This is a genomic window from Arthrobacter sp. SLBN-122 (genome assembly GCF_006715165.1).
In the GTDB taxonomy this organism is placed as follows: domain Bacteria; phylum Actinomycetota; class Actinomycetes; order Actinomycetales; family Micrococcaceae; genus Arthrobacter.
On sequence record NZ_VFMS01000001.1, the window covers coordinates 3,820,456 to 3,935,798 of the forward strand.

98 protein-coding genes, 2 tRNA genes and 1 pseudogene (1 of these 101 running past the window's edge) are annotated in these 115,343 nt (G+C 64.6%); 49 read left to right on the forward strand and 52 right to left on the reverse strand.

From position 1 onward, the window contains the following. The 9 genes from FBY36_RS17560 to pyk form a co-directional block, all read left to right on the forward strand. On the forward strand, positions 1 to 559 hold the 3' portion of the coding sequence (locus FBY36_RS17560) for a Trp biosynthesis-associated membrane protein (protein WP_142121476.1). It extends 146 nt beyond the left edge of the window; only the last 559 of its 705 coding nucleotides appear in the window; its start codon lies beyond the left edge, outside the window; it ends in the stop codon at positions 557 to 559. A gap of 104 nt (positions 560 to 663) precedes the next feature. Next, on the forward strand, positions 664 to 951 hold the full coding sequence (locus FBY36_RS17565) for an HGxxPAAW family protein (RefSeq protein ID WP_142031035.1): 288 nt from the start codon (positions 664 to 666) through the stop codon (positions 949 to 951). Beyond that, the gene (gene trpC / locus FBY36_RS17570; RefSeq protein WP_142121478.1) at positions 951 to 1,772 is read left to right on the forward strand and encodes an indole-3-glycerol phosphate synthase TrpC; all 822 of its coding nucleotides are present in this window, start codon (positions 951 to 953) and stop codon (positions 1,770 to 1,772) included. The genes FBY36_RS17565 and trpC overlap by 1 nt, the downstream gene beginning before the upstream one ends. A 120-nt stretch (positions 1,773 to 1,892) precedes the next feature. Beyond that, complete coding sequence (gene trpB / locus FBY36_RS17575; protein ID WP_142121480.1) at positions 1,893 to 3,224, forward strand: tryptophan synthase subunit beta; 1,332 nt, start codon at positions 1,893 to 1,895, stop codon at positions 3,222 to 3,224. 11 nt (positions 3,225 to 3,235) lie between these two features. Further along, positions 3,236 to 4,069: a tryptophan synthase subunit alpha gene (gene trpA / locus FBY36_RS17580; RefSeq protein WP_142122698.1), complete on the forward strand. Its 834-nt coding sequence runs from the start codon at positions 3,236 to 3,238 to the stop codon at positions 4,067 to 4,069. Positions 4,070 to 4,072: 3 nt separating this feature from the next. Next, positions 4,073 to 5,239 (forward strand): prolipoprotein diacylglyceryl transferase, encoded by a 1,167-nt coding sequence (gene lgt, locus FBY36_RS17585; RefSeq protein ID WP_142121482.1) that lies wholly within the window; start codon positions 4,073 to 4,075, stop codon positions 5,237 to 5,239. A 263-nt stretch (positions 5,240 to 5,502) separates the two neighbouring features. Continuing rightward, entirely contained in the window at positions 5,503 to 10,116 is a 4,614-nt protein-coding gene (gltB, locus tag FBY36_RS17590; RefSeq protein ID WP_142121484.1) for a glutamate synthase large subunit, read from the forward strand. After that, a complete protein-coding gene (locus FBY36_RS17595; protein WP_142121486.1) occupies positions 10,109 to 11,566 on the forward strand; it encodes a glutamate synthase subunit beta in 1,458 nt (485 codons plus the stop codon). Before gltB ends, FBY36_RS17595 begins: the two co-directional genes overlap by 8 nt. 77 nt (positions 11,567 to 11,643) lie before the next feature. Next, entirely contained in the window at positions 11,644 to 13,140 is a 1,497-nt protein-coding gene (pyk, locus tag FBY36_RS17600; protein ID WP_142121488.1) for a pyruvate kinase, read from the forward strand. 70 nt (positions 13,141 to 13,210) lie between these two features. On the opposite strand, the gene FBY36_RS17605 is transcribed toward pyk, so the two are convergent. Then, a complete protein-coding gene (locus FBY36_RS17605) occupies positions 13,211 to 13,816 on the reverse strand; it encodes an ANTAR domain-containing response regulator (protein ID WP_009358190.1) in 606 nt (201 codons plus the stop codon). Between the two features lie 199 nt (positions 13,817 to 14,015). Between FBY36_RS17605 and FBY36_RS17610 the strand changes: the two genes are divergently transcribed. Continuing rightward, positions 14,016 to 14,097, forward strand: a tRNA-Leu gene (locus FBY36_RS17610). A gap of 525 nt (positions 14,098 to 14,622) precedes the next feature. On the opposite strand, the gene FBY36_RS17615 is transcribed toward FBY36_RS17610, so the two are convergent. Then, positions 14,623 to 15,489, reverse strand: a complete 867-nt coding sequence (locus FBY36_RS17615) for a GntR family transcriptional regulator (protein WP_235008884.1) — start codon at positions 15,487 to 15,489, stop codon at positions 14,623 to 14,625. A 267-nt stretch (positions 15,490 to 15,756) separates the two neighbouring features. Here FBY36_RS17615 and FBY36_RS17620 point away from each other — a divergent pair, with 267 nt between their 5' ends. The 4 genes from FBY36_RS17620 (at position 15,757) to FBY36_RS17635 (ending at position 20,530) form a co-directional block, all read left to right on the forward strand. Next, complete coding sequence (locus FBY36_RS17620; RefSeq protein ID WP_142121490.1) at positions 15,757 to 17,022, forward strand: RuBisCO large subunit C-terminal-like domain-containing protein; 1,266 nt, start codon at positions 15,757 to 15,759, stop codon at positions 17,020 to 17,022. A 1-nt stretch (position 17,023) separates the two neighbouring features. Beyond that, positions 17,024 to 18,322: a four-carbon acid sugar kinase family protein gene (locus tag FBY36_RS17625; protein ID WP_142121492.1), complete on the forward strand. Its 1,299-nt coding sequence runs from the start codon at positions 17,024 to 17,026 to the stop codon at positions 18,320 to 18,322. A 52-nt stretch (positions 18,323 to 18,374) separates the two neighbouring features. Beyond that, positions 18,375 to 19,418, forward strand: a complete 1,044-nt coding sequence (locus tag FBY36_RS17630) for a zinc-dependent alcohol dehydrogenase (RefSeq protein WP_142121494.1) — start codon at positions 18,375 to 18,377, stop codon at positions 19,416 to 19,418. A gap of 74 nt (positions 19,419 to 19,492) precedes the next feature. Further along, a complete protein-coding gene (locus FBY36_RS17635) occupies positions 19,493 to 20,530 on the forward strand; it encodes a 2-keto-3-deoxygluconate permease (RefSeq protein WP_142121496.1) in 1,038 nt (345 codons plus the stop codon). A 553-nt stretch (positions 20,531 to 21,083) separates the two neighbouring features. Here FBY36_RS17635 and FBY36_RS17645 read toward each other — a convergent pair. The 4 genes from FBY36_RS17645 to FBY36_RS20925 all read right to left on the reverse strand — a co-directional run bounded on the left by FBY36_RS17645 (position 21,084) and on the right by FBY36_RS20925 (position 27,914). Continuing rightward, complete coding sequence (locus tag FBY36_RS17645; protein WP_142121500.1) at positions 21,084 to 21,797, reverse strand: hypothetical protein; 714 nt, start codon at positions 21,795 to 21,797, stop codon at positions 21,084 to 21,086. 447 nt (positions 21,798 to 22,244) lie between these two features. After that, a complete protein-coding gene (locus FBY36_RS17650) occupies positions 22,245 to 23,168 on the reverse strand; it encodes a phosphotransferase family protein (protein ID WP_142121502.1) in 924 nt (307 codons plus the stop codon). Positions 23,169 to 23,398: 230 nt separating this feature from the next. Then, positions 23,399 to 23,536 carry an Lrp/AsnC ligand binding domain-containing protein gene (locus tag FBY36_RS21035; protein WP_142122700.1) on the reverse strand — a complete coding sequence of 46 codons (138 nt, stop codon included), beginning with the start codon at positions 23,534 to 23,536 and terminating at the stop codon, positions 23,399 to 23,401. Between the two features lie 1,969 nt (positions 23,537 to 25,505). Beyond that, positions 25,506 to 27,914, reverse strand: coding sequence for an alpha/beta fold hydrolase (locus FBY36_RS20925; RefSeq protein WP_142121504.1), 2,409 nt, complete (start codon positions 27,912 to 27,914; stop codon positions 25,506 to 25,508). 69 nt (positions 27,915 to 27,983) lie between these two features. Here FBY36_RS20925 and FBY36_RS17675 point away from each other — a divergent pair, with 69 nt between their 5' ends. Continuing rightward, positions 27,984 to 28,616 carry a TetR/AcrR family transcriptional regulator gene (locus FBY36_RS17675; RefSeq protein WP_142121506.1) on the forward strand — a complete coding sequence of 211 codons (633 nt, stop codon included), beginning with the start codon at positions 27,984 to 27,986 and terminating at the stop codon, positions 28,614 to 28,616. 24 nt (positions 28,617 to 28,640) lie between these two features. After that, positions 28,641 to 29,495, forward strand: a complete 855-nt coding sequence (locus tag FBY36_RS17680; protein ID WP_142121508.1) for a 3-hydroxyacyl-CoA dehydrogenase — start codon at positions 28,641 to 28,643, stop codon at positions 29,493 to 29,495. 11 nt (positions 29,496 to 29,506) lie between these two features. Here the strand turns inward: FBY36_RS17680 and FBY36_RS17685 are convergent, their stop codons facing one another. Both FBY36_RS17685 and FBY36_RS17690 read right to left on the reverse strand, forming a co-directional pair. Next, complete coding sequence (locus tag FBY36_RS17685; RefSeq protein WP_160141904.1) at positions 29,507 to 29,734, reverse strand: VOC family protein; 228 nt, start codon at positions 29,732 to 29,734, stop codon at positions 29,507 to 29,509. 1,091 nt (positions 29,735 to 30,825) lie between these two features. Further along, entirely contained in the window at positions 30,826 to 31,650 is an 825-nt protein-coding gene (locus FBY36_RS17690; protein WP_142121509.1) for an alpha/beta fold hydrolase, read from the reverse strand. A 761-nt stretch (positions 31,651 to 32,411) separates the two neighbouring features. Between FBY36_RS17690 and FBY36_RS21165 the strand changes: the two genes are divergently transcribed. Beyond that, complete coding sequence (locus FBY36_RS21165; RefSeq protein ID WP_442858264.1) at positions 32,412 to 32,537, forward strand: IS3 family transposase; 126 nt, start codon at positions 32,412 to 32,414, stop codon at positions 32,535 to 32,537. 70 nt (positions 32,538 to 32,607) lie between these two features. Here FBY36_RS21165 and FBY36_RS17700 read toward each other — a convergent pair whose 3' ends face one another. From FBY36_RS17700 to FBY36_RS17710, 4 genes and pseudogenes are all read right to left on the reverse strand, one after another. Next, on the reverse strand, positions 32,608 to 34,005 hold the full coding sequence (locus FBY36_RS17700; protein WP_142121513.1) for an MFS transporter: 1,398 nt from the start codon (positions 34,003 to 34,005) through the stop codon (positions 32,608 to 32,610). A gap of 323 nt (positions 34,006 to 34,328) precedes the next feature. After that, positions 34,329 to 34,571 carry a hypothetical protein gene (locus tag FBY36_RS21090; RefSeq protein WP_327436706.1) on the reverse strand — a complete coding sequence of 81 codons (243 nt, stop codon included), beginning with the start codon at positions 34,569 to 34,571 and terminating at the stop codon, positions 34,329 to 34,331. A 122-nt stretch (positions 34,572 to 34,693) separates the two neighbouring features. Further along, positions 34,694 to 35,251, reverse strand: a pseudogene (locus tag FBY36_RS21095) (glycogen debranching N-terminal domain-containing protein); the annotation flags it as partial. A 203-nt stretch (positions 35,252 to 35,454) separates the two neighbouring features. Further along, positions 35,455 to 35,991, reverse strand: a complete 537-nt coding sequence (locus tag FBY36_RS17710) for a hypothetical protein (RefSeq protein WP_235008885.1) — start codon at positions 35,989 to 35,991, stop codon at positions 35,455 to 35,457. A gap of 360 nt (positions 35,992 to 36,351) precedes the next feature. Here FBY36_RS17710 and FBY36_RS17715 point away from each other — a divergent pair, with 360 nt between their 5' ends. Together FBY36_RS17715 and FBY36_RS17720 are read left to right on the forward strand one after the other, a co-directional pair. After that, positions 36,352 to 37,560 (forward strand): aspartate transaminase, encoded by a 1,209-nt coding sequence (locus tag FBY36_RS17715; protein ID WP_142121515.1) that lies wholly within the window; start codon positions 36,352 to 36,354, stop codon positions 37,558 to 37,560. Between the two features lie 45 nt (positions 37,561 to 37,605). After that, a complete protein-coding gene (locus tag FBY36_RS17720; RefSeq protein ID WP_142121517.1) occupies positions 37,606 to 38,301 on the forward strand; it encodes a 4-carboxy-4-hydroxy-2-oxoadipate aldolase/oxaloacetate decarboxylase in 696 nt (231 codons plus the stop codon). A 148-nt stretch (positions 38,302 to 38,449) separates the two neighbouring features. Here the strand turns inward: FBY36_RS17720 and FBY36_RS17725 are convergent, their stop codons facing one another. Together FBY36_RS17725 and nac are read right to left on the reverse strand one after the other, a co-directional pair. Then, positions 38,450 to 38,692, reverse strand: a complete 243-nt coding sequence (locus FBY36_RS17725; RefSeq protein ID WP_142121519.1) for a hypothetical protein — start codon at positions 38,690 to 38,692, stop codon at positions 38,450 to 38,452. Between the two features lie 122 nt (positions 38,693 to 38,814). Further along, positions 38,815 to 39,765, reverse strand: a complete 951-nt coding sequence (gene nac / locus FBY36_RS17730; RefSeq protein WP_142121521.1) for a nitrogen assimilation transcriptional regulator NAC — start codon at positions 39,763 to 39,765, stop codon at positions 38,815 to 38,817. A gap of 396 nt (positions 39,766 to 40,161) precedes the next feature. Between nac and FBY36_RS17735 the strand changes: the two genes are divergently transcribed. From FBY36_RS17735 to FBY36_RS17780, 10 genes are all read left to right on the forward strand, one after another. Continuing rightward, positions 40,162 to 40,947 (forward strand): LamB/YcsF family protein, encoded by a 786-nt coding sequence (locus FBY36_RS17735; RefSeq protein WP_142121523.1) that lies wholly within the window; start codon positions 40,162 to 40,164, stop codon positions 40,945 to 40,947. Between the two features lie 2 nt (positions 40,948 to 40,949). Further along, positions 40,950 to 41,681 carry a 5-oxoprolinase subunit B family protein gene (locus FBY36_RS17740; RefSeq protein WP_142121525.1) on the forward strand — a complete coding sequence of 244 codons (732 nt, stop codon included), beginning with the start codon at positions 40,950 to 40,952 and terminating at the stop codon, positions 41,679 to 41,681. Continuing rightward, on the forward strand, positions 41,678 to 42,691 hold the full coding sequence (locus FBY36_RS17745) for a biotin-dependent carboxyltransferase family protein (protein ID WP_142121527.1): 1,014 nt from the start codon (positions 41,678 to 41,680) through the stop codon (positions 42,689 to 42,691). The genes FBY36_RS17740 and FBY36_RS17745 overlap by 4 nt, the downstream gene beginning before the upstream one ends. A gap of 41 nt (positions 42,692 to 42,732) precedes the next feature. Further along, positions 42,733 to 44,073: an MFS transporter gene (locus tag FBY36_RS17750; protein WP_142121529.1), complete on the forward strand. Its 1,341-nt coding sequence runs from the start codon at positions 42,733 to 42,735 to the stop codon at positions 44,071 to 44,073. A gap of 80 nt (positions 44,074 to 44,153) precedes the next feature. Further along, positions 44,154 to 44,915: an SDR family oxidoreductase gene (locus FBY36_RS17755; RefSeq protein ID WP_142121531.1), complete on the forward strand. Its 762-nt coding sequence runs from the start codon at positions 44,154 to 44,156 to the stop codon at positions 44,913 to 44,915. 66 nt (positions 44,916 to 44,981) lie between these two features. Beyond that, positions 44,982 to 45,923, forward strand: a complete 942-nt coding sequence (locus FBY36_RS17760) for a 2-hydroxyacid dehydrogenase (RefSeq protein WP_142121533.1) — start codon at positions 44,982 to 44,984, stop codon at positions 45,921 to 45,923. Beyond that, positions 45,920 to 46,690: an SDR family oxidoreductase gene (locus FBY36_RS17765; RefSeq protein WP_142121535.1), complete on the forward strand. Its 771-nt coding sequence runs from the start codon at positions 45,920 to 45,922 to the stop codon at positions 46,688 to 46,690. Before FBY36_RS17760 ends, FBY36_RS17765 begins: the two co-directional genes overlap by 4 nt. Continuing rightward, on the forward strand, positions 46,690 to 47,781 hold the full coding sequence (locus FBY36_RS17770; RefSeq protein WP_142122703.1) for an L-idonate 5-dehydrogenase: 1,092 nt from the start codon (positions 46,690 to 46,692) through the stop codon (positions 47,779 to 47,781). Before FBY36_RS17765 ends, FBY36_RS17770 begins: the two co-directional genes overlap by 1 nt. A 26-nt stretch (positions 47,782 to 47,807) precedes the next feature. Further along, positions 47,808 to 48,323 carry a gluconokinase gene (locus tag FBY36_RS17775; protein WP_268815577.1) on the forward strand — a complete coding sequence of 172 codons (516 nt, stop codon included), beginning with the start codon at positions 47,808 to 47,810 and terminating at the stop codon, positions 48,321 to 48,323. Positions 48,324 to 48,627: 304 nt separating this feature from the next. After that, complete coding sequence (locus tag FBY36_RS17780; protein WP_142121540.1) at positions 48,628 to 48,831, forward strand: hypothetical protein; 204 nt, start codon at positions 48,628 to 48,630, stop codon at positions 48,829 to 48,831. 266 nt (positions 48,832 to 49,097) lie between these two features. On the opposite strand, the gene FBY36_RS20590 is transcribed toward FBY36_RS17780, so the two are convergent. Continuing rightward, a complete protein-coding gene (locus FBY36_RS20590) occupies positions 49,098 to 49,298 on the reverse strand; it encodes a hypothetical protein (protein WP_160141906.1) in 201 nt (66 codons plus the stop codon). Positions 49,299 to 49,571: 273 nt separating this feature from the next. After that, positions 49,572 to 51,626, reverse strand: coding sequence for a chromosome segregation ATPase (locus FBY36_RS17790; protein ID WP_235008887.1), 2,055 nt, complete (start codon positions 51,624 to 51,626; stop codon positions 49,572 to 49,574). Positions 51,627 to 52,327: 701 nt separating this feature from the next. On the opposite strand from FBY36_RS17790, the gene FBY36_RS17795 reads away from it, so the two are divergent. Together FBY36_RS17795 and FBY36_RS17800 are read left to right on the forward strand one after the other, a co-directional pair. Next, positions 52,328 to 53,746, forward strand: coding sequence for a sensor histidine kinase (locus tag FBY36_RS17795; RefSeq protein WP_142121541.1), 1,419 nt, complete (start codon positions 52,328 to 52,330; stop codon positions 53,744 to 53,746). Positions 53,747 to 53,769: 23 nt separating this feature from the next. Beyond that, the gene (locus FBY36_RS17800; protein WP_235008888.1) at positions 53,770 to 54,384 is read left to right on the forward strand and encodes a response regulator; all 615 of its coding nucleotides are present in this window, start codon (positions 53,770 to 53,772) and stop codon (positions 54,382 to 54,384) included. A 534-nt stretch (positions 54,385 to 54,918) separates the two neighbouring features. On the opposite strand, the gene FBY36_RS17805 is transcribed toward FBY36_RS17800, so the two are convergent. The 17 genes from FBY36_RS17805 to FBY36_RS17885 all read right to left on the reverse strand — a co-directional run bounded on the left by FBY36_RS17805 (position 54,919) and on the right by FBY36_RS17885 (position 74,817). Continuing rightward, complete coding sequence (locus tag FBY36_RS17805; RefSeq protein ID WP_142121545.1) at positions 54,919 to 55,845, reverse strand: alpha/beta fold hydrolase; 927 nt, start codon at positions 55,843 to 55,845, stop codon at positions 54,919 to 54,921. 257 nt (positions 55,846 to 56,102) lie between these two features. Next, entirely contained in the window at positions 56,103 to 57,527 is a 1,425-nt protein-coding gene (locus FBY36_RS17810) for a glycoside hydrolase family 32 protein (protein ID WP_142121547.1), read from the reverse strand. Positions 57,528 to 57,769: 242 nt separating this feature from the next. Next, on the reverse strand, positions 57,770 to 59,326 hold the full coding sequence (locus tag FBY36_RS17815) for a glycoside hydrolase family 32 protein (protein ID WP_142121548.1): 1,557 nt from the start codon (positions 59,324 to 59,326) through the stop codon (positions 57,770 to 57,772). Continuing rightward, on the reverse strand, positions 59,323 to 60,432 hold the full coding sequence (locus FBY36_RS17820) for an ATP-binding cassette domain-containing protein (RefSeq protein WP_142121549.1): 1,110 nt from the start codon (positions 60,430 to 60,432) through the stop codon (positions 59,323 to 59,325). Before FBY36_RS17820 ends, FBY36_RS17815 begins: the two co-directional genes overlap by 4 nt. Further along, positions 60,429 to 61,391 carry an ABC transporter ATP-binding protein gene (locus FBY36_RS17825; RefSeq protein ID WP_142121550.1) on the reverse strand — a complete coding sequence of 321 codons (963 nt, stop codon included), beginning with the start codon at positions 61,389 to 61,391 and terminating at the stop codon, positions 60,429 to 60,431. The genes FBY36_RS17820 and FBY36_RS17825 overlap by 4 nt, the downstream gene beginning before the upstream one ends. Beyond that, entirely contained in the window at positions 61,388 to 62,326 is a 939-nt protein-coding gene (locus FBY36_RS17830; protein ID WP_142121552.1) for an ABC transporter permease, read from the reverse strand. The genes FBY36_RS17825 and FBY36_RS17830 overlap by 4 nt, the downstream gene beginning before the upstream one ends. 11 nt (positions 62,327 to 62,337) lie before the next feature. Beyond that, positions 62,338 to 63,315, reverse strand: coding sequence for an ABC transporter permease (locus tag FBY36_RS17835; RefSeq protein ID WP_079595953.1), 978 nt, complete (start codon positions 63,313 to 63,315; stop codon positions 62,338 to 62,340). A gap of 136 nt (positions 63,316 to 63,451) precedes the next feature. Beyond that, positions 63,452 to 65,119, reverse strand: coding sequence for an ABC transporter substrate-binding protein (locus FBY36_RS17840; protein WP_142121554.1), 1,668 nt, complete (start codon positions 65,117 to 65,119; stop codon positions 63,452 to 63,454). 78 nt (positions 65,120 to 65,197) lie between these two features. Continuing rightward, positions 65,198 to 66,268, reverse strand: coding sequence for a LacI family DNA-binding transcriptional regulator (locus FBY36_RS17845; protein ID WP_142121556.1), 1,071 nt, complete (start codon positions 66,266 to 66,268; stop codon positions 65,198 to 65,200). A gap of 161 nt (positions 66,269 to 66,429) precedes the next feature. Then, the gene (locus FBY36_RS17850) at positions 66,430 to 67,386 is read right to left on the reverse strand and encodes a carbohydrate kinase family protein (protein WP_142121558.1); all 957 of its coding nucleotides are present in this window, start codon (positions 67,384 to 67,386) and stop codon (positions 66,430 to 66,432) included. A 28-nt stretch (positions 67,387 to 67,414) separates the two neighbouring features. Further along, a complete protein-coding gene (locus FBY36_RS17855) occupies positions 67,415 to 68,932 on the reverse strand; it encodes a glycoside hydrolase family 32 protein (protein ID WP_142121560.1) in 1,518 nt (505 codons plus the stop codon). A 23-nt stretch (positions 68,933 to 68,955) separates the two neighbouring features. Then, the gene (locus FBY36_RS17860; protein WP_142121562.1) at positions 68,956 to 69,867 is read right to left on the reverse strand and encodes a carbohydrate ABC transporter permease; all 912 of its coding nucleotides are present in this window, start codon (positions 69,865 to 69,867) and stop codon (positions 68,956 to 68,958) included. An 8-nt stretch (positions 69,868 to 69,875) separates the two neighbouring features. Beyond that, on the reverse strand, positions 69,876 to 70,805 hold the full coding sequence (locus FBY36_RS17865) for a carbohydrate ABC transporter permease (protein WP_142121564.1): 930 nt from the start codon (positions 70,803 to 70,805) through the stop codon (positions 69,876 to 69,878). Next, on the reverse strand, positions 70,802 to 72,262 hold the full coding sequence (locus FBY36_RS17870) for an extracellular solute-binding protein (protein ID WP_142121566.1): 1,461 nt from the start codon (positions 72,260 to 72,262) through the stop codon (positions 70,802 to 70,804). The genes FBY36_RS17865 and FBY36_RS17870 overlap by 4 nt, the downstream gene beginning before the upstream one ends. A gap of 206 nt (positions 72,263 to 72,468) precedes the next feature. After that, a complete protein-coding gene (locus FBY36_RS17875; RefSeq protein WP_142121568.1) occupies positions 72,469 to 73,512 on the reverse strand; it encodes a LacI family DNA-binding transcriptional regulator in 1,044 nt (347 codons plus the stop codon). 167 nt (positions 73,513 to 73,679) lie between these two features. Continuing rightward, positions 73,680 to 74,156 (reverse strand): hypothetical protein, encoded by a 477-nt coding sequence (locus FBY36_RS17880; protein WP_142121570.1) that lies wholly within the window; start codon positions 74,154 to 74,156, stop codon positions 73,680 to 73,682. A 211-nt stretch (positions 74,157 to 74,367) separates the two neighbouring features. Further along, the gene (locus FBY36_RS17885) at positions 74,368 to 74,817 is read right to left on the reverse strand and encodes a rhodanese-like domain-containing protein (RefSeq protein ID WP_142121572.1); all 450 of its coding nucleotides are present in this window, start codon (positions 74,815 to 74,817) and stop codon (positions 74,368 to 74,370) included. A gap of 465 nt (positions 74,818 to 75,282) precedes the next feature. On the opposite strand from FBY36_RS17885, the gene FBY36_RS17890 reads away from it, so the two are divergent. Beyond that, positions 75,283 to 76,569: a hypothetical protein gene (locus FBY36_RS17890; protein WP_142121574.1), complete on the forward strand. Its 1,287-nt coding sequence runs from the start codon at positions 75,283 to 75,285 to the stop codon at positions 76,567 to 76,569. A gap of 30 nt (positions 76,570 to 76,599) precedes the next feature. Here the strand turns inward: FBY36_RS17890 and FBY36_RS17895 are convergent, their stop codons facing one another. The 8 genes from FBY36_RS17895 to FBY36_RS17930 form a co-directional block, all read right to left on the reverse strand. Continuing rightward, the gene (locus FBY36_RS17895; protein WP_142121581.1) at positions 76,600 to 77,202 is read right to left on the reverse strand and encodes a TMEM175 family protein; all 603 of its coding nucleotides are present in this window, start codon (positions 77,200 to 77,202) and stop codon (positions 76,600 to 76,602) included. Between the two features lie 114 nt (positions 77,203 to 77,316). Beyond that, positions 77,317 to 77,577: a biotin synthase auxiliary protein BsaP gene (gene bsaP, locus FBY36_RS21170; protein ID WP_142121583.1), complete on the reverse strand. Its 261-nt coding sequence runs from the start codon at positions 77,575 to 77,577 to the stop codon at positions 77,317 to 77,319. Further along, the gene (gene bioB, locus FBY36_RS17905) at positions 77,574 to 78,587 is read right to left on the reverse strand and encodes a biotin synthase BioB (protein WP_142121585.1); all 1,014 of its coding nucleotides are present in this window, start codon (positions 78,585 to 78,587) and stop codon (positions 77,574 to 77,576) included. The genes bsaP and bioB overlap by 4 nt, the downstream gene beginning before the upstream one ends. Before the next feature lie 158 nt (positions 78,588 to 78,745). Beyond that, entirely contained in the window at positions 78,746 to 79,351 is a 606-nt protein-coding gene (locus FBY36_RS17910) for a TetR/AcrR family transcriptional regulator (RefSeq protein WP_142121587.1), read from the reverse strand. Positions 79,352 to 79,415: 64 nt separating this feature from the next. Then, the gene (locus FBY36_RS17915; protein ID WP_142121589.1) at positions 79,416 to 80,282 is read right to left on the reverse strand and encodes an alpha/beta fold hydrolase; all 867 of its coding nucleotides are present in this window, start codon (positions 80,280 to 80,282) and stop codon (positions 79,416 to 79,418) included. Between the two features lie 44 nt (positions 80,283 to 80,326). After that, positions 80,327 to 81,325 (reverse strand): NADP-dependent oxidoreductase, encoded by a 999-nt coding sequence (locus FBY36_RS17920; RefSeq protein WP_142121591.1) that lies wholly within the window; start codon positions 81,323 to 81,325, stop codon positions 80,327 to 80,329. 72 nt (positions 81,326 to 81,397) lie between these two features. Next, positions 81,398 to 82,111, reverse strand: a complete 714-nt coding sequence (locus tag FBY36_RS17925) for an SDR family oxidoreductase (protein ID WP_142121593.1) — start codon at positions 82,109 to 82,111, stop codon at positions 81,398 to 81,400. 113 nt (positions 82,112 to 82,224) lie between these two features. Further along, positions 82,225 to 82,764 (reverse strand): hypothetical protein, encoded by a 540-nt coding sequence (locus FBY36_RS17930; protein WP_142121595.1) that lies wholly within the window; start codon positions 82,762 to 82,764, stop codon positions 82,225 to 82,227. A 204-nt stretch (positions 82,765 to 82,968) separates the two neighbouring features. Here FBY36_RS17930 and FBY36_RS17935 point away from each other — a divergent pair, with 204 nt between their 5' ends. The 5 genes from FBY36_RS17935 to nrfD all read left to right on the forward strand — a co-directional run bounded on the left by FBY36_RS17935 (position 82,969) and on the right by nrfD (position 89,158). Next, the gene (locus FBY36_RS17935; RefSeq protein WP_142121597.1) at positions 82,969 to 83,232 is read left to right on the forward strand and encodes a cyclase; all 264 of its coding nucleotides are present in this window, start codon (positions 82,969 to 82,971) and stop codon (positions 83,230 to 83,232) included. A 215-nt stretch (positions 83,233 to 83,447) separates the two neighbouring features. After that, positions 83,448 to 83,660: a hypothetical protein gene (locus tag FBY36_RS17940; RefSeq protein WP_142121599.1), complete on the forward strand. Its 213-nt coding sequence runs from the start codon at positions 83,448 to 83,450 to the stop codon at positions 83,658 to 83,660. 87 nt (positions 83,661 to 83,747) lie between these two features. Then, entirely contained in the window at positions 83,748 to 87,062 is a 3,315-nt protein-coding gene (fdh, locus tag FBY36_RS17950) for a formate dehydrogenase (RefSeq protein WP_235008889.1), read from the forward strand. Further along, positions 87,063 to 88,070, forward strand: coding sequence for a 4Fe-4S dicluster domain-containing protein (locus FBY36_RS17955; RefSeq protein ID WP_142121604.1), 1,008 nt, complete (start codon positions 87,063 to 87,065; stop codon positions 88,068 to 88,070). Continuing rightward, positions 88,067 to 89,158, forward strand: a complete 1,092-nt coding sequence (gene nrfD, locus FBY36_RS17960) for an NrfD/PsrC family molybdoenzyme membrane anchor subunit (protein WP_142121606.1) — start codon at positions 88,067 to 88,069, stop codon at positions 89,156 to 89,158. Before FBY36_RS17955 ends, nrfD begins: the two co-directional genes overlap by 4 nt. Positions 89,159 to 89,171: 13 nt before the next feature. Here nrfD and selD read toward each other — a convergent pair whose 3' ends face one another. Then, positions 89,172 to 90,197 (reverse strand): selenide, water dikinase SelD, encoded by a 1,026-nt coding sequence (gene selD / locus FBY36_RS17965; RefSeq protein ID WP_142121608.1) that lies wholly within the window; start codon positions 90,195 to 90,197, stop codon positions 89,172 to 89,174. A 45-nt stretch (positions 90,198 to 90,242) separates the two neighbouring features. On the opposite strand from selD, the gene FBY36_RS17970 reads away from it, so the two are divergent. From FBY36_RS17970 to FBY36_RS17985, 4 genes are all read left to right on the forward strand, one after another. Next, positions 90,243 to 90,337, forward strand: a tRNA-Sec gene (locus tag FBY36_RS17970). 36 nt (positions 90,338 to 90,373) lie between these two features. After that, the gene (selA, locus tag FBY36_RS17975; protein WP_142121610.1) at positions 90,374 to 91,705 is read left to right on the forward strand and encodes an L-seryl-tRNA(Sec) selenium transferase; all 1,332 of its coding nucleotides are present in this window, start codon (positions 90,374 to 90,376) and stop codon (positions 91,703 to 91,705) included. A gap of 3 nt (positions 91,706 to 91,708) precedes the next feature. Then, positions 91,709 to 93,505, forward strand: coding sequence for a selenocysteine-specific translation elongation factor (gene selB, locus FBY36_RS17980; RefSeq protein WP_142121612.1), 1,797 nt, complete (start codon positions 91,709 to 91,711; stop codon positions 93,503 to 93,505). A 139-nt stretch (positions 93,506 to 93,644) separates the two neighbouring features. Next, entirely contained in the window at positions 93,645 to 94,397 is a 753-nt protein-coding gene (locus tag FBY36_RS17985; RefSeq protein ID WP_142121614.1) for a lytic transglycosylase domain-containing protein, read from the forward strand. A gap of 22 nt (positions 94,398 to 94,419) precedes the next feature. On the opposite strand, the gene FBY36_RS17990 is transcribed toward FBY36_RS17985, so the two are convergent. Continuing rightward, positions 94,420 to 95,586 carry a cytochrome P450 gene (locus tag FBY36_RS17990; protein WP_142121616.1) on the reverse strand — a complete coding sequence of 389 codons (1,167 nt, stop codon included), beginning with the start codon at positions 95,584 to 95,586 and terminating at the stop codon, positions 94,420 to 94,422. Positions 95,587 to 95,780: 194 nt separating this feature from the next. After that, positions 95,781 to 97,001, reverse strand: a complete 1,221-nt coding sequence (locus tag FBY36_RS17995; protein WP_142121618.1) for an MFS transporter — start codon at positions 96,999 to 97,001, stop codon at positions 95,781 to 95,783. 284 nt (positions 97,002 to 97,285) lie between these two features. On the opposite strand from FBY36_RS17995, the gene FBY36_RS18000 reads away from it, so the two are divergent. Then, the gene (locus FBY36_RS18000) at positions 97,286 to 98,167 is read left to right on the forward strand and encodes an SMP-30/gluconolactonase/LRE family protein (protein ID WP_442858251.1); all 882 of its coding nucleotides are present in this window, start codon (positions 97,286 to 97,288) and stop codon (positions 98,165 to 98,167) included. A gap of 14 nt (positions 98,168 to 98,181) precedes the next feature. Beyond that, complete coding sequence (locus FBY36_RS18005) at positions 98,182 to 99,213, forward strand: aldo/keto reductase (RefSeq protein ID WP_142121622.1); 1,032 nt, start codon at positions 98,182 to 98,184, stop codon at positions 99,211 to 99,213. 25 nt (positions 99,214 to 99,238) lie between these two features. Here the strand turns inward: FBY36_RS18005 and FBY36_RS18010 are convergent, their stop codons facing one another. From FBY36_RS18010 to FBY36_RS18030, 5 genes are all read right to left on the reverse strand, one after another. Continuing rightward, on the reverse strand, positions 99,239 to 99,481 hold the full coding sequence (locus FBY36_RS18010; RefSeq protein ID WP_142121624.1) for a hypothetical protein: 243 nt from the start codon (positions 99,479 to 99,481) through the stop codon (positions 99,239 to 99,241). Between the two features lie 8 nt (positions 99,482 to 99,489). Further along, positions 99,490 to 100,923 carry a flotillin family protein gene (locus FBY36_RS18015; protein WP_142121626.1) on the reverse strand — a complete coding sequence of 478 codons (1,434 nt, stop codon included), beginning with the start codon at positions 100,921 to 100,923 and terminating at the stop codon, positions 99,490 to 99,492. 193 nt (positions 100,924 to 101,116) lie between these two features. Beyond that, a complete protein-coding gene (locus FBY36_RS18020) occupies positions 101,117 to 101,416 on the reverse strand; it encodes a hypothetical protein (RefSeq protein ID WP_235008890.1) in 300 nt (99 codons plus the stop codon). Between the two features lie 113 nt (positions 101,417 to 101,529). Beyond that, the gene (locus tag FBY36_RS18025; protein ID WP_142121630.1) at positions 101,530 to 102,393 is read right to left on the reverse strand and encodes an SDR family NAD(P)-dependent oxidoreductase; all 864 of its coding nucleotides are present in this window, start codon (positions 102,391 to 102,393) and stop codon (positions 101,530 to 101,532) included. A 48-nt stretch (positions 102,394 to 102,441) separates the two neighbouring features. Continuing rightward, positions 102,442 to 105,000, reverse strand: coding sequence for an excinuclease ABC subunit UvrA (locus tag FBY36_RS18030; RefSeq protein WP_142122705.1), 2,559 nt, complete (start codon positions 104,998 to 105,000; stop codon positions 102,442 to 102,444). A 207-nt stretch (positions 105,001 to 105,207) separates the two neighbouring features. Between FBY36_RS18030 and FBY36_RS18035 the strand changes: the two genes are divergently transcribed. After that, positions 105,208 to 106,032: a DUF1206 domain-containing protein gene (locus FBY36_RS18035; protein ID WP_142121632.1), complete on the forward strand. Its 825-nt coding sequence runs from the start codon at positions 105,208 to 105,210 to the stop codon at positions 106,030 to 106,032. Here FBY36_RS18035 and FBY36_RS18040 read toward each other — a convergent pair. Further along, positions 105,980 to 106,855, reverse strand: coding sequence for an MBL fold metallo-hydrolase (locus tag FBY36_RS18040; RefSeq protein ID WP_142121634.1), 876 nt, complete (start codon positions 106,853 to 106,855; stop codon positions 105,980 to 105,982). The genes FBY36_RS18035 and FBY36_RS18040 overlap by 53 nt on opposite strands. A gap of 228 nt (positions 106,856 to 107,083) precedes the next feature. Here FBY36_RS18040 and FBY36_RS18045 point away from each other — a divergent pair, with 228 nt between their 5' ends. Then, complete coding sequence (locus tag FBY36_RS18045) at positions 107,084 to 107,827, forward strand: SGNH/GDSL hydrolase family protein (RefSeq protein ID WP_142121636.1); 744 nt, start codon at positions 107,084 to 107,086, stop codon at positions 107,825 to 107,827. A 51-nt stretch (positions 107,828 to 107,878) separates the two neighbouring features. Here the strand turns inward: FBY36_RS18045 and FBY36_RS18050 are convergent, their stop codons facing one another. Further along, positions 107,879 to 108,580 (reverse strand): SCO1664 family protein, encoded by a 702-nt coding sequence (locus tag FBY36_RS18050; RefSeq protein ID WP_142122706.1) that lies wholly within the window; start codon positions 108,578 to 108,580, stop codon positions 107,879 to 107,881. 133 nt (positions 108,581 to 108,713) lie between these two features. Here FBY36_RS18050 and FBY36_RS18055 point away from each other — a divergent pair, with 133 nt between their 5' ends. Genes FBY36_RS18055 through FBY36_RS18065 form a run of 3 tightly spaced genes read left to right on the forward strand, consistent with a single transcriptional unit; the run spans position 108,714 to position 112,770 of the window. Next, entirely contained in the window at positions 108,714 to 110,102 is a 1,389-nt protein-coding gene (locus tag FBY36_RS18055) for a sigma 54-interacting transcriptional regulator (RefSeq protein WP_142121638.1), read from the forward strand. A gap of 14 nt (positions 110,103 to 110,116) precedes the next feature. Further along, complete coding sequence (locus FBY36_RS18060; RefSeq protein ID WP_142121640.1) at positions 110,117 to 112,117, forward strand: vWA domain-containing protein; 2,001 nt, start codon at positions 110,117 to 110,119, stop codon at positions 112,115 to 112,117. 35 nt (positions 112,118 to 112,152) lie between these two features. Further along, complete coding sequence (locus FBY36_RS18065) at positions 112,153 to 112,770, forward strand: dihydrofolate reductase family protein (protein WP_442858252.1); 618 nt, start codon at positions 112,153 to 112,155, stop codon at positions 112,768 to 112,770. A 17-nt stretch (positions 112,771 to 112,787) separates the two neighbouring features. On the opposite strand, the gene FBY36_RS18070 is transcribed toward FBY36_RS18065, so the two are convergent. Beyond that, complete coding sequence (locus tag FBY36_RS18070; protein WP_142121644.1) at positions 112,788 to 114,110, reverse strand: BNR-4 repeat-containing protein; 1,323 nt, start codon at positions 114,108 to 114,110, stop codon at positions 112,788 to 112,790. Positions 114,111 to 114,367: 257 nt separating this feature from the next. On the opposite strand from FBY36_RS18070, the gene FBY36_RS18075 reads away from it, so the two are divergent. Beyond that, entirely contained in the window at positions 114,368 to 115,321 is a 954-nt protein-coding gene (locus tag FBY36_RS18075) for a 5'-3' exonuclease (RefSeq protein ID WP_142121645.1), read from the forward strand. The last annotated feature ends 22 nt before the right edge of the window (positions 115,322 to 115,343 follow it).

Below are 115,343 nucleotides of genomic sequence, written 5' to 3' on the forward strand. Positions count from 1 at the left end.
CCTCCTGGCGCTGGCCGCATTCGGCACCACCACCCAGACCTGGATGACTGCCACGCTGGACCCCAACCAGGTGGGACAGTCCGGACCTGCCCAAAGTGTCATCCAGGTACAGGGCAGCAAGGCCGCCACCACCGTGACGGCCCTGGCACTGGTGGCCCTGGCCGGCGGGCTCGCAGCGGCCATTGCCGGCAGGATCGCCCGGTGGGTCATCACCGCCATTATTGTCCTTGCCGCGGCCGGCGTGGTGACCGCCGCGGCCACCGTCCTGGCCGACCCGCTCACGGCGGCGCAGGGATCCATTGCGGCGGCCACCGGAATCTCCGGCAGCCAGGCGCACGTGGAGCTGACCCCGTTCCCGGTCCTCGCCGTCGTCGCCGGCTGCCTTCTTGCCCTGGCAGCCCTGCTGATCCTGCCCGCCTCCCGGTACTGGAAGGCGCGCACCAAATATGACGCGGCGGGCGCCGCGGGGACCGCAGCTGCCGGCGGGACGCCACCGGCCGGGCCCGTCGACGAAATCGACAGCTGGGACCGGCTTTCCCGCGGTGAGGACCCCACCTAACCCCGGCAGGCGTCCGGACCGGCATGGGCGGCAAGCCCGGCGGTACGCGGGCGGCAGCCAAAAAATGGCAGAATGTAAGCAGTATCCATCCTGAGGAGATTTCCATGAGCAAAGCACCTGCGTCCGTTTCCAAGTCAGGCACCCGCACGGTGGCCCCCGGCGCCATTGACCACAGCCAGGAACTGGGCCACGGCAACAGCCCGGCCGCCTGGACCTGCGTCATCGTGATGCTCGTTGGCGCGCTCATCGCAGCCATCGCCTTCGTCATCGCCAGCACGCCCATCTTCATCGGCGGCATCGCCGTCATGGTCGTCGGCCTGATCCTCGGTTTCATCATGCGCAAGGCAGGCTACGGCGTCGATGGCAGCAAGCTGAAGAACTCCGGCCACTGATGGCGACTGTTCTCGATGACATCAACGCCGGTGTCAGGGAGGATATGGCGGCCAGGAAGCAGCTCGTTTCCCTGGCCGAGCTGAAGGACCGGGCCCAGGCCGCGGCACCTGCCCGTGACGCCTGGGCAGCCCTCGGCGGAACCTCCCCAACCCGGGAACAGCTGAAAGTCATTGCCGAAATCAAACGCCGCAGCCCCTCCAAGGGCGATCTCGCCAGCATCGGGGATCCGGCGTCGCTGGCCAGGCAGTACGCCGACGGCGGTGCCTCCGTCATCAGCGTCCTCACTGAACAGCGACGCTTCAACGGCTCCCTTGCCGACCTCGACGCCGTGCGCGCCGCCGTCGACATTCCGCTGCTGCGGAAGGACTTCACGCTCGACGAGTACCAGATCTGGGAGGCCCGTGCCCACGGCGCCGACCTCATCCTGCTGATCGTGGCCGCCCTTTCGGACGCCCAGCTCGCCGAATTCAGCGCCCTCAGTCGGGACCTCGGCATGAACGTGCTTGTCGAGACGCACACGGAAAAGGAAATCGAGCGTGCCGTCGCGGCCAACGCGCGCATCATCGGCGTCAACGTGCGCAACCTTAAGACGCTCGACGTCGACCGTTCCGTCTTTGCCTCACTGGCAGGACTGATTCCGGCCGAGGCCGTGGTGGTTGCCGAATCCGGCGTCCGCGACGCCGGCGACGTAACGCACTACGCCGCCAGCGGTGCCAACGCCATACTCGTGGGCGAGGCACTGGTAAGCCACGCCACGCCCCGGGAACGCATCGCCGAGTTCACCGCCGCCGGCGCCGCCGCCATCGCCGCCCGCGGCTGAGGCACGCACCACCGGTTTTCTGCGGGGCCTGCAGCATGCCGGCCCCGCACCAAGGCATCCCGTTCCGGCCACGCCGGAACAGCAAACTTTGACCAACTACCACCGAACAGGACAGGACTGATGGCTGACGCACCCTCAGGAAACGCTGACAACAACACCGCGGAAGCATTCCTGCAGGGCGGATCCCTCCGCCACGCCCCGGGGCCGTACTTCGGCAACTACGGCGGGCGATGGATGCCCGAGTCCCTCATCGCCGCCCTGGACGAACTTGAAGAGACCTTCAACAAGGCCAAGGACGATCCCGAGTTCCGCGCGCAGATCGCGGACCTGAACAAGAACTACTCCGGCCGGCCCTCGCTGCTGACCGAGGCCAAGCGGTTCTCCCAGCACGCCGGCGGAGTTCGCATCTTCCTCAAGCGCGAAGACCTCAACCACACGGGCTCGCACAAGATCAACAACGTCCTGGGCCAGGCGCTGCTCGCCAAGCGGATGGGCAAGACCCGCGTCATCGCCGAGACCGGCGCCGGCCAGCATGGCGTGGCCAGCGCCACCGCCGCTGCCCTCATGGGGCTCGAATGCGTCGTCTACATGGGCGCCGAGGACTGCCGCCGCCAGGCGCTGAACGTCGCCCGCATGGAACTCCTGGGCGCCAAGGTCATTCCCGTCACCAGCGGATCCCAGACCCTCAAGGACGCCATCAACGACGCCCTACGGGACTGGGTGGCCAACGTTGACAACACCCACTACCTCCTGGGTACCGCTGCCGGCGCCCACCCGTTCCCCGCCATGGTCCGCTACTTCCACGAGGTCATCGGGGAGGAAGCCCGCGCCCAGATCCTGGAGCAGGAGGGCCGGCTCCCCGACGTCGTCTGCGCCTGCATCGGCGGCGGCTCCAACGCCATCGGCATCTTCCACGGGTTCCTGGACGACCCCTCCGTCAAGATTTACGGCTTCGAGGCCGGCGGCGACGGCGTGGAGACCGGCCGGCACGCTGCCACCATCACGCTTGGCAAGCCGGGCGTCCTTCACGGCGCACGTTCCTACCTGATGCAGGACGATGACGGGCAGACCATCGAGTCCCACTCCATTTCCGCCGGCCTGGACTACCCGGGTGTCGGCCCGGAGCACTCCTACCTGTCCGACATCGGACGGGTCAGCTACGAGCCCATCACGGACAGCGAAGCCATGGAAGCCTTCCGCCTCCTCTGCCGCACCGAAGGCATCATTCCCGCCATCGAGTCCTCGCACGCGCTGGCCGGAGCCATGAAGGTGGGCCAGCGGCTTGCCGCCGAAGTTGCGTCCGCAGGAACAGGAACTGCGGCTGAAAAGATCGTCATCGTCAACCTGTCCGGACGCGGTGACAAGGACGTGGCCACCGCAGCCGAATGGTTTGACCTGTTGGACAAGAATTCCGCCGAATCCGAAATCGGCAAAGAGGGGGAGCAGCTGTGACCAGCGCAGACATGGCCAACCAGGCAGAGACCACCAGCAAGTCGGCAGCAGCCATTGACAGGGCACGGTCCCAGGGGCGCTCCGCCCTTATCGGCTACCTCCCCGCCGGCTACCCCAGCGTGGAGGACACCATCGCCGCAGGCATTGCCCTGGCGGAGAACGGTGCGGACCTGATCGAGATCGGCATTCCCTACTCGGACCCCGTAATGGATGGCCAGGTCATCCAGGCCGCCACCACCGAGGCACTGGCAAAGGGCTTCCACGTCAGCCAGGTGTTCGACGTCGTCGCCGGCATCACCAGCAGGACCGACGCCGCTGTCCTGGTCATGACCTACTGGAACCCCGTGGTCCGGATGGGCGTGGATGAGTTTTCGCGCCGGCTCGCCGAAGCCGGGGGAGCCGGGCTCATCACTCCGGACCTGATCCCGGACGAGGCGGCCGAATGGATGGCAGCCTCGGACAAGTACGGCCTGGACCGGGTGTTCCTCGTGGCGCCGTCCTCCACTGCCGAACGCATGCAGCGGACCGTGGATGCAAGCCGCGGCTTCGTGTACGCCGTTTCCATCATGGGCGTCACCGGAGCCCGGACATCCGTCAGCACCGCAGCCAAGGATGTTGTTGCCGCCGCTCACGGCGCCGGCGCCGAACGCGTCTGCGTCGGACTGGGCGTCTCCACGGCCGACCAGGTGCGGGAAATCGCTGCCTACGCCGAAGGCGTCATCGTGGGCACCGCCCTGGTGGCTGCCCTCCGCGACGGGGGAGTGGACGCCGTCGGCGCCCTCACCAAAGACCTGAGCACGGGCCTGACGCGGGAACCGGGCCTGACGCAGGAAACCGGGGCCTAAAGCATGCAGCCACTCCTTCAGGCAGCCGCGCTGGTGCCCGCCATGGCGCCCGCCAGCATCCCCAGCCCGGACTGGTCCGGCTTTGACATTCCCCTGCCCTGGGGCAGCCTGCGGATCCACGCCTACGCGCTGTGCATCCTTGCGGGAATCGTCGTGGGCCTGTGGCTGACGTCCGTCCGCTGGGCCAAGCGCGGTGCCCCTGAAGGCAGCGTCTGGGACATTGTCATCTGGGCCATTCCCTTCGGCATCATCGGGGGCCGGCTCTACCACGTGGTGTCGTCACCGGACGCCTACTTCGGCCCGGGCTTTGATGGCACCGGGGACCTCTCGCTGATCCCGCAGATCCAGCGTGGCGGGCTGGGCATCTGGGGCGCCGTCGTCCTCGGTGCGGTCGGCGCCTGGATCGGTTGCCGCCGCAGTGGCGTGAAGCTGAGTGCATTCGTCGACGCCGCGGCGCCGGGCCTGCTCCTGGCCCAGGCCGTTGGCCGGTGGGGCAACTACTTCAACCAGGAACTCTTCGGCGGTCCCACCACCCTGCCGTGGGGCCTTCAGGTCGACGCGGACAACCCCAACTTTCCTGCGGGCATGCCCGCGGACACCCTCTTCCACCCCACGTTCCTCTACGAATCGCTGTGGAACCTGGCCGGCGTCGTGATCCTGCTTGCCCTGGACCGGCGCTTCAACTTCCGCCGGAGCCGGCTCTTCTGGCTGTACGCGATGTACTACACCCTGGGCCGGGTCTGGATTGAGGCCATGCGCATCGACGACGCCGAACAGATCAGCATCCTTGGCATCACCACCAGGCTCAACGTGTGGACCAGCATCTTCGTGTTCCTCGCGGCCCTCACGGCCTTCATCCTCCTGGGACGCAAGGGCCGGCCGGATCCGGACACCGTATACCTTCCGGGCCGTGAACCGGAGAAGGCTGCGGAGCCGGGGGTCGATGCGGGGCCTGGTCATGAAGTCCGTGATCCGGACAATGTTGTCTCAGATAGTGATTCGCGTGGTAATCTCCCTGATAGCCACAGCGGTTCCAGGCATGCTTCCGACCCCACGGAAGAAGCCGCGGCGGCACCGGCCGGCTCAAAGCCCGGAACGGATGCAACGGCTGCCGGACATTCCGGCAGCACAGCCACAGGATCCGCACCGGAAGCCGGCACCAGTAAGTAGGGCGCCGGCCAGGCAGGGCAGCAGAGCCACCGCTCGATGCGCCCGAAAACCACAATGTCGTGGCATGGGGCACCGTCCGGCCGGCATGTATTTGCCTCCTGATGATGTCCCGGGCAGGGGCCTGCGTAACCGTTAGTTCAGCAGGCTGCGCTGACCTACAATTTCCAGTAATCAACACTTTGTTGTGCCCACCGCAGCGGCGCCGACGAGTGGGGCCAACGGTGTCCCTTCCATACGCACGATCAGGAGGAAGGACGTCTCCCATGACCCAAACTCTTCACACTCCCAGCTGGTCTGAACCGGACCAGCCTGAGACTGCAATGTCGCCGTTCAAGCGCTTCGCAGCCATGCCGGAGGCCGCCGGGCTCTACAACCCGGAACAGGAGAAGGACGCCTGCGGACTGGCGATTATCGCCACCCTGCGCGGCGAACCCGGGTACGACATCGTCGACGCCGCCCTGACCGCCCTGCGCAACCTGGAGCACCGCGGTGCCGTGGGTGCCGATGAGGGTACGGGCGACGGCGCGGGCCTGCTCATGCAGATCCCGGACGAGTTCTTCCGCGCTGTCACCGAGTTCGAACTGCCCGCACCCGGCCAGTACGTTGCCGGTACCGCTTTCCTGCCTGCGGAGCACCGTGAGGCCGACGCCGCCAAAGCAGGCATCGAGGGCCTGGCCGCCGATGAGGGCCTGAAGGTCCTCGGCTGGCGCGAAGTGCCGGTGGTCGCCGACCTCGTCGGTGCCATGGCCCGCGCCTGCATGCCCTACTTCTCCCAGCCCTTCCTGGCATCGGCCACCGGCGAGGAACTGGACCGCAACGAGCTCGACTCCCGTGCCTGGCGTATCCGCAAGCGTGCGCAGAATAAGTTCGGCGTGTACTTCCCGTCGCTGTCCTCGCGCACCATTGTCTACAAGGGCATGCTCACCACGGCGCAGCTGGAGCCGTTCTACCCGGACCTCTCCGACAAGCGGTTCAAGACCAAGCTCGCCATCGTCCACTCGCGCTTCTCCACCAACACCTTCCCGTCCTGGCCGCTCGCGCAGCCGTTCCGGACCATCGCGCACAACGGTGAAATCAACACCGTCAAGGGCAACCGGAACTGGATGCGGGCCCGCCAGTCCCAGCTGGCCAACCCGCTGCTGGGCGACTCCCCGGAGGAGCTGTACCCCATCTGCACCCCGGGTGCCTCGGACTCCGCGTCCTTCGATGAGGTAGCCGAGCTGCTGTGGCTCTCCGGCCGGCCCATCACGCACTCGATCATGATGATGATCCCGGAGGCCTGGGAAAACCACGCCACCATGGATCCGGCCCGCCGCGCCTTCTACGAGTACCACTCGCTGCTGATGGAACCGTGGGACGGCCCCGCCGCCGTCTCCTTCACCGACGGCAACCTTGTGGGCGCCACCCTGGACCGCAACGGCCTGCGCCCCGGCCGCTTCTGGATCACAGAGGACGGCCTGATCGTCTTCGCCTCCGAGGTGGGCGTGATCGACGTCGAACCCTCCAAGGTGGTAAAGAAGGGCCGTGTGTCTCCGGGCAAGATGTTCCTGGTGGACACCGAAGCCGGCCGCATCATCGACGACGAAGAGGTGAAGGCCGAAGTCGCCGCCGCCAACCCGTGGGCGGAGTGGGTCAAGGACAACCTGATCGACCTCAATGAGCTGCCTGAGCGCGAGCACGTGGTGCACACCGCCGCGTCCGTGAACATCCGCCAGCGCACCTTCGGCTACACCACCGAGGAACTGAAGATCCTGCTCGGCCCCATGGCCCGCACCGGCGCCGAGCCGCTGGGCGCCATGGGCTCGGACACCCCGGTGGCAGTGCTGTCCAAGCGCCCCCGGCTGCTCTTCGACTACTTCGTGCAGTCCTTCGCACAGGTCACCAACCCGCCGCTGGACGCCATCCGAGAAGAGCTCGTCACATCGCTGACCTGTGCCATCGGACCCAATGGCAACCTGCTGGACACCAAGCAGGTCCGCCAGCCCCAGGTGCAGCTGCCCTTCCCGGTGATCAACAACGACCAGCTCGCCAAGATCGCCAACATCGAGGACGCCGACGGCAACCGCGTGGCCATGAAGGTCCGTGGCCTCTACCGCCCCGAAGGCGGCGAAAACGCGCTCCGTGCCCGGCTCACCGAAATCTGCGAGCAGGTCTCCGGCGCCATCAACCGCGGCGTGCAGTACATCGTGCTGTCCGACCGCGACTCCAACGCCCAGTGGGCGCCCATCCCGTCGCTGCTGCTGGTCAGCGCCGTGCACCACCACCTGCTGCGCAGCGCAAACCGCACCAAGACCGCCCTGGTGGTCGAGGCCGGCGACGTCCGCGAGACCCACCACGTGGCCGTCCTCATCGGCTACGGCGCTTCCGCGGTCAACCCGTACCTGGCCATGGAATCGGTGGAGCAGCTCATCGCTGCCGGCGACGTCACCGGCGTCACCCCTCAGGACGGCGTCTACAACCTGATCAAGGGCCTGGGCAAGGGCGTCCTGAAGATCATGTCCAAGATGGGCATCTCCACCGTGGCGTCCTACACCGGCGCGCAGACCTTCGAGGCACTTGGCCTGGGCCAGGACCTGGTGGACGAATTCTTCGCCGGCACCCACTCCCAGCTGGGCGGCGTGGGCCTGGACGTGATCGCGGCCGAGGTTTCGGCCCGGCACCAGATGGCCTACCCCGAGGGCGGCATCGAGCAGCCGCACCGCCCCCTGCTGGGCGGCGGCGAGTACCAATGGCGCCGCGACGGCGAACCCCACCTGTTCAACCCGGAGACCGTCTTCCGGCTGCAGCACGCCACGCGTGAACGCCGCTACGACATCTTCAAGGCTTACACCAGGGGAGTGGACGACCAGTCCACCAACCTGATGACCCTCCGCGGCCTGCTCAAGTTCAAGAACGACCGTCCGTCTGTTCCCCTTGAGGAAGTGGAGCCTGTCTCCAGCATCGTCAAGCGGTTCTCCACCGGCGCGATGAGCTACGGCTCCATCTCACAGGAGGCCCACGAGACGTTGGCCATCGCCATGAACCAGTTGGGCGGCAAGTCCAACACCGGTGAAGGCGGCGAGGACGTCGACCGCCTCCTCGACCCCAAGCGCCGCTCGGCCGTCAAGCAGATCGCATCCGGCCGTTTCGGCGTCACCAGCCTCTACCTCACCAACGCGGACGACATCCAGATCAAGATGGCCCAGGGCGCCAAGCCCGGCGAAGGCGGCCAGCTGATGGCGCAGAAGGTCTACCCGTGGGTGGCCCGGACGCGGCACTCGACCCCCGGCGTCGGACTCATCTCTCCGCCCCCGCACCACGACATCTACTCGATCGAGGACCTGGCGCAGCTTATTTACGATGCCAAGCGCGCCAACCCCTCGGCGAGGGTGCACGTGAAGCTTGTCTCGGAAGTCGGGATCGGCACCGTGGCGTCCGGCGTGACCAAGGCCAAGGCCGACGTCGTACTGGTCTCCGGGCATGACGGCGGCACCGGCGCCTCGCCGCTGAACTCGCTCAAGCACGCCGGTGTCCCCTGGGAGCTCGGCCTGGCCGAGACGCAGCAGACGCTGATGCTCAACGGCCTGCGCGACCGCGTGGTGGTGCAGGTGGACGGCCAGCTCAAGACCGGCCGCGACGTGGTGATCGCCGCGCTGCTGGGCGGTGAAGAGTTCGGCTTCGCCACCGCTCCGCTGGTGGTGGAAGGCTGCATCATGATGCGCGTCTGCCACCTGGACACCTGCCCGGTGGGCGTGGCCACGCAGAACCCTGAACTGCGGGCACGCTTCAGCGGCAAGCCGGAGTTCGTGGTCAACTTCTTCGAGTTCCTCGCCGAGGAAGTCCGGGAGATCCTGGCCGAGCTTGGCTTCCGCAGCCTGGAGGAGGCCATCGGGCACGCCGAGGTCCTTGACACCCGCGAAGCGATCAACCACTGGAAGGCCGACGGCCTGGACCTGGACCCGATCCTGCACGGCCTGGAGTTCGACGACGACGCGCCGCTGCGCAACATGACCGGCCAGAACCACGAGCTGGACAAGCACTTCGACCAGCGCCTGATCACCATGGCCACTGAGGCGCTGACCGACCGCAGCCCCGTGAAGATCGCGGTGGACGTCATCAACACGGACCGTTCCGTGGGCACCATGCTGGGCCACGTGGTCACCAAGACGTTCGGCACGGACGTCCTGGCCACCGACACGATCGATGTCACCCTGAGCGGCACCGCCGGGCAGTCCCTGGGCGCCTTCCTGCCGGCAGGCATCACCCTGCGACTGTACGGCGACTCGAACGACTACGTTGGCAAGGGCCTTTCCGGCGGCCGGATCATCGTCCGCCCGGACCGCACCAACGTGTTCAAGGCCGAGACGAACGTCATCGCCGGCAATGTCATCGGCTACGGCGCCACCAGCGGTGAGCTGTTCCTGCGCGGCCAGGTGGGCGAACGCTTCCTGGTCCGCAACTCCGGTGCCACCGCCGTCGTCGAAGGCATTGGCGACCATGGCTGCGAGTACATGACCGGCGGCCAGACGCTGATCATCGGCCGCACCGGCCGTAACTTCGGCGCCGGCATGTCGGGCGGCACCGCCTACGTCCTGGACCTGGATACTGCCAAGGTCAACAAGGACGCCCTGCAGTCCGGCGAACTCCAGCTCCGGGAGCTGGATGCAGAGGACCGCGACATCGTGCACGGCCTGCTGGTCAAGCACGTTGAAGAAACTGACTCCCAGCTGGCGGCGCGCCTCCTCGAGAACTTCGATGACACCGCCGCCCGCATTACCAAGGTGCTGCCGCGCGACTATGCGGCTGTGCTGCAAACCCGTCTCGACGCCATCGAAGAGGGCCTTGACCCCGACGGCGAAGAAGTATGGTCTCGAATCCTGGAGGTGACCGGTGGCTGATCCACGCGGATTTCTGAAAGTACGCCAGCGTGAAACCCAGCCACGCCGTCCCGTTCCCGTCCGCATCATGGACTGGAAAGAGGTTTATGAGGCGCAGGAAAAGGGCACGCTGAAGGCGCAGGCCGGACGCTGCATGGACTGCGGCATTCCCTTCTGCCACCAGGGCTGCCCGCTGGGCAACCTCATTCCCGAGTGGAATGACCTCATGTGGCGGGACAAGGGCGAGGAAGCGATCGAGCGCCTGCACGCCACGAACAACTTCCCCGAGTTCACCGGCCGGCTCTGCCCGGCACCCTGCGAGGCGTCCTGCGTGCTGGGCATCAACCAGCCCGCGGTCACCATCAAGCAGGTGGAAGTCTCGATCATTGACGAGGCGTGGGACAACGGCTGGGTCAGCCCGCTGCCGCCCGCCCGGCTGACCGGCAAAACGGTTGCGGTCGTCGGCTCCGGCCCTGCCGGCCTGGCCGTCGCCCAGCAGCTCACCCGCGTGGGCCACACCGTTGCCGTCTACGAGCGGGACGACAAGATCGGCGGTCTGCTGCGCTACGGCATCCCCGACTTCAAGATGGAAAAGGAGCAGGTGGACCGCCGCGTTGAGCAGATGAAGGCCGAGGGCACCCGCTTCCGGACCGGCGTCTCCGTGGGCACCGACGTCACCTGGGAGCAGTTGCGCAGGCGCTACGACGCCGTCGTGGTCTGCACGGGTGCCACCGTTCCGCGGGACCTGCCCATCCCGGGCCGCGACCTGGAAGGCGTCCACTTCGCCATGGACTACCTGGTGCCGGCCAACCGCGCGGTTGCGGGGGAGACCATCGAGAACCAGATCAATGCACACGGCAAGCACGTGGTGATCCTGGGCGGTGGCGATACCGGTGCCGACTGCTTGGGCACCGCCCACCGGCACGGCGCCGCCTCGGTCACAACCCTGGCGATCGGCAAGCAGCCGCCGTCGGAGCGCGCCGGCCACCAGCCGTGGCCCACGTTCCCCACCCTGTTCGAGATGGCCAGCGCCCATGAGGAAGGCGGCGAACGCACCTACCTCGCCTCCACGGTCGAGTTCGTTGGCGAGAATGGCAAGCTGACCGGCGTCAAGGTCGCCGAGACCGAATTCGTTGATGGCAAGCGCCTCCCGAAGGCCGGCACCGAGCGGATCATCCCGGCTGACCTGGTGTTCCTGTCCCTCGGCTTTACCGGCGCTGAACCTGCGGGCATCACCGAGCAGGTAAACGCGGAGTTCGACGGCCGCGGAAACGTGGCCCGCGACGGCTACTACATGACCAACACCGAAGGTGTCTTCGTGGCCGGTGACGCCGGCCGCGGGCAGTCCCTGATCGTGTGGGCCATCGCCGAAGGCCGCGCCGCTGCTGCCGCCGTGGACAAGTACCTGATGGGAAGCACCATCCTTCCCGCTCCCGTAGCGCCGACGGACCGGGCCATCGCCGTCCTCTAACCGCAGGCCCGCAGGGTGCATCGAGGGTTCACCTCGCCGACAACTTAACCAATGCAAGAGACCAATAGGGTAGGTATATGAGACGCGCAAAAATTGTGGCTACGTTTGGCCCGGCAATTGCCAGCTACGAAAACACCCTCGCGGTGCTGGAAGCCGGCGTTGACGTGGCCCGCATGAACATGAGCCACGGCGACTACACCGTGCATGACAACACCTATGAGAACGTCCGCAAGGCAGCAGCGGACCTTGGCAAGGCCGTCGCCATCATGGCCGACCTGCAGGGCCCCAAGATCCGCCTGGGCCGCTTCGTGGATGGCCCGCACGCGCTGGCCGTCGGTGACATCTTCACCATCACCACGGAGGACGTTCCCGGTACCCAGGAAATCTGCTCCACCACCCTGAAGAGCCTCACCGAGGACGTCAAGGTGGGCGACGCCCTGCTGATCGACGACGGCAAGGTGGCACTGCGCGCCATCGAGGTCGACGACGTCAAGGTTGTCACTACGGTGACAGTGGGCGGCATGGTGTCCAACAACAAGGGCATCAACCTTCCCGGCGTGGCCGTGAACGTCCCCGCCCTGAGCGAAAAGGATGAGGACGACCTCCGCTGGGCCATGCGCCGCGGTGTTGACCTGGTGGCCCTGTCCTTCGTGCGTGACGCCTCCGACATCACGCGCGTGCACGAGATCATGGACGAGGAAGGCCGCCGCGTGCCGGTCATCGCCAAGATCGAAAAGCCGCAGGCCGTTGAGCAGCTGCCCGAAATCATTGACGCGTTCGACGCCATCATGGTGGCCCGTGGCGACCTTGGCGTAGAGCTTCCGCTGGAGGAAGTGCCGATCGTCCAGAAGCGTGCCATCGAGCTGGCCCGCCGCTGGGCCAAGCCTGTCATCGTGGCAACCCAGGTCCTGGAATCCATGATCGACAACCCGCGCCCCACCCGCGCCGAGGCCTCCGACTGCGCCAACGCCGTGCTCGACGGTGCGGACGCCGTCATGCTGTCCGGTGAGACCAGCGTGGGCAAGTACCCGATCGAAACCGTCAAGACCATGGCCCGGATCATCGAATCCACCGAGGTCCACGGCCTCGAGCGCGTCCCCCCGCTGGGCACCAAGCCCAGGACCCGCGGCGGCGCCATCACCCGTGCCGCCGTCGAAATTGCCGACCAGCTGGACGCCAAGTACATCTGTGCGTTCACCCAGTCCGGCGACTCGGCCCGCCGCCTTTCCCGCCTGCGTCCCATCAAGCCGGTCTTCGCCTTCACCCCCGTGGAGCAGGTCTGGAACCAGCTGGCGTTGACCTGGGGCATCCAGCCGGTACTGGTCCAGATGGTGGACCACACCGATGCGATGACCGCGCAGGTGGACCGCAGCCTGGAGGAAATGGGCCTGGTGCAGGACGGTGACCTGGTGGTTATCGCCGCCGGTTCGCCTCCCGGAAAGGCCGGCTCCACGAACTCTCTTAAGGTGCACAAGGTGGGCGACCTCGCGGACTCCACTTATGCAGGTGAAGTCACCAGCAACAAGGAAAAGCTCGGGCCCTGGCCGGAAAAGAAAAAGAAGGTTCAGGACTAGCCTTCAGAACAAGAAAGGGAGGACCCCCACCGGTTGGTGGGGATCCTCCCTTTCTTTGTTGCACTGTGGCTTAGTTGACCTGGTTGATGATGGTTTCGGCGACCTCGCGCATGCTGAGGCGGCGGTCCATGGAGGTCTTCTGGATCCAGCGGAAGGCCTCGGGTTCGGTCAGGCCCATCTTGGTGGTCAGCAGGCTCTTGGCGCGTTCGACGAGCTTGCGGGTGGCGAACTGTTCCTGAAGGTCGGACACCTCGCTCTCGAGGGCCTTGATTTCCTCGTGGCGGGAGAGTGCGATCTCCAGCGCCGGGATGAGGTCTGCGGGGGTGAACGGCTTCACCACGTATGCCATTGCACCGGCGTCGCGGGCGCGCTCCACCAGTTCCTTCTGGCTGAAGGCGGTCAGCAGCACCACAGGAGCGATGCGGGCCTTGACGATCTTCTCGGCCGCGGAGATGCCGTCCATGACGGGCATCTTGACGTCCATGAGGACCAGGTCCGGCTTGAGTTCCTCGGCGAGCTGGACGGCCTTCTCGCCGTTGTCCGCCTCACCCACAACGTCATAGCCTTCGCCGCGCAGGATCTCGATGATGTCGAGGCGGATGAGGGTTTCATCCTCTGCCACAATGACGCGGCGCGCCGGCTGGGACGTGGGCTTGGACTCCGTCTGTTCAGTCACGGGATCTCCTTGAAAAGGTACGGCGGGACATCACTATCTTAGGTGCCACCGCGGCTGTACTTGGCTTGCAGGGTTTGTTTGCGGCGACGGCGGCGCGATTCTGGAATTCAGCCTATCTGCATGTAGAGTAATTCCGCGTACGTGAAGCGATCGCGTTGCTCACAGTCAGCTGTGGGCGTAGTTCCTTCCCGTATTCCGCGCCCGAGTGGCGGAATTGGCAGACGCGCCGCACTCAAAATGCGGTATCGAAAGGTGTGTGGGTTCGAGTCCCACCTCGGGCACAGTGTTTCCGCAGGTCAAGGGCCTGTTGGTCCCGGTAGTGTTGACAAAGCTTGACATTTTCCCGCTTCGGGTGTCAGCCCGACATTGTTAAGTAGCATCCGGCCGCCCCGTGTAGGGCTGCATGCTGCCGCCGACTCTGCAACGTGCCGTAGCTTTCTGGCTGCCGGTCCGATGTGTGGTGCATGACTAGGCTTTCTGGAGGCGATAGAGGTCGCTGGCACAAGGGCCGTGTTGCGACACGCTTGCAGGCACCTCAAGCGCAGACCGTCGTTGCGTCTGAGCTGCATTCGGTCCCGGGTGCACTGGACCTTCGCGTCGACGACGCGCAGAAGACTGGCACCGAGAACGAAGCGCGCGTTTAAGCCGGCGCCCCAAGAGTCTCGAAACCGCGCTAATTAGTACACTCGGGCGCGAGGCGCGGCAAGTCTCCCACAACTTTGTTTGTTCGCCAGCTGCGCTCCCGCGGGGTGTTGGGTTTCAACGTTTCCGCAAAGAGGTGTCTCTCTGCCACGGCATCGTAGCCTTTAGTGTGCCCCTCGCTCAAGATCCGCTAGTTCAGATTCAAGTTGCTGGGTCAGGGTCCGAAGACGACGGATGTGCTGTTGGGAGACACCTCCGGGCTGGGTTGTGACTTGTGCGTCGACATCGAAAACGGTGTTAGGGCTGTGCCAGACGTTGAACCACTCGAGGCCATGGCCGAGAGCGTCGCGGGTAACGCCCTGGAGCAGCAGGAGTGGTTCGCGCGTCTTGATGTTGAGCTTCCCGGCCAGGTCGGCATCCGATGAGACTGCCTGTACTTGGCGGGGTCCGCCGGCGGGGTGGTAGCCGTGGTCGCGCATCAGGTTTAGGAGTGATGCGTTTTCGAGCAGTTCTGCGGTGAAGTGCGGGAAGAAGTCTCGCGGTACCCAGGTTCGCATGAAGGCCACGGGAAGGTCATCGAGGTATCTTACCCGCTCGATCTTCCAGGTGTTCGGGGTGTAGAGGGCCTCCATACCGGCCCGGGGTGGCTCGGATGGTTCTACGCTGAGGACGTGGGTGCGCAGGCGCTGGCCGTGTGCTGCCGCTTGTTCGTCCAGACCGCCCGCGCGCTGAACGTGCCGGCGGAGGACTGGTGTTGCGGCCACGACGCTCCCGCGGCCGCGCTGGCGGCGAATCAGGCCCAGGTCGGCGAGGCCGGACAACGCTTGGCGTACCACGCTGCGGGAGACGCCGAACTGCCTCGTCAGCTCATCCTCGGTAGGGATTGAAGAGCCTGGGGAAAGTCCCATATCAACGATTTGCCGGTGCAGGATGTCCCGGATTTGGGCGTGGAGAGGACCTCCGTCTTCCCGGTTCAGAGGGCTGGTGCGTCCCGCCTGCTCTGCCGCTGTTACTGCTGGTTCCAAACTCACGTTGACTCCTCTGCCCTGTTCAAATCTTAGCCCCTGACGTACTTCCTCTTGGCCGAGCGGTAACGATGCGTGGTCTTGACGTGACCCGCACCACCTATTGTACGTGTCAAAGGTACGTACAACTTCGGGCCTTGGGATCACAGGAGATGCCATCGACCCGAAGTGCGAGTCACCTGCTTGAGCCCGCATCGGCGCGTGAGCGAAGTGAAAGTACCTGCAGGTGACAGTCGGATACGTGAGTTTCAAAACCCCCGAATTGGAGACCCCATGCGCGACCCGCGCTCGGTGCGTTGCACCTACTATCTAGAGTCCGAGATTGACCCCGCGAAGGCCGCAGCCATCATGGCGGGCGAGCAGTCCAGCGGCACCTTCCTGCCGGTCCCCGGCGAATCGGCCCGGATCCGGGAACGGCACGCCGCCCGGATATCTGATGTTCAGGAGCTTGGTTTTTGCCGTCCTTCCTTGCCCTCACGGGCGAACCCGGAGAAGGTCCGTGCTGCATTGGTGACTGTTGATTTCCCGATGGAGAACGTCGGAACGGACCTGGCGACCTTGCAGACCGCCATCGCCGGCAACCTCTTCGAGCTCGGCGACCTGTATGCCTGCCGGCTCCAAAACATGGAGCTGCCGGAGGACTTCATCGCCGCCCACCCCGGTCCGGCCTTCGGCATCGAGGGGACACGCAGACTCATCAGCGATGTCCAGGGCGTCATGGTCGGCACCATCGTCAAACCCAACGTCGGGCTCTCCGAAGAAGAGTTCCGTCTGGTCGTCCGGGATCTGGCGATGGCGTCCATCGACCTGATCAAGGACGACGAGCTCATGACTGATCCGGCGTACCTGCCGCTGGAACGCCGGGTCGCAGTCGCTACCGAAGAGATCCGGGCCGCCGCGCAGGTCACGGGCCACTCCACCATGTATGCCTTCAACATCACCGGTGACCTCGCCGGCCTGCAGAAGCGCCACGACTTGGTTGTTCAAGCCGGCGGCACGTGCGTGATGCTGAACATTCCCGTGATGGGCCTGCCGGCTCTTGCCTTGTTGCGCAGCTTCGCCGAGGTACCGATCCACGGCCACCGCGCCGGCCTCGCCGCCTCCATGCGATCCAAGGCCCTGGGCATGGACTACCGGGTCTGGCAGCAAATGGCCCGCCTTGCCGGCGCCGACCACCTGCACGCCAGCGGACTCGGCAGCAAGTTCTACGAACTCGACGACGAAGTCGCGGCCAACATCCGCAGCCTGCTCGAACCCCTCGGACAGACCATTGCAGCGCTGCCTGTTTTGTCCTCAGGGCAAAATGTCGCCACTCCCGGCCCCACATTCCACGCGGTCGGTTCCACGGACCTGATGATGCTCGCCGGCGGTGGGGTAGCCGCCCACCCGGACGGTCCCGGGGCCGGGGTGCGGAGCCTGCGCCAGGCGTGGGAAGCAGCAGTGGAAGGAGTGCCTCTGCAGTCGGCAGCGGACAAACTCGCTCAAACGGGGGACGATGCTCTCCTGCACGCTGTCCAGACCTTCGGGAAAGGTGCCTGAGATGCCAGCTTTCGGTTTCGTCGCAGACGACCTCACTGGAGCCGCCGACGTTCTGGCCCAGTCCCACCGCTACGGCCTGGAAGCTGCCCTGGTCATCGGGGACGCTCCACTGCCCACGGACACCGACGTCGTCGGGTTCGCAGGACCGGCCCGCTCCATGTCCGGAATAGCGTTCGACAACCTGGTCATCAGGGACCTCGCCGGGATTGCTGCCCTGAACCTGGACGTGCTGCTGTACAAGGTCTGCTCCACCTTCGACAGCTCGGTCACTGTCGGGAGCATCGGCCGCGGGATCCAGCTGCTCCATCAGCAATTCCCCCTGCACGGCCCCATTCCCGTGGCGCCCGCCCAGCCGGGCTTCGGCCGGTACACCGCCTTCAGCAATCACTATGCCAACTACGCCGGCAAAACCTACCGGCTGGACCGCCACCCGGTCATGTCCCGGCACCCGTCCACCCCCATGGCCGAGGCGGACCTACGCCAGGTCCTGGCCGAACAGCTCGGCGGCACCCAGGTGCCCGGGGCGATCCACCTGCCCGCCTATGAGGACGGCACCTTCAAGGACGCCTGGGCGGAGCGGCGCCGGGACCTCGGGGCACAGGCCTTTGTCGTCGATGCCGTGGACGAACACCAGATGGACGCCGTCGCAGAAGCACTCACGCGGGAAGAACACGGTCACGGTCCATCGATCGTGGTCGGATCCGGCGGCATCATGGCAGCCCTGGCACGGTCCATCTCCGACCAGGCTCCGCGCACACCCCGCCCGCAGCGCCCGTCCGGACCGGTTCTGGCTGTCAGCGCTTCCGCGTCCAGCACCACGGCCGAACAACTCAACGACGCCATCGGCAATGGCTGGGAGGACGTTCCCGTGCCTGCCGAACTGCTGCAGCGCGATGACGCCACCCTCGTGGCCGCCCTCGATGAACGCGTTTCCGCGGCCCTCCGGGCAGGCAGGAACGTCGTCGTTCACACAACCCGCGGCGCGGCGGACCCCCGCTACGGCGCCAGCAAACCGGTGGACGCCGGCTACGTCGGCACACTGATCGGCGGCATCGCTGCCACGATGGCCACAGCCGGGCTCACCCGTGACATCGCCGTCTGCGGCGGCGATACCTCCAGCCACGCACTCATCGCCATGGGCGTACGCCAACTGCGCGTTTCTGACCAGTTCGTCACAGCCGGCCCCATCCTGAAAGCCGACGGCGCCTCCGCCGTCGGAGGGTGCAGGCTCCTGCTCAAGGGCGGACAGGTAGGACCCACCGACATCCTGCGCCGCTTCGCCGGCCAGCTCCCCAGCTGACACCCCCCACACAAATCCTCCACGCATCAAGAACCAACGAAAGGCGGCCCCCATGCGGGCAGTAGTTAAGAACGCAGCAGAGCGAGGCGTCACCTACGTCACCGACGCCGGTGACCCCAAGGCAACAGAAGGCTCCGTCGTCATCGAAGTCGGCGCCGCGTCCCTGTGCGGCACCGACCGCGAACTCTACGAATGGACCCCATCGGCCCAGGCGTTCAACCTCAACCTCCCGGTCACCCTCGGGCACGAAGGCGCAGGAACCATCGTCGAGGTCGGTCCCGGCGTTACCGGGCTGCAGGTCGGCGACCAGGTCGCCCTCGAAAGCCACCTGACCTGCGGCCAGTGCTTCCCCTGCCGCACCGGAGACGCGCACACGTGTGAACGTACCGGGATCCTGGGCATGCACATTGACGGCGTCTTCGCCGAGTACGCCGCCGTGCCGCAGGACATCTGCGTCAAGCTCCCCACCGGCCTGTCCCTCGAATCCGGCGCGTTGCTCGAGGCAGCCGGCGTGGCCGTGCACGCCATCCAGCGCGCCAACTACTCCGTCGCTGGCCGGGCCGTGCTCGTCAGCGGCGCAGGTCCGGTCGGGCTCGTCGTCGTGAACCTGGCACTGCTCATGGGCGCCTCCCATGTCATCGCCGTCGACCCCAACCCCTACCGGAGGGCCCAAGCCGAAAAGCTCGGCGCGACCGCCTTGCGCCCCAACGACGGCATCATCGAACGCTGCCGCGAACTCACCGGCCGCCGCGGCGGCTTCGACGTCGGCTTCGAATGCTCCGGAGCCCCCGGCACCCTGACCACTCTCTTCGAAGCCGTCCGCCGCGAAGCCACCGTCATCACCGTCGGACACCCCAGCCGCCCCGCCGAAGTCGACATCGCCGCCTACATCAACAAAAAGGGCATCACCCTTCGCGGCATCTTCGGCCGCAGGCTCTGGGAAACCTGGGAACAAAGCCTGCTGCTGCTGGACTCCGGCCGGCTTGAGCTCGACTGGCTCATCACCCACCGCAAGAAGCTCAGCGAGATCGACGAAGCCGTCGAGCTTCTCACCGGAGACGCCTGCAAAGTCCTGCTCATCCCTGGCCTCGGCTAACCCAACCCAACCGCGGAACTGACGCTCGGACCCGTGCAGTTCCCAACCACTCAGCTATTCAATAGGAGAAATCAATGTCGATTCCCATCAAGAAAGCTCTGGAGAAGGTCCCCGGCGGCATGATGCTGGTGCCCCTGGGCATCGGTGCCGTCATCCACACCCTGGCCCCGGACGCCGGTAAATTCTTCGGATCCTTCACAGGAGCCTTCTTCACCGGCCTGGCGCCACTGCTGGCCGTGTTCTTCGTCTGCCTCGGCGCCACACTCGAGGTCAAATCAACGCCCTATATCCTTAAAAAAGGCGGGGTACTCCTCGGCTCCAAAATCCTTTTCGCCATCCTGATCGGCGTCATCGCCGGCCGCTTCCTCGGCGAGGCCCCCATCGAAACCGGGATCCTCGCTGGCCTGTCCACCCTCGCACTCGTCGCGGCCCTGAACGACACCAACGGCGGGCTCTACATCTCCCTGATGGGACAGTTCGGCCGCAAACGCGACGCCGGAGCCTACTCCATCCTGTCCCTGGAATCCGGGCCCTTCCTGACCATGGTCACCCTCGGCATCGCCGGCCTCGCTGCCTTTCCTTGGCAGGCACTCGTCGGCGCCATCCTCCCGCTGGCACTGGGCATGCTCCTCGGAAACCTGGACAAGAACATGCGGAACCTCCTGGCCCCACTGGTACCGGCGATGGTGCCATTCCTCGGCCTGGCCCTCGGCCTGACCATCAACCTCAACGCCGTCGTCGAAGCAGGACTGCTCGGCATCGGCCTCGGCCTGTTCGTGGTCTTCGTCGGCGGCGCAGTGCTGCTCCTCGCCGACAAACTCACCGGCGGTGACGGCGTGGCAGGCCTCGCCGCAGCAACCACAGCCGGCAACGCAGCCCTCGTCCCCGCGATCATCGCCACGGCCAACCCCGTCTACGCGCCGGCCGCGGAACATGCCACCGTCCTCGTGGCAGCATCAGTTGTCGTCTCCGCTGTACTCTGCCCGATCGTGACCTCAGCATGGGCAAAGCGGCTGCAGAAAATGGCCCGTCTCCAGGACAACGAAGAAAACGCCCCCGAGCAGGAGGCACCAGCCCTCAAGCATGCAGGTAGTACCCCAGAACTGACCTAGCAGTACTAAAGGAAAAGGGCCGGGCGTGCACAATGCACGCCCCGCCCATCCTTATATACGCGGACCTGGTGGACGGAAACGCCAAATCCACCGGAAGGAACACCATGAATGCAGACACTCAGCTAGTGAAAGTCCCATCCCCTAGCCCGCAAAGTCGCCTACTCAGCTATCACAACTGGATTCACCTGAACCCGGGCGACAGAGTGATCGTGAAACGAACCGGATGTGCACCCGAACATGGCACGGTGGATGACGTCGGCGAAGACGCCTCATACTTTTGGGTCTGGATTGACGGCCAAGGCAGAACTCTGATCTTCCACGGAGACGGATCGGTCATTCACAAACTCCTCCACTAGCCTCAGCCGACATAACTAATAAGAGACATAGGCGTCTCGAAACCCTAGGGTTTCGAGGCGCATCGGTTGGTGCAGGTGGGCCTTTCACAGCGAAAAATAGGCACCTGGACGTTACTGCGCGAGGACCATGGCCCTGCACATCTGTCATCACGATGGGCTCAGGCCGCGCCTTTCCGATAGGACCTCAAAATTTGGCTCTAGAGGTCGTGTGGACAAATTTCAGTGCCGGCCAGTTCAGGCTTTCCCTGTCCGTATGAGGGGTCGTCGTCGTTTACTGCCCAGATGACACCGCCCCCTGGGCAGGGCATAACATCGAACACTCTGCCATGGAGGTGCGCCCGCAGATGGTGCCCGTCATCCTCGACTACTTCCCAGCGGGCCGCCGGCAACGTTGCGCGATAGTGCTGCAACACATCGACGTCTCCTGAGAGCTTGAACCAGCGGGTACAGCCGCCCACACCACTCATGCCGCCGCCGTTGAATTGGCCGATGTGGCTGATGGAGTCGAACACCTGCTGGGCCTCACGATCTGCGGCGGCCATGGGCTCATCCGTGCCCTCGATCACGCATTGTGGAGATGAAACGTATTGCTTCTCAAACCGCTGTCCCAGCGCCAGGGGCGTGACAGCGAACATCCCGACCAGCATGAGGACAGGAATGGCCGCGGCCGTCCGCCGCATCCATCGTCTTGTCGAGAGCATGAAACCGATGACCGCAAAGACCGCGACCAGAAGGAGCGCCAATCTGGAGGGCCCGGCCGTCAACCCCCATATGAGTCCGCCAAACGCGGTGCCGGTGACATCGCCGTACACCCTCATGAATCCGTAATGAACCAGCACGCCCAGCAGCGCCAGTCCTGTCCCAATGACGAGCAGCACCGCGGCAGTGACGGATCGGCCGGTCACGGGCATGGCTCATGGTAGGTTCCGCCCGACCAAATGTCCCCAGGTTTTTCGGCAGTGTAAGCAGTGACTGGAAACAGAAGAAAAAAAGGTTTGGGGTGGCTGGAGTCAGCGGTTCGTTTCGCAGGACCGCCAATTATCTGCATCTAAGTCCAAGCAGTAGGGATCTTGGCCATCACCAGTGCCCCTTATTGGCCGCTTGATCCCACCACCGCATGTTCGAGACGGCTCACATCCCAAGGGTTGTGAGACGCGCCTGATGCTCCAGTTGGGGACCTTCACAGCACCGACGCGGACGCGCGGACATCCGCTTCGAACCGGCCAGGACACTGGAGGCGGTCCCGGAGCGCCCAAATGACCTGTCCGGTTTATCGCCCTTGCAGGTCATCGACTATGCCCCGGGCGGAATCGGGAGCGCGCCTTACGCCGCGTACCAAGCACCGACGCAGCTCACTGTCACACAAGCAGCGCCTCGAGCTCCGGAAGTCGGCCGAACATGTCGGGAAGGCCGCGCACCCCGTTGCACACGGACTCGTGCGACAGCGCGAGGTCAGGGCCGGTGCTCGCCTCGACACCGGCGAGGCACCGGAGGATGTTCAACCTCATGTGCCCCAGCCAGCCGCCGATCATGAACACAAACCAGCTTGGACCTGACGGCGGCAGCGCTCCGCCCCCCGCGACATAGCCGTCGAGAACCGAGCGGAAAATGGCGGGCTTGATGTCGTCGAAGCCAGGTCCCTTCGCGAGGCTCAGCGCGGTCGAGCCGAGCTCACTGGACAGGTCGAGCATCCCCGAGAGCTCCCAGTCGAGCACCACCGGCCGACCCTCTCGAGCGAGCAGATTCCATGGGTGGATGTCCCTGTGGGTCAGCACGACGGGGCCTGGCCGTTCGCAGGTGTCGACGAAGTGGGCAATCGCGAGGAACGTCTCGACGTGAGAGGCGAGTTCGTCGGCCCACGGCTGTCCGGTCGCCGCTGCCCGCATTGCGAGCTCGGACCAGTCCCGTGACGTCTGGTCCTCGATCGACACAGGGGTCCACGCGACGTCGAGCGCGTGGATGCGCGCGAGGATCTCGCCGATCTCAAACGCGTACGCTGCCGTCACCGGCGCTTCGGGTACCTTCTCGCCTTCGACCCATCGGTGAATGAGTGTGTGGTGGCTGGCCGAGATCGGCTCTGGCATCGGAATGCCGGCAGCGAAGGCCGCCCGCTCAAACCGGAACACGTCCTCGACGCGGTAGGTCCAGCGGCGGTCGAGGAGGTTCAACTCCTTCACCGCGAACGACCCCTGGTCGGTGTCGAGCCGGTACATCCGGTTGGCGAACCCGCCGTGGACGCGAATCATCGACCCGACCGGCGCGCCGAGATGCGAAAGGTTCACGCAGTCATTCTAGAAGATTGCAATTCACCGATGCACCGATCTTTCCCGCCATGCATGCGCACGATCAGCGCCACGCCGACGAACGGCTACAGCCCTACCACTTACCAAACACGCCTTAGCCCGATTCGGTGTCTCGAATCCTCTGCGCCTCGAAACCCTAGGGTTTCGAGGCGTAGGGGTTTCGAGACACCAATCGGATGAAGGTGGGTTCTCCTTTGTATGTCTTAGTTTCAGGAGCTGCTTTTGATGAGTTTCATGGTGGTGTGGGAGACGACGCGGTGGACGTCGGGTAGGGGGTACATCTTGTCGGCTTGGAAGCGTTCGTAAGCGTTGCTGTCTTCGACCTCGACGCGGATGAGGTAGTCGATGGCGCCGTAGACTCAGGCCAAGGAACGACAGGCCGCCGTCGACCTCCTTGCCATCACAGATGATGCCCAGCCTCTGCTGGTCTTGGGCACCGGCTCCTACATTGGAGAAGGCTTTGACTGCCCCAAACTAGATACCCTGTTCCTCGCGGCGCCTGTGTCGTTCAAGGGCAGATTGGTACAGTACGTCGGCCGGGTAATCCGGCCGTACCCAGGGAAAACTGTGTCGACCGTTCACGACTACTACGACGAATCAAGACCCGTACTCGCCGCGTCCCTGAATAAGCGGGCCTGGGTTATGTCTCGCTCGGGTTCCCTGATCCGCGCAAGCCCATAAGCAGATGACATCGTCCCTAAAACCTTACGGTGTAGTGTCTGCGTTGCCGCTGCCGCTCGGAAGGTTTCGCCGGGAGGACACCTCCGGGCAGGCGAATCGGCCAACGCCAATGAGTCACCTGATCCCGCTTAGTATCATCGAACTATGGACATGCACCCCCAGGTCTCGGAAGATGGCGGACGACGTCCGGGTGCGCCTGCCCCCAAGACGCGCACCACCGAGTCGGCGCAATGTGGCCAACCTGCCCCTTCGCACGTCCAAGGTCATCGGCACAGGCAAGAGATCAGCGCGGGCTTGGACTTCGTGATGAGCCATGACGCCAATCTGCTCAAGCGCCTTGAGGATGTCTGAGGTCCCGACCTACGTGCATCGCCATGGATGGCAGCTCCCGCTAGCCGACCCAGTAGGTTTAACGACGTGACCGCCTTTGATCCCTTGACGAATTCCCAACCCCAGCCTGGTAGGAATCAGCCGCGAGGAAACTATGGGGAGCGATTTGGCATCCTTGCCAGGTACTCCGGTGTCTGCGGTGTCTGCGGCGCTTCTTGGAGCCCCGGGGACAGGATCTTCAAGTTACCAAAGTCCCGCCGTTCTACTCAAAACCCGTGGGTCTGCCGAAGCTGTCGCTACCCAGAGAACCGTTCCGAGCCAACACTTGAGGATGTATTCGTTAAACTGAACCACCGCAACCACACCGGCCGTACACCGGGGCTCAACCGGCACGACGTCCAACACTTGCTCGCTCTGCACAGATCTCCAGACGGAGAAGCCGCCCTTACCTTGGATGATCTGCCAGCGATGCACAAGCTCCGGAGAGCGCACGACGAACGAGTTTCGGCAAACCTCAATCGCGCTGAACTCATGGATCTCCTGGAAGGCTTTGTCCGGAACGGCCTGATTATGCGTGTCGGGCGGAGTTGCTACTACTGCATCCCGTCGAAACGCAGGGTGGCGGACTCCTAGGCCGTCGCAGTCGTTTTCGCTCCCCACGATCATGAATCATCCGCCAGCGCTTTCGCGGGTCGGTCCTGCGCTGTATGAGCGTGTGGACAATGTCAACAGCTTCTGTCTCGGACTGCGTCATACAAACCCCGGAATCCTTCGGATTCCGCATGTTCTCACCGGTTCCCAGTGTTCACAAGGGCTGGAATGCAGTTCGAGTCCCACCTCGGGCACAAGGCTTTCCCTCGTCAGAGGCGATTTTGCTTTGACGTGCTGACCAAGCCAGTGGTGGCGTCTCTCTGGCGGGTTGGTTCGCGGGTTGTGGTCTGGCTGCCGCGGAGGCCTGTTCAGGTGTGTGGGGTGGCGGGTTCAGGACCCTGGCTGGTGGGCCTTCCGCTTCCTGTTTACTGGGTTCTTGCGTTTCCTCGTTTCGGTTCTGTCGGGTGGGCCGGTATTGGCCTACACCTATTCATGTGCCGGGGGAGCCCGGGACAACATGACTGTTCCGGACCTGCTCTAGGCGCCGCCGCATGCCGCCCTGGAGGACCGCTGGAAAGGATGGCCTGCGTCTTTTGTCCTATCAAAGAGGGTGTGTACAGTGTCCACACCTATACAGACCGGGCTGGATTTTTTTGGAGCGGTGCCGACGTCGGACGTGGCGCCCGAAGTCCTTGCCGACGTCGAGAAGCGCCCTTAGATGCTTGCCGCCTGACGGTCTACGGAGACCCTCGTGAGGAAGTCCTCGACTACGGCCGCGAACTCGTCAGGCCGTTCGATCTGCGGCATGTGTCCGGTCTTGGCGAAGACGTGCGACTCGGCGCGGGGCAGCGCCGCGGCGGCCGCTTCAAGGTGGCCGAACGGCAGGATGTGGTCGTGGTCGCCCCACACCACCAGCGCCGGAACGTCGGACTTGGCGAGCGCCCCGATCAGCTCGGTCCGCCACTCGGACCGGACACCGGAGATCGTTCCCAGGTCGCGGGCGACGTCGACCAGCGTCCGGCGGTGCGCCTCCCGTTGCGACAGGGCGAGCGCGTGGCCGATGCGGTCGTCCGTGACCAGCGTTTTGTTATAGAAGAGCGACTGGACGGTCCGGCGTGATGCTTTTTCATGGGGCCGCAGGAGCAGGGCCGCGAGCGGGCGGACCGCAAGGAGGCGAAGGACCAGTGCCACTTCCTTGCCGAATCCGGCGCTGTTGGCCAGCACGAGTGCGGAGACGCGGACCGGATGGTCGGCGGCCAGCTTCATGGCCACGGCACCGCCGAGCGAGTTGCCCATCACGGGCAGCGGCCCGGAAACCCCGACGGCGTCCAGGAAGGCCGGCAGGATCCCGGCCAGCTTCGCGAGCGTCGTCGTGCCGGGGAGCCGTTCGGAGTACGCGAAGCCGGGAAGGTCGACGCTGTAGACCGTGTGGCGGTCCGAGAGCCGCTCGTGCTGTTCGTTCCAGTCCTCAAGGCTCTGGCCGATGCCGTGCAGCAGCAGGACCGGTTCCCCGCTGCCGGTCTTCCGGTAGCGCAGGCGTGTCCCCGCGACGGTGACATGGCCCGTTCCCGGCAGCGCGAGGGGATCCCGGGCCGGGGCCGCGGGTTGCCGGACGGTTTCCCGCACCGGCTGCCCGCGCTGGCCGAACCGGACGTGGTCGGTCAGCCTGCCGGCCCGGAGCAGGGCGAAGTCGCGGAAGTAGTTTTGGTGCAGCCGCCACGGCGAGCCTGCGCCCTGCCGGGGCAACTGGTCGGCGCCGCGGAAAATGTAACCGGCCTTCAGGTCGATCAGCGAGGACAGCGTGCCGTTGGCGACGTCGGCGGGTGCCACGGGTACCACCCACTGGAGGTTCCGGCGGTCGAGCTGCTTGATCAGCCTGCAGATGTAGCCGGCCACCAGGTCCGCCTTCAGGGTCCAGGACGCGTTGGTGTACCCGATGGTGAGGGCGAAATTCGGGACCCCCTCCAGCATCATGCCTTTGTAGGTGAGGGTTCTGCCGATGTCCACGGGCTCGCCGTCGACGGAGAGCTTCATGCCGCCGATCACCAGCAGGTTCAGTCCCGTGGCCGTGACAATGACGTCGGCGGGCAGCGATGTGCCGGATGCCAGGTCAATCCCGTCCGGGGTGATCCGGGAGATCGTGTCGGTCACGATCTCGGCAGTGCCGGCGCTGATGGCCCGGTACAGGTCCCCGTTGGGGATCGCGCAGACCCGCTGGTCCCACGGCTGGTACGACGGGGCCAGGTGCGTGTCCACCGGGAAGCCCGCCGGCAGTTTGGCTACTGCCGACTTGCGCAGGATCGCCTTCATCGTCTCGGGCCGCCGTCGGCTGAGCTGGTAGGTGAACATGGAGAAGAGAATGTTCTTGGAGCGTACGACGTCGTACGCCAGTTGCGCGGGCAGCTTGCCTCGGAGGCGGTCGGCCAGGTGGTCCCGCGCGGGCACGGGGGCGATGTAGGTGGGGGAGCGCTGCAGCATCGTCACCTTGGCGGCCGACTTTGCCATGGACGGCACCAGCGTCACGGCTGTGGCGCCGCTGCCGATGACCACCACCTGCTTTCCCTCATAATCGAGGTCGGCCGGCCAGTGCTGCGGGTGGACGATCGTTCCGGCAAAGGTGTCGGCCCCGTCGATGGCCGGGGCGAAGCCCTCGTCATAGCGGTAGTAGCCGGAACAGACGGATAGGAACGAGCAGGTGAAGGTGACCTGCTCGGGGGAGGAGGCGGTGTCGCCGGACCGGAACTCGCCGCCGGAGGTGTGGACCGCCGTCACGGTCCACAGTGCGGTCTCGCTTGACCATGCGGCGGAAATGACCCGGGTGTTCAGCCGGATCCGCGGCGCCAGCCCCTCGTCGGCGACAGTTGCCTCGATGTACTCGCGGATGGACTCGCCGTCCGCGATCGCCTTGGCGCCCGCCCAGGGCCGGAAGGAGTAGCCAAGCGTGTACATGTCGCTGTCGGACCGGATCCCGGGGTACCGGAACAGGTCCCAGGTCCCCCCGACGGCGTTCCGCGACTCCAGTACGGTGAAGGTTTTTCCGGGTACCTCGCGCTTCAGCCGGCTGGCGAAACCCACGCCGCTCAGCCCGGCGCCGACAATCAACACATCTACGTGCTCGCTCATGCTGCCAAGTTATCGACTTAATGTTGAGATAGTCAACACCGTGTTGAGAACCGGGGCTAGGATGGGCGCATGGCTCAAAGAGGAAGACGCAGCGCGAGGGTTTCGGGCGATGAGCGGCAGGACGCAATCCTGGTCACCGCGGAGGCCCTCCTGGCCAGCCGTACCTTTGATGACGTCTCCATCGAGGATCTGGCCCGGGGTGCCGGCATTTCGCGCCCCACGTTCTACTTCTACTTCCCCTCGAAAGATGCCGTGCTGCTGGCCCTGCTGGACCGGGTTATCACCGAGGTCGAGCATCGGGTGGGGCACCTGCCGCGCGATTTCGAGAGCGACCCCGCGGGTGCGTGGACCCGTTCCATCGGAATGTTCGTTGAGGTGTTTGTCTCGCACCGCGGTGTGTCGACCGCCGCCATCGGGGCGCGCGCCCGCAATGACGAGGTGCGCGGGCGGTGGTCCAAATCCATGCAGTCCTGGGTCGACTTCTCAAGCGACGTCATCCGTGCCGAGCAGGCCCGCGGGGCCGCGCCTGCGGGCATCGACGCGCACGACCTCGCGGTGAGCCTGAACCTGATGAACGAACGGGTCATTACTGCTGTCCTCAACCGGGAGAGTCCCGCCATCGCGGAGACCGCCGCCCTGGACGTCCTGGCAACCATCTGGATCCGCAGTATTTACGGGTCCGACAACCCAGGCAGCCGCTAAGGCCCGCGCCGAAAGGAAACCATAATGCCCTCCATCAAGACGCTCACCGTGCTCGGCACCGGAGTGCTCGGCGCCCAGATAGCCTTCCAAGCCGCATTCCACGGTTTCGCGGTCACCGCCTACGACGTCGACGAGGACGCGCTTGCCAAGGCGCGGGACCGTTTCACCCGCCTCGCCGGCATCTACCGGGCGCAGGTAGCCGGCGCCTCCGAGGGCAAGACCGAAGCAGCCCTGGCAAACCTCCGCCTCACCGCAGACCTCGGGGACGCCGTCGTCGACGCGGACCTTGTGATCGAAGCCGTTCCCGAGCTGCTGGAACTCAAACGCGACGTCTACCGCAAGCTCGCGGAGCTGGCGCCGGCCAAGGCCATCTTCGCGACCAACTCCTCCACCTTGCTGCCCAGTGACCTGAAAGACTTCACTGGACGCCCGGACCGCTTCCTCGCACTCCACTACGCCAACAACATCTGGGCGCAGAACATCGCCGAGGTCATGGGCACTGCGGAGACGGACCCGGCGGTGTACGCCGCTGTCGTCGACTTTGCCCGGAGCAGCGGACTGGAACCGATCGAGATCAAGAAGGAGAAGGCCGGCTACGTCCTGAACTCGCTGCTGGTTCCGCTGCTGAACGCGGCCGCCGGACTGCTGCTGCAGGGCGTCGCCGACCCGCACACCATTGACAAGACCTGGCGCATCGCCACGGGGGCCCCGAGCGGACCGTTCCAGATCTACGACGTCGTCGGCCTCACCACGGCGTACAACATCGCCTCGGCCTCGCCGGATGCCGGTTCCCAGGCGTTCGCCCAGTACCTGAAGGAGCACTACATCGACCAGGGCAAGCTGGGCGTCGCCTCGGGGGAGGGCTTCTACAAGTACTGAGCCGCTGACCCTTAGTGCTGCTGCACTTCTTCCCGTTCCACGTCTTGGACCGACCGGGAGAGCAGGCAGAACTCATTGCCCTCCGCATGGGGCAGCACCACCCAGCTGACGTCGGGCCCATCGCCGACGTCGGTGCGTTGTGCGCCGAGGGCGAGCAAGCGCTCCAGCTCCTCGGCGGTGGAGACGCTGTCGGCGCGCAGGTCGAAATGCAGCCGGTTCTTGACGGTCGGTGTACTCATGCAGTCACCGATATCGCTTTGTAGTCCTGTGGAAGTCCCTATCTGCTTACTACTCCTCTGGACGCCGGGGGAGGTGTCGGAGTGGATGCGGAATCGGCACCCATTCGTGAGCCGGGCACTTTCACGATGCCGGATGAACTATGGGATCGGACGCAGTCGGTTTCGGCCGTAATCGGGCCCTTGGCTGCCCGCACGGTCGTTGGCAGGGCAGCGGTTGATGCTGCCGCCGTGGCCTTGGGCGTATCGCGACGCCAGGTGAGCTCCCGTGGTTATAGGAGTTGTGCAGAGGGCTCCAGAGCACTGGTCGGTCGTTAGTCCCCTGCAATATGGTGCTTTTGGTCGCTACGCCTGTTCAAAGGAGGGAGGCATTGAACCTCGGACCGGATCAGGGTCGGATTACTGAGGATAGGCAGCTGACGAAGTCGGATCCGTCTGACTCAGACTTCTGGAACGTCGAGGGGTAAGCCCTGTCTTCGCCGTTTCCGATCTGCGGCGAACGAGCGATTGAGATTCCAGTACGACGGAACCCACAACACAAAATAGACGAGCACAGCTAGTGCCATCATTCCCAAAGGGATGAGAAAGGACGGCCCCGTAACCGTCGGGATGCTCGCCACGGTGACCATGAGGAGGACCAGCACTCCGAACAGTACTCGGGTCCGGATCAGTATGTCCCTTTGAAACCTGTCAAAAGCGTCCAGACTTGCCCTGCTGTACTTACCGGCGGCCGCTAACGCATCCGAATACACAATTCACCCGCACTCTCTTCGCATGGTTGTGTCTGCCCAAACTGCCAAGGTTCGTCGGCCGTTTCTTGGGGTCATCCGTCAAGTTCAGGCTGATGGTCTGGCACCGGCGCCAGCTCTCCGGAGGGTAGGTCGGCGAAGTCATACCAGACGCGGTCTGTGCCGTTGAGTGGTCGGTTCGCCGATTCCAAATCGGCAATCTCCGGCACTCCGAAGCGGAAGGCGATCTGACGCTCTCTGTCCCCGGTTGCGCACGGGAGGCTGAAACGGACGCGCGCCTTCCGGCTCAGCGAGACTGCGGTTGTCATATCGACCAGCCACGGGGGTTGAAGCTGGCGGGATCTGTTACATGTGGGTGTGGAGGTAGTGAAGAATCGCGCGCGCCGTTTCCTCCGGTGCGCTCATATGGGGGCAGTGCCCGGTGGCCTGGAGCTGCATCAGGGTGCTGTGTTCCAGGTTCTTGTGGAGGTAAGCGCCCACTTCGGGTGGGGCAAGCCTGTCGTCGGAGCATTGCAGAATTAGGCAGCTGGTGTGCAGCTTTCTCAGTTCCGGGCGGGAGTCGGAGAAGAAGGTCACTTCGGCGAAGTGCCGTGCGATGGCCGGATCTGTCCGGCAGAAGCTAGCGCTCAGGTCCTCCGCTAATTCCGGCTCTTGCGGGTTGCCCATGATTACGGGAGCCAGGGCCGCGGCCCAGGCGAAATAGTCGCTGTCCAGAGATGCCAGCAGGCCCTCGATGTCTTCCCGCGTAAACCCGCCAACGTATCCGTCGTATGGGTCATTGGTATGACGGGGTGAAGGAGCAAGCAGGATCAGGTGGGAAAACAGGGTTGGTTCCTGTGCGGCGGCGACCACAGCGATCATTGTGCTGACACTGTGTCCCACCAAGGTGACGTCCTGAAGTTCGAGGGCGGCGCAAATCTCCAGCAGGTCCGTCGCGTACCCATCCAGGGACGCGTACTTATCCCAGTCGTAGGCGCTGATGTCGGAGTGTCCTGCACCAACATGATCAAAAAGCACTAGCCGGTAGTGATCAACGAAGTAGGGGACCAGCTTTCGCCATACCGCTTGGTCGCAGCCAAAACCGTGGGCAAACATCAACACGGGCCCGTCATCCTGACCCAATACGGTGATATTGTTCCGGTCGATTACCGCAGTATCTGCTTTGATCACATTCTCCCTGACCCTCACGTAGGGTGGCGTCCTCTCCCAGACTATGCAGGGGAAGGAGAGAATCCTAGGGATCCTGCCACTGTGACCTTCAGGGGCGTCGATTCAGCTCAGGCGGTGCGGCTTACCTGATTCCTCGCTGAGCGACAATCGAGCTAGGGTGTGTCTCCTTATTGGCGTAGCCAGATGAGAACATAATAAAGGGCGACCCGGAGCGGTAGGTGACGGCGAGTTTGTCGTATCGGGTGGCGATGCTGCGCCATTGCTTGGTCCTTGCCCGCCCTATACCGGGGCGTGGGACCTTTGCGTCTATGACGTGCGGGAAACTTCCGTCCTGGTCCAATGATGAACGTCAGCGGCCGCCCTTTCCCGTCGCACGCAACTTCAGGTCCGCGCCGAACTCAAGGGCTGCGAACAGGGCACGACGGAGCCATGTCGGACCGTGCGGTATAAGACCGGCTCAGGACACCGGGCCTCACCCTCTGTACCAGGCGAGAATATTCATTCCATCGGGAAACCAGTCCGCTCGCGAGGAGTCCAGTCCATCGGGTAGCCGCATTCCTCTCTGGGAACCGAATGAGGGTTTAGGTTGCTTGGGCGACCAGAACGACCACCAGGTGCTCGGATCCGTGGTGATAATCGACGTCCCACGGTATGGGCGGGAAAATGTGTCGTCGACTCCTGGCGGAGACCTGCTGGACCGACGGCGGGGGATCGCCCAGGGTCCAGCGACGGAGAGGCGAGCAAGTGCGCGCGCAGAAAACATGCGATTTCCGATTACCGAGGCACTGGCAGCGCCAGTGCACAACCCGTACAACACCAAAAGAATCTCGACAAAACGCAAGGGCCTGAGCCCGGTGCAATACCGTACTCAGGCCCTTGCGGCTTAGGCTTTGGCCAGTCCAACTTTCGGCGACCAGTTCAATGCGGGGTGTGGCGTTTAAATGCGCTCTTAGCTCGTCACTTCAAGGTGCCAGGTTTGGCAGCGAGATCGCGCCCGGCCATGCCCGGGAAAGCAGTCGCGGCCGTGAGGACCGCCGTCTCCCGCGCACTCTGCTGCACCTCGTCGAGTTCCTTGAGCGTGTACTTTTTGGTCTCCTTGGCGGTAAGGGCTGAGATCCCAGCCAGGACCATGAACCCGAGCGCGACCATGGACGGGCCGACCCAGTCTTTCAGGTCGGGGCCAGCGAGTGCTGTCGATAGAACGGGGCCGATGACGCCCGAGATGGCGAAGCCGATCTGGGTGCCCAGGGCGAGTCCGGAGACGCGCAGCCGGCCGGGGAACATCTCTGCGAAGAACGAGGGCCAGGACGCGTTCACCATTGAGTAGAAAAGGGAGTAGTTGATGATGCCAAACAGGAAGATCAGCGACCAGTTGCCGGTCGTGATGGACCAGAGGTAGGGCACCATGGTGATGCCTACGCCGCCCGTTGCGATGAGGAACATCGTTTTGCGGCCGATCTTGTCCACAAGGAATCCTGCCAGTGGGGTGATTCCGAGGGCAATCACAGCCGAGACTGTGGTTGTCAGGAGCATGGTCGGCTTGTCCAGCTTGTATCCGGCGGTACCGAATGCCACCGAGAACGTTTGCATCATATAGCTCGTGCCCGCGATGAGCGCACAGAATACGATCCGCAGCACCGCGCGCCAGTGGAAGCGCAGAAGGTGCCTGAGGGGGGCGACGTTCACCTTGGCGGCCTGGACCTTTACGAACTCGGGCGGCTCCTGGATGTGGCGGCGGATCAGGTACGCGGCGACGACTACGACGGCGGAGGCCCAGAACGGAAGCCGCCAACCCCAGGTCAGCAACTGCTCCGAGGGCATAGCGGCGATCGGGATGAAGACCAGCAGTGTGAGCAGCGTGCCGGAGGAGGAGCCCAACGTGGTGAAGCTCGCGAGGAACCCGCGGCGGCCCTCGGAAGCATGCTCCAGGCTCATGGTGATGGCACTGGGCTGCTCTCCGGAAAGGCACAGTCCTTGGATGACGCGGATCAGCACGAGCAGGATCGGAGCCAGAGGACCGATCTGGGCGTACGTGGGCAGGCACCCGATCAGGAAGGTACAGCCGCCGATGCCGAACAGTGTGATCATCATGACGAATTTACGGCCACGGCGGTCACCCATCGGCCCCAAGATGAGTGAACCGAGGGGGCGTACCGCGTAACCGACTGCGAAGGTAATCATGGCGAGCAGCACGCTGATGCCCTGGGGTAGCTCGGGCGAGAAGAAGAGGACGTTCAGAATCAACGCGGACGAGGTGCCGTACACGGCGAAGTCGTAGTACTCCAGCGTTGTGCCGATCCAGGCCGCGACTGCGGCCCTGACCGGGGTCTTCTTCGGAAGTATGGTTTCAGTCATTTCGTCTCCGTTGGCGATGGGTGAACACCGGCTGCCGCTACACCTGGGCTCTCGGAGCGAGATCTCGAGTGGGATGTCCGGCTGGTCCTGCTGTGAGCTCTCTCGCAAGTCGTATTTACGGCTTTGCGGACTGGCCTCAGAAATCAAGTTAACGTTTGCGGTGTGGGTCACACAAAGTCCGCTTTTGTGTCCCTACATAGCGATTCGTTATGGCCTGGAGTCGAAAAAACGGAGACCGCTGGTCCCTCCATAGGACTCCTTCACAGCATTGGTTGGTAAATGAACTGGATCTCAACGAAGTGGGTTTGACGCGGGGCGGGCCTTTACACGACGCCGTACCGCTTCCTCAACCAGTTCGGACATCCATGGCCGGTGGCCCCGGTGAAACACCATCCCCGGGGTAGTCCCTCGATGGAATGGACGGAGCCGGCAATGTCGATGGTGATGCGGCCGTCGCCGAGCGGGGCGTTGGAGATGTGCAGGTCCCCGAAGGACTGGGGAAGGACGGGATCGAGCCAGACTCCACCGGCTGAGACAACCCGGTCATAACGCATGAGGCTGGACACGATCTGGATGGGTGCGGTGGCTGCCCATGCCTGGGGCGAGCAGGCGGTGGGGTATGGAACGGGAGTGGTGAGGTGGTCACGGCTGAAACCGCAGAACAGTTCCGGGAGGCGGCCGACACCCGATATTGGAGGGTGTTACCGGAAACGTCGGCGCCAGGAGCGTGGATAGCGGTGCCCTTGCGGACGTCCTGCCAGCTGCCCCGAATGGTGAGCATTCCGTCGTCGGCTTCCCGTGTTTCCTCCCAACGTCGCCGGATCCGTGCCTCCTTCACCTCGAAGAGGTCCGCGTAGTAGGCCCCTGTTTCCAGGACGATGAGGCACTCAGCAGGCTCCTGGGAGTAGTTGTGGACGGTGAGCTGCTCCTGGAGGCCGGCCCCCACTTCCCGCAACCGTTCCACGATAAGTGGGCTGTCCGCGTAACCGTCGGACCGGGGGATCCTTGCAACAAATGCGGCACGGAACGGCTCCTTTGTCTCCGCTGTGAGCGGTTCAAGCACCTTTCCATCCACTGTCAGGCGCCAGATTGACAGGATCCTGACATCGGCCACGAAGAGGCCATGCAGCGGATCGGCTTGAATATCCCCGTTGGATGACGAAATACAGAAGGATGAGCCCTCGACAAACGTCACAGAGCCAGCCCCCAGTGGACCGGCCGCCGTATCCGCATTCCACCCAGCCATTCCGGCCTCCTCCGCGCCTTACCGAAGCGCCGTACAGGCAGACATCATGCTTGCGGCGGCCTCTTCGAAAAGACGCTACGCTTGCTTGCCAGTCGCGGCCAGAGCGGAGGCGCGAAGCTAAGCCGGAGCTCCTCGGCGCCGGTGTCCGCAAGGGACAACTGGTCGGAAGGCGGCGGGCCGCGGATCAGATCCGCCGGGACGGATCATCCTGACTGGGCCACACGCAAACCCACGCCCCTGGTCATCTTGCGGATCTCGTCGGACTTCAGTCCGCTTGCGCCGGCCAGTTGGTAGTCATCAAGGAGTCGGGACTTCCTGGCCATGGCCAGTACCTGCGTGCGTTCTTCTTCCGCGGCATTCCGCGTGCCATCGGCCGCCGCCAACTCCGCAGTTAATCCGGCAATGAGGCGAAGATGTCCGCTTCGGGTTTGGTCTGTGGGGTACAGCTCGCCGCGTGCCAGCGCGGCAGAGCGAACACTGGCGGCAGGCAGGCCGGCGGCCTTTGCGACGGCGGCAACCTTTACGCCGTCACACAGGGCCTGGGCAATGCAGTCACCCAGCTCCGCGGTGAGGGCACGCACCCTGCTGGACCGGAGCGCGATGGTCGTCCGCAGTTGGGCCAGCATGGCCAGGGCTTGCTCCGCGCGGGCAGTGGTGGGGTCCGCCTTCGGCCCGCCCCGGTACCGGTAGGCGGCCACCCCGGTTCCGCCCGTCCCGGTGCCGGCTGTACGCAAAAGCATCCGTTCCTGAATCTCTCTACCCGGCACCACTGCTCCTTGTCTCCGTGGTGTTTCACTGTCAGCGCCACGTCCCATGGATAGGGGGCTTTTCCCATTGTTCGCCCCGCAGGGCCTGAAAGGACCGTCGCCGGGGCCGGCGCTGTTCCGGCTTTGGGTCCGCTGTCCACCCTGCAGGTTACGCGGCTGGCAAGCCCGGCAGGCAATACCGAAAGTGCGTGGAGCAATACGGAAAAGTTCTGGCTGCTCCCGTCATAAGGGCTGCTTATCTGTCCACGCACTTTAGGTCTTATCCAAGAGGGCGGCTCCTTCCCTAGGCTCGAATGAACCACCCTCATCCGTACCGGAAGCCTGGAAGAGAACATGCCTGAATTCGTGCCCGCATCACGCGTAACCCGTATCAAATCCTCACCCAGCGTTGCCGCGGCGGCCCGTGTGCGGGAGCTCAAGGCCGAGGGCCGCCGGATCCTGGACCTGACGGTCGGAGAATCGGATTTCGACACGCCGCAGCACATCAAGGACGCTGCCATCGCAGCCATCGGCCGCGGTGAAACCAAGTACACGTCGGTTACCGGGACGCCCGAATTGCAAAAGGCCATCCTGCAGACGCTGCAGCGCAAAACCGGCCAGCAGTACACCCCGGCTGAGATCACCATCGGCGGCGGCGGGAAGCAGGTCATCTTCACCGCATTCATGGCCACCCTGGACCAGGGCGACGAGGTTGTCATCCCCGCACCGTACTGGGTCTCCTACCCGGACATGGTGCTCGCCAACGAAGGCACCCCCGTCATCGTTTCCTGCGGCGGAGAAACCGGCTTTAAACTCACCCCTGCGGCCCTGGCAGGGGCACTGACGGAGCGCACCAAATGGGTCATCCTCAACACGCCGTCCAACCCCACAGGAGCTGTCTACTCCCGCGAGGAACTGGCCGGCCTGGCCGCCGTCCTTCAGGACCATCCGGCCGTCTACGTCCTCACCGATGAGATCTACGACGAGATCCACTTTGGGGAGGAGCCCGTCACCAGCCTGGTGGCCGTTGCTCCTGAGCTCAAGGACCGGGTGCTAATTACCAATGGCGTTTCCAAGGCCTATGCCATGACGGGCTGGCGCCTGGGCTATGCCGGTGGGCCGGCGCCCCTGGTGGCTGCCATCAACAAGCTGCAGTCCCAGATGTCCTCCTGCCCGTCCTCCATCAGCCAGGCGGCTGCCGCCGCTGCACTCACCGGAGACCAGGCATTCGTCCGCGAAAGCGTGGACGTGTACCGCGAACGGCGCGACGCGGCCATCACCGGGCTGAACGCCGTCAACGGCCTGCAGTGCACGACGCCGGATGGAGCCTTTTACGCCTACGTCAACTGCGCAGGGGTCGTCGGCAAGACGACGCCCGATGGCAGGCAAATCACCAACGACGAGGACTTCACGCTGTACCTGCTGGAAGCAGCATCTGTTGCCGTCATCCAGGGTTCGGCCTACGGACTGAGCCCATATTTCCGGATCTCCTACGCCAACGGGCTGCCGGTGATCGAGGAATCGATTGCCGCCATTGAAAAGGCCGTCACGGCACTGGCCTGACCCAACCATCCAATTGCCTAATCTTTCAACAACCAGGAGCACCCCATGATCCACGTCAAAACGAAATTCGATCGGCCCTCGGAGGACGCCATTCAGCGCCTTTCCAAGTTCTCCTCCGCTACCGTGCATGAAGCACAGGGCCGCAAGGGCGCCCTGAGCTCCAGGATTAAGCCCATCGAGCGCAGCATGACGTTCTGCGGACCCGCCGTCACCGTGGTCTGTGCACCACGTGACAACCTCATGCTCCAGGTGGCCATCCACTATGCGCAGAAAGGCGACGTTGTCCTGGTAGCAGCGGGCGAGTACGAGGAAGCCGGGACATTCGGCGATGTGCTGGGCAACGCAATGAAGGCGAAAGGCCTGGCAGGCATGGTCACGGATTCCGGTGTCCGCGACACCAAGGACCTGATCGAACTCGGCCTGCCGGTGTTCTCCGGCAGCGTCTGCATCAAGGGGACCGTCAAGGAAACCATTGGCCCCATCAACCATCCCCTGGTGTTCGGCGACGAAATCGTCTACCCGGGCGATGTCCTGCTGGGTGACGCTGACGGCGTGGTGGTGGTCCGGAAGGATGAGATCGAGGAGGTCATCCGCCTGTCCCAGGCACGGGTGGACGCCGAGGACGACCTCATCCGCCGGTACAAGGATGGCGGCACCACCATAGAGTTGTGCAAACTGACTGACGTGCTGAAGGCCAAGGGCCTGCTGGTGGAGGACGCCGAACTGGAGCCGGCCCTGTAGTCACCTATCCCCATCGATTGCTGGGTATTTGTCGTTATGACCCCTTAAAACGGCAAATACCCGGCATTCGACACGGTTAAGCCAAGAGGCCCGGGGTTCCTTTCGGAACTCCGGGCCTTCCTCTTGCCGCTTTAGAGTCGATGAGCCGTCAGTTCATGCCGGGCAGGAGGTAGGCGGGCGGCCCTGCCTGCGCGTCCTCCAGATACCACATGGTGGTGCCGCGCCTGCCTGGGGGCATCATGCTTCCCTCGAACACGAAGACGGGCTCAGTGGCGGCCCCGTCCTCGGGACGCCAAAAACCGTTGGTGGGGCAATGTGAACCGGTGCTGGCTTTCAGCTGGATTCTTCTTTCAGCTGTCTTCCGGTAGTGCAGGCTGGTGATCTTCTTCATGGCTGGGCTCCAGGGAATTTATTGCCGCGGTATCGCCTTCAGCGAAACCTTTATGGCTTTTATCCTAGAACGCACGCAATTCCATGAATAAGACTAAAGCGGCGTGACCTGATAAGGCCCGCTTATGATGCCTCGAACGGTGCGGCGGGGAGCGGGGAATATTTACTCTGGAGCATTTCCTGCAGCATTTCCTTGAGTACCAGCAGGACGGCGGACGCGGCTTCCGACAAAGGTTCATGATCGGGCGTGCACAACGCAATCCTGCACTGCAGTGCAGGCTCAATGATCCTCAGGACCCGGAAGTCCTCCTCATGGAACAGGGCGTCCGCCGCTGACTTGGGCAGGATGGTCGCTCCGAGGTCGGTGCGCAGCAGCCGGGTGAGGGAGGGGACGGATTCCACTTCGCCCACCAGCTTCAGCTTCAACCCCCTGCTGTCGATGCCCGCCTGAACCACCTGCCGAAGGGTGTGGATCTGTTCCGGCAGGAAGAGCCCCACGGCAGCCACCTCGTCCAGCGTGATGGTGTTCGCTGTGGACGCTACCGGGAGCTCCCGGCGGGAGTTCACAATAAGGTACAGGTCCTCGACGATGAGTGTGGTGAACTGCACCCCGCGGATGGGCCCTGGTTCATAGATGAGCGCCATGTCCAACCGTCCGTTTTTTATGGCCTCACTCAGCACACCGCCGTAGATCTCGGTCAGGTGCAGCACGATGTCCGGGTAGCGGCGTCCCACTTCGCTGATGATCCGGGGAGTGAGGCTTGAGGCCATGCTGTAGGGAGCGATCGCTATGGAGACGCGGCCCGAAGGCGCCGCTCCTGACGCTGCCACATCTATCCTGGCCTGCTCCACGAGCCGCAGGATGGTCTGCGCGTGCCGGTACAGGGTATGGCCGGCCGCTGTGGGCTCCACCCCCTGCTTGCTCCGGATCAGGAGCCGCTGTTTCAGCTCCGTTTCAAGGGCCGACACCTGCTGGCTCAGCGCGGGCTGGGCCACGTGGAGGGCGGCGGCCGCCTTGGTGATGCTTCCTGAGTCGACGATCTTGACGAAGTACGCCAGCTTCCGGGTGTCCATAGCACTCCTCTTTTCCAGCGGGGACGGCACAGCATGCGGGGTCATACGTTGGCGCTATGGCGGGACAGGCATTACGTCTTTGTGTGATCCGAGTCTCGGGCATAGGTTAATTGCAGATGACTTTCCAATGACCAAGACATTCTATCCCCGCCCAGCCATCGCCGATTTTGATGATGGCATATGTTTTTTGCATAAGCAGGGAAAGAGCTTATTGGCAGAACCATTTTTACAGTTACGAAACAAGAGCCGCGGTACATTCCTTAAGGTTGATGCCAATAGCGCCGGTGAACGTCATAACCGCTCCCTATAGGGAGATACCGCATTCGTCTTTGTGTGGCTCAAATTCCGATGCCACACTCATTTACACCCGCAGTACCCGGCAGAGAAAGGCCCGTAATGCCCACAGTCGATCTCGTAGCGGATCTTGGTGAAGGTTTTGGTGCCTACTCGATCGGTGACGACAAAGCCCTGCTGGAGATCGTGTCCAGCGCCAACATCGCCTGCGGCTTCCACGCAGGGGACCCTGACATCATGGATGCCACGGTGGCTGAATGTGTCAGGACGGGAGTTGGCATCGGCGCCCATCCGAGCTTCCCGGATCTCCGCGGCTTTGGCCGGCGGGCCATGGACCTCACAGCTGACGAAGTCCGCACCGACGTCATCTACCAGCTGGGAGCCCTGTCAGCGTTTGCCGCCTACCACGGCGGTTCCGTCTCCCACCTTGCCCCGCATGGCCGGCTGGGAAACCTGGTGGCAACGCGGGCCGACTATGCCCGAGCCGTAGCGGATGCCGCCGTGCGCGTGGATCCCGCCCTCATCATCCTGGCGCAGGACGGTGAACTCGCCACCGCTGCCGCGGGGCGCGGCCTGCGGGTGGCCATCGTCGGCATCGCCGACCGCGCCTACCAGGATGACGGCATACTGGTGCCGCGCAGCCAGCCCGGCGCCGTGATCCACGACCCCTCCGTCATCGTCAAGCGCACTGTGCGGATGGTCTGTGAAGGACTGATCGAGACTGCCTCCGGCAGGGACATCTCCATCCAGGCAGACACGGTGCTGCTGCACGGCGACAATCCCGGCGCCGTCGAACTGGCCCGGCTGATCCGCAGCGAACTTATTGCCGCCGGCGTCACCATCGCCCCGCTGGCAGAGGTACTCGCCGCAAAGCAAAAGGTGTCCTGACTATGACCACAACGATAATGAAAACGCCAACAGCACTGGACATCTACGAGTCAGGTGACGCCGCCCTGCGCGTGGTGGCACGGTCCGGTGACGCGGAAGCGAACTGGTCCACCGTCCACTCGTTGGCCGGTTGGCTGGCCACCGCCGGCGTCGACGGGATTTACGGCGCCGTTCCCACCTACGACTCGGTCCTGGTGGAATTCGACCCCTACCTCACCTCCGCGCGCCAGGTCCGGGCAATCGTCCTCCTGGGAATGCGCCAGCTGGACTTCACCGGCACCGCCACGCGGGAACCCCGCCGTTTCGAAGTTCCGGTGGTTTACGGCGGCGACTACGGGCCCGACCTGGACCGTGTGGCAGACCACCAGGGCCTGGACGTTGAGGACGTCATTGCCAGGCACACGGCAAAGACTTACGTCATCCGTTGCCTCGGGGCGCCGGCAGGTTCTCCGATGATGGATGGGCCGGACTTCCCGGTCCCCGTCCCCAGGCTCAAGGACCCGCGGCTGACCGTTCCCGCCGGGGCCGTATCCGTCGCCGGACGCCAGGCCGTGATCGCGCCCGCAGCGGCACCGGGTGGCTGGTGCGTCATCGGGCAGACCCCCCTGACAGTCCTGGACGCAGCACGCGAACCTCTGGTGCCTTACGTCCCCGGCGACGAACTGCGCTTCTACCGGATTTCCGCGGATGACTTCGAAAACTTCGCGGGGCAGTTCCTGGAGGCCCGGCCATGACCGGTTCCCTGATCATCCTGCAACCGGGCTACTCCGTGGTCACCGACCTCGGCCGGACGAAGGGGCCCGCCTACGGACTTCCCGTTAACGGCGCCCTGGACCAGTCTTCCGCCAAGGCCGCAAACATCCTTGCCGGCAACGAAGACAACGTCCCCCTGCTGGAACTCACGGCGCTGGACTTCCGGATGCGCGCCACCACTGACCTGCTGATCGCCGTCACCGGAGCGCCCCTGGACCTCACAGTGGGTGGACGCGAATGCCCCCAGTGGGAACCGGTGTCCGTCCGGGCCGGCGAGGTCGTGGCCGTACGGGGCATCCGGACCGGACTGCGCGCCTACATCGCCGTCCACGGATCCTTCACGGTCCCCACCCTGCTGGGAAGCTGCGCCCCTGACACTGTGGTGGGCTTCGGTTTGAAGCTCATGGAGGGCTTCCGCCTCGAAACGCGGAAGACCACGGCTCCCATCACCCAGCCCTATTTCGGTCTGCCGCTGTTCCGGCTGGGCCTTACCAAACCCGTCTTCACAACCAACCCGGTCATCGACGTCACGGACGGGCCGGACGTGGCGGAATTCGGGGACACGGCAGACCTGCTGTTCACCACGCAGTACACCGTGAGCCCCCGCAGCAACCACATCGGGCTGCGGCTCGGCGGTGCCCTTCCCGAGCGTCAGCTCACGTCCGAAGTGCTCTCCCGCGGCGTTCCGGTCGGGGCCATCGAGGTCCCGTCCCGCGAAGAGCTGCTGGTGCTGCACCGGGGACGTGGCGTGACGGCGGGCTACCCGGTCCTGGCAGTGGCCACGAGCCGGTCACTGGACATCCTGGCGCAAGCCAGGCCTGGACACACCATCACCTTTCGAAAGACAACCGTGGCTGAAGCAACAGCCACGCATCGCGCAGCCTGCCTGGAACTGGGCAGACTCCGGAACACCGTCAATACGGTCTTCGGACTCCTCGGCATCGGCGCCGGCCAGCGCTGGCACGAACTCAGCCCAGCGTCAGGAGCCTGAACACCATGAATGCTTTTCCCAAGGCCATTAAGGAAGACGAGATGTCAACATCAACACATGCGGTAGCACCGCAGCACGACCGGCTGACTGCGAAGCAGGCACGCAAGGTTGTCACCGCCGGCTGCGTGGGCATCTTCGTGGAGCTCTACGACAACGGCATTTTCGCCTTCATGGCCGGAACCCTGGCCCTGGTGTTCCTGGCACCGGGCAACCCGGACAACGCCCTGCTGTTCGTCTTCGCGGGCTACGCCGTGTCCTTCTTCGTCCGCCCGCTCGGCGCTGTCGTCTGCGGATACCTGGGTGACCGGATCGGCAGGCAAAAGCTCCTGGTCTTCGTGATCCTGCTCATCAGCATCGCCACCGCCGGCATCGGCGTACTGCCGAACTACGCGGCCATCGGCATCGCGGCTCCCATCCTGCTGGTCCTCCTGCGGCTCCTGCAGGGCTTCTCGGTAGGTGGCGAGGCAGCCGGCGCCATGACCTTCCTCGCCGAGCACGCCCCCGAAGGCAAGCGCGGCGTCATCACCTCCTACGCCCAGATCGCCTCCTTCGCCGCACTCCTCACCGGCACCCTCGTGGCGTACTCCATGTCTCCCTGGCTCACCCAGGCGGCGATCGACGGCGGCGGCTTCGGTGCCTTCGCATGGCGCATCCCGTTCCTGGTCGCCATCCCCATGGGGGTCATCGGCTGGTACATCCGCAAGGCCATCAGCGACACCCCCAACTTCGTGAAGCTGAAGGAAGAAGGCGGCCTGTCCAAGAACCCGCTCAAGGAAGCCTTCAAGTCCGCCGAACACCGCCGCGCCATGCTCCTGGCCCTGTTCATCCCCCTGATGAACGGCTCCGGCTACTACGTCCTGTTTTCCTACATGCCCACCTTCCTGAAGGGCAAGCAGCTGAACTTCACCATCGGCGAGGCCCTGCTGGTCACCGCCTGCAGCCTGGTGGTCATCTGCATCGCCATCCCGTTCATGGGCGCCCTGTCCGACCGCATCGGACGCAAGAAGGTCATCGCCGGCTCGGCCATCGCCATGGCCGTCCTGGGCATCCCGTCCTACGCACTGATCGCCACCGGCAACATGGGCCTGGCCATCCTGGGCGCGTCCATCATGGCCGTCGTCTTCGCCGGCCACACTGCGGTCATCCATATCCTGATCGTTGAACTGTTCCCCACCCGTGTCCGCTACTCCGCCTACGGCCTGGGCTACAACATCTCCTCGGCCCTGTTCGGGGGGACCGCGCCGCTGCTGATGACCTGGCTGATTTCGGAAACCCACAACATCTACATGCCCGCCTTTTATGCAGTGATCACCGCGCTGGGCACCCTCGCCGCGGTGAGCACCGTCAAGGACCGCGCCCACGAACCACTGCGCGACGCCTAACCCCTTCCAACCCGGGGCTCTTGCGTCCAGCCCCTTGCCGGACGCAAGGGCCCGCCCGACTTCTATACTTTGGAGTACCAATGCCCTTTTCCGATTACACCACCGCCCTCGTCACCGGAGCATCCACAGGCATGGGCGCTGCCATCGCCGAACGGCTGGCCAAGCGGGGCCTCACCGTCCACGCGGTGGCCCGCAACGAGGAACGCCTCGCCGAGCTTGCCGACCGCACGGGAGCAGTCCCGCACGTGGTGGACCTGACCGACACCGCCGCCTTGTCCGCCGTCGTCCGTGACCTGAAAGTGGACGTCCTGGTCAACTGCGCCGGCGTCTCCAGGCCGGGCAACATCCTGGATTCCTCCGAGCAGGACATCGACGAACTGGTGGACGTCAACCTCCGCGGGCTCCTCCAGCTCACCCGGCTGGTCCTGCCCGGCATGGTGGAACGGGACCTCGGCCACGTGGTCAACATCAGCTCCATCGCGGGCACCTACAACTTCTACGGCCACACCGTGTACCACGCCACCAAGGCCGCCGTGCACCAGATTTCCAGGCAACTCCGAAACGACACCGTGGGCAAGCGCATCCGCGTCACAGAAATCTGCCCGGGCCGCGTGGAGACCGAGATCTTTGGCCGGAACATGGGCGGCAGCCCCGAGGCGATGAAAGAAGCCTGGCAAACGTACTACGAGGGCTACGAATCGCTGACCACCGACGACATCGTCAACGCCCTGGACTACGCCATCGAAACCCCGCGGCACGTTAATGTAGGCATGCTGGAACTCATGCCCACCTTCCAGGTCCCCGGCGGCCTCACCTTCGACCGTCGCGGGGACTCCGACTAGAGCTGCCCCCACGACGCCCAAACCCGCGGAACTACCTTCCCACCGCCCAACCGATAGGCCCCCCAGATGCAGTTAGTACGAACCGTCAGTTTCCCCGAACCCCAGCTCCTGGCTGACCTCTCACCACTCCCCGAAGGACTGCGGGGCGTGGTGTGGGACATGAAGGACGAGCCGGGGGAGGAGCTGGGTGGCATCGACGGCGTCATCCTGCCGTACATCAACGCCGGGGCAGTCCTTGATTCCCTGGCCAAGGTCCCGGACCTTAAGTTCGTGCAGACGCAGTCAACAGGGTACGACGGCGTATGCGAGGCTGCCGGGCCGGGCGCCGCAGTGGCAAACGCCTCGGGCGTCCACGCAGCTGCCACCGCGGAGCTGGCCGTCGGCCTCATTCTTGCCAAGCTGCGGGGCATTGACCAGGCCGTCAAGGACCAACAGATTGAAAGCTGGAAGCCGCAGCGCCGCCAGTCTTTGGCTGACCGGAAGATCCTGCTGCTGGGAATCGGGGGCATCGGCAAGGAACTCGCCCGCCGGCTCGAGCCCTTCGAAGTCACCGTGACCCGGGTGGGAAGCTCAGCCCGGACGGACGCGGACGGACAGGTCCACGGTCCGGAAGAACTGGTGGACCTCGCCGCCGGCCACGACATCCTGGTCTCCGTCCTGCCGCTGAACGACAAGACCCACCACCTGGTGGGCCGGGATGTCCTGGCCGCCCTGCCGCACGGCGCCCTCGTGGTGAACGTGGGCCGCGGGGCGGTGGTGGACACCGCCGCCCTGGCCCGGGAAGTGGTGTCCGGCCGCCTGCAGTGCGCCATTGACGTCGTCGATCCCGAACCGCTGCCCGCCGGCCACCCGCTGTGGTCCGCGGAGAACGCACTCATCACCCCCCACATTGGCGGTAATGCGTCAGCGTTCGAACCGCGGATCCTCAAGCTCCTGAAGCGCCAGCTTGAGGCCCTCGCCGCCGGTGAAACCCCGGCCAACCTCGTTCAGGAAGGCCCTTTCGCATGAGCGCGCTTTTTGACTTGACCGGCCGGGTTGCCCTGGTGACGGGCTCCAGCAGGGGCATCGGTTCGGCACTTGCAAGGGCGTTGGCCGACGCCGGAGCAACAGTAGTGCTCAACGGCGTCAATGAGGAACGGCTCAAGGACGCCGCCGCGGCAATGGCCGCGGCCTTCCCGCCGGGCCGCGTCCACAGCATCGCATTCGATGTGACCGACGACGACGCGGCCGCCCGCAGCATCCGCTGGATCGAGGAGAACGTGGGCCCGCTGGAAATCCTGGTGAACAACGCGGGGATCCAGCACCGGGTGCCAATGCTGGACCTGGACGTCGCGGACTGGGAACGAGTCCTTTCCACGGACCTCACCAGCGCATTCCTGGTGGGCAGGGAAGCCGCGCGGCACATGATCACCCGCGGCCGTGGCAAGATCATCAACATCTGCTCCGTCCAGACGGACCTGGCCCGTCCGACCATCGCCCCGTACATTGCGGCAAAGGGCGGGCTGCGGAACCTTACACGCGCTATGACGGCAGAGTGGGCCGCCTCCGGGTTGCAGATCAACGCGGTTGCACCCGGCTACATCCACACCGAGATGACCCAGAACCTCGTTGATGATCAGGCCTTCAACTCCTGGATCCTGGGCCGGACGCCCGCCCACCGGTGGGGCACCGTTGAGGACCTCGCCGGTCCTGTGGTGTGGCTTGCTTCAGATGGCTCGAACTTTGTGAACGGACAAACCATCTTCATTGATGGTGGAATGACAGTGGTGGTGTGATGACTCTGAATACGCACTTGGGGGCAGGCCTTGAAGAACTGCCTGTCACGGGCCCGGCCCTGGTGGCGCACGCCGCAGATGACCTGCGTATCGACGAGGTCCCGCTGCCGCAGCCCGCAGCTGATGAAGCGGTGGTGGAAGTTCTGTACGGCGGGATCTGCGGTTCGGACCTGCACTACTGGCTGCACGGTGCCGCGGGGGAGTCCATCCTCAAGGCCCCCCTGGTGCTGGGCCACGAAATCTCCGGCGTGGTGGTGCGCCCGGCAGCGAACGGTGAAGGGCCACAGGCCGGGACCGCCGTGGCCGTCCACCCCGCAACGCCCGGCCCTGGCGCGGCTAAGTATCCCGCAGACCGGCCCAACCTTTCACCCGGATGCACGTATCTGGGCAGCGCTGCCCGCTACCCCCACACGGATGGTGCCTTCAGCAGGTACGTGAACCTTCCGGTGCGGATGCTTCGAGCCCTTCCCGCGGACATGGACCTGCGCACCGCGGCCCTTGTCGAACCCGCGTCCGTGGCTTGGCACGCAGTCTCCCGCGCCGGCGACGTCCGCGGAAAGACGGCGCTCGTCATCGGTTCAGGGCCCATCGGCGCCCTGGCCGTTGCCGTCCTTAAGCGTGCCGGCGCCGCCCGGATCACCGCCGTCGACCTGCACCCGAAACCGCTTGGGATCGCCACGGCCGTCGGCGCTGATCAGGTGATCAACGCCGCGGACGCCACAGCGATCGCCGCGGTGGAGGCGGACATTGTCATCGAGTCCTCCGGCAGCCACCATGGCCTGGCGTCAGCCATCCAGGGCGCGGTGCGCGGCGGAACCGTGGTGATGGTGGGCCTGCTGCCCACCGGCATGCAGCCGGTCCCCATCTCGCTGGCCATCACCCGCGAACTGGACCTCAAAGGCTCCTTCCGCTTCAACGACGAGATCGACCAGGTGATCGCCGCCCTCGCGGACGGATCCCTGCACATCAGCCCCGTCATTACCCACGAATTCCCGCTGGCCGACGCCCTGCACGCGTTCGAGGTAGCGAAAGATTCCACCAGCTCCGGCAAAGTGCTCCTCTGCTTCGGGGAACCCGGGGACGTCCGGTGAGCGGCCACCTGCCTCCATTGGTGGTGATGGGGGTATCCGGCTGCGGTAAGTCCACCGTCGGAACCCTGATGGGCCAACGACTGGGGATGCCGTTCTTCGACGGGGATGACTTCCACCCCGTAGCCAATAAGCAGAAGATGGCTGCGGGGGTTGCGCTCACAGACGCCGACCGTGAGCCGTGGTTGGGCCGGCTGGGGGAGTTGCTTGCAGGAAAGGGCGACGGCGGCACATCCGTTCCGCCGATCGTCGCCTGCTCGGCCTTGAAACGACGTTACCGGGACTTGCTGCGAAGCTGCGCTCCGGATGTTGTCTTCATCCACCTAGCCGGCGACGCAGCCACCATCGGGGCGAGGATGGAAGCGCGGGCCCACGAGTTCATGCCGCCGGCGCTGCTGGCATCCCAGTTCGCCGCGCTTGAGGAACTGGAAGCGGACGAGGCCCATGTGCTGGGCGATATCACCCAGCCGCTTGACCCTCTCGTGGAGTCGTTATGCGCGAATCTCGGAGTCATGCCAGCAGTTGCGCACATTGAGGGTGAATAAGTGTGGTTATCACTCACCCGCAATTGGCAGTGATTCATGGCGTACCGCGCTATCTGCTAACTACGGCGATCTATAAGCGGGTCGCGGGTGAGGACTGCACTTCATGGTTGCTTGTCCGAAAGCCGCGAGAGAAGGCCCGCCGCTCTCAGCAAAACCTCCTGGAACGGGCCAAGAGCCACACATCCATGGCCGGGATCTGAAGTGATCCGGTGCCGCCACCAGTGGTGTCGGCGCCATAGGAGCCAACCTCCCGAAGCGGCACTGCCAAGGGGTAGGGTGTGCCCTAGCCGACGAAGGAGTCACGATGAGCTACAAATATCGAACTGTTCGGGTTCGCGGTACCGAGCTGGTTGGAACAATTGCCAGGAAGCACGGGAGTGCGGCTGACATTTACGAAACGTCCAAAGACCTGAGCACCTCAGTCGTTCCGGTGTTCTTTGAGGCAACGGGCGAGATTCGTTTCTTCGACAGGTCAGTGCTGGAGGACGTTGCGGCACCAGTCACCTAACCCGGCTAGGCTTCGGATGCCGAATGTTTCCGCGACTTCCCAAGGTTTTCAAGCCCTGGAATGTAGTTCGAGTCCCACTTCGGGCACAGTATTTCCCTAGGTCAGAAACCTTTTGTCTTTTTTACAATGCATGACTTCCCAGTTCTTATGGCGATACCTTGAGCCCTTGAGTCCGGGCGCAACGCGGGAGTCGGGGACTCGACGCCATCCTGCGGCTCGCCGCCCGCGGAGGCTCCCTCGACGCCGTCTCACCCTCCGGCAGATAACTACCGGCACCCCTCAACCCGGCCGCCGTCGCCCGCGAAGTGACGCCCCGGGGCGCTGTCCTGGCTGGCAACAAGGACGGCCTCCCGCCACTGGATCCCACGGCCCTTGCGAGTGTGGCCGTCAGCGGTCACAATGCGGAGGAAGCCCGCACCCAGGGCGGCGGCAGTCGATACTGTGGCGGAATTTCGGGGAATGCTCACGGACGGCGGAAGTCAATAATGATCGTTTTTGGGTGTCTGTTCCCGGAAGCTTGCTCTTGCCATTGTTGTCTGACCTGAGTGTGAGAGGTCGCCGAACGCTACAAACGTGCTGTTATGCGCACCAGGGGCCAGGGCTGGCGTTGTGGTTCCTCGGCAGGTCGTGCAAGAGAGCTCGTGGAGGGCGAGCGTGCCTGGTCCGTGGTGTATCGCAGGCAGATGCCAGAAGCGCCCCAGGAGAGTCGGCTCCTGGGGCGCTTCTGGGCGTTGGGTTAATCAGACGAGGCACCCACCCAGGGCGATCGTCCCATCGATGACGGCGATGCGGTCCAGGACCGCCTTGTACTGGGCCTGCAGGCCGCCGACGATGACTTTTTGGGTGGCGACGGCGTCGCGGTTGACCTTCTTGGCGCTCTCCAAGGTCCGCAGGGTTGCGGACTCGGTGACGATCTTGGCGTCGAGAGCGTTCAGGTCGGCCTTGGCGGTGGTCAGGGCCGCCTCCTTGTCGCTGATCGCCTTATTGAGTGTGTTTAGCGAGGTCTGCAGCGGGGTGAGCTGGTTCTGCAGGGACAGGATCGCGTTCTCGGCAGCGGTGATGGAGGTGTTCAGCGTGCCCAGCGTCGTAACCAGCTTGGTGACCTCGCCGTCGAGCCGGGTGACCTCGGCGGTCTCGTTGGTCACCGCTGTGTTAGCGGCCGTGAGGGTGGTCTGCAGGCCCGGCAGGGCAGCCTCGAGCGCCTTGAGCTCACCCTGCTTCGTGGTGATCTCCGCCTTGGCGGCGGTCAGATCCCCGGTCAGGCCCGGCAGGGCAGCCTCGAGCGCGGAGATCTCCGCCTTCTTCGAGGTCACCGCGGCGTTGGCGTTGGTCAGGGCGGTGTTCGCGGCGGTCTGGGCGGCTTTGGCGTCGGCCAGCGTCTCTGTGGCGGAGGTGACCTGCGCGTTGGCCCCGGCGAGGCTGGTCTGCAGGCCCGGGAGCTGCTGCTGGAGGTTGCTGCTTTCCTGCTGCTTGGCCGACAGCTGGGAGTTCAGCGTCGCCAGCTGACCCTGTAGCTTGGTCAGGTCGCCGTTCAGGGCGGTGATCAGCGCGGTCTTAGTTGCCGCCTGCTGCTCCGCGGCAGCTATCTCCGCCTTCTTCGCGGTGATCGCGGCGTTCAGCTCCTGCTTCTTCTTGTCCGAGTTGCCCTTGATTGCCGCGAGCTCGGCCTCCAGGGCGGTGAGCTGCGACCTCAGCGCGGCGGCGTCGGCGACCGGCATCGCGGTTGCGGCGTCGATCTCTTTCTGCTTCGCGGTGATCTCCGCGTTCTTGGTGGTGATGTCACCCTGCAGCCCGGCGATCTCGCTCTGCAGTACAGGGAGCCTGGCCTCGATGGTGCCGATCTGCTGGGTGAGGGTCGTCGCGCCCTGTTCGGCCAAGCGCAAGTTTTCCTCAGCCTTGAGCACGGCGGCAGTCGCGGCGGCGGCGTTCGCGTCAGCAGTCTTGGCGGCCGCCTCCAGTGTCGGCAGCGCTGCGCGGGCGTCGGCCAGGTTCTTCTCCGCCGCGTCCACAAGCGCCTGCGCCGCATCCCCCTGGGCGACGAGAGCGGCCAACTCCTGCGTGGCTTTCTCGATCATGGTCACCTGGTTGTTGACCATGGTCTGAGCAGCGGTCGCAGCCCCAGTCAGGGTCTGCAGGCGGGTCGTCGCGGCGGCCAGGTCGGCCTCCTTAGCCGCCTTGTCGGCGAGGACCTGGGTCTTCTTCGTGTTGAGCCCGGCGAGCTCGGCCTGCGTGGTGGTGAGCTGCGTCTCCAGCGGTGTGATCTGGTTCACCAGCGCCGACTTCTGGCCCTGAAGCGTGGTCAGCTCAGTGTTCGCTGCGGCGATCGCGGCGGTCAACGTGGCCTTGTCTGCTTCGAGCTTCGTCAGAGACATCGTCACAGTGTCGATCTGACCGACCAGTGTGGCGTTCTGCGCGTCCAGCGAGGCGATCTCCTTTTCTGCTTCCGTGATCTGCGCCGTCAGGGTGTTCTGCGTGCTGACCAGCGCGGCCCTCTCGGCGGTCAGGGTCGCTATCTGCTCCGCGTTCTGACGCGCCGCGGCCTTGAGCAGGTTCGGCTGCACGTTCCCGCGGTACGCGAGTTGGTTCGTCACCCCGTTGCAGGTGCCCGAAACAGGGGTGGTCTCAGCCGACGCCAGAGGCGCGAGTACCAGCATGCTGCTCAGGACTCCCGGGATGATGACAGCGCTTGAAACGCGGCGGACAAGGAGGGATTTCGCACTAGCGGAGCGCACATTCAGCCCTGTTGAATTCGCGGTGGGTCCGGTCGCGACGCGAGCCGAAGTTTCCTTGCTCATGGTGTTCCTTAATTCAGGCCCGTCGGGGGCATGTTGTTTTCTAGTAGAAGTTTGGAGACTCCGCACAACCGTTTCCATTGAGCGCGAATAACCCTGCCGTTCATACGGATCAGCAGTGGCGGAAGCATTCCCACCAGTCGGGCAGCAATCTGGGTTGCAGTCCTTCAGTGTGGCAGCTGGCCCCCTGGTGAATTAAGGCTACGGCGAAACGAGTCAGGAAAACCGTCTGCCGGTGTTCAAATGTCTAAACGCTGATTGCGGTCAGAAGAAGACAATGAGACTGCAATCGTAGGGCTATGCAGGACAGCCGTGGCCTGAAGCAGAAAATCCGCGGGCTGAGCTTCGCCGCACGGTGCAGGCAGGTATAAACAAACCCGATCTAAACATCCTTCGCTGAGGTCGGCACCAGGAATAACTCCGGAGCAGGTGAGCAGGGGATGAGCGTTACGGGGCCGATGCCCCAGGGTGCCTCGATAGGAGATATTCACCTCACGCTGCATATCCAGCTAAAGACAAGCGGCCGAACGCGACTAGAAACAGACGCAGTGAATTATCACCCGGCCGTCTTTCACTACCGGCAAGACCTGTCTTTCTAGGTAGTGCGCTTTTTAAGAATCAGGTAATTGCTACCCGGGCTTTTCGCCAGTTGTCGCATTAGTGTGTTGGGTTCTGCGGTCGAAGAGTGCATTGCAGGGGGGCTGATGTCGGTTGGGGACGGTCTTGGTGAGGAAAGGCTCCGACACGTCTTGCGGTTGACGCTGGTTGGGTGGGTCCTCGGGCTAACGGTGACGGGCGTGGTGGTGTGGAGCCCTCACGTGTTGTTTGGGTACCGCAGCCCGGCTGTCCACTTAGTACTGGACTCCGTTGACGGCTGCGTGGCCTTGTTGGTGGCATATTTGCTTGCCGGCCGTTTCAAACGGCGCAGAAGGCTTCATGACTTGCTGCTCGCTCAAGGCCTGGTGCTTCTAACGGTCGCGGGAACTGGCATGTCGTGGTTAACGGGCTCATTGACTGGGGATCGGGACGGAAGCCTTAGCGTTTGGCTTCCCCTTGCGCTTCGGTTCATCGGTGCAGCCCTTATTGTGGCGGCGGCGCTGGTAACCCCGGACCGGGAGTCGCCGTCGAGATTGGGGTTGCGGACGGTTACCGTACCTGCAGCTCTCGTCATCCTGATGTCGTTGGTCCTCTGGGCAGCTAGGACCCAATTGCCCGTCGCCGTGGACCCCTCGATAAACACCGCTTCACAACCTCTGTTGTTCGCTGCTCATCCTCTGTTTTTTGCTGCCCAAGCCATGGCGGCATTCTGTTTTTTTGTGGCGTCTATCGCTTTTACGAGGCGGGCAGCAAATCGTGATGACTCGCTACTGTATTGGCTTGGCCCTGCTTGTGCCGTTGCAGCCTTTGCCCGCGTGAATTACGCACTCTTTCCCTCGTTGCATACAGATTGGTTCTACACCGGGGATCTGCTGAGGACCGGGTTCTACGTCTTGTTGCTGTTCGGAGCCAGCCGGGAAATCAAACAGTACTGGGATGCATATGCCCGTGTAGCTGTTCTCGAGGATCGGAGGCGGCTGTCCCGCGAGTTGCATGATGGGGTCATCCAAGAGCTCGCCCTGCTCCGGATGGAAGGGCATTCCTTGCCTCCTAATTTTCCGGCCAGGAGCCGGATTCTCGCCGCTTGCGATCGATCCCTGGACGAAGCCCGTGCCGCCGTCCACGCCCTAGGCCATGGCGGGGACGAGCCCTTAGGCGTCGTACTGCACCGCACAACGCGGGAGTTGGCGCAGAGGTACCGAGTGTCCTTGGACATCCAGATCGATGATTCAATCGAAGCCGCTTCGGACCAGCAGCATACGTTGCTGCGTATCATCCGCGAGGCAGTGGCAAACGCGGCGCGCCACGGCCACGCCCGACACCTGTCCGTGCGATTGGGTAAGGAGGGTGACCGGCGGCGACTGGTTGTAGAAGACGACGGCGAAGGTTTTGACGTCGGCGGCGCCACTGGGGCCAACGCTGGCTACGGGTTGGTCAGTATGCGGGAAAGGGCTCGGAACTTGCCTGGGGACCTTGACATTACGTCCCGCCCGGGAGAGGGAAGCGTGGTTACGGTGACATGGTAGAACAGCAGCGTTTACGTGTAGTGATGGCTGATGATCACGCTCGCATCAGGGCGAAGGTCCGGCAGGCGCTTGAAGCGGACGGCTGCGAAGTGTGCGGAGAGGGCTCCACTGCCGCAGAAGCAGTCGAGCTCGCCCTGGAGCACCGTCCGGACGTAGTCCTGCTTGATATCCACATGCCCGGTAACGGGATCTCCGCCGCCCAGGACATCAGCAGGACGCTACCGGAAACAGCTGTTGTAATGCTGACTCAATCCGCAGACGATGACGACCTCTTCGATTCCCTACGGGCCGGGGCGACGGGCTACCTACTCAAGACAACGGACCCGCTAACATTGACCGACGTTCTGCGGGGGGTTCTCGCCGGGGAGGCGGCAATGTCTCCCACGCTCGTGACCCGCATCCTTCAGGAGTTCAAAGCGCCCGCCCGAAGGGTTTTAAACTGGAAGCCGGCGGCCGTGGCGAAGCTCAGTGCGCGGGAGTGGGAGGTCATGGAGCTTCTTGCTATAGGACTGGGCACCGAGGAAGTCGCCAATAAGCTCTTCGTCTCTCCAACTACGGTCCGCGTACACGTCTCAGCAGTCCTGCGAAAACTCCGGGTCAAGGACCGAGAGAGTGCCTTCCGCATGTTGAGGGAGTAGCAGAAAAGATTGTGCAACCAAGTGGTGTATTACGCACTCTGGACACAGACTGTAAGTGCAATACGGACCGAAGTTGTGGAATCGTGGCCCCAACCTGATCCGCTCCAGGCTTCAATCAATGCGCATTAGACACGCCTGCATTTCCAGTATCCAAATACACTCCCAATAGCAGCACGCCCGGCCCTCTGGAAGTCCGCGTTTGGATTTCCTTAGGAGCGGTGCACGCGCACCGGCAATTACGACCGTTTCTGACCTACCCTCTGCAAGCCTTCGGAAAAGGGCGGTTTCCAACGAACGTCGCAACAGGCCCTATCCGAAGGTGGCCTTTTTAGTGCTGACAAAGCTTGACACCCAGCGGGATCCAGGATTGCAGGCGTTCGATCTTGGGATCCTCCAAGAAGCCGCCGGTCCTCTCCCGGCCGTGCTGCGGTCCCACGCAGCACTGCTGCCGGTTTGTACATTTGGGGACATGAGAGCGGAAGGCGTGCATGAGTTCCTGGCTGGGGATGCACCGCTCTCGATCCGCGTCCGCGATTACGACCCTGTTTTGGACGCCTGGCCTGGATTGAACATCCTCAGCCACTCCAGAGCATACCTGGGCGCCGTGTCACCTTCCTCAAGGAAGAATGCCACATGGGATCCCTGCATCCAGTACAGTTCCGAGCCGTGGATCTGTTCATGCGCGTGTCGTGCGTTCTGTGGAGGGACGCTGGCATCGGCAGCGGCGTGCATGATGAGGGTCGGACACCTAATGGTTTGAAGGTTCAGCGGGGCAAGCGATGTGAACTCTGCCGAATCGTTGTCGAATCCTATCCGGCGGCTTGCCCACCCGGTGGACGCCATGAGGATGGCTTCGAGATGAGCCATTCTGACGGGGTCCGATGCGACGACGGCGGCCCTCCCCGCAGCTTCTTCCGGGGAGGAGCGACTGAAGCGCCGGAACAGCATCCTGAGCATCGGCCCGGCGGCGTGGCGCAGAACCCAAAGCTGTACTTGGAGTGACCAGGTCCTGGCGGACAGGCGGGCAAACGCGAAGGGTGGAATAGGCAGGCAAACGGCATCGACCTGGAGCAGCCTGGCAACCCTGTCCGGATGCCGTGCCGCCAGGGCATAAGCTGCAGGGCCCCCGCCGGAGCCCGCGAAGACCGGTAAGTGGCTGATCCCGAGCACGTCCAGCAACGCAGCCAGGGCATCCGCCTGTTCTGCCGGCGTTCGTCCAGTGCCCAAGGGGGTCCCCAGGTATCCCGGCCGGCTTGGGGCAATAATGCGGAAGCCGTTGGCCCTGAAGAATTCCGTGGCCACCAGTCCCTGGTCCCAGCCGCCCAGCGTTCCGTGGACTGCCAGGAGTGGTTCGCCGTCTCCGCGGTCGGCGTACTCGATTGGACCGGCACTAGTCATGACCCTGGTGTGGGGGTGAACGAGGCAGGCCTGGAGATCTTCCCGCCGCAATGCGTTCGGCATAGCCGGAAGGCTACCCCCTCGGATGCGCCGCTGAGAAGTATCGCGCCATAGCCCACGCGCGCCAGCTTTACATGCCTCTTACTGCACGCGGACTGCTCCGGATTCCGCATGTTTCGCGTGTCCCCAGTATTTTCAAGGGCGGGAATGTAGTTCGAGTCCCACCTCGGCGGGAAACGCCCGGAATCCGCTGTGGCAGGCCTTTCTGCGGACCATGACCCTGGTCTGAGGAAAGGCCTGCCGGAGAGTCAGGGCTTGGGCTAACCTCTCTCCTTGATTTCGTGAACGGTCAGGTTCCGGAAAGTGGCGGTTCCTTCATGCGCGTAGAGGCGGATTCCGTTGTCGCCTTCAAGCGGGAATATCCGGTGCGAGTGCACCACCCGACCATCTCCGACGAACATTTCCACGCTCGTAAGGTCCACGAGGATGCGGACGGTGAGCCGTCCTGTCGAGGGGTCGATTGGAGTCTGGGTTTCGCCGCCGGTCGGGTTGACCGTTGGCCGCCTGTTGAGATAAACGAAGGGGCCTCGCAGGTATGCGCCGGCGGCTACGTGTCTGCCTCCGCCCGGTGCGCGGCACAGCTCAAGACCCACGTTGGCAGGTGGGGAAGCGGGGTCCCACACGAGCTCACAGGTCAGGTCGTAAGCGGCTGCGTGGACGTCGAGGTCCCGCGTGCCGCTTACGACTACGTCGCCCAGGACATGGCCGCGCTTCCCATAATTTCCCAGCGCAGAGGTGGGGGCGGAGACGAGGTGGTACCCACCGTCCGTCTGTTTGAGGCGGAGGTCGCGCACGATCATGTCATCGCCGTTGTAGGCGTCCGTCTCAAGGGTCGGCGTGTTGTGGGGGTAGTCCCAGAAGTTCGCCCAGCCGATTGCCCGGCGTAGGGTCTCGTCTTCCGCACCCGAGGCGTCGTGATGCGGATAGGTGACTGCTCCGTAAAAGTCATAGCCGTAATCGAGCCATTCGGGCTCGGGCCGGTCCGGCGTGAACAATGTTCCGTCGAAGGCGCCTGTCCAGTATGCGTAGGTTGCGGGCAGGCCGCGGCCTTTGCCGTTGGCACTTGTGCCGAGGATCCAGTGGGAGGTGCCGTCGTCAGCAGTCATCCGGAAGATATCAGGGCATTCCAGCAGCCCCAGATCGGTACGCACGAACTCGCCGACGCGCTGCCAGGACTGCAGGTCGGCGGACGTGTAAAAACCGAGCTTCTGCCCCTCGGCGTTCGCCATGAACCACCGCCCCCGGTCAGCGTCCCAGATCACTTTGGGATCGCGGAAGTCATGGACTCCGGGGTTCGGCAGCACCGGGGCTGTACCGGCGGCCTGGAACGAGCGCCCCCGGTTGGTCGAGTACCAGAGGTATTGGGCCTGGCGGCCTTCGGGTGCCTGCGTCACAAGCGCGAGCACCGCACCCTCGCCATATCCGGCCGTATTCCGCTCGTCGACCACAAGGGAACCTGACCAGCAGTCGCCGTTGTTGTTGCTGAATTTCGGGATCGCGACCCCGCGGTCAGTGAACGTGACGTGATCAGTGGTTGTCGCGCGGCGCCATGACGTGCCTCCTCCGCCCTGCAGGTAGTCGGCGTTGTAGAGGTAGTAGTAGTGGTATTCCCCGTCGATGTAGATGGGGCGCTGAGGGTCGTTCTTCCAGTTGTCGGGGACGCTGAAGTGATAGGTCGGGCGCATCCGGCGTGATCCTTTTGACATTGAGTCTCTTGAACCGGGGTCAGGTGTCTTGGTGGTTACGGCGGCGGCGGGCTCGGCGATCGCCGCTGACAGTGCGAGCGATCCGCTGAGTGCAGCCGCCCCGCTTCCGGTAATGAGTGAACGACGAGAGACCGTGGGCGAACCTTCCATGAGTTCCTTCTTGTTTTTGGGCAGCGTCGATGCTGCTGTGTGAGTGGTTGTTGATGTACAGCCGGGCGTGTTCAGGGAAAGAGGCTCCGGGTACCGTCAAAGATGTCCGCCATGGTCCATGCGTCCACGGACAGTATTTGCGCCGTGCCCTCAGCGCCAAGGCTGACGTGTTCCCCGCCCAGTGTGGGGTAGACGCGGGCCGTGAGCGGGACGCCGTTGGCAAAAATTTCGACGGCGGACCGGTCCAGGATCACACGCAGGTGCACCCGCCCTTCGGGCATGGGGACCGGTCCGGACCTTTCTTCCACATCAACGGCTGGATCGAGGCTGCTTCGCGTGCGGTCCAGGCGGAGCGTGCCGTTGGTGGAGCCGTCAGTTGCCCTGAGCAGCTCGATGACCGTTTCCTCGGCGGGGCTGCCGGAGGTGCCCCCGTCCGTGGAGCCCAAGACACCAAGTCGCAGCAGGGTGCCCGGATCCAGATGGACGTTCAGTTCGAGGTCGAGTTGCGTGCCGGACAAGCCAAGTTCCAAGGGCGCCAAGCCACCGGTCAGCACCTGCCCGGGCAGGCGGGCGTGGTCACGGCGCAGCTTCTCGATTTCCGGGACGGGTGCGAAGCGCAGAGAGACGTCGTCTGCAGCCGTGACGATTCGCGGCAGGCTCATGACGCCGGACCAGCCGGACTCCACCATGGCGGCATCACTTCGGCCTTCCTGCATCCAGCCGAACATGACACGCCGGCCGGACTCATCCTGGAACGATTGGGGTGCGTAGAAGAAGCGGCCGCCGTAGTCGAGCCGGTGCAGCGCCGCGGGCTCGAAGCTGTCCCCGGCGTACCGGCCGGTCCAGTACAGCGGATGGCAGGTGTCGCCGTCGTCCCAGGCGGAGAAGACCAGCGTATCCGGTGAGCCGTCAGAAGGTGCAGACCCCAGCGAACCCTGTCCCGCCCGGAACAGGTCCACGCACTCCCACATGGTCCCCGTCCAGTCAGTGTCGGAGCGATCGCCCTGCGAGGCATCGCCGATGAACAACGGCCCGATATAGTCCCACGCACGCAGATCTGCCGACTCGTACAGCAACGCCGTACCGCCGCGCCCACGAATGCCTGAACCCACCAACTGCCGCCACTTCGACCCTTCACGCCAAACGCAGTGATCGCGGTAGGCCGTGATGTCCACTCCAGCCGGCGGTGCTGAGATCACGGGATTTCCGGGGTCCTTGGTCCAGCTCAAAAGGTCCGGGGATCCTACGGCGACGCAGGGCAGCTCCTTGCCCTCGGACCGCCCCGAATACACCAGGGTGGGCGTGCCGCCGTCGTTCACTAAGACCCCGGACCAGCAGCCCTCGGCGTCCGGCCCCTCGGACGGTTCCAGGGCAACAGGCTGGTCCGTCCATGTGACAAGATCGGTGCTGGTGGCGTGGCCCCACCGGATGCTGTGGTGGAAAGCGCCCTCCGGGTTGTACTGGTAGAAGAGGTGGTAGGTGCCGTTCCATTGGCTGACGCCGTTGGGATCGTTGAGCCAGCCGGCCGGTGACACGAAATGGAAGCGCGGCCGGAGGGGATCGGCCTTGGCGCGGGCGGTCAGCTCATCCTGGGGAACGGTGGCGAGCGGGTGGGTCAGGTCAGTCATGCGGAGGCCTTTTCTTGGGCGTTCGACGCCGGGAGGTTGGGTTGCGTCGGTTCGCCCGCCAGGGCATGGCCGTCGCTGCCGGCCCACGGCCGGTAGAGGTGGCAGCGCACCCAATGGCGGTTTCCGGGATCTCCAACCTGATGCCGCACGGGTTCTTCGGCCGAACAGCGCTGGTCCGGGTCGCCGTCGTAAGCGCAGCTCGTCGAAGCCATGACCGCTTGCCGCAGTTCGGCCCGGCGGACAGGATCATACGAGCCCGCCAGGGCAGGATCCGGCACAGCCGATACCAGAAGTTGGGTGTAGGGGTGCGCTGGGTTTGAGAGCAAGTCCAGGGACTCGCCCTCCTCAACCAGTTCACCGGCGAACATGACTGCCGTCCGGTCCGCCAGGTAGCGGGCGGACGCGAGGTCGTGGGTGATGTAGAGCATGGAGATGCCCTGCTCGTCGCGGAGCTTGCGCATCAGGTTCAGCACGCCGATCCGGACGGAGACGTCGAGCATGGAGGTGGGCTCGTCGGCCAGGATGACCTGGGGTTCAACGGCGAGGGCCCGGGCAATCGCAACGCGTTGGCGCTGACCGCCGGAGAGCTCGTGCGGATACGAGTCCAGCATGTCAGCCTGCAGGCCAACAGTGGTCATGAGTTCTTCGAGCCGGAGCCGGGTCTCCTTCCCGGAATCGCCGCCCTTGCCGTGGATTGCCAGCGAACGCCGCAGGAAGTGCTCGATCCTGTGCGCCGGGTTCAGTGAACCGAAGGGGTCCTGGAAGACCATCTGCAGCTGGGACCGGAACGCACGCGACGCCTGGAACCGGTCCCGCTTGAGGATGTCGACGCCGTCAACGAGGATCGCTCCGGAGCCCGGCTCCTCGAGCCGGGCAACGCAGCGCGCCAAGGTGCTCTTGCCGGAACCTGATTCCCCTACAAGCGCCACGATCTCGCCGCGGTTAATAGTCAGGTCCACACCGTGCAGGGCGCGGACCGACCCCCGGGAGAACAACCCGCCAATCGGGAAGGACTTGCCCAACCCACGGATTTCAAGGGCGGGGGTGGGGACGGTGGAATCAGCCGTGGGGGAACCAGCGGCCGGGGACGTTAGGGAGTGGCTCATCGCGCGGCTCCTGCCAGGTTTGCGGAATCAATCACTGGCGCGTCGGCACCAAGCGGGGCCACGAAATGACCGGGTGCCGCCTCGGTGAGGTCCGCTATGTTCCGGAACTTCACGCCGTCGGGCAATCCCGTCAGTGGTACACGCGGCCCGGTGAGCGGCGGGAATGCGCCCATTAGCGCCTGGGTGTAGGGGTGGCGGGGGGCGGCGTAAACGTCCTGGGCCTTCGCGGTCTCAACGATCCTCCCGCCATACATCACGGCCATGCGGTGTGACAGTTCCACCATGAGCGACATGTCGTGCGTGATGAAGAGGACGGAGAAGCCGAGCTCGCGCTGAAGCTCCTTGATCTGCGCCATGATCTCCTGCTGCACCACCACGTCCAGGGCGGTGGTGGGTTCGTCAAGGATCAACAGGGACGGCTTCAGCGCCACGGCCATCGCTATGACAGCACGTTGACGCATGCCGCCCGAGAGCTGGTGCGGGTAGGACTTGAGGCGCGCGGGATCGATCCTCACGAGTTCAAGCAGTTCACCCGCACGGCGCAGGGATTCCTTCCGGGAGTAGCCGGCGTGGGTGGTGAAGATGTCCACGATTTGTTCGCCGATGGTCAACACCGGATTGAGCGAGTTCATGGCTGACTGGAAGACCATGGCCACGTCCTGCCAGCGGAAGCGCCGCAACTCCTCCGGGCTCATGGCCAGGACGTCCTTGCCGCCGAAGGAAATGCTGCCGCCGGCGATCTTCGCGGGATCCTTGAGCAGCCGCATGATCGAGTTCGCGATGGTGGACTTCCCGCAGCCCGACTCTCCCGCGAGGCCGAACACCTCACCGGTGCCGATGCTGAAGGAAACACGGTCGACGGCGGTGGTGGAGCGGGTGTCGCCGATGTACTTGACGGTGAGGTCCTTGACGTCCAGGACGGGTTCGTGGGAGCCGAAGGACACTTGGGAGATGGTCATTTTGCGGCGCTCCTTTCGGTGTCTTTCGGGGTTTTGATCTTCCGCAGCCGCGGATTGGTGACCTCGTCCACCGCATAGTTGATAAGGGCAAGGGCGAAGGCGACAAGAGCGATGCAGACGCCCGAGGGCACGAACACCCACCAGCTGCCGGTCAGCAGGGCGCCTTCGTTGCCTGCCCAGAAGAGGTTGTTTCCCCAGGAGACCGTGCTGGCATCGCCCAGGCCCAGGAACTCCAGGCCGGCCTGCGCGCCGATGCCGTAGATCACGCAGGCCAGCAGGGTCCCCATGACGATCGAGGCCATGTTGGGCAGGATTTCGCGGAACATAATCCTTCCGGCCCGTTCGCCGGACACCACGGCCGCAGCCACAAAGTCCTTGGAACGGATGGATAGGGCCTGGGAGCGCAGGACGCGTGCAGAGCCTGCCCAGCCGGTGACCACCAGAACAAGAATCACCGTGCCCAGCCCAGGAGGCAGGAACGCCGCCAGGATGACCAGCAGCGGCAGGCCGGGAAGGAGCAGGAAGACGTTGGTTACCAGGGACAGCGCTTCGTCGATGAACTTCCCGAAGTATGCCGAGGCAAGTCCCACCAGGATGCCGATGAAGGTGGACGCGAAGCCCACGCTCAGTCCCACGAACAGGGAACTGCGGGAACCGTGGACGGTCAGTGCGAGCACGTCCTGTCCCTTGGCTGTAGTTCCCAGCCAGTGCTCGGCTGACGGTTCCAGCGAGGCCATTGCGGTGATCCGCGACGGGTCGCCGGGGAAGAGCACTGGTGCCAGCAGGGCCAGTGCGATGAAGACGAGCATCACGGCCATGCCTGTGAGGGCTTTTTTGTTGCTGATGAGGCCGTGGACGAAGCTGCGGTTCGGCTTGCGGGCCGACGGGGTCTTGTCGGCCGTTTTGCCGGGTTGCTGCAGGATTGCGGTTGTCATGATTTGGTCCCCTAGTTGCTGCGCACGCGCGGGTCGAGGCGGACGTAGAGGATGTCCACCAGGAAGTTCGCCAGCAGAACGGCGGCGGTGATGGTCAGGAACAGGCCCTGCATGAGCGGGTAGTCGAGGCCTTGGACGGCATTGAGGAGCTGATAGCCGACGCCGGGGTAGGCGAACACCACCTCGGTGAGCAGCGCACCGCCCACCACGAATCCCAGTCCCATGCCGAAGCTTGTGACTGACGGGAGCATGGCGTTGCGTGCCGCATACCGGAGCATGATGCGGCCCGGACGGAGTCCCTTGGCTTCGGCCATGGTGATGTAGTCCTCGGAGTTGGTGGCAATCATGGTGTTCCGCATGCCCAGCATCCAGCCTCCGATGGAAACCAACACGATAGTCAGTGCCGGAAGCACAAGGTGGGCACCGACGTCGCCGATGAACTCCCACGTGAACCCGGGCTCCAAACCGGCGGTGAAGGCGTGCCGGATGGGGAACCAGTTCAATACAACGCCGAACAGGTACAGGGCGCCCATCGCGAGCCAGAAGTAGGGGAACGAGCCGATGAATACCAGCAGCGGTGGAAGTGCGGAGTCGACCGCGCCGCCGCGGCGCCAGGCTGCAAGGACACCCAGCAGGTTACCCACGACGGCGGCAATCACCAGGGCGGTTCCGCCGAGCAGGAGGGTCCAGCCGATCTGGGACGAAATGACCTCGGTGACCGGAGTGGGGAACCGGGAGATGGAAACGCCCATTTGCCCGGTGAAGATGTTGGTCATGTAGCCGATGTACTGCTCCCAGAGGGGCCGGTCGTCAACGCCGAGCAGCTTGCGCAGGGCCTCGATCTGTTCAGGCTGCATTCTGTCCTGGGAACGGGCGAACATGCGGGAGACGGGATCCCCCGGCATGAAGCGCGGGAGCAGGAAATTCAGGGTGATGGATGCCCAGAAGGCGATCAGGTAGAAACCCAGGCGGCGCAGGATGAAGCGCACGGTTTCCCTCCATTTCGGGAATTGCGGAAAGTTTGGGGCTGGCCGCCGGTTATCCGGCGGCCAGCTGGTGTGGGTGGGCCCACGCCGCCCGGGTTCCCTGGCCGAACCGAAGCGGGGCCAGGGAGGCGGTGGCGAGTTACTTGCGCGGTTCCAGCGTGGTCAGTACCAGCACCGTGGTGGGCGACTTTACCGAGAGCGTGGCGTAAGGGTTCTCCTGGGTGGGCCAGCCCGTGAAGCGGGTGTCGTTGAAGGCGCCCCACTCCGGGCCGGAGAACAGCGGCACCAGCGGTGCGGCGTCGTTGTATTCTTCCTGCAGCTTGTTGGCGATGTCCTTCTGCTTGGACTCGTCGGCCTCTGCAGCGAATTCTGCCAGCAGGGCATCGGCTTTGGTGTCGCCGAAGCGGTGGTAGTTGTCGAACGTCTTGGTGCCCACCGGCTTCACCGTGGCTGTGCCCATGGAGGCGTTGAAGTACTTGTACGGGCTGGGGTCGTTGGCGCTCCACACGATGCCGGAGTCGAAGTCTCCGGTCTCGTATCCGGCAACCACGGCTGCCCAGTCGGGGGACTCCACCTTGGCAGTGACGCCGACCTCTGCCAAGTTCTGGGCAATCACGTTGGCCACCGAGAGCCAATCGGAGGAGGTTGCGCCTACGGAGATCTTGAACTCGAACGGCTTGCCGTCCTTGAGCGCGCGCTTGCCGTCGGCACCCTTGGGGTAGCCCGCCTTGTCCAGAAGCTCGTTGGCCTTTTGGGCATCCAGCTTGGTCCAGGTGCAGTTGTCCTTAACCTCGTTGTTCTTCCAGGTCTCGTAGTTGCCGGATAGTCCTGTGCAGTCTGCAGGCTTGGCGTAGCCGCTCATGCCGATCTTCGTGACCTGGTCCCGGTCAACTGCCATGCTCAAGGCCTTGCGGACATCCACATCGTTGAACGGTGCCTTGGTGGTGTTGAGCTGCCAGTTGATCATGGCGCCCGTTGGCGGGAACCAGTAGTGCCGGTGATCCTTGTCCTTCGAGACGAAGGTCTTTTCGATGTTCGGGATGTACTGCGGCGCCCAGTCCACGTCCCCATTCGCGGCGGCGAGGTTGGCGCCATCATTCCCGGCAAAGGCGAGCATCTTGACACCGGCGATCTTCTGCTTTTCCGGCTGCCAGTAGTTGGGGTTCTTTTTCAGCACGAAAGACTGGGCCTGGAAGCTGTCCACCTCCGTGTACGGCCCGGTGCCGACCGGCTTGGCGTTGGCGTCCTTCTCCGGATCGGGCAGCGCGGACCAGATGTGCTTGGGCAGGATGCTCAGCTGACCGACGTCGTAGAAGGCGGGGGACCAGGGCTTGTTGAAGTTGAACGTGACCTTGTTGCCTTCTGCGGTCACGCCATCAAGGTATTCGTAGCCGCCCTTTAGTTTCTTCTGAAGCTCGAAGGTGTACGCGACGTCGTCGGCAACGAACGGCTGGCCATCGGACCACTTCACTCCATCGCGCAGGGTGAAGGTAATGGACTTGCCGTCGTCGGCGGCCTTCCATTCGGTGGCCAGCCATGGCACCGTGTCACCCTTGGCCGGGTTGAAGATCACCAGTGACTCATAGATGGACTGCTGGACCATCGGGTTGACGGTGGGTGCAAACGGGTTGAAGTTCTGGACGAACGTGCCCATGTCCTCACGCGGGATGGTGAGAAAGGCGCTGGCGTTCGCCGCGGCGTCGGTGCCGGCAGGCTTGTTGGCTGCACAGCCGGTCAGCAGAAGTGTTCCTACCGCCAGTCCGGCCGCCGTCACGCGGGCAGCCCTCAGGAATCGGTGTTGTGTCATGATGGTTATCTCTTTCCTATCTTCATCAGCAAGGTGAAGGGGTGGGGGAGGGGTTGCTCTTCGCTATTGATTTCGCGGTCAGACCGAAGAGCGTTCTAGCAGCGGACAGTCGACTAATTGCTGGTCGGCAATTATCGGCTGTCCTGCTGTCAGTGCTGCGAGCGTCTGGACTCCCAGGGCGCCCATTTTTTCAAACGGCAACGCAACCGTGGTCAGCTTAGGCCTGAGGTAGGCCGCAATCAGTTCCTGGTTGTCGAAGCCAATCACGGCGATGTTTCCGGGGATGGTCAGGCCCCGTTCCTTGATGGCGTCGTAAGCGCCCATCGCCATGCGGTCGTTGAGGCAGAACAGAGCGGTTGGCCTGTCCTCCTGCGGGTAGCGGTCCAGGATGCGGCACGCGGCCTCATACCCGCCGTCCGCCGTTGCATATCCAGACACCACGAGCTCGGGGTCCAGCTCCAGTCCGGCTTCGGCGAGTGCTTCGCGTGCACCCGCCAAACGCCCGATTGCTGCGGGAATGTTCGGATCCAGGTTGATGACTCCGATCCTGCTGTGGCCGGCCCGGAGCAAACGTTCGACGGCGACGCGGCCGCCGGCACGTTCGTCCGGGACGATCGAGGGCAGCTGTCCGTCGGCGTCGAAGCAGTTGATCAGGACGGTGGGTACTTCCTTGGTGCTTTCCGGCACGTGCACGCCACGGTGGAACGTGGCTGCGTAGAGAAGTCCTTCCACGCGCTGCTCCAGCAGCTTCTCGGTCGCGGCGTCTTCCATTCCCTGGTTGGGTCCTACGGCATCGGCCTGGTCGGAGGGTGCGATGAGCAGGAACTTGCGGTCCAGCCAGGCCTGGTCTTGTGCGCCTTTGATGATGTCGACGGCGAATGGTGCCGTCACAATCTCGGTGACAATCCCGTACCAGTCACTTCGCTGGGATGCCAGTGCACGTGCTCCGGCATTAGGGCGGTAGCCCAAGGCCTGAACAGCTTCGTTGATCCGGGCGCGGGTTTCCTCGGAGATGCTGGCATTTGCGCGGTTACTCAGGACGAACGAAACCGCGGTCCGGGAAACACCGGCGTACTTGGCAACATCATTCATGGTGACACCCCGCTGCCGCGCGGCCCCGGTATGGTTCGAGGTGGTGGTTTTCGCCATTGAATGCTCCGTGGTGGTGGTGATGCTGCCAGGATAGGTAACGCGCGTTACTTGCGCATAAATAGAGGTTACGCGCGTTACTAGATCTGTGTCAAGGGTTACATTTCCGCGTGCGAGGTGACCGCTGCCGACGATCAGAGCCACGGCACCGAGGGTACGTGCTAAGCGTGCGAACGCAGCTGGGGCTGATGCTGAAGCTTTGTGCGGAGTTCATCTTCAGTTGGAGGCCGGGCACCGGCCCGGGATACGGTGATCGCGGCCGCAGCGGCCGCCGTGCGTCCCAGCTGGTCGAGGACCGCGGGCGCGAGGCGACCGGTTCCGCGGGTGAGGAGTCCCAGGATCAGGGCTGACATATAGGAATCGCCGGCGCCGATGGTGTCAGCAACAGAGGTCTTTGCTGCAGGGATGCTGAGGGTCGTGGTGGATGTCGCGAGCAACGAGCCTGATGAGCCCTTGGTGATGGTAGTAAGGTCTGCTCCCAAACCCAGGATGTGTGTTGCGGTTTCCTCCAGGGTCTTTTCCGGGTAGAGCCATTCGGCGTCCTCATCGCTGAGTTTGACGACGTCCGTGAGGTGTACCAGGTCCTCGAAAGTGTGCCGCGCTTCGCCGTGGGTTCCGAGCAGGGCCGGCCTGATGTTGGGATCGTAGGTGATGATGCAGTCGCTGCCGAATTCCTGGAGCATGGCTTTGACGCAGCTGGCGCCCGGTGAAAGGAAACTCGCGATCGAACCGGTGTGAAGGACCTTGGGCGGGGCGGGTGCCAGGTCCATCGGTTCCACATCCCAGGTGATGTCGAAGGCGTAGCTGGCCGAACCATCGCGGGCGATCGTAGCGGTCGCCGTTGACGTTCTCTCCGGTGACCGGGAGCCGGGCAAAAGCGTCACGCCGGCGCTGGTGAGGTGCTCCTCGAGCGCATCACCGCGGCGGTCAGCGCCCATGGAAGTAAGCAGCCCGGTGCTGACTCCGAGCCGGGCAAGGCCGTAGGCGACGTTGGCCGGCGAGCCGCCTGGATGTTCATTAGTCCCCTCAGGCGTGGTCACGACGTCGATAAGGGCTTCCCCGATAACGACGACGTCCAGCACCGGCCGCGGAGGGGTGGGCTTGCCGTTGTTCTGCATGTCCGTTTTCCTTGCTTTTGGTGCTTCCCTACGCGAGCTGCGTGACCTTGATGCTGTTGATGGTTGCAGTGCCGGCGGCGGCGTAAACGGTGACGTCGGTGCTGGTTTCTGCGGGGAAGATCAGTTCGGTCATGGTGACCTGGCCGTCTTGGGCAAAGACTTCAACGGAGCAGTGGTCCACGAAGACCGTGAGGTCGTAGGACCCGTTCCTTGCCATGATTGGAGCGGTGTCTTCGGAGCTGAAGGATGGGTGGAAGTCTGTCCTCCCGGATTTCCGTCGATCCACGAACAATTTGGCCTCGCCGGGTCGGACGCCGACGCGGGTTCCTTTCGCGGCGTCTCCGCGCAGGATGAGACCGAATTCCTCTGCGCTTCCGGGGGTGAAACTGACATCAATGCGTTGGACCGTGCCGGCCGCGCCGGCCAGAACCTGCACGCCGTCGTGGATGGTGGTTCCGGAAAGGCAGAAGGATTCCGGATCGGCCCGGCCACCCCAGTCGCCCGCGGGCTGCTGAACCAGGAGCAGGTCTCCGTCGCGGGTCTGGAGTGTAATTTCGCGGGCGAGGCTCATGGGGCTGCGCCAGGGCGTGGTGGGGATGTGGTTGGCGTATTCCCAGTTATTCATCCACGCGATCATGAGGCGGCGGTTGTCAGGGGCGTCGCTGAAGGAGACGGCGGCGTAGTAGTCCCGGCCCCAGTCCAGCCACCGGTATTCGCCCAGCCGGTCCGGGTCCTGGAGTCCTTCGGTCACGGTGCTGTCCGGGATGAAGGTGGTCCCGTCGAAGCCGCCCACGAAGTACTGGCCGGCTGACCCCCTGTTGGGCCCGCCGGGGTTGAGGTTGACGGTGAGGACCCACTTGACGTTTTCAGGGTCGCCGTCCACTGGCAGGGGAAACAGGTCTGGGCACTCCCAGACGCCGCCGGTGGCGTTTGCGGGGCCGAAGGTGCTCAGCAGTTTCCAGTTCTTGAGGTCGTCGGATCGGTAAAGCACCACCTGGAAGTCCGTGGCTTCCACGGCGACCATCACCCAGTAACTCTCCGTGCCGCCGTCGTACCTAAACACCTTGGGGTCGCGGAACTCCGCGGACCCACGGCTAAGGACGGGGTTGCCTAGGTATTTTGTCCAGGTGTAGCCCCCGTCCAGGCTGTAGGCCAGGGACTGGGCCTGGACACCCTCATACAGCGAGCCCGGCTTGAAGGCACTGGTGTAGATCGCCACGAGCGGGGCAACGGAACCGCTGCCGAATCGGCTGGTGTTGTGACGGTCGTAGACGATGCTCCCGGAAAAGATGTCTTCATTCTCGTCACAGGCGATGGCGACGGGGTGTTCGGTCCAGGTCAGCAAATCGGTTGAGGTGGCGTGACCCCATGACATGTTTCCCCAGACGTTATCCAGCGGGTTGTTCTGGTAGTACAGGTGATAGACACCCTCATGAAAAATCAGGCCGTTGGGATCATTGAGCCAGGTGTTTTTTGCGGTGTAGTGCAGGGCCGGGCGGTAGCTGTCGGCTGTGGCTGCAGTGTGAGTCGAAGTAAGTGTATCCATGAGGTTCCTTGTGAGAGTCTGAGTTATTTGCTTGCGCCGGCCGTGAGACCTTCGCGCAGGGTGCGCTGGCCGAAGATAAAGACCACCAGTGCGGGCAGCATGGACAGGATCACGCCGGCGAGGACCACTGAGATGCTCCCGGTGCCGAGGTTTCCCTGGAGCGTGACCAGTCCGAGGGGGAGGGTGAAGTTCTGTTCGCTGATGGTGAGGATCAGCGGCCGGAAGAACTCGTTCCAGTGGAAATTGAAGGCCAGGATCCCCACGATTGCCATGCCGGGTACCGCCAGGGGGACGTAGACGGAACGGAAGATCCGCCATGGTCCGGCGCCGTCCAGGGCGGCTGCTTCTGCGAAGTCGTTTGGCAGACCCAGGAAGTATTGGCGCATCAGGAAGGTGCCGAAGGCGGTGGGAATGGCCGGCAGGATCAGGGCCAGCAGGGTGTCGGACAGTCCCATCCCTCGAATGAGCATGAACACCGGGACGATCGTGACCTGAACCGGGACCATCATGGTGGCCAGCACCAGTGAGAAGATGGCGTTCTTGCCGCGGAAGTCCAGACGGGCGAAGGCGTAGCCGGCCAGGGTGGCGGAAGCCATCTGGCCAAGTGCGATCAGTCCGGTCACCAAGGCGCTGTTCAGGACCAGGAGGCCCACGTTGATCTGTTTGAACACCTCTTGGTAAGCGGTGAAGTCCGGATTGATGGGCAGGAAGGACGGCGGCAGGTTGAAGGATTCCGACGGCGTCCGCAGCGAAGTGGACAGGGTCCACAGGACAGGGCCGAGGGTAAGCGCGGCCGCCACGGCCAGGGCCGTGTACCTGCCGACGGTTCCAGCAGCGGGCAGGCGGCGGTGGCGGTAGGGCTTGCCGGTGGCCGGTGTGCCGGTGGTGGAACCCGTGTGCTCCTTGGTCCCGGTGTGCAGGATCTGGCTGGACATGAGGGACCTCACTGGTAGAAGACGAAGCGGCGGCTGAGCCGGAATTGCAGGGCGGTGACGGCAAGGATCAGCACGGTCAGTACCAGCCCAATGGCCGAGGCTTCGCCGAATTCCAGTTGCTGGAAGGCGGATTCGAAGATCACCATGACGGCCGTGCGGGTGGAATCGCCGGGACCGCCGTTGGTCAGGACGTAGGGCTGGTCGAAGACCTGCAGGGCACTGATGATGGCCATGACGGAGGCGACGAGCACCGTGGGGCTGATCAGCGGAAGGGTGACATTGCTGAACTGTTTCCAGCCTGTGGCGCCGTCCAGGTTCGCTGCCTCGTGCAGTTCCTTGGGGATGTTGGTCAGCGCGCCGAGAAAGAGCAGGAAGGAAAATCCGAAGTTTTGCCAGACATAGACCAGGACGACCACGGCGGCGGAGGCCGCGGGGCTGGTCAGCCACGGCACTGCCGGAATGCCGACGAGCGACAGGAGCCAGTTCACCACGCCGAACTGTTCGTTGAACATGTACCGCATGAAGATGGACACCGACGCGGCGGAAAGGACCAGGGGAAAGAAGAAGGTGGACCGGAGAAACACTCTGAGCCAGGACGGCATTCTGGCCTGCAGCATGGAAGCCAGGCTGAGTGCGATGCCGAGTTGCAGGATGACTGCGACGACGACGAACACGATGGTGTTCAGGAAGGACACGCGGACGGTGGGGTCCTGTGCCAGGGAGGCGAAGTTGGCGAAACCGACGAACTGGGGTGCCGAAATGATGTCCCAGCGGAAGAAAGCCAGGACCAGCGATCCGATGATCGGCAGGAAAGTGAACAGGGCCATCCCAAGCAGCGTGGGCGCAAGGAAGATCATTGCCAGCCATCGCTCAACGAATGAGCGGCGCGCTGCCGGTGGTTTAACCGTGTGGCGTGGGGCGGTGGACGTGGTGGTCATGCGTTCCTCCTCAGGGCCAACTCAAGATCGCGCTGGAGGGTACCCATCGCGGCCCGCACGTCAGCAGAGCTGCCGCTGACAGCGGTGGAAACGTTCTTCATAAGGGCAGTTTCGACGGCGGCCTGCTGGGGCGGAGCCGGGATGGGGCCGGAGGTGGGGAATTTGTCGAGGGTGTCGTAGAAAACTTTCCAATGCCTGGGTCCGGTAGCCGCGTAAAAGGACTCATTGACCATCGAACGGCGGGTGGGAGTGGTGTTCGGCTTGGGTATGGCCAACTGCATCGCCTCGCGGCTGGAGCAGAACTTAACCCATTCCCAGGCGGCATCCTTGTCTTTGGCCGTGCGCATGATCGCATAGCCGGCAGCGCCGAACTGATGCCGCTGAATCCGCCAGCGGGGGAAGAACTGGACATCGAACTGGTCGGCAGTCATTCCTGCTTCGTGCAGCCCCTGCGCCCAGTAACCGCCTGCCGGCGTGGCGCCGATGCGGTTGTTGCCGAACAGGCCCACCAGGGCGTTTCCGCCGCCTGATTCAGGCCGTACGCCCAGTCCTTCGGACACGAGTTCGCGGAGGTAGTCGAAGGTTTCGATAACCCGCCCGTCCTCGGCGTTAGGAGCCAGCCAGAGGTAGCCGCCGCCGCGGGTGGCCCGGGCTGGGTCGTTCGGGTAAAAACGGTCCCAAAGCCAGTCCCCGCCGGGAGCCTTGGTTTCGGTAAGGAAGCTGGTGTCGTTGGCGTAGAGCCACGGCACTACTCCGCCAAAAAGCCGGTTGGTCCAGTAGTACGGGGTGAAGTCGGCCGGGCGTGCTTTCCGCAGGGCGCGGAGGGTCGCGCTGAAGTCGTCCTGCGTCCAGTTGTCTTTGGGGCGATCAAGGCCTGCCTGGGCAAAGGTGGTGGTGTTCAAATACATGTTCGCCGCGTTCCAGTCCAGCGGAAGCTGGTACAGATTGCCTTGGTACATGAAGGCTTCCAGCAGGCTCGGATGGACGTCGTCGAAGTAGTCCCTCATGTCCGCAGCGTCCCGGCGGACATATGCATCCAGGGGCTCGGCAAGCTTGTCCGCGAACAGCTGGGCGCCCTCGGTGGCCACGTAGACGACGTCAGGCGGTGTTCCAGCGGCCACCATGGTGAGGATTTTGGAAAAGAAGTCCTTCCAGTCTGCGCCCTGGATGGCCTGAAGTTGCACCGGAATATCGGGGTGGGCGGATGTAAACGCGTTAACCAGCCCCTGGCGGGCTGCAGCGTCGGCCGAGGTGCCAAGGATAGCGATGTTCAGGGCCTTGCTGCCACGGCCGGGAATATCAGTCCCCGTCAGTCGGGGCCAGGCGCCCACCGTGGCTCCCGCAACAGCCAGGCCGGTAAGGCCCAGCATGGAACGCCGTGTGAGCTGCGAAAGTCTGCTGCCCGACCACGGCGCAATCGAGGGGGTTGTCTTCCCCGGTGTCTTTTCAGACGTCATTGTCGGCTCCTCCTAACACGTGTTAAGTAGCGTAGGTATCTCACCTAACACGTGTCAAGTAGGAGTTTTAGTGGAACCTGGATGAACTTGGACTACGGGCGTTGGCTGGCGGGCGATGCGTGGACAGCGGGCTCCCGCCGGCTGGTCAGGTCGTCACTGGGCCTAACATCTTCAGCAGCGAGGCAACGCGGAATCGGTCCGCCCGGTCAGCCTGCCGGGACCGCTGCAGTGGACGCCCGCGGGATGATCCGGCAGGGCATGTAGAGAATGCCTGCTTGCACTTGCTCAGCTGCCGGGGCTTTTCCTTCTACGGCATCCAACAGCAGGGACATGGCCGCTGCTCCGATTTCGGCGTGCGGAAGTGCCACCGTCGTGAGGGCGGGAACAAGGTTGGCAGCGAGATTCTGCTGATCGTCGTAGCCCACCACGGACAGATCCTCGGGTACCCGGAGTCCGGCGGCCGCGGCGTAAAGCAAAACGCCGGTGGCAACCCTGTCGTTGGAGCAAATGACCGCCGTCGGCCGCTCTCTGCCGCCCAGGACGGAGGATGCGGCGCGGTAGCCCTCGTCGATGTCCCATCCGGTCAGGTGCACATGCTGTTGTTCAAGGCCCAGCCCCGCCTCTTCCATGGCCTCACGGTAACCCTGCTCGCGCTGCGGAGCGGCGGGCGAGCTGAGAGTCCCGGTCAACAGGGTGATGCGGCGGTGGCCCAGGTCAAGGAGCAACTGTGCCGCGGCGCGTCCGCCGTCGATCTCCGCCGGTATTACCGATCGGAGCTGAGAGTCGGCATCAGTGCAATTGGCCAGAATGGCTGGCAGAGTGAGCATTGCCGGCGGGGCGGTAATTTCGCGCAGGCTGCCGGTCGCGTACATGATTCCGTCGACCTGCCGGTGAGCGAGTTGCTGCGCTGCAGCGCCATCGCGGGCCGTGTCATGTTCGGTGTCCACTACCAGGACCATGTATCCCCGGGCCAGGGCTGCGCGTGAGGCGCCGCTGATCAGCCGACCGGCGAAAGGGCTGGTAACGATGTCATCCGTAATGATCCCGATCGTTGATGTCTGCTGGTTGCGCAGGCTAAGGGCGACGGAGTTGGGGGTGTAATTCAGCTCCGCCGCGGCGCGGAGGATCCGTTCCTGGCGTTCGGCGGTGACGTTGCCGTTTGCCCTGCCGTTCAGTACCAGTGACACTGCACTGCGCGAGACCCCTGCCCGTCGTGCCACATCCAGTGCCGTTGCTTTGCGTTTGGCCATGCTGATCCATCCCCTGCCTTTGGGCTTTAGCATACCTAACTCGTGTGAGGGCAAGGCTGCCTTGGTTTAGACCGCGGTGAGGTGGCGCCTGCAGGTACAAGGAACGTTCTAATGCGCTGTCCGTTGACGCCGGGCAATCAGGGGAATGTTCGGCGCTCGTCGGTCGCCTATGTCGCCGTCGTCTCAGCGTGTCCGAACCGCTCCCGGGCAATTTTGGCGGACGTGCCGAGGGCAGTACCGATAACCTCCCAAGAGTCCCCGTTTGCGCGGGCGGCGCTGACGGCGGCGTCCAGTTCGGCCTCGGCCTTCACTGCGGCCGAACGGGCAACGGTGATCCGGCGGAAGCCGGCGGCGTCCCTGTCCACGCGGGGCGACGGACTCAGGCGAAGGAGCGTACCATCCATCCGCAACGGCGCGGCTAAGCGCTCGACGTGCAGGACGTACTCTTCTTCGAGTCCGCGCTGAACGTAGAGGGTGAAGACGACCTTTCCTTCGGCGTCGTCAAAGTCCACTTTCCCGTAGCTCTCACTCGGGCCAACGGGCCACGGGCGCGGCTTCAATCGCCCTCCCGCTTCGTACTGCGTCGGCTCGTGGAGGTGCCCCCCGTGCCGGAAGCCGGGGGCCTGAGCGTCACGAGGCGTCATGCTGACCGTTCTCCTTCAAATTGATCTTGCCGTTGCGCCCCGACGTGTGGTGGCCGTAGCAGGGGGTTCACAACTGGGGCGGGCAGCGCTTTGTTACAGATACCAGTAGAAGTTACTGCGGGTTCAAGCACACGAGTACCGGGTACTCGATTCTCGCCGCCAAGTGTCGGAAGACCATCCACGTGTACTGGGGCTACCCCAGGCGAGTTATTTAGTCAGACTGCTTGCGTAGCGCCGTCCAGGCCTGGAAACCGCCGATCAGGTCGGTGGCACGTTTCAGCCCCAGCCGTTGCAGGGTGTGCGCGGCGAGGCTGGAGCTGTAGCCCTCGTTGCAGACAACTATGATGCGGCGGCCGGGGTCGTCAGCGATTGGGAGCCGGTGGGGGCTGGAAGGATCGAGCCGCCACTCGAGGACGTTTCGGTCAACGATGACCGCTCCGGGAAGGTCACCGTCGCGGTCCCGCTGATCGACCGGGCGTGTGTCCACAACAAGGGCGCCCTCTGCGATCTCCCGCTCGAGATCCCCGGGGTGAACGCGTTCGAGCCCGATGCGGCTCTCAACCAGCAGCTGGTTGATAGTAAGAGTCCCGGGGGAGTCGCTCGGATCTGAAGTGGGCTGATCGAATGTGACACCGTCGTCGGGAACATCATGCTGCTTCACGGTTTTGCCCGCCTTCTGCTTATCGCTCCGTCGTTCCACGCTTAAGCGAACGAGGACGTGCTCTTTTTCCTCAATTACAAGCGTATGGAGAGAACCGGGTCAACATGCGCCAGCCGGGAAATAGAGGCCATGCCGGGTCCTGTTGGTCCCCTCCCGTTGAAACGATATACCAGGCCCAGAACCTGCTCGTCAGCGGAAAGGGGATAATGCACATGGCTACCTAACGTGCCCCCTTTAACCTCCCCCATTTGGCTCCGATGCAGCCCAGGGTATCCCGGGCGGAAGAACGGCGGACGTACAGTGTTCCTGCCTGGAGGTAATGAAATAGCCTCCCTTCGTATTCCACCCACAGCATTCCCAACGCCACTAACTGGGCATCGGCAATTCATGGTTACAGCCGGTGCATCTGAAGGAATTTATCAGCAAAAAGAATTAGTCCACCGACATAACTCTGAGGGGACCGTTATGCGTCTGCTACGCCTTTTAATCGCTCTGTTGCTCGCGGCGGCCGGCGCTGTCGCACTCCCCGTGCCGGCGCAGGCTGCCGACGTCGGAATTCCCGGGCCGTCCTACGCGGGGGACGGCGTGAAAACCCCGACCGCGGACAAGGCCCAAAGCAAGCTCTGGTTCCAGGATGGGAGCTGGTGGGGGCTGTTGTGGAGCACGTCGGCACATGCGACGACGATCCATCGGCTGGACGCCGCCACGCAGGCATGGCAGGAGACCGAAACGGTTGTGGACGCACGGTCCAGTGCGCGCGCGGACGCTCTCTGGGACGCAAAGGACGGCAAGCTCTACGTCGTGTCCGGCACCACGGTGCGCTCCGAGTGGAACTCGCCACCATCCCAACAGGCGGTGAGCTCCGGGTCCGCAGCGCTTCACCGCTTCAGCTACAACGCGTCGGCGAAGGTGTACTCAGAAGACGCCGGCTTCCCGGTCACCCTTCACAAGGGGAGCACGGAATCGATAACGGTGGCCAAGGACTCCCTCGGCAAACTCTGGGTCACCTACACCACTGTCTCGTCCGACAACACCAACCGTGTTTACGTCAACCGCTCGACGACCAGCGACACGGCGTGGGGCACTCCCTTCGTCCTGCCCACAACCAACGCCCAGGTGCACTACGACGACATCTCCGCAGTCACGTCCTTCCAGGGCGACAAGATCGGCATCATGTGGAGCAACCAGAAGCCGGGGCAAAAGAAGTTCTACTTTGCCGTTCACCAGGACGGCCAGCCGGACAAGTCGTGGCAGACAGAGGTGGCCTACGGCGGAGGAAAGAACTGCAAAGGCGGATGCGCGAACGACCATCTGAACCTCAGGCAGCTGACAAGCGACGGCAGCGGCCGCCTCTTCGCGGCGATCAAGACAGCCAACCGAAACGTCGGCCAAACGTTGGTGGCGCTGCTGGTGCGCGACGGCAAGGGGGACTGGACCAGCGCTGAGTTCGGTCAGGTGCAGGACCTCCATACCCGGCCCATGGTCATGATCGACGAGCAGCACGGCCAGGTCTGGATGTTCGCAGTCGCACCCGAGGAAGGCGGCACCATCTATTACAAGAAATCGCCGCTTAACAACGTTTCCTTCGCGGCGGGCGCCGGCACGCCGATTATCAGCAGCAGTACCGATACCGACATCAACGACCCCACCTCAACCAAACAAAACGTCAACAGCGAGACCGGCCTGGTGGTGTTGGCCTCCGCGAGAAACAACGCCCGCTACTGGCACGCCACGATAGACCTCAGGGGCTAAAGCAGAACGGGAATCTCTGGGGGTGCCGCCCTAACTGTTTCCAACCTCACCGTGGTGGGCCGAGGCGACGAAATGCTCCACGCGCCGGTCCGGCACCAGCCAGATCAACGCCACGACTGTATAGACGGCAATCCCGAGCAGGGGCTGGGCAAGGGTAAGCGCGATGCCCAGAAGGTAGATCAGCGGGGACGCTTTGCCCTTCCAGTCCCGGCCAACAGCTTTGGCGAGGGCTCCGTCCCTGCCCTGCACGGCGATCAGCCGGCGTTCGAGGATGAAGAAGGCGATCGCGGCTAACAGCAGATTGATGCCATAAAGCAGGACAGGGACCTGCATGAAGGCGGATTCATCCATCCACCGTGTCGTAAACGGAAACAGCGACAGCCAGAACAAAAGGTGGAGGTTGGCCCACAGGATACCGCCGTTCACCCGGCTCGCCAGGTGGATCATGTGGTGGTGGTTGTTCCAGTAGATGCCCACGTACACGAAACTCAGCAAGTAACTGAACAAGGTGGGCAGGATGCCGGCCACACCTTCCCACGTTGGTTCCTCGGGCACGTGAAGTTCCAGCACCATGATGGTGATGATGATCGCCAGGACGCCGTCGCTGAACGCTTCGAGGCGGTTCTTGTTCATGAACTGGGTCCTTTCGGATGGCTCCCTGATGCTGTTTCTTCAGAGTGCAATCGACCGTTGCGACGCTATGGGCCCGCGAATGGGGGGCTCGCTGCCAGCCAGCCTAACGCGATGTCATCTTTGGACGCCTTCCTGGACCAGCGTTTCCCCGCCCGCTCCATGGCGGGAGCACTCCGCCGTCCAGCCCAGTGGTGTTACCTGTACCTTCATCCGGCGCCCGCAGGCCGCGCAGTAGCGCGGCGGCTCCATCGTCAGGCGCTCGCCGCAGCGGTGGTGGACGTACGACGGCGGCCCGTCGCCGCCGTCGTACGCCTCGCCGCAGTGTCCGCAAAAGTTTCCCGCGGCTGAACCTGCGGGGAGCGGAACGCTGTTCACAGCGTCTTCTGGAGTTCCTTGATGGGCATGTTGAGGTCCACAAGCAGGTTCAGGTCTGCGGTGGCGGGGCGGCCCAGGGTGGTGAGGTAATTGCCCACGATGACGGCGTTGATGCCGCCGAGGAGTCCCTCGCGGGTGCCAAGATCGCCGAGGGTGAGTTCGCGGCCGCCGGCGTACCTCAGCACGGTGCGGGGCATGGCCAGGCGGAAGGCGGCGATGGCGCGGAGGGCGTCCTTGCCGTCCATGATCTGTTGGTTTTCCAAGGGGGTTCCGGGCCTGGGGTTGAGGAAGTTGAGCGGTACCTCGTGCGGCTCCAGTGCCGCGAGCTGGGCGGCGAGTTCGGCACGCTGCTCCAGGCTTTCGCCCATGCCGATCAGGGCGCCGCAGCACAGTTCCATCCCAGCCTCCTTGACCATCGCGCAGGTCTCCAGCCGTTCGTCATAGGTGTGGGTGGTGACCACTTCGGGGAAGTAGCTGCGCGCTGTTTCCAGGTTGTGGTTGTAGCGGTGGACGCCCCAGTCCTTGAGCTGGTCCACCTGGCGCTGGGTGAGCATGCCCAGGGAGCAGGCGATGTTGATGTCCACCTCTGCTTTGATGCGGTCGATGGCGAACTTGATCTGGTTCATCAGCTTGATGTCGGGACCCCGGACGGCGGCGACTATGCAGAATTCCGTGGCTCCGGTGGCGGCTGTTTCCTTGGCGGCCTTGACCAGTTCCGGTATATCCAGCCAGACGCCGCGGACGGGGGAGTCGAAGAGGCCGGACTGGCTGCAGAAGTGGCAGTCCTCCGGGCAGCCGCCGGTCTTGATGGAGATGATTCCTTCCACCTCCACGTCTTCGCCGCAGTGCCGGAGCCGGACCTGGTGTGCCAGCTCCAGCGCCGCGGGGAGCGCCTCGTCCGGAAGGCGAAGGACCTCTTCGAGCTGGGCCTGGGTCAGGCCGATGCCGTCCTCGAGGACCTGCACGCGCGCGGTCTCGAGGATCTCATACCTGTTTGGCTGGATCGTCATTAAGTCGTCCTTCACGTCTACCTGGAATATTCCTCGAAACAGACGCTAGTTCTCCTTTGACGACTCCGTTTTGGAGAGATTCAACAAAGAATCCGATGGGCGAAGGGAAGTTCCACTCACCCTGATCCACAAAGGGACAGGCTCAGGGCTTTCTTTCGTCAACGGGAAGGAAGAAGTAGGCGGACTTGGGTCCTGATGTCCTGCACAATGTCCTCCACGCGGGTGGCGGGATCCGTGCTTCCGGCCATGCCGAGGAACATGATTGCCGAGACGACGTGCGCCGTGGTGGCGGCATCAGCGGCGCTGAGCCTGCCCTTGCGCGCCAGGACGGCAGCGATGGCCTCCTCGGTTTGCGCGACGATGTGCAGGGCTTCCCGATGGCGGGGCTCCGTGGAATCGCCGAAGACCATCTCCTTCAGGTAGGTGCGCCCGTTTTCGACCTGGACCCGGTTGCACTCCACGATCGGCTGCAGGATGGCCATCACGGCATCGAGTTCATCCGGAATGGTTTCAGCAGCGGCGCGGCCCCGCTCCAGCGCTTCGGCGTAGTGGGCATTCTGCACCAGCAGAAGGAGCTCGCCCTTGGACTTCGCGTAAAGGAACAGGGTCCCGGTGCCGATATCGGCCTTGTCCGCGATCTGCTGTGTCGTCACTTCCTCAACGCCATGTTCGGCGAACAGCTCACTGGCTGCGGCGGTGATGCGGTCCAGCTTCTGTTGCTTGTTCCGCTCGCGCCGTCCGGGAGGCTGGGAAGGGACAGGCACAGGGACTCCTTGGATTAACTGATTGGACTCAGTTATGAGTATAAACGGCGCGGCTGCACCTGGATCAGTCGCCAAGGAATGCGACGGCGGCACGCGCGAACGCAGCATGGTGCTGGAAGATGCCCGCGTGTCCGGAGTCGGGGTAGATGATCAGCTCGGAAGCTTTGATCCGGCGGTGCAGGTCATTGGAGAGGACGGAGGGCACCATGCGGTCGTTGTCACCGTTGGCGATGAGGGTGGGAATGGCAAGCGTGGACAGGTCCGACGGCGCGGAGCGGCCAAACTTTTGGATTGCCTTCAGCTGGGTCTGGAATGCGCTGGTGCTGATCGTCTTGTCACGGTCCTCCGTACGTTCCTTTAGCCGGTCAATGAAGGCCTTCGCGGCGGCCTTGCCGGTGGCGTTGCGGTTGAAGAACAGGAACTCCTTGGGGTCTGACCGCGTCAGGGTGGCGCGGAAGATGTCCCAATAGGTGGTGAAGACCACCTTGTCCATATCCTTGCCGCCGCGCGGGCCCGTCCCCGCCAGCACAAGCCTGCGGACAAGGTGGGGATGCTTGAGGGCCAGGTCCTGGGCGATCATGCCACCCATCGAAAACGAGAAGGCGTCGATCCTGCTCAAACCAAGCGCGGTGACAAAGCTGTAGGCGTCGTCGGCCATTGCCTCGATGCTGTCCGGAACCCGCCCGCTCGAGGCGCCGACACCGGGTTGGTCAAAGGTTATGACGTGGCGGTTCCGGGCAATTGGGTCGATGATTCGCGGATCCCAGTTGTCCATCGTCGCCGCGAGGTGCACGAAGAACACGACAGGGATGCCGCCCTTTGGTCCCAACTCCCGGTAGGAGTAGGTGTTGCCGCCTGCGGTAAGGGATTTGGCAGGTGCTTTAGCGTACGAGGTGACAGTTGGGTCGTGCGGGGTGCCGGTGCTGTCCATGGCAGTTTTCTCCTGAATGGTCTGGGGTGGCTGGTTGACGGCGGTCAGCCGGCGATGGCGATCACTGCTTTGCCGCGGGTTCCGCCCTTGGTCAGGGATTCCAGTGCCTGCGGGGTGTGGTCGAAATCGAAGACTTTTCCCACCACGGGGCGCAGCACGCCGTCGTCCACTAAGGCGCTGATCGTGCGCAGTTGGTCACCGCTGGCATGCATGAAAAGGAACTCATAGCTGACGCCGAGCTTCCTGGCCTGCCGCCGCACCTTGCTGCTGAGCATGGTTATCGCCACCCGGAGCACCGGGTTCAGGCCGGCTTTGCGGGCAAACGCCGGGTCCGGTGGTCCGGAGATCCCGATGGCCTTGCCCCCGGGTTTGAGGATGCGGAGCGACTTCTCCAGGTTTTCCCCTCCGAGGCTGTCCAGCACCAGGTCGTAGCCGGTCAGGAGCTTCCCGAAGTCCTGGTTGCGGTAATCGATCGCGATGTCCGCTCCGAGATCGCGGACGAAGTCGGCGTTGGAGCCGCTGGCTGTGGTTGCGACGGTGGCGCCAAGGTACTTTGCGAGTTGGATGGCGATCGACCCCACGCCGCCGGCGCCGGCGTGAATGAGCACTTTCTGCCCGGGCTGCACGTTGCCTTGCTCGACGAGGGCCTGCCACGCCGTGAGCGCAACGAGTGGCAGGGAGCCGGCCTCCTGCATGCTGGCCGTCGCTGGCTTCAGTGCCAGGTCATCCTCAGCGACGGCGATACGCTGGGCGAAAGTGCCGATCCTGTCCGTTGCGGGGCGGGCATAGACCTGGTCGCCGGGCTTGAAATCCCGCACCTTGGACCCGGTGCGGATAACGGTACCGGCGAGGTCGTGGCCGAGGACCAGCGGGAGCTTATAAGGGAGGATCTGCTTGAACTCGCCCAATCGGATCTTGTCGTCCAACTGGTTCAAGCCCGCCGCCTCCACCCGGACCAGGACATCCCGGTCCCCGACGACCGGTTCAGCGATGTCCGCTTCGCGCAGCGGTTCCCTGTACTTGTTGATGATGAATGCGCGCATGCCTTACTGCTCCTCTTGTTCGGGTTGTTGATCAGGTGGTTGCTGCCGTTGGTGCACGGATATCCGGAAGTCCTACGCCCCGGTGTTCGCCAGCTGTGGGTACGTAGCCTCAATGGGGGCGCTAAGCTGCGCCTTGAGCTGCACGGAGGTTTCGTCGGCAAGAACCTCGTATTCGCCGGCTTCAACCCCATCCATGACGGTCCGGACGAAATCGGCTGGATCCATTTTGGGATCAGTGGTGTTGCCGGCCATCGCTGTGTCGACGTATCCCACGTGGGCGCCCACGACATGGACCCCCTTGGGGGCGAGCTCCAGGCGAAGCGAGTTGGTGGCCGACCAGAGCGCAGCCTTGGTTGCGCTGTAAATGCCGCCCACCGCATACCAGCTCATTGCCGAGTGGATGTCGATGATCATTGGGTTCGCCTTTGCGGACAGGATCGGCGCGAATGCGCGGGCGAGGAACAGCGGGCCGAGGAAATTTGTCTCGACGTTGTTCCGAATCTCTGCGTCGGTGTGGCTGAGGATGCCCGGAGTGGCCACGCTGGCTCCGGCATTATTGATCAACACCGTCACATCGCCGGCTGCCTGGGCCGCGGCCTCGATGGAAGCGGGATCTGTGACGTCGAGTGCAAGCGGAACGATGCGGTCGTCCTCCCAGTCGCGGGGGTTACGGGCGGTGGCGTAGACCTTGCCCGCGCCCCTCTCGAGGGCGTCGTGGACGAAGTGCGAGCCGATACCGCCGTTTGCACCGGTGACCAGGACGACTGCTTGGTTGAATGAGGACATTGCGTAAACCTTCTTCTGATGGGCAGCAAAGACTGATACTGCTCATAACTGAGCGTACTCAGCTAATATTCCCGCCAGAAGATGACACTGGCTCTGCGACCGGGAGGCACGCCTCAACCGGTTACGCGTACTCCGCCCACTGCGCCTGTCCATGGCGTGTCGCCAGGAACGGGCAGCACCAAATGAGCGAAAACGAATCCCTGCGCAAGTGCGATCACCCGTGAGGTAACTTCGCTGCAATCCAGCACCAACTCCATCGGCTGAAAGGGGGCACCCGGATGCTCCTGTCCTACGGAGACTGTTGCGCCGGGAGCACCGACGCAGGCTGAGGTGACGGTGTACTGCCCCGCCGCCGGCACTTTCGCCATCGCTCCGAAGCCCCTCACCGGGCCGTCGAGGGGTCCTTCCTCAAGAAGGACTACTGGCCCCTGGGCAACCCCAAGGAGCCGATCCAGCTCGGCGTAGTTCTCTACCTCGCGCTCCAGCACCAGCGGGTCAACGTAAGGAACCGCGGACGCCGCCGACGACGCCGGGCCGGTTGTGGGAGTGTGATGGGGCTCGTTGTAGTCGTAAGAGCACCCCGCGGCTCCGCCAACGGCAATCAGCAGGCACAAGGCAACGGCAAGACCATGTTGCCTGTCCTTCCTTCCCATCTGTCCATGGTGGCGATGCCCGCGGCCGGAGGCAATGGTGCGGCGATTGACAGCACCCCCCGGGCCGGAGTAATACAGCCAGTGGCGGCTCCAATCCGGGGCCGACGCAGACAATTGTGCATGCACCGGCAGGGCAGAATTGCCGTTCGCCATTGAGGGACCGGGCCCAGTCAATGGTGCGGCACGCTTCAAAGGAGAAGCGCTATGACTGTTGCCCATATCCTTCACCGTGTTGCCGACTACGACGCGTGGCGCAAAGTTTACGACTCGGTCGGTGACATGCAGAAAGACGGCGGGGTGACCCGGGAATCGGTCCACCGTATGATCGACGATCCGAACAATGTCCTCGTCATTCATCATTTCGATAGCCTGGAGACCGCAAGGGCGTTCCTCGGCAGAAGTGACCTCAGGGATGCCATGCACCGCAGCGGTGTCCAGGGAGAACCGCGCATCGAGCTCTTCGAATAACGCCAATCCTGAAGTTCCTTCCGTGCGGGCTTTGCCCCCGGAAGGACCCGCCGATGGCGGTTTGACTGTCGACAATCAACCCAACCTCAAGATTGGAGCAATAAGTCCCGATGATGGACGAAATAGCTTCCGTCTTCCCGTAGTGCTTTTTAGAGTGTCCGTACAGGCATTACGTCGGGGGACATTCCCCCGAAAGAGCAGGTCAAGGGGAGGCCATGAGCACAAGCAAGCCGCTGACACCCAAGGACGCCCGTGCTGCAGCCCCGGGAATGGGCGGACCTCCTGTACCCGCACCGCCCAAACAGCCCTTGGTAGCACCCAATGCCGTTCATCAAACGTCGACGTCCAGAGGACGTGAACATGAGGTGCAGCGCCTGATCCGTGACCTCGCCGTGCTTGCTGCCACGCGCCGCCCGAAGGCCTCGTAAGCGCGATGCAGCAGCGCTGCGTCGCGGAGGAGGACGCGCCCAACTTTCTTCTGTCACTGCCGCTGTCCTTTGGGATATGCTCCTGAAATGGCACCGCGAAGTTTTCTTCAATGGCCGGTCGTCCGTCAGTTGACCACGGGCGACCTACTGGGGCGCGGGCCGTCTGTGACCTCGCCCCGCACGCAGGCAATCGCTCCACGGACGGCCACCGCAGACCGCGTGGTGCAAAGTGTGTGCCCGTATTGTGCTGTTGGATGCGGGCAGCGGGTTTACGTCAAAGACGAAAAAGTCATCCAGATCGAGGGAGATCCGGATTCACCCATTTCCCGCGGTCGTCTGTGCCCCAAGGGCTCTGCCAGTGAGCAGTTGGTCAATTCTCCGGGCCGGCAAACAAAAGTGCTTTACCGTGCACCGCGTTCCACTGAGTGGGAACATCTGGACCTGGCTACGGCAGTTGAGATGGTGGCGGACCGCTTCATCGAAACCCGCCGCAGGACGTGGCAGCAGGAAGATGACCAAGGCAGGCTTCTCCGCCGCACCATGGGCATAGCCTCGTTGGGCGGCGCCACCCTGGACAACGAAGAAAACTACCTGATCAAGAAACTCTTCACAGCTGCAGGGGCGGTGCAGACCGAGAACCAGGCCCGCATATGACACTCCGCAACGGTTCCCAGTTTGGGAGCCTCGTTTGGACGCGGTGGTGCAACGCAATCACTGCAGGACATGGCTAACGCTGACTGCATCATCATTCAGGGTTCCAACATGGCCGAGTGCCACCCGGTGGGGTACCAGTGGGTGGCGGAAGCGAAGGCCCGTGGTGCGAAGGTTATCCACATCGATCCGCGGTTCACGCGCACGTCGGCGGTTTCGGATAAGCACATTCCCATCCGTGCAGGTTCTGATGTTGTGCTTCTGGGCGCCCTCATTAACTACGTGATCAGCAACGACCTCTGGTTTAAGGAGTACGTCGGCGCGTACACCAACGCAGCCACACTGGTTCACGAGGACTACCGCGATGCCGAGGACCTGGGCGGCCTGTTCTCCGGTTTCGATCCGGAGAAGCGGGCGTACGATACGTCGTCGTGGTCTTATGCAGAACAAGGGGAGGGAAGCATTGACGACCCCGGGCCCGGCTCCGAACACGGCGAGAATGCTACGGCCCGTGCTGCCGGCCATGCCTACGGCAGCGGCGGCCCGCCCTTGGAGCACGCGGAAGTGCAGCGTGACGATACCCTGCAGGACCCCCGGACGGTCTTCCAGATCGTAAAGCGGCACTACGCCCGCTACACCGCGGAGATGGTCAGGGACATGTGCGGTATCGACGTCGCTGACTTCGAGTACCTGGCCCGTGCCATTACGGAAAACTCAGGACGCGACCGGACCACCTGTTTCGCCTACGCTGTCGGCTGGACGCAGCACTCCCTGGGAGCCCAGTTCATTCGGGCCGCAGCCATCCTGCAGCTTCTGCTCGGAAATATGGGACGCCCTGGCGGCGGAATTATGGCCCTGCGCGGCCATGCCAGTATCCAGGGTTCCACCGACATCCCCACCCTGTTCAACCTGCTGCCCGGATACCTGCCGATGCCCAGTGCCGGCCGCCATGACAGCCTTGACGAATACCTGGAAGCTGTGGGGTCGAAACAGCAGAAGGGCTACTGGGCTGATGCCGACGCCTACACCATCAGCCTGCTCAAGGCCTGGTGGGGCGACGCCGCGAACGAGGACAACGATTGGGCCTACGACTACCTGCCCAGGCTCACCGGTGCCCACGGTACCTACGAGACCGTCATGGGCATGCTCGAGGACGAAGTGGAGGGCTACTTCCTGCTCGGGCAGAACCCTGCCGTGGGCTCTGCCCACGGCCGCATGCAACGGCTGGGCATGTCGCATTTGAAGTGGCTCGTGGTGCGCGACCTGAATCTCATCGAGTCGGCAACGTGGTGGAAGGACGGTCCGGAAATCGAATCCGGCGAGCTGCGCACCGAGGACATCGAAACTGAGGTGTTCTTCCTGCCGGCAGCAACCCACGTGGAAAAAGCCGGCTCGTTCACGCAAACCCAGCGGCTGCTGCAGTGGCGGCACCAGGCGGTGGCACCACCGGGGGAGTGCCAAAGCGAACTGCAGTTCTTCTTCGAGCTGGGCCAACGGATCCGGGAGAAGCTGGCCGATTCACAGGACGAGCGCGACCGTCCGCTGCTGGACCTCACGTGGGACTATCCCGTGGACGAACACGGAGATCCGGATGCGGAGGCGGTGCTTGCCGAGATCAACGGCCGTCACCTGGCGGGCCTGGAGGCCGGAAAGCCCCTCTCCGCATATACCGAACTCCGGGCCGACGGTTCCACATCGGCCGGCTGCTGGATCTACACCGGGGTGTACGCCGACGGCTTCAACCACGCCGCAAACCGCAAGCCGGGCCAGGAACAGGGGCCGGCGGCGTCGGAATGGGGCTGGGCATGGCCGGCCAACCGCAGGATCCTCTACAACCGGGCGTCAGCCGACCCCGCGGGTAAACCCTGGAGCGAACGGAAGAAGTACATCTGGTGGGACCAGGAGCAGGGTAAATGGATCGGGGACGACGTGCCCGACTTCCCGCTGGAACGGGCACCAGGCAGCCACCCGGACCCCTCCGTTGGCGGGGCAGCTGCCCTTAGCGGTGACGATCCCTTCATCATGCAGGCGGACGGCAAGGGCTGGCTGTTCGCGCCGAAGGGACTCATGGACGGACCCCTTCCCACCCACTACGAGGCCCAGGAATCGCCGGTGGCCAACGCGCTGTACCCGCAGCAGCAGAGCCCGGCGCGGCTGGTGTTCCCCCGCGCCGATAACCTCAGTGCGCCCAGCGCCGGCAGCCCTGGCGCAGATGTATACCCATACGTCTTCACCACCTACCGCCTCACCGAGCACCACACGGCGGGCGGGATGAGCCGCTGGCTGCCGTACCTGTCGGAGCTGCAGCCGGAGATGTTCTGTGAGGTCTCGCCCGAACTGGCCGCTGAGCGTGGACTTGAGCCCTACGGGTGGGCCACCATCATTTCACCCCGATCCGCTATCGAGGCGAAGGTGCTTGTCACCGACCGGGTGAGGCCCCTGGCCGTCGGCGGGCACACGGTGCATCAGATCGGGCTGCCTTACCACTGGGGTGTCGGCAGCAATGCCGTGGTCAGCGGTGACGCGGCCAATGATCTGCTGGGTGTGACGCTGGATCCCAACGTCCAGATCCAGGAATCCAAGGTGGCCTCCTGCGACATCCGGCCGGGCCGCCGGCCCCGCGGAGAGGAACTGCTTGCCTTGGTTGCCGAGTACCAGACGCGCGCCGGACTGACCACCGAGACCGGTAACCTGGCCGTCACCGATCAGCCCGGCAGTATTCCGGGAACCGACCCGACATTGGAGGACTAGATGGGCCAGTTGTCCGGACCGACCGACCCTACCGCCGATGCCCACTGGGAGCACAACCACCCGCGCAAGGGGTTCTTCACCGACACCTCAATCTGCATCGGCTGCAAGGCCTGTGAGGTTGCCTGCAAGGAGTGGAACCACAACCCGCAGGACGGCAACCTGGAACTGCTCGGCTCCTCCTACGACAACACCGGCTCCCTGGGGGCCAGCACCTGGCGGCATGTGGCGTTCATTGAACAGGGCCAGGAACGCATCGAGGAGGCGCGGGAATCAGGACGCGCCCTGGTCAGCCTGGGCATGCCGCGGATCGGTCCGCCCCAGGCGGCGCCTGCCGGGACCGATTTTGCGGACGCGGACACCACACCCCCGGACACGGCAGACTTCCGGTGGCTGATGTCCTCTGATGTCTGCAAGCATTGCACGCACGCCGGATGCCTGGACGTCTGCCCCACCGGAGCGCTGTTCCGCACCGAATTCGGCACCGTGGTGGTCCAGGACGACGTGTGCAACGGCTGTGGAACCTGCGTGGCCGGGTGCCCCTTTGGGGTGATCGAGCGCCGCAGTAACGGCACTGTCAAGGTCGCCGCCAGCAGGGAGGAACAGCACGCCAAGCATCCCGCGGTGCCGAACGAGGGCATCGCCCAGAAGTGCACGCTGTGCTACGACCGGCTGGTGGCAGACGAGACGCCTGCCTGCGCCAAGGCATGCCCGACGACGTCCATCAAGTTTGGCGATCACGACGACATGGTGGACACGGCCCGGGAGCGCGTCGCCACGCTGCATGCGCAGGGCATGACCGAAGCGAGGCTTTACGGCGCGAACGAGAACGACGGGGTCGGCGGAACCGGATCGGTCTTCCTGCTGCTGGACGAACCCGAAGTCTATGGACTGCCGCCGGACCCGCGGGTGCCCACCGCCGATCTGCCCCGGATGTACCGCCGGGCCGGGATGGCAGTAGCGGGCATGGCCGCGGCAGCTGCCCTGGCTTTCCTGGGAGGACGTGCGTGACCCTCTCAGAGTTCGACAGCTTCCGGCCATCCGAGCCTGCCCGCCGCCGCCGGCAGGGCGCCAAGCGCGGCACGGGCCGCCGACGGGACAATAGTGACGGCTCCCGGGAAATGCCCATGGTGCCGGAGCCGGACTTCACCTCGTACTACGGCCGTCCGGTGGTCAAGCCGGCGCCGTGGGGCGATGACGTCGCCATCTACCTGTTCCTGGGCGGCGTTGCAGCCGGGTCGGCCCTGCTTGGCCTCGGCGGTCAACTGACCGGACGGCCAATCCTCTGCCGCAATGCCAGGCTTAGCGCGCTGACGGCGGTGAGTGCCGGCGCCGTCGCTTTGGTGAAGGACCTGGGCAGGCCGGAGCGTTTCCTGCACATGCTGCGGACCTTCAAGGTGACCTCGCCCATGAGTGTGGGCTCGTGGATTCTCAGCGCCTTCAGCGCCGGCACTGCCGTCACTGCCGTCGCGGAGATCGACCGGCTGAGCGGAACGCGGCTTCCGTTGGGTGTGTTGCGGAAAGTGCTGCAGGCTGTTGAGGGACCGGCCGGGTTTGAAGCTGCCGTCTTCGCGGGGCCGTTGGCGGCCTACACCGCGGTCCTGCTTGGCGATACCGCCACCCCCACTTGGAACGCCGCCCACGAGGAACTGCCTTTTGTCTTCGTGAGTTCGGCCTGCCTCGCGTCTGCCGGGCTCGCCATGGTCACCACACCCGTAAGGGAGACCGGGCCTGCACGCAAACTCGCCGTGCTGGGCGTCCTGGGCGACGTCGCTGCCATGAAGGTGATGGAACGCCGGATGGACCCGATAGCAGCCGAGCCCCTTCACCAGGGCAAGGCGGGCGCCATGCTTAAGTGGAGCGAGCGGTTGGCGGTGGCCGGTGGCTTGGGGACTCTGCTGGGCGGACGTAACCGTGTGGTGGCCGCGGCTTCGGGACTGGCGTTGCTGTCGGCCTCGGCCCTGACCCGCTTCGGGGTATTCGAGGCGGGGCTTGCCTCTGCCAGGGATCCCCGCTACACGATAGAACCGCAAAAGAACCGGCTTGCGGCCCGCCGTGCCGCGGGCGTTACCGGCGACGCGATCACCACTGCCGGCTGAGTGCTGCCGGGCTTCAGCGGACCTGGATGCCCTGGCCCGCGGTGGTGTGGCCAATCACGGGGTGACCCGGCAGTTCGCCGACCACCAGCAGGCCGCCGGAGGTCTGGGCATCGGCCAGTACCAGCAGATCGTCCTCGGTGACGCCGGCACCGGCCTCCACGTGCGGCCGCACCCAATCGAGATTGCGCCGGGTCCCGCCGGAGACGAAGCCATCCCGCAGCGCCTCACGTGCGCCTTCGATCAGCGGTACCGCTGATCGGTCAATCACGGCGCCTACTTCCGAGGCACGGACCATCTTGTACAGGTGTCCAAGCAGGCCAAAACCCGTCACGTCTGTCGCTGCCCGGACGCCGGCCGCCACCGCGGCCTCGGCCGCGTCACGGTTCAGCGCCGCCATGGTCTCGACAGCCTCGGCGAACACCTCGCCGGTCTGCTTGTGCCGGTTGTTGAGAAGCCCGACGCCGAGTGGTTTGGTCAGCGTGATCGGCATCCCGGGCTGGGCGGCATCATTGCGGAGCAGGCGGTCGGGGTGGGCGATTCCGGTTACGGCCATGCCGTACTTTGGCTCCGGATCGTCGATGGAGTGCCCGCCGAGCACCGGGCACCCTGCTTCTGATGCGACGCTTAGGCCGCCGCGCAACACCTCCGTCATGAGCTCCAGCGGCAGGACTCCGCGGGGCCAGCCCACGAGGTTGATTGCGGTGACCGGCCGGCCGCCCATCGCGTAAATGTCAGAGAGGGCATTGGCGGCAGCGATGCGGCCCCAGTCAAACGCATCGTTGACAACGGGGGTGAAGAAGTCGGCGGTGGTAAGGACCGCCAGATCGTCGCGCACCAGGACGGCCGCCGCGTCGTCACCGCTGTCAAGGCCAACCAGGACCTCCGCGCCCTGGTGGCCAATGAGCCCGCGGACCGCGTCTTCGAGCTCGCCCGGCGGAATTTTGCAGGCGCAGCCCCCGCCGTGGGCATATTCGGTCAGCCGGAGCGCGCCGGCGGCAGCATGACCTGGTTGCTGAACTGGTGTCTGAACCTCACTCACCCGCCCAGCCTAACCCCCTCAGGACAACCTGCTATATTGAGGCGCGGTGGCGTCCGGGTCCTGGTGGGCCCCCCGGTCTTCAAAACCGGTGCGGCTGAGCATCTCGGCCTGGCGGGTTCGATTCCCGTCCGCCACCGCCAACTTTCGGCAGTGAATGCCGCGACATGAGGAGGGCTGTGGACCAGGTCGATCCCCGGCGCCTGATTCCCCGCACGAACGACCTGCTGGCACTGCCGGCCGTTCACGAGGCCCGGACAAGGCTGCACGAGCGGGTCATCCGCGAACTGGTCCGGCAAGTCCAGGAGCAGGCCCGGTGCGGTGATCTCCCTCCCGGCCAAGTGGAACCAACCCTGCTCGCCGCGCTGGCTTCACGAACGGCCACGACCCTGCGCCCGGTGCTCAACGCCACCGGCGTCATCGTCCACACCAACCTGGGACGTGCGCCCCTTTCCACAGCCGCGGTGGACGCCCTTGTCACCGCCAGCGGCTACGTGGACGTGGAACTGGACCTGGCGGACGGCAGCCGCTCACGACGCGGCGCGGGCGCCCGCGCCGCATTGCTCGCCGCCTGTCCCGCCGCCGAGGACGCCCTGGTGGTCAACAACGGGGCCGCGGCGCTGGTGTTGGCCACCACAGCCCTGGCCGCCGGCCGGGAAGTGGTGGTGAGCCGGGGCGAACTCGTCGAGATCGGGGCGGGCTTTCGGCTGACGGATTTGATGGAGTCGACCGGTGCCAGGCTGCGCGAGGTGGGCACCACCAACCGGACACACCTGCATGACTACGCCGGCGCCCTCGGACCGGACACCGGTTGCGTCCTGAAGGTCCACCCCAGCAACTTCCGGGTGGACGGATTCACGTCCGCTGTTCCGCTTGACGAACTGAGCCGGCTTACGGTGGCACACGGCGTTCCACTCGTGGCCGATCTGGGCAGCGGGCTGCTGGCCCCCGACCCTTACCTGCCCGATGAACCCGATGCTGCCACCGCTTTGGCGAGCGGGGCCGACGTCGTCATAGCCAGCGGCGACAAACTGCTGGGCGGCCCCCAAGCGGGCCTGTTGCTTGGCCGCAAGGAGATCATCACCCGCCTGGCCCGCCACCCGCTCGCCCGTGCGGTCCGCGCCGACAAACTTGCCCTCGCCGCCCTGGAAGCGACCCTCGCGGGGCCAGCGGCGCCGGTTGTCCAGGCCCTGCACGCCGACGTCGAACACTTGCGCCAACGTACAGAGCGGCTGGCCCATGCCCTGGGTGTACCCGTTGTGGCCCATGACGGCAGGGTAGGGGGCGGCGGCGCCCCCGGAGTTCCCCTGCCGGGATGGGCCCTCCGGCTCCCTGAGAAAATCGCAGGCCACCTGCGCACAGGCAACCCGGCCGTCCTGCCGCGGGTCAATGACGGTTCCTGCCTGATCGACCTGCGTTGCGTGCCGGCTGCGGACGACGACAGGATTCTCAATGCGGTACGGCAGGCATTGGCAACCCGTGAGGGCGCCGATGCAGGCAGGGCAGGTTGATCCGTGCACGTCGTTGCCACCTCCGGACATGTCGATTCCGGTAAAAGCACCCTGGTCCGCGCGCTCACCGGCATGGAGCCGGACCGTTGGGAGGAAGAACGGCGCCGCGGGCTGACCATTGACCTGGGCTATGCCTGGACAACCCTCCCGTCCGGACAGGATGTTGCGTTCGTTGATGTACCGGGCCACGAACGGTTCCTCGGCAACATGCTCGCCGGAATAGGTCCAGCGCCGGTGGTCTGCTTCGTGGTAGCCGCGGATGAGGGCTGGCAGGCGCAGTCAAGCGACCACCGGGACGCCGTCGCTGCGCTCGGCATTGAACACGGCGTCGTGGTCCTCAGCCGCGCGGACCGGGCATCCCGGGAGCGGCTTGCAGACGTACTCGCCCGGACCCGCAGTGAGTTGGCCGGGACCGGTTTGAAGGACGCGCCCGCCGTAGCTGTGTCGGCCATCGACGGGACCGGCCTGGTTGACCTGCGGACAGCGCTCGACGACGTCCTGTCCCAGGTGCCGGCTCCCGCCACCACCGGGCGGGTCAGGTTGTGGGTGGACCGCTCGTTCACCATCACCGGTTCCGGAACGGTGGTCACCGGAACACTGGCAGCAGGCACACTCGCCCAGGGTGACCGGCTGGAACTGCTGGGCCACGCCGGTTCCCGCACCGTCACAGTCCGCGGCCTGCAAAGCCGCGACACCTCCTACGCCTCAGTGGAGCCGGTCAGCCGGGTTGCGTTGAACCTGCGCGACGTTGCCCCAACGGATATCCGGCGTGGGGACGCGCTGGTTACTCCCGATGCGTGGCCTACCACCGGCGTGGTCGGCATCCAGCGGACCACCGGCGTCGCCTATACCGAGGTGCCGGAACAACTCGTGGTGCATGTTGGCACTGCCTCCGTACCTGGCCGCCTGCGGCCGTTCGGAACTGATCATGCCCGGCTCGTCCTGGACCGGCCCCTGCCGCTTGTCCTCGGAGACCGGATGGTGCTGCGTGACCCCGGAAGCCGCTCGGTGCTGGGCGGCGCACGCGTCCTCGATGCCGACCCTCCGGCCTTGGAGCGGCGCGGCGATGGCGCCCGCTGGGCCGAACGGCTTGCAGGCATGGACCCCGCCGGAGATGTACTGGGAGAAGTAGCAGCCCGCGGAGCCGTCCAGGTGCAGCATCTGCGCAGGCTCGGACTGCTGCCCGCGCAGGACGCGGACGCGCCGTCGGGCATACGGGCTTTGGGGGATTGGTGGGTGCATGTCCCCCTCCTCGAGGCATGGCAGGATCGGCTGCGCAATGCAGTCCAGGCGCTGCAGGAGCTCGATCCCTTGGCGCCCGGCCTTTCCATGGGCGCGGCGCGGGACCTGCTGAGGCTGCCCGACGAGAGGCTTCTGCCCCACGTCATCCGTGGGGCAGACCTTGAACAGGACAGCGGCCACATCCGGCTGCCCGGCAGCCAAGGCAATCTTGGCCCCGTGGAGCCCGCCATCGCCGAATTGGAGCGCAGGCTTGGCGCAGATGCGTTCCATGCCCCGGAGGCCGATGAGCTGGCTGCACTGGGCCTCGGACCCCGGGAACTCGCCGCCGCCGAACGCACGGGGCGCCTGCTGCGGCTGCGCGACGGCGTGGTGTTGCTGCCTACGGCGCCGGCCCTGGCGATGCGCACCCTGGCACGGTTGGACCAGCCCTTCACCACAAGCGAAGCGCGGCAGGCACTGGGCACAACACGGCGGATTGCCGTTCCGCTGCTGGAACATCTCGATTCCCGTGGCTGGACGCAGCGCCTGGATGCAGGTCACCGCACGGTGGTGCGCTGACCGCGCGGCCGGCGTCACGGGAATCATGCCGGGCAGGTCATTTGGTGCCGGCTTGGGACGTCGTCCAGAATGTGCTCCAGCGGCGCCATCTGCAGTCGGCCGGTTATCCAGCCTGGAAGCTTGATGGTTTGATTAGTCAGTGCTCCGTGTAAAACGCTTTGTGGTCTTCGGCCTGTTGGTGGTTTGCGTCAGCACGGCATTCTCCTTTTGGTTTATCCGGCAGCCGGGCGCGGATGCCCGGGTGGCCTTTTCCGCACCGCCGCGGGCCGGCGTGATCTTCGAGTCCCGGCCCGCCGGAATGGATACCGCCGTGAACGTCACGCGGAGTCCGGACGCCGAGTGGCTGGTACGGTCCGCGGCACAAACAGGGATCCCTGCCCGGGCGCTGCGGGCGTACGTTGCTGCCTCCGACGCCGCCAATCGTTCCACCCCTGCATGTGGAATCGGCTGGAATACGCTTGCGGCGGTGGGCTTCGTCGAATCAGCCCACGGAACTTATGGCGGCGGCAGACTTGGCGCCGACGGGCAGGCCAGCGGACCCATCGTTGGTCCGAGCCTTAACGGCGATGGATTCGCTGCCATCGCGGACACCGATGGGGGTCTCCTGGACGGTGACGCCCTTTGGGACCACGCCGTAGGGCCGATGCAGTTCATTCCCTCCACGTGGCGGCTTGCTGGAAGGGACGGGAACGGCGACGGAACGGCAGATCCGTCCAACATTGACGACGCCGCCCTCAGCGCCGCCACGTACCTGTGCGGCCACGGCCGGAACCTGACAACCGCGCGGGGGTGGACGGACGCCGTCCACTCCTACAACCAGTCCGATGCCTATATCCGCCAGGTGCGGACCCAGGCGGCTGACTACGCCGAAGAACCGGACACTCCGGAATAGGGCGGGGCAGGCCACCTGTCGGTCAGGCGGGCAGCCACCTGACGGGGAGTGCCTTCAGCCCGTAAACAATGGTGCTTTCCATTCGTTCCAGTTGCGCTTCAGGTGCCAGGGAAAGCCCCGGCAGGCGGGCGAGCAATGCCTCCAGTGCGATCCTCGCCTCCAGCCGGGCCAGTGGCGCGCCGAGACAAAAGTGGACGCCGTGTCCGAAGGCCAGGTGCCGGTTCGGGCTGCGGTCGACGTCGAACTCAGCCGGCCGCTGGAACTGCTGCTCATCGCGGTTGGCGGAGCCGATCCAGGCCACGATCGGTGCCCCTGCCGGGATACGTTGATCGCCCAGGAATGTCTCCGCCACGCTCACCCGGTACATCGATTGGACCGGCGACCGGAAGCGCAGCACCTCTTCGAGGGTCTGGGGAAGCAAGTCGGGCTCTTCAAGGACACGCTCGAGTGTGCCGGGCGACTCAGCCAAACAGAAGACGGCGTTGCCGATCAGGTTGGTGGTGGTCTCATTGCCGGCGACGAGCAACAGACTGCAGAATCCGAGCAGTTCAGGCACCGTCAGTTTTTGGCCGTCTATTTCGGCGGCCAGCAAGGTGCTGATCAGGTCCTCGCCGGGCCGGCTCCGGCGTTGGTCAATGAGGGCCAGGAAGTACCCGATCATCTCTGCTGCGGTGGCATCATCTCCGCCGCCGGCCGGACCGGACTGCGTTTGGCTGACGATCACGTCCGACCATTGTTTGAAACGCTCGCGGTCCTCCGCCGGGATGCCCATGAGCTCGGAAATCACGATGACCGGCAGCGGATATGCCAGTTCTTTGATCAGGTCTGCGCTCCCGCGGGCAGCAATCCCTTCCAGAAGCTCGTCCGTGAGTTCGGCAATGCGTGGAGCCAGCGCGTCAACGGCTTTCGGGGTGAAAGCCTGCGTGACCAGGGAGCGCAGCTGCCGGTGCCTTGGGGGATCGGTGGTGATGAGGCTTGCGGCGAAGAGCTGCCCGGAACCGGATGGATTATCACCGCCCATGCGGGAAGAGAATGTTGCGTGCTCGGACAGCACCCGCTGGACGTCGTCGTACCGGAAAACGTGCCAGCTCCCCGATCGGTCATCCTGAAAGACAGGGGCTGTTGCCCGCATCCGCTCATAGTCGGGGAAGGGGTCCAACGGATACGCGGCCGGCTGTGTGACGTCCATGGTGGCCTCTCTGCCTCCCCGACGCTCCCCGGGCCCGACGGCGCAAGGCCTCAAATGGCTGAGCGTGGAACCTCGATCTTAACCAAAGCCTGCCTCCGCGTCATTACCTCCCGCGTCGAACTTTGCCCGGTAAATATCTTGCCGGCCCGGCCGGCCAATGACGCCGGCCGGGCCACGCTGTCCCGCAGCAAAGCTCAGCCGACGCGCTCCTGCGCCGGCTGTCCGGCTGCGATTGCGCGCGGGACTGTCAGCAGGCTTACGACGGCGAGCGCCCCGGCTGCCGCGAACGCGTAGAAACCCCAAGGGTAGGCGATGCCTGCGGCGACCAGGCCACCGGTGACGGCGGGTCCGGCGATGGCGCCGACGCGGCCGACGCCCGCGGCGAAACCGAGGGCGGTTGCACGAAGGTGCGCCGGGAACAACTGGCTTACCCAGGCATAAACGAGCACCTGCGAACTGAAGACAAAGACGCCCGTGACGAAGACAAGGGCATTGAGCAGGATCGCGTTGTCAACCTTGAAACTGAGCAGGGCAAGGAACACGGCAGAAAGACCGAACCACACCAGCACAATGGGCTTGGTCCCGTGCTTATCAGCAAGGACGCCAGCGATGAAGAGGCCTGCGACGGCACCGAGGTTCAGCACGAGCAGCAGGGAAAGGCCTGCACTGACGGGGTATCCCGCCGACGCCATCAGCTGCGGAAGCCACGTGTTCAGGCCGTAGACCAGCAGCAGCCCCATGAATGAAGCAGCGGCGATTGCACCAGCAACCAGGGGATATGGCTTCTTGCCCAGATCCCGGAAAGTGGCCTGCTTCTCTTTCCGCGCGCTCCGTTCCGCATGTGTCATTTCCGGCAGTTTGAACCACAGGAACGGCAGGAGAACCAGCCCTGTAACGCCGCCCACCACGAACATCGTCCGCCAGTCCGGAATGACCAGCAACGCCAGGAAGGCTGTTGCCACGGCGCCGACGTGGTAGCCGGTCATTGTGCGGGTGGTTGACTTACCGGCTGACCCCGCCGGGGCGTAGTCGTTCATGTATGCGAGGGCGACCGGGAGGCAGGCCCCAAGGCCGAGGCCGGCCAGGAGCCGGAAAGCACTGAATACAGCCACGTTGGGAGCCCATACGACGGCGATGGTGAAGACCGAGAACCAGAGTACGCAGGCGAAGAGCAGTTTCCTGTGCCCGAACTTGTCTGAAAGCGGGGCTATGAACAACGCGCCCAGGCCAACGCCGACAAGGGAAATAGTTGCTGCCAGCGTGGCGCCAACCGCATCAAAGCCCAGCTGGCCGGTCTTGAGCAGCGTTGGGATAACGGTGCCCAGCACCACCAGGTCGAAGCCGTCCAGGACCATGGCCAGCCAGCAAAGCCAGACCGGCCATTGGGAAGGGCGGGCCGTGGGGGAAGTAGTCATGTAATCCTCTTTGATCAAATACGTCTAAACAGGCATGCCAGGTGAGAGCTCCATTACTTGGGGGAGTGATCTGTCGCACGCAGTTCTGCGAGAATACCCTAAGTTCAATTAACGTACAAAAGTTCGACATACGAACGGGCCGTTTTACGCGAGTCGCACGGACCAGGGATCTTGCCCATGACGCTAGGGTGGTCCTGTGCATGCCGTCTCCCGCCGCTTCGCGCCACGACGGGCAGTGCAACGGCAGGAATCTGGACCGTAGGGGAGCGTCGATGAACGGCGGAATGACAAGCGGCACACTGGAGCGCCTTTTCACCGGCTCCGTGTGGGCGGAGGGACCCTTGTGGGTACCGTCGTCGCAGGCGGTGCGTTGGAGTGACATCCCCAACAACCGCATCCTCGAGTTTGACCCGGCCACCCGGACCACTCGGGAATACGCAGTTGGCGTGGAGTTCACCAACGGTCGCACCCTGGACCATGACGGCAGCGTGGTGCAGTGCAGCCACGGCCTCCGCCGGGTGGAGCGCGACCGTGAAGGAACAGTAACCGGCCTGGTGGATTCCTTCCAGGGCCGCAGGCTGAATTCCCCCAACGACGTGGTGATTGCCCGCGACGGCAGCATCTGGTTCACCGACCCGCCGTATGGGATTCTTCCGGGGACGAAGGAAGGCCACGAAGGCGAGCAGGAATACGGCGGGTGCCATGTGTTCCGCTTTGAGCCCAACTCAGGATCAATGACGGTGGAAGTCACCGACCTTGTGCACCCCAACGGGCTCGCCTTCTCGCCTGACGAGTCGGTCCTCTACGTCGCGGATACCGCCGGTTCACATTATGGCGTGCCCCTGCGGATCGCCACCTACAGTGTGGAAGAGGGCCGCTGCAGCCGCAGGACCGGGGTGCTGGAGTTGGAAGAGGGTTTTCCGGCTGACGGACTTCGGGTCGACGTCGAGGGCAGGATCTGGACCTCCGCCGGCCCGTCCCTAAGGATCTACTCACCGTCCTTTGAACTCCTGGACACCATTGCCGTGCCGGAGACCGTGTCCAACCTGTGCTTCGGTGGTCCGGACGGGCAGGACCTTTACGTCACCGCAACCACCAGCCTGTACCGGATCCGCACTACCACTACGGACGCGGCCGACCACACCTTTCCGTCCAACCCCAACTGATTGCGAGGACACCCATGCAGTACCGAACACTGGGAAACAGCGGCACCATCGTCACCAGCTATGCGCTGGGCACCATGACGTTCGGCGCGGAGGCGACGGAGGAAACGTCCCATGCCATTCTCGACAGCTACTTCGAAGCCGGCGGCAACTTCATTGACACCGCCGATGTCTACAGTGCTGGAGTCTCGGAAGAAATCATCGGCCGCTGGCTGGCCAATCGGCCCGAGATGAGGGATAAAGCGGTGATCGCCACTAAGGGACGCTTTCCCATGGGAACTTCACCGAACGACGTCGGAACGTCCCGGCGGCGCCTGACGCGCGCCCTGGACAATTCCCTCCGCCGCCTGGGCGTGGAACAGATCGACCTGTACCAGATGCATGCATGGGACCCGATCACCCCGCTGGAGGAGACCCTCCGCTTCCTGGACGACGCAGTGACCCGCGGCAAGATCGCCTACTACGGCTTCTCGAACTTCCTGGGCTGGCAGCTCACCAAGGCGGTGCATGTGGCACGCAACCAGGGGTGGAACCTGCCCGTCAGCCTGCAGCCCCAGTACAGCCTGCTGGTCCGGGACATCGAATTCGAGATCGTCCCGGCGGCGCTTGACGCTGGAATCGGCCTGCTGCCGTGGTCGCCCCTGGGCGGCGGCTGGCTGTCCGGCAAGTACAAGCGCGACCAGCACCCTTCCGGCGCAACCCGCCTCGGCGAGAACCCCGAACGTGGCATGGAGGCTTGGAAGGCGCGCAACGAGAACCCGCGGACGTGGGCTGTCATTGACGCTGTCCAGGACATCGCGGACGCCCACGGCGTAAGCCCGTCCCAGGTGGCCCTGGCCTGGCTGGCGGACCGCCCCGCCGTGACGTCCGTGATCCTGGGGGCCCGGACCATGGAACAGCTGGCTGACAACCTGGCCGCCGCGGACCTGGAACTCACCGCTGACGAATCCGCCCGGCTCACCCAGGCCAGCCAGCCGGAGACGGGCGTCTATCCCTATGGCCCCATGGCCCTGGAACAGCGCAGCCGCAAAATGGAGGGCGGGCGGTAGCTCTCCAAGGAGGCCGGGGGAGGGCCTACTCCGGGTGCTTCAGCACGTCCGGAAGCTCGTCCACATACACCGTTTGCGGCGGGTCGAAATAGATCACCAGCACCTCACTGCCCGCCGGGAACTCACTGGTCTTGTCGTACGGGTGGGCATGGAATGCCATGGTGCCGCCAAGATAGGGAAGCATGACTTCGCCAATGGTGCCCGGGCCGATGCGCCCGGTCACCCGGCCGATCTTCCCGGTCAGGCTCCGGTCAACGTCCTTGTGCACCGGCAGCCCTACGCACCCGGTGCCTTGGGCGGACGCTTGGTGTCCTCGCCTTTTCGGAGCGCGGACGCGAGGGCAGGCAGGTAGTCGCCGGCCTGCGCCAGGATGCCGCCCAGCATCTTGTTGACGCCCTCGCCGCCGTTGAGGACGGTCATGTTGCCCACGTGCGAGAAGGGCTCCGCTGCTGCGGCGATGATGGCAGGCATGTTCTCGGCAAGCTGCTGGGAGATGACCGCGTCCTGGTTGGTGCCCAGCGCTTCGGCCCGGGCCTTGATGCCGTCAGCTTCGGCCAGCGCCTTGGCCTTGATGGCGGAGGCCGCGGCGTCACCCTTGGCCCTGGTTGCGGCGGCTTCGGCCTCACCGGTGACCTTCGTTGCTCCGGCTGCCGCGGCAGCGGCGGTGGCATTCGCCTGGGCCTGCAGTTCCGTGCGCCGGGCGTTCGCCTGGGCCTCAAGCTCGGTGCGGCGCGCCAAAGCCTCGGCGGCGCTGATGTCCGCCGCCTTCTGCCCTTCGGCGTCGGTGCGCTTGGCATAGGCTTTCGCGTCAGCAGGCTTCCGGATGCTCGTCTGCAGCTTTTGCTCCTCACGGTCCGCCTCAAGCTTGGCAACTTCGGTTTCCTGGACCACCACCTGCTGCCGTGCAGTAGCCTCAGCCAGAGGTCCGGCCTGGGCGGCGTTTGCCCTGGCCCGTTCCGCGTTGGCCTGCGCCACCGACTGCCGGATCGCCGAAACGCTCTGAGCGTCCGCAATCAGGGCTGCGGCTTCCGCTTCCTTTTCCGCCGCTTCCCGGTTGCGGGTGGCCTCGGCTATCCGGGCCTCCATCTTCACCTGGGCGATGTGCGGCTTTGCGATGTTCTGGATGTAGCCGGTGGGGTCCTGCAGGTCCTTGATCTGCAGCGAATCCACCACCAGGCCCAGCTTTTCCATTTCCACGCCGCTGGCGCTGCGGACCTGCGAGCCCAGTTTGTCCCGCTCCCGGATGATTTCCTCCACGGTCATGCTGCCGATAATGGAGCGAAGGTGGCCTTCAAAGACGTTGTATACCTGGCTCTGCATTTTGGGCTGCTGGCCCAGGAATCGGCGCGCCGCGTTGGCAATGAAGGGCGGAGCATCGCCGATCTTGTAAATGACGACGCCTTCAACAATGACCTGGATGCCCTGGGAGGTGACGCAGGAAACTTTAAGTTCCGTTTCATTCAGTGTGAGTGACAATGGCCGCACGGTCTGGAGGCCGGGGAGGACCAGGGCGCCTTTGCCGGTCACAATCTTGAAGTCCATTCCTGCCCTGGTTTCCAGGGTTCCCCTGGTCAGTCCGGAGATGATCAGTGCCTCGTTGGGTTCTGCCACCTTCCACATGAGCTTTGTTGCCACCCAGATAAAAACAATGGCAACCAGCACGCCCAAGATAATGGCAATCAGCGGGAAGAACGGTGCAAAGTCCGGCATCGCCAGGTCCTTTCAATGCCGTGAAGAATGCCTCACGGTAAAACCCCAATAAATGCAGCCGTCCATTTACGCGGGCATTGAAAGCGCAGACAATTCGGGCGCGGTGGCCAACTGTTGTAGACAGTCTGATGCGCCCCCGGCCAAGAGTCCAGAGCGGGACAGATATTTGCCTGCAGCAACGGAAAAGGACTTATCAGCGGCGGTTCAGAAAGCCCGAACCCATGGCAAGGAGTGCTTCCACTTCCGCCAAGCGGTGAGCCTCAAAGACGCGGTCTGCATTGGCACGTGTGCTGGCAAGGAATGGTATTGGCAGGCTGGCGTTGCACCCCCTGCAGCGGATCTCATCGGTCCAGACCCAGTTGTAGGCCACGTGACGTTCCAGGACGCTTTGCATGGTGGCGGCAATGGCGGTGGCGATAACGTCGGCTGCGGCCCCGAAACGCGCCGAATCCCCGGTGCTGCAGATGGACCCAACCTCAATATCGATGCTCATGGTGCCTCTTCCCGCGATCCGGATGGTGCTGTCGAGCATAGTGTGTGCCGCGTCACAACCCTGCATTGACAAGGTCTCGGTTACCTAACGGAGGCCGCTGGAGGGCGGCCCCCTCAGGGCTGCGGGTCCGGATGCACCACGGTGACCTGCAGCGGCATCCTGTTTGTCCTGCCCAGGCGTCCGCCCAGTATGTTCCGTAACCCGTGGGTCGCCAGCCGTCGTTTAGTCAGGAACCGGAACTCCGCGGCGTCGGATGTCACAAGATCCACGATGGGCCGTGCCGCCTGCCCGGCGCTCTGCCCCCACAGTGCCACCACCACCTGCAGGGCCCCGAGGCGGTGCTCGAACCCCGGCTGGGACGCCACCCGCCCCAGGAGGTCCGTTTCCACCAGGCCGGGATTCATGCCGTGCACCCGCACGCCCGTACCTTTGGTTTCCAGCCACAGTGTCTCCGTGAACTGGCGGACCCACCGCTTGCTTGATGCATACGCGTTCTGCAGCGCCACGGGTCCCCGGTCGCCCTGGCCATAGAGGTTCACCAGGTCACCGTGGCCTTGTGCCAGGAACACCGGCAGGGCCACCCTGGCCCCGTGGAATGTGCCCAGGATGTTGGTCCGCACCACGCGTGCGAAGTCATCCACGGGCGTTGACGCGGTGGGCCCGTAGACCCCCGACGTGCCGGCGTTGTTGATCCAGATGTCCAGCGTCCCGCGGCTGATGGCCTCGTCCCGGAGTGCTTCCACGTCGGCGAGGTCGCCGGTGTCGCAGCGCCTCCCGGACGCCGCGATGCCCTCAGCACGCAGACGTTCGACGGCGGCAGCAACGGCGTCGTCCGATCTTGCTCCCAGCACTACGGCCGCACCGTGCAAGCCCAGCTCCCGGGCCATGGCGAACCCAAGGCCGCGGCTTGAGCCGGTCACCGCCGCCACGCGGCCGCTAAGCACGTCGTGTGGAAGCACCGCTTGGGGGGAACGCATTCCTCTGTCCTACGCCCGCGCACGAGCGGGGGCAAGAGCCCAAAGCCGCTACCCTTCCGCCCCGGCGTAACGGTCGCGGAGGGCGGTGGCCAGGTAGGGGGCGGTGCGGCTGCTGCGGGAACGCGCGACGGCGGCCGGGCTGCCGGCGGCGACGAGCTTACCGCCGGCGTCGCCACCGGCAGGCCCCAGATCCATCACCCAGTCCGCGCCGGCCACCACGTCCATGGCGTGTTCCACGACGATCACCGTGTTGCCGGCGTCCACCAGGCGGTTGAGCTGGGCCATCAGGAGTTCGACGTCGGCCGGGTGGAGTCCCGTGGTGGGCTCGTCCAGCAGGTAGAGCGTGTGGCCGCGCCGGGCCCGCTGCAGTTCAGTGGCCAGCTTGATCCGCTGCGCCTCACCGCCGGAAAGCTCAGTGGCCGGCTGGCCCAGACGGAGGTAGCCCAGGCCCACTTCCTGGAGGGTCTGCAGGGAACGCGCCGCGGCGGGAACCCCTGCCAGGAAACCGGCTGCGGCATCGACCGTCATGCCCAGCACCTCCGCAATGTTCCTGCCCTGGTAGGTGACCTCCAGGGTTTCCGGCTTGTAGCGCGATCCGTTGCATTCCGGGCAGGGGCCGTAGCTTCCGGGAAGGAAGAGCAGCTCCACGGCCACGAAGCCCTCGCCCTGGCACGTCTCACACCGTCCGCCGGCCACGTTGAAGGAAAAGCGTCCGGGGCCGAACCCGCGACTCCTGGCGGCATCGGTGGCAGCGAACTCCTTGCGGACCGCATCGAAGAGCCCCGTATAGGTGGCCAGGTTGGAGCGGGGTGTGCGCCCGATGGGCTTCTGGTCCACTTTGACCGTGCGGTCGATCCGCTCCAGGCCGGCAATGTGCCCCACGCTGCCCGGGCCGCCGTCTTCGTCGATCCCAACGCCCGGCTCTTCACGTGGCTCCCGGCTGTCATCTGTGGCCCCCCGGGAGGTGCCGGCAACATCCGCGAGGACCTTGCTCACCAGCGTGGACTTGCCGGAACCTGATACGCCCGTGACGGCCGTCAGGACGCCGAGCGGAAAGGCCGCGTCCAGGTTCCGCAGGTTGTGACGGCTGATGCCGCGCAGTTCCAGCCACCCGGCGGCCTCCCGCGCCGCACCCGTGCCGCTCCCGCCGTCGGCCCTGACCGCTGCTGAATCCCGGGGGAACAGGAACGGCCGTGTCACTGACCCCGGCACAGCGTCGAGGCCCTGGACGGGCCCGCTGTACAGCACCTGCCCGCCGTCCTCGCCGGCGCGGGGACCCACATCCACCAGCCAGTCGGCGCGGCGGACCACGTCCATGTTGTGCTCCACCACGAACACGGAGTTTCCTGATGCCTTCAGCTGGTCCAGGACCGCAAGGAGGGGTTCGGCATCCGCGGGGTGCAGGCCGGCTGACGGTTCGTCCAGCACGTAGATCACGCCGAACAGCCCGGACCGCAGCTGGGTGGCAATCCGGAGGCGCTGCATTTCGCCCGGCGAGAGCGTCGGCGTGGCCCGGCCCAGCGCCAGGTAGCCCAGGCCTAGGTCAAGCAGGACGTTGATGCGCTGCAGCAGGTCGCGGGTAATCGCCACGGCCACTTCATTGGATTCAGAGGACTGCTTCCGCGACGCCGTGCCTGCCGTGGCCAGCAGGGTTGTGGGGCGGATGACCTCCGCCAGTTCTGTCATGGGCACGGCATTGAGTCCGGCAATGGTCTGCCCGGCGAAGGTCACCGCAAGGGCCTCGGGCCGAAGCCCGGTGCCACCGCACCGCGGGCACGGTCCCGTCTCCATGAAGCGCAGCACCTTCTCCCGCATGGCAGGGCTTTTGGAGTCAAGCAGTGTGTGCATGACGTAGCTCCTGGCGCTCCAGAACCGGCCCTTGTACGGTTTGGCCACGCGGTCCCGCTGCGGCGTCACTTCCACCACGGGCTGGTCCTCGGTAAAAAGGATCCAGTCCCGCTGTTCGCGGGGCAACTGCCGCCAGGGAACGTCCACGTCGTAGCCCAGGTGGGTCAGGATGTCGCGCAGGTTCTTGCCTTGCCAGGCGCCGGGCCAGGCGGCGACCGCGCCGTCGCGGATGCTGAGGGACGTGTCCGGGACCAGTGATGCTTCGGTGACCGTGTGGGCAGTTCCCAGGCCGTGGCATTCGGGGCAGGCGCCTGCCGCGGTGTTGGGGGAGAAGGCATCCGAATCCAGTGGGGCAGCGCCGTCCGGGTAGCTGCCGGCGCGGGAGAACAGCATGCGCAGCGAATTGGAGAGCGTGGTCACGGTCCCCACGGTGGACCTTGAGGTGGCGGTGCCGCGCCGCTGTTGGAGTGCGACGGCGGGCGGCAGCCCGGTGATCTGCTCCACCTTGGGGTTGTGGCCCTGCTGGATCAGCCGGCGGGCATAGGGCGCCACCGATTCGAAAAAGCGGCGCTGCGCCTCGGCGTAGATGGTGCCAAAAGCCAGCGACGACTTGCCCGAGCCCGAGACTCCGGTGAACGCCACAATCGCGTCCCGCGGCACGTCGACGCTGACGTTGCGCAGGTTGTTCTCACGGGCACCGCGCACCCGGACGAAGCCGTCTTCGCCCTGGCCGGCCAACTCTGCGGGCAGGCCCAACATGTCTGGGTTCAGGGCGGTCAGCTGGTCAACGTTCTGTTCGGCATGCACCGCTTCGACTCTAGTGGTCATCCGTCCGTGGCCCGAACTTTGCGGGACCTGTCGGGACGGCGCGGACGGATTTACACTGAATCATCCCGCGGGGCCGGCAGGCACGAGACCCCGCCAGGGGGACCGAGAGATCAACTGCATAAAGTGGAAAGGCCGGCCATGGGCAACGCGTCGCAGGGAGCGAACAGGGCAGTATCCGAGGCCGCGTCGGCGAGCCGCAGCCCCGCGGTCCGTGTTCTGGCCCGCGCCGGATTTGTCTTCATCGGCCTGGTCCACATCCTGATCGGCGTCATCGCATTGCAGCTGGACAGGGGCCAGGGCGGTGAAGCCGACCAGTCCGGAGCAATCGGAACCCTCGCCTCCAAACCTGGCGGCGGGATCCTGCTCTGGGTGGGAGCTGTTGCCTGCGCTGCGCTTGCCCTGTGGATGCTGAGCGAAGCCGTTTTTGGGGCCCGCTCCGAGACTGATTCCAAGAAGAAGCTGAAAAAGGCTGCCAGTGCCGTGGGCAAAGCTGTTGTCTTCGGTGTCCTGGCCTTCACCTTTGCCGTCTTTGCCTCCGGCGGCAGCAAGAACTCCAGCCAGTCCGCCAGCGATTTCACGGCAAAGCTCATGGGAGCGCCCGCAGGGGTGGTGCTTTTGATCGCGGTGGGGCTGGCGATCATCGGCGCCGGCGGCTATTACGCCTATCGCGGCATCACACGGAAATTCATGAAAGACCTGCAGGACCCCGGCAATGCCCGCACAGCCGTGGAGTGGATCGGAACCATTGGCTACGCCGCCAAGGGCGTGGTGCTCGCCGTCGTCGGGGTGCTGATTATCGTGGCCGCCGCAACCGCCGATCCGTCCAAGTCCTCCGGCCTGGATGGCGGGCTGAAGACCCTCGGCGCGCAGCCGTATGGAGTGTTCCTCCTGGGCGCCATTGCCGCAGGGCTTATTTGTTACGGCGTGTATTCCATGGCCCGTGCACGCTACGGAAAGTTTTAGCTTGCCCCTCTAATCCAGTGCGGCGCGTTCGCCCGGATGCCTGGACAGCTTTCCGCCGCTGGCTCCCCAGAGCTGCTACTGCTTGATCCAACGGGATACGCAGGGCCGGACCATGTCCCGGCAGGACAACCGAAGCGTCGACGCCGGCCAGGTTTCGCACGGCGGCGAGCGCCGCGCCCGGATCTGCGTGATACATCGAATGCAGCATCTGCGGACCGGACGTCCGACTGATGGGGTGCCCGCTGACAAACGAATCGCCGACCGCGATGGCTCCCGCTTCCGGAAGCAGGATTGCCGTGTTGCCGGGCGTATGCCCGGGCACGGAGATGGCCACCGGCCGGCCCGGCAGGGCCCGGAGTGCGGCAGCGTCCCACGCCGTTGCCTGCGTTGCGGGCCGGGCTGCCAATGCGCCGGCCTTGATGACGTGCACCATCCAGCGGAACACCCGGGGCCGCCACGCCCGGCTTAGGACCTGGCCGAGGGTCACCTGGTGCTTCTCCTTGCCCTGCACGTGCGCCAGCTCCCCGGCCGCGCACAGGACAGGTGTCCCGTAGGACTCGGAGAAGAAGGCCGCGGAGCCAGTATGGTCCACATGGCCGTGCGTGAGCAGCAGGGCCAGGGCGTCCGCGGGTTCCAGGCCCAGGTAACGGAGCGAGGCAAGGACATGGTGGCGGTCACCCGGGTAACCGCTGTCAATGAGGATGAATCCGGGCCCGTCCCGGACCACTATCCAGTTGGAGGCCGGCCCTTCAACGGAATAGACGCCGGGTGCCTGTTCGGAAACGCGTTTCGCCGGGTCCCACCCGTTGGTTTTCTGCCGCACGGGTACAGCGTAGTCCGAAGGCAACACCACAATCCGGACGCCGGATGACAGGTGCCCGGGCTACCTAACGCCCCCAAGTTCCTGTGCAATGGCTGTGCATTCTTTGATCCTGGTCACCTTGGCCCTACAGTATTCCCACCATTGCCTACGATGGGACACGGACAGAGGACGGATTGGCGGCGCCGGCAGCGGCCGGACCGCGACGACTTGCAGGCAGGAGGTGGACCCATGCACCATGACGTGCTGCTGCAGTCGCATCCCGCCCACCGGCATCCTGGCCGGGCCATAGCCGCGGGTGCGGTCGGCCTGGCCCTGGCCGTGACGTCAGGGAGTACTGCCCAGACGCAGCCACCTGCCACGGCAGCGCCCCCGGTCCGCGTTGTGGTTGTGGGGGACTCCCTGAGCACGGGCCACGGCACGTCACCGCAGGAGGCGTGGCCGGCGTTGATGCGCAAAGACCCGCTGGGTGCCGGCCTGGAGGTGGTTAACGCCGCCGAGAACGGCAGCGGCTACCTCAGTACGGGTGACCTGGACGGTACTTTCGGCACCGAGGTTGAAGACTTCGTGACTCCGGATACCGGAATTGTTGTCTTTTTCGGGTCGGAGAATGACCTGGGCCATGCCCCCTCAGATATTGGTGATGCCGCCCTGGCGGCGATGGACCGCGCCGAAGCCCTGGCCCCGGCAGCGAAGATCATTGTGGTGGGGCCGCCGTCGTACTCTGCAATCCCGGATCCTTCGCTGGTGGACATCAGTGACCAGCTCAAGGCCGCTGCCCTGCAGGCGGGCGGAGAGTTCGTGGACCCCATCGCGGAGGGCTGGATCAGCGATGATTTTGACGATCTCATCGGCCCGGACGGGGACCATCCCACGGTGCTGGGACAGCACTACCTGCTGGAGCACATCGGCACCCACCTCGAACAGGCGGCCCCTGCGGCGGCCGCTGCGCAAGGACATCCGGACGCCCAGTAAAGGGTGCCGGCGCAAACAGTTCGGACCCAGCCGGTTCCGGACCAGGATGACTCAGACCAGGGGCCAGGGGTAGCGCATGCCAGTGGGGTCAACGGGAAGTGCCTTGTCCTGAAGCACCCGCTGGACGCGGCGCTGGAGTGCTGCCACTTCGGCCTGGTCCAGCAGTGCGGCCACACCGGCGGGCACCATGGTGGCCAGTGGACTGATGTCCTCAAGCAGATTTTCTGGAATGGGGTCACCGGCGAAGTCCCAGATCACGGTGCGCAACTTGAACGCGGCGGAAAAGCACAGGCCGTGGTCGATGCCCCAGATACGGCCGTCGGTGCCGCGCAGCACATGCCCGCTCTTCCGGTCCGTATTGTTCGCCACGTAGTCGAACAGGGCGATCCGGGCGAGATCGGTGTGGGTCCCGGGGAAGTCCGCGTAAAGGGTGAAGTAATGCTCCTGGAGGTCCCCCTCGATGAACCATTGCAGCGACCCCACCCCAAGCGGCGCGTCTGTGCGGACTATCGTCGGCGGTACGATTCCCCACCCCAGTGCTTCGCTGAGCAGGTAGGCCGCGCACTCCCTGCGGTACAGGCCGGTGTCGAAATCCGCGAGCGGACGTTCCCCGGCTTCCGGTTTGTAGACGGCCCAAGCGGAATCGTCCGCGCACGTAACTTCCACCAGGAACGTGGCGTTGCTGCCGCTCATGATCCGGCCCAGCAGCTCCACGCGGCCCTCATTAAGGAGGGTCAGCTCCCGCCCGGACACCGGATCCTCAGAGCGGCCGCGTTCCGCCCCCGTCCCCTCCACCATGCCAACCAGCCTATGCCGGACAATGACCGAACAGAGGAATCTGGAGGAAACTCTCGATTAGCCGCGGGGCCGGGCTTACCGTAGAGGGGTGAGTGAGCGCCCCGATATTTTTACCGTTGGTGAACTGCGTGCAGCAGGGTACGTCCACAAGGACCTGCGCCACGAAATCCGCGACAATCTCCTCGCCGCCCTGGCCGCGGGGCGGGACCCCTGGCCCGGATTGTTCGGCTTCAGCCGGACCGTGATCCCGCAGCTCGAACGGGCCCTCATCGCCGGGCACGACATCGTCCTGCTCGGTGAGCGGGGACAGGGGAAGACCCGCCTGCTGCGGACCCTGGCCGGGCTGCTGGATGAGTGGTCTCCGGTCATCGAGGGCTCTGAGCTGAACGAGCACCCCTTCGAGCCAATTACCGAACAGTCCCGTGCCCGGGTCCTGACCGAGGGCGACCGGCTGCGGGTTGCCTGGCGGCACCGGTCGGAGCGCTACGTGGAAAAGCTGGCCACGCCGGACACTTCGGTGGCCGACCTGGTGGGCGACGTGGATCCGATGAGGGTGGCCGAGGGTCGCCGCCTGGGGGATCCCGAGACCATCCACTACGGGCTCATTCCCCGCTCCAACCGCGGCATCATTGCCATCAATGAGCTCCCGGACCTTGCCGAGCGCATACAGGTGGCGATGCTCAACGTCATGGAGGAGCGGGATATCCAGATCCGTGGCTACGTGCTGCGGCTGCCGCTTGACGTGCTGGTTGTCGCGTCCGCAAACCCGGAGGACTACACCAACCGCGGCCGCATCATCACACCGCTGAAAGACCGCTTTGGTGCGGAGATCCGGACCCACTACCCCATTGAACTGGAGGACGAGGTCTCCGTCATCCTGCAGGAGGGCCGGCTGGTGGCGGACGTCCCGCCCTTCATCCTGGAGATCCTGGCCCGCTACACCCGCGCGCTGCGGCAGTCCCCGGCCATCAACCAGACTTCCGGCGTTTCCGCCCGGTTCGCGATCGCCGGCGCGGAGACGGTGGCCGCCGCGGCGCTGCGCCGGGCGAGCCTGCGGGGCGAGGACCAGGCGGTGGCCCGGATTATCGACCTCGAGCCGGCCGTGGAGGTCCTGACGGGCAAGATCGAGTTCGAATCGGGGGAGGAAGGACGCGAACAGGGCGTCCTCGACCATCTCCTGCGCACCGCCACCGCCGAAGCTGTCAGGGCGCACTTCCAGGGCCTGGACATGGGTCCGCTGGTGGCCGCCCTCGACGGGCACCGGACCGTCACCACCGGGGAACAGGTGACCGCGCAGGAGTTCCTCGGCAACCTCCCCTCCCTGAACGGCTCGGGCCTCTACGACGAAATCGGGCGGCGCCTGGGCGCCACAAATGACGGACAGCTCGCTGCCGCCGTCGAACTGGCACTCGAAGGCCTGTACCTCGGCCGGCGGATCTCCAAGGAATCCGACGACGAGGAAACCATTTACGGCTAGGCACAGGAGGCACCATGGCCATCCACAAGCGGTCCGCCAGGTACGGCCGGTACACCGGCGGCCCGGACCCGCTCGCCCCGCCGGTCGACCTGGCCGAGGCGCTCGACGCCGTCGCCGAGGACGTGATGACAGGCTATTCACCGCGCCACGCCCTCCAGGAGTTCCTGCGGCGCGGCGGGCGGAACCGCGAGGGGCTGGACGACCTCGCCCGGCGCGTCCAGGAGCGGCGGCGCGACCTGCTCAGCCGCCACCGGCTGGACGGCACCCTGGATGAAGTGAAGAAGCTCCTGGACACGGCCGTGCTGGAGGAGCGCAAGCAGCTGGCCCGGGACGCCATGATGGATGACACCGACCGTGCCTTCCGAGAGATGCAGCTGCAGAACCTGCCGCCCTCCACGGCGGCCGCCGTCAATGAGCTCGCCTCCTACGACTGGCAGTCCCAAACCGCCAGGGAAGCGTACGACCGGATCAAGGACCTGCTGGGCCGGGAAGTCCTTGAACAGCGGTTCGCCGGCATGAAGCAGGCGCTGGAGAGCGCCACCGATGAGGACCGCGAAGCAGTAAACGCGATGCTCCGGGACCTCAACGAGCTGCTGGGCAAACACCGGCGGGGCGAAGACACGGACGCCGATTTCCAGGAGTTCATGGCCAGGCACGGCCAGTACTTTCCGGAGAATCCGCAATCCGTGGAGGAATTGGTGGATGCCTTGGCCCAGCGCGCGGCGGCGGCCCAGCGGCTCCTGCAGTCCATGTCCGCTGAGCAGCGTGACGAGCTGATGCGGTTGTCAGCCCAGGCATTCGGCTCGCCGGAACTGATGGCGCAGCTCAGCGAGCTCGACGCCACCCTGCAGGCCCTGCGTCCCGGAGAGGACTGGGCGGGATCGGAACGCTTCGAAGGGCAGGAAGGCCTGGGGCTGGGTGACGGGACCGGTGTGCTGCAGGACATCGCCGAGCTCGACGAACTGTCCGAGCAACTGTCGCAGTCCTACAACGGCTCCCGGCTTGACGACCTGGACCTCGATGCCCTGGCACGCCAGCTCGGTGAGAATGCCGCCGTGAGCGCCCGCACCCTCGCCGGGATCGAGCGGGCCATGCAGGACGGCGGCTACCTGCGGCGCGGCACTGATGGCGACCTGCGGCTGTCTCCGCAAGCCATGCGGCGGCTGGGGAAATCGCTGCTCCGGGACACTGCAAGGCAGCTCTCCGGGCGGCAGGGAAACCGGGACACGAGGATGGCGGGGGCCGCCGGGGAGCAGACGGGCTCCAGCCGGCAATGGGAGTTCGGTGACCGCGAGCCCTGGGACGTCACCCGCACCATGACCAACGCCATCCGGCGCATCATGGCCGACGGCGGCGACCCGGGCCGCGGACTGCGCCTCGCCGTAGGTGACATCGAAGTGGCGGAGACGGAGGCCCGCACGCAGGCGGCGGTTGCCCTGCTGGTGGACGTGTCCTTCTCCATGGCTGCCGAGGGGCGGTGGGTGCCGATGAAGCGGACCGCCCTCGCACTGCACCACCTGGTGTCCACCCGCTTCCGCGGCGACCGGCTTCAGCTGATCACGTTCGGCCGCTACGCGCAGTCCATGGATATCGGCGAACTCACTGCCCTCCCGGCGCTCCGCGAGCAGGGCACCAACCTGCACCACGGTTTGCTGCTGGCGGGCCGTTTCTTCCGAAGCCACCCATCCATGCAGCCCGTCCTGCTGGTGGTCACCGATGGCGAGCCCACCGCGCACCTGCTGCCGGACGGGGACTCCTGGTTCAACTGGCCGCCGGATGCGGAGACCATCCGTGCCACCGTTGCGGAACTGGACCGCCTTGGGCGTTCGGGCGTCCAGACCACGGTTTTCCGCCTGGGCAACGACCCCGGGCTGGAGCGGTTCATCCAGCGGATGGCGCGGCGCGTGGACGGCAGGGTGGTGGCGCCGGAGGTGGGCGACCTGGGCGCAGCCGTGGTGGGGGAGTACCTGCGGGCCCACGTCCGCAGCGCCTACGCCGACGGCGACTGGTTCTGACCGGTCCCTTGCCGGGCTTCCCGGCCGGGAATAGCATGGGCGCCATGAGCCAGCTGATGGTGGACCTGATCATCACCCTGGACGGCTTCGCCTCGGGTGAAGGGTGGCCGGGCTGGTGGGGCCTGGAGGGTCCGGAATACCTGGCCTGGCTCCAGCAGGAGGCCGGGAAGGACTACACGTTCCTGCTGGGGGCCAACACCTACCGCCTCATGTCAGGGATGTCGGAGGATGCTGCAGCCGGGGGAACGGGATATTCACAGGACGAAAGCTCAGCCCTGACCGGCCTGGCCGCCGTTCCCAAGGTGGTGTTCTCCTCCACCCTCAAAGCACCTCTTCGGTGGCCGAACTCCGAACTGGTACCGGGGGATGCGGTGGAGGCCGTCAGGCAGATGAAACAAACCCATCCCGGGCCCTTGAGTACCCTCGGCAGCCTCAGCCTCTGCCGTTCCCTGGTGGCAGCAAACCTCGTGGACCGGTTCAGGCTGGTGGTCTTCCCCCTGATCACCGGACGCACGGGACGCGAACGGATCTACGACGGCTACCCGGACGTCGCCCTGGACCTGGTAGACAGCAGGATCTTCGACGGACGCCTCCAGCTGCTCGAGTACATCCCCCGAGTGATAGACCGCCCGCCGCTCAGCGGCCAGCCCTGACGTCGAGTGCTGACTGGTCAGCGCAGCACCACCACTTCCGTTTCATACGCCTGGGACGAACGCATGGTGCCCCGGAACCAGCAGACGGCGTGGACAGAAGGGTCCCCCGGCGGAACGAGGGGGCGGAGGTTGTCCACGTGGGAGTTCCCGGTTATGGCCTCCCACGCCCACGACTCGCCTTCGTCAACGGTCCGGCCGCAGTAGATTTCGTAGTGTGCCGTGGTGCTGCCGGTCCGGGGATCCACCGGCGTGGAAATGTACACCCGGTCCAGGTCGTAAGGGTCCACCGCCCCCAGTCCGGTGTAGTCCTGTTCGTGGGGGAGCAGTCCGGGGCCCGCGACGGCGAGATGGTTCAGCCGCCAGCGCGTTCCGTCGAAGCGCGCGTACAGCAGGCGGTGATCATCGACGTCGAGCATCTGCTCACGTTCAAGGGCTCCGTTGACGTCGTTGGCCCGGCAACTGATGATGGCGGCCAGGTGTCCGTCCCGGCCCCGCAGGTCAGCCGTCCAGCCGTGGGTGAGGACGTCCCCGTCCAGTTCGGTGCCGGCCTGGAAAACGGTGGTCAGGGAGGCCTGGTCGACGCCGGGTGAGCCGATCACCGGCTTTCCCACCACCCGCCCTTCGGCGTCGTGCAGCGCATCGTCCCGGATGTAGCCGTGATAGATGCTGTTGTTGAAGTCGCGGGGGTGGTGGTCCGTGGTGATGAGGTCAATGCGGTCAGCGCCGTTGCCGTAGTAGCGGGTGTAGCCGTTGACATAGCCCACCTTGGGCCGCGTGAAGAGCTTGCCGCCGAAAGTCCAGGTGCTGCCGTCGTCCCCGGACACCATCAGGGTGGGGTCGTCGTTGATGGCGCGCACAAAGTTGTACACCCGCGACTCCGCGTCCAGCCGGTGCAGGTTGGAGTAGGTGGCGCCCCGTCCTGCGGCCAGTTCCGTCCAGTCGAAGTGCTGCTCGGGACCCCATTCGGAGGCGTCGTGGGGACGGACGGAGATCCGCCAGCGGGAGTAGTTGTCGGTCTTGTGCCGGGCGTACATGGCAAGGTAGCGGCCGTCCGGCCTGACCAGCAGCGCCGGAGCGTCATGGTCGTCAGGCTCCAGCCTGTGGTGCAGGACGTGGACCGTGCTGCTCCCGGAGGCCAGATCCAGGACAGCAACCTCGATGTTGCCGCCCCGGCGCTCGCCGTCCGGGCCCTCCGGGGCGGCAACGGAACCCACCAGCAGGGTGTTGCTGACCGGGTCCACCAGGGCCCGCTCGTCCTGGAACCAGCACCACGCGCCGTTGTCGTTGATGGTTTCCGGCGCGCGGTGCCCGAATTCCCTGCCTTCGATGCTGGATGTCATCCCTTCATCGTTGTAGATGAAAATCGGAGGGTCAACGACAACACGGCCGTCGATCGTGGTCGGTCAGCAAACTCGATCAGATGAATGTGCCAGGGGCAGTCTGCATGACCTTGAAAGAGGCGGCCGTGGCCTGCTGGGCCTGGAAGTCACCATGCGGTCCTTCCAGCCGCCGCGGCATAGGGTCCGGCTGCTGGCACGTCGGGAATCACCATCCTCGCCGCCTGCCCCGCGGGCCATTTCCATGTCAGGATCAAGGTATGCCCCAGCGCCTCATGCTGCTCGACACTGCCTCCCTGTACTTCCGCGCCTTCTACGGCCTGCCGGACACCATCCGCCGGCCCGACGGGATCCCGGTCAACGCCGTCCGCGGGCTGCTCGAGATGATCGCCCGGCTCAGCACCGACTACCACGCCACCCACCTGGTGGCCTGCTGGGACGATGACTGGCGGCCGCAATGGCGGGTGGACCTGCTCCCCACCTACAAGGCCCACCGGGTGGCCGAAGCAGTTCCGGGCGGGGCCGACGTCGAAGTGGTGCCCGAGGGCCTCCAGGCCCAGCTGCCCATGATCCGCCGCGTACTGGAGTTGGCGGGCATCGCCATTGTGGGCGCGGCACACCACGAGGCCGACGACGTCGTGGGCACCTACGCCAGCCATGCCGGCTTCCCGGTTGACGTGGTCACGGGCGACCGCGACCTGTTCCAGGTATGCGACGACGAACGGGCAGTCAGGGTGATCTACACCGCCCGCGGCATGAAGAACCTCGAAGTCATGACGGAAGAAACCGTGGTGGCCAAATACAAGGTCCTGCCCCAGCAGTACGCGGACTATGCCACCCTTCGGGGGGACGCCTCTGACGGCTTGCCGGGCGTGGCCGGGATCGGCGAGAAGACGGCAGCGTCCCTGCTGCTCAAATACGGGACCCTCGAACGCCTGCTGGCGGCCGCGGAGGAGCCGGGCACCGGCGTATCCGCACCTGTCCGGGCCAAACTGTCTGCTGCCGCCGCGTACCTGGAAGCAGCCCCCGCCGTCGTCCGCCTGGTGCGCAACCTGGAGCTGCCCACCCTTGAGGAGGCGGGCGCCCGCCTGCAGCCCGTGACGGGTGACCGGCGCGCGGAACTGGAGCAGCTGGCCGCCGACTGGAACCTGGGCGGCTCGGTCCGCCGCCTGCTCGCCGCCCTGGACCTGCAGCAGCAGCCGGCACCGTCCTGATCGCCAGGCACCTCATTCTGTT

Excerpts from the sequence above, each read along its gene's own strand:
- FBY36_RS17740 (WP_142121525.1), top strand. The coding sequence starts at position 40,950 with ATGACCACAACGATAATGAAAACGCCAACAGCACTGGACATCTACGAG.
- FBY36_RS17630 (WP_142121494.1), top strand. The coding sequence starts at position 18,375 with ATGCGGGCAGTAGTTAAGAACGCAGCAGAGCGAGGCGTCACCTACGTC.
- FBY36_RS17790 (WP_235008887.1), bottom strand. The coding sequence starts at position 51,626 with ATGAGCAAGGAAACTTCGGCTCGCGTCGCGACCGGACCCACCGCGAAT.
- FBY36_RS17895 (WP_142121581.1), bottom strand. The coding sequence starts at position 77,202 with ATGAACAAGAACCGCCTCGAAGCGTTCAGCGACGGCGTCCTGGCGATC.
- FBY36_RS17930 (WP_142121595.1), bottom strand. The coding sequence starts at position 82,764 with ATGGGAAGGAAGGACAGGCAACATGGTCTTGCCGTTGCCTTGTGCCTG.
- FBY36_RS17780 (WP_142121540.1), top strand. The coding sequence starts at position 48,628 with ATGAGCTACAAATATCGAACTGTTCGGGTTCGCGGTACCGAGCTGGTT.
- FBY36_RS17815 (WP_142121548.1), bottom strand. The coding sequence starts at position 59,326 with ATGACTGACCTGACCCACCCGCTCGCCACCGTTCCCCAGGATGAGCTG.
- pyk (WP_142121488.1), top strand. The coding sequence starts at position 11,644 with ATGAGACGCGCAAAAATTGTGGCTACGTTTGGCCCGGCAATTGCCAGC.
- FBY36_RS17940 (WP_142121599.1), top strand. The coding sequence starts at position 83,448 with ATGAGCACAAGCAAGCCGCTGACACCCAAGGACGCCCGTGCTGCAGCC.
- FBY36_RS17700 (WP_142121513.1), bottom strand. The coding sequence starts at position 34,005 with ATGACTGAAACCATACTTCCGAAGAAGACCCCGGTCAGGGCCGCAGTC.
- FBY36_RS17880 (WP_142121570.1), bottom strand. The coding sequence starts at position 74,156 with ATGACGCCTCGTGACGCTCAGGCCCCCGGCTTCCGGCACGGGGGGCAC.
- FBY36_RS17875 (WP_142121568.1), bottom strand. The coding sequence starts at position 73,512 with ATGGCCAAACGCAAAGCAACGGCACTGGATGTGGCACGACGGGCAGGG.
- FBY36_RS17935 (WP_142121597.1), top strand. The coding sequence starts at position 82,969 with ATGACTGTTGCCCATATCCTTCACCGTGTTGCCGACTACGACGCGTGG.
- FBY36_RS17890 (WP_142121574.1), top strand. The coding sequence starts at position 75,283 with ATGCGTCTGCTACGCCTTTTAATCGCTCTGTTGCTCGCGGCGGCCGGC.
- FBY36_RS17645 (WP_142121500.1), bottom strand. The coding sequence starts at position 21,797 with ATGCCCGTGACCGGCCGATCCGTCACTGCCGCGGTGCTGCTCGTCATT.
- FBY36_RS17810 (WP_142121547.1), bottom strand. The coding sequence starts at position 57,527 with ATGCGCCCGACCTATCACTTCAGCGTCCCCGACAACTGGAAGAACGAC.
- nac (WP_142121521.1), bottom strand. The coding sequence starts at position 39,765 with ATGGACACCCGGAAGCTGGCGTACTTCGTCAAGATCGTCGACTCAGGA.
- FBY36_RS17795 (WP_142121541.1), top strand. The coding sequence starts at position 52,328 with ATGTCGGTTGGGGACGGTCTTGGTGAGGAAAGGCTCCGACACGTCTTG.
- FBY36_RS17775 (WP_268815577.1), top strand. The coding sequence starts at position 47,808 with ATGGGGGTATCCGGCTGCGGTAAGTCCACCGTCGGAACCCTGATGGGC.
- FBY36_RS18025 (WP_142121630.1), bottom strand. The coding sequence starts at position 102,393 with ATGCGTTCCCCCCAAGCGGTGCTTCCACACGACGTGCTTAGCGGCCGC.
- FBY36_RS17915 (WP_142121589.1), bottom strand. The coding sequence starts at position 80,282 with ATGGACAGCACCGGCACCCCGCACGACCCAACTGTCACCTCGTACGCT.
- FBY36_RS21165 (WP_442858264.1), top strand. The coding sequence starts at position 32,412 with ATGCGATTTCCGATTACCGAGGCACTGGCAGCGCCAGTGCACAACCCG.
- FBY36_RS17735 (WP_142121523.1), top strand. The coding sequence starts at position 40,162 with ATGCCCACAGTCGATCTCGTAGCGGATCTTGGTGAAGGTTTTGGTGCC.
- lgt (WP_142121482.1), top strand. The coding sequence starts at position 4,073 with ATGCAGCCACTCCTTCAGGCAGCCGCGCTGGTGCCCGCCATGGCGCCC.
- FBY36_RS18000 (WP_442858251.1), top strand. The coding sequence starts at position 97,286 with ATGACAAGCGGCACACTGGAGCGCCTTTTCACCGGCTCCGTGTGGGCG.
- trpB (WP_142121480.1), top strand. The coding sequence starts at position 1,893 with ATGGCTGACGCACCCTCAGGAAACGCTGACAACAACACCGCGGAAGCA.
- FBY36_RS17770 (WP_142122703.1), top strand. The coding sequence starts at position 46,690 with ATGACTCTGAATACGCACTTGGGGGCAGGCCTTGAAGAACTGCCTGTC.
- FBY36_RS17955 (WP_142121604.1), top strand. The coding sequence starts at position 87,063 with ATGGGCCAGTTGTCCGGACCGACCGACCCTACCGCCGATGCCCACTGG.
- FBY36_RS17990 (WP_142121616.1), bottom strand. The coding sequence starts at position 95,586 with ATGGACGTCACACAGCCGGCCGCGTATCCGTTGGACCCCTTCCCCGAC.
- FBY36_RS17925 (WP_142121593.1), bottom strand. The coding sequence starts at position 82,111 with ATGTCCTCATTCAACCAAGCAGTCGTCCTGGTCACCGGTGCAAACGGC.
- FBY36_RS17765 (WP_142121535.1), top strand. The coding sequence starts at position 45,920 with ATGAGCGCGCTTTTTGACTTGACCGGCCGGGTTGCCCTGGTGACGGGC.
- FBY36_RS17725 (WP_142121519.1), bottom strand. The coding sequence starts at position 38,692 with ATGAAGAAGATCACCAGCCTGCACTACCGGAAGACAGCTGAAAGAAGA.
- FBY36_RS17685 (WP_160141904.1), bottom strand. The coding sequence starts at position 29,734 with ATGAGTACACCGACCGTCAAGAACCGGCTGCATTTCGACCTGCGCGCC.
- FBY36_RS17825 (WP_142121550.1), bottom strand. The coding sequence starts at position 61,391 with ATGACCATCTCCCAAGTGTCCTTCGGCTCCCACGAACCCGTCCTGGAC.
- FBY36_RS17675 (WP_142121506.1), top strand. The coding sequence starts at position 27,984 with ATGGCTCAAAGAGGAAGACGCAGCGCGAGGGTTTCGGGCGATGAGCGG.
- FBY36_RS17860 (WP_142121562.1), bottom strand. The coding sequence starts at position 69,867 with ATGTCCAGCCAGATCCTGCACACCGGGACCAAGGAGCACACGGGTTCC.
- FBY36_RS17865 (WP_142121564.1), bottom strand. The coding sequence starts at position 70,805 with ATGACCACCACGTCCACCGCCCCACGCCACACGGTTAAACCACCGGCA.
- FBY36_RS17855 (WP_142121560.1), bottom strand. The coding sequence starts at position 68,932 with ATGGATACACTTACTTCGACTCACACTGCAGCCACAGCCGACAGCTAC.
- FBY36_RS20925 (WP_142121504.1), bottom strand. The coding sequence starts at position 27,914 with ATGAGCGAGCACGTAGATGTGTTGATTGTCGGCGCCGGGCTGAGCGGC.
- FBY36_RS17760 (WP_142121533.1), top strand. The coding sequence starts at position 44,982 with ATGCAGTTAGTACGAACCGTCAGTTTCCCCGAACCCCAGCTCCTGGCT.
- FBY36_RS17720 (WP_142121517.1), top strand. The coding sequence starts at position 37,606 with ATGATCCACGTCAAAACGAAATTCGATCGGCCCTCGGAGGACGCCATT.
- FBY36_RS17750 (WP_142121529.1), top strand. The coding sequence starts at position 42,733 with ATGTCAACATCAACACATGCGGTAGCACCGCAGCACGACCGGCTGACT.
- FBY36_RS18015 (WP_142121626.1), bottom strand. The coding sequence starts at position 100,923 with ATGCCGGACTTTGCACCGTTCTTCCCGCTGATTGCCATTATCTTGGGC.
- FBY36_RS17830 (WP_142121552.1), bottom strand. The coding sequence starts at position 62,326 with ATGACAACCGCAATCCTGCAGCAACCCGGCAAAACGGCCGACAAGACC.
- FBY36_RS17755 (WP_142121531.1), top strand. The coding sequence starts at position 44,154 with ATGCCCTTTTCCGATTACACCACCGCCCTCGTCACCGGAGCATCCACA.
- FBY36_RS17715 (WP_142121515.1), top strand. The coding sequence starts at position 36,352 with ATGCCTGAATTCGTGCCCGCATCACGCGTAACCCGTATCAAATCCTCA.
- FBY36_RS17800 (WP_235008888.1), top strand. The coding sequence starts at position 53,770 with ATGGCTGATGATCACGCTCGCATCAGGGCGAAGGTCCGGCAGGCGCTT.
- FBY36_RS17680 (WP_142121508.1), top strand. The coding sequence starts at position 28,641 with ATGCCCTCCATCAAGACGCTCACCGTGCTCGGCACCGGAGTGCTCGGC.
- bioB (WP_142121585.1), bottom strand. The coding sequence starts at position 78,587 with ATGACGATCCAGCCAAACAGGTATGAGATCCTCGAGACCGCGCGCGTG.
- FBY36_RS17805 (WP_142121545.1), bottom strand. The coding sequence starts at position 55,845 with ATGCCGAACGCATTGCGGCGGGAAGATCTCCAGGCCTGCCTCGTTCAC.
- FBY36_RS17840 (WP_142121554.1), bottom strand. The coding sequence starts at position 65,119 with ATGACACAACACCGATTCCTGAGGGCTGCCCGCGTGACGGCGGCCGGA.
- FBY36_RS18070 (WP_142121644.1), bottom strand. The coding sequence starts at position 114,110 with ATGACATCCAGCATCGAAGGCAGGGAATTCGGGCACCGCGCGCCGGAA.
- FBY36_RS17845 (WP_142121556.1), bottom strand. The coding sequence starts at position 66,268 with ATGGCGAAAACCACCACCTCGAACCATACCGGGGCCGCGCGGCAGCGG.
- trpA (WP_142122698.1), top strand. The coding sequence starts at position 3,236 with ATGGCCAACCAGGCAGAGACCACCAGCAAGTCGGCAGCAGCCATTGAC.
- FBY36_RS17995 (WP_142121618.1), bottom strand. The coding sequence starts at position 97,001 with ATGACTACTTCCCCCACGGCCCGCCCTTCCCAATGGCCGGTCTGGCTT.
- FBY36_RS18045 (WP_142121636.1), top strand. The coding sequence starts at position 107,084 with ATGCACCATGACGTGCTGCTGCAGTCGCATCCCGCCCACCGGCATCCT.
- FBY36_RS17820 (WP_142121549.1), bottom strand. The coding sequence starts at position 60,432 with ATGAGCCACTCCCTAACGTCCCCGGCCGCTGGTTCCCCCACGGCTGAT.
- FBY36_RS17635 (WP_142121496.1), top strand. The coding sequence starts at position 19,493 with ATGTCGATTCCCATCAAGAAAGCTCTGGAGAAGGTCCCCGGCGGCATG.
- FBY36_RS18005 (WP_142121622.1), top strand. The coding sequence starts at position 98,182 with ATGCAGTACCGAACACTGGGAAACAGCGGCACCATCGTCACCAGCTAT.
- FBY36_RS17745 (WP_142121527.1), top strand. The coding sequence starts at position 41,678 with ATGACCGGTTCCCTGATCATCCTGCAACCGGGCTACTCCGTGGTCACC.
- FBY36_RS17850 (WP_142121558.1), bottom strand. The coding sequence starts at position 67,386 with ATGCAGAACAACGGCAAGCCCACCCCTCCGCGGCCGGTGCTGGACGTC.
- FBY36_RS17920 (WP_142121591.1), bottom strand. The coding sequence starts at position 81,325 with ATGCGCGCATTCATCATCAACAAGTACAGGGAACCGCTGCGCGAAGCG.
- gltB (WP_142121484.1), top strand. The coding sequence starts at position 5,503 with ATGACCCAAACTCTTCACACTCCCAGCTGGTCTGAACCGGACCAGCCT.
- FBY36_RS18030 (WP_142122705.1), bottom strand. The coding sequence starts at position 105,000 with ATGTTGGGCCTGCCCGCAGAGTTGGCCGGCCAGGGCGAAGACGGCTTC.
- FBY36_RS17625 (WP_142121492.1), top strand. The coding sequence starts at position 17,024 with ATGCCAGCTTTCGGTTTCGTCGCAGACGACCTCACTGGAGCCGCCGAC.
- FBY36_RS18075 (WP_142121645.1), top strand. The coding sequence starts at position 114,368 with ATGCCCCAGCGCCTCATGCTGCTCGACACTGCCTCCCTGTACTTCCGC.
- FBY36_RS18035 (WP_142121632.1), top strand. The coding sequence starts at position 105,208 with ATGGGCAACGCGTCGCAGGGAGCGAACAGGGCAGTATCCGAGGCCGCG.
- FBY36_RS17565 (WP_142031035.1), top strand. The coding sequence starts at position 664 with ATGAGCAAAGCACCTGCGTCCGTTTCCAAGTCAGGCACCCGCACGGTG.
- FBY36_RS18020 (WP_235008890.1), bottom strand. The coding sequence starts at position 101,416 with ATGAGCATCGATATTGAGGTTGGGTCCATCTGCAGCACCGGGGATTCG.
- FBY36_RS18065 (WP_442858252.1), top strand. The coding sequence starts at position 112,153 with ATGGGCGCCATGAGCCAGCTGATGGTGGACCTGATCATCACCCTGGAC.
- FBY36_RS17620 (WP_142121490.1), top strand. The coding sequence starts at position 15,757 with ATGCGCGACCCGCGCTCGGTGCGTTGCACCTACTATCTAGAGTCCGAG.
- FBY36_RS17710 (WP_235008885.1), bottom strand. The coding sequence starts at position 35,991 with ATGCTTTTGCGTACAGCCGGCACCGGGACGGGCGGAACCGGGGTGGCC.
- FBY36_RS17870 (WP_142121566.1), bottom strand. The coding sequence starts at position 72,262 with ATGACGTCTGAAAAGACACCGGGGAAGACAACCCCCTCGATTGCGCCG.
- trpC (WP_142121478.1), top strand. The coding sequence starts at position 951 with ATGGCGACTGTTCTCGATGACATCAACGCCGGTGTCAGGGAGGATATG.
- FBY36_RS18060 (WP_142121640.1), top strand. The coding sequence starts at position 110,117 with ATGGCCATCCACAAGCGGTCCGCCAGGTACGGCCGGTACACCGGCGGC.